A 110992-nucleotide genomic window follows, 5' to 3' on the forward strand; every position below is an offset into this window, starting at 1 on the left:
CGAGCAGGTCCCAGAAGACGTCGAGGTCCATGCCCGCAACGTTATCGGTAAGGTCTGACAATTTTCGGCATGCGCCGATCGGAGGATCAGGACGCTTTTCCGAACAACGCCCACAACCGCGGAATCCGGCGCGCGATGTCGGCCGGATCCTCCATCTCCACGTCCTCACCACCGGGCGAGACGTCGAACGCCCGCACCTGCCCCCGCGACTCCAGCAGCTCGTCCAGCTCACCGGGGAACACCGCCTCGAACGCCGCGTCCGGCACCCGGTACAGCGCCTCCCAGTCCGGCCACTCCGCATCCGGCCAGTTCTCCACGCCACCCAACGACGCCAGGCGCTGAACCTGCGGCACGGAAGCCAGCGCGTCCGGCGACAACACGACCGACTCGAACACCTCCCGGCCCTGACCGACCAGCCACGCCTGGAAGTAGAAGAACGAGTCCATGCCGCACAACCCGTGACAGATCAGCGTCGCCGCCTGCCAGTGCGCCCACGTGTCCACCCGCCGGCGCTGCTCGTCCAGCCGCACCGCGAAGTCGGCGATCTCACCCGCCGGCAACAACGCCAGCCGCCCCGACAGCCACGCCCGTCGTTCGTCCAGGTCAACCGCCCTCTCGCGGGCGTGATCGACCAGCCTCCAGAAACCCCCGGCGTCCATGCCGTCACGCTAGCGAGCGGGTCTGACAGTTATTCGCGCGAACGATTTGAACGTCCTGTCTATCCTTGACCCCAAATGGACACCCCGCTCGCTGAACTGCACAAACGCCTGCCCGAGCTCATGCCGCGTGATCAACGCCGGCTCGCCAGGCGCCTCGACGGCGTACGCAGGGTCAAGGACCCGCTCGCCCGCAAGAAGATCACCGAGGAGATCGCCTCGGAGATCGACGAGGCCGCCCTCAAGGTCGAGGTGCGCCGGGAGTCCGTTCCCAAGATCACATACCCGGCCGAACTGCCGGTCAGCCAGCACAAGGACGACATCAAAGAGCTGATCGCGAACCACCAGGTCGTGATCGTCGCCGGCGAGACCGGGTCCGGCAAGACCACCCAGCTGCCCAAGATCTGCCTGGAGCTGGGCCGCGGCGTCATCGGCCAGATCGGGCACACCCAGCCGCGCCGGATCGCCGCGCGCACCGTCGCCGAGCGCGTCGCCGAGGAGCTCAACACCAAGCTCGGTGACGCCGTCGGCTACAAGGTCCGGTTCACCGACCAGTCCGGTGACGACACCCTGGTCAAACTCATGACCGACGGCATCCTGCTCGCCGAGATCCAGACCGACCGGACGCTGTCGCGCTACGACACGATCATCATCGACGAGGCCCACGAACGCAGCCTCAACGTCGACTTCCTGCTCGGCTACCTCAAACAGCTCCTGCCGCGCCGCCCCGACCTCAAGATCGTGATCACGTCCGCCACGATCGACCCGCAGCGGTTCAGCCAGCACTTCGAGAACGCCCCGATCATCGAGGTCTCCGGCCGCACCTACCCCGTCGAGACCCGCTACCGGCCGCTCGACGAGGACGACGACCAGACCCAGGGCATCATCAACGCCGTCCACGAACTGCAGGCCGAAGGCCCCGGCGACGTGCTGGTGTTCCTGTCCGGCGAACGCGAGATCCGCGACACCGCCGACGCCCTCAAGCAAGAGGACCTCCGCAACACCGAGATCCTCCCGCTCTACGCGCGACTGAGCGTCGGCGAGCAGCATCGGGTGTTCCAGCGCCACACCGGCCGGCGGGTCGTGCTCGCCACCAACGTCGCCGAGACCAGCCTCACCGTGCCGGGCATCAAGTACGTCATCGACCCCGGCAACGCCCGCATCTCCCGCTACAGCCACCGCCTCAAGGTCCAGCGCCTCCCGATCGAGCCCATCAGCCAGGCCAGCGCCAACCAGCGCAAGGGCCGCTGCGGCCGCGTCAGCGAGGGCATCTGCATCCGGCTGTACTCCGAAGAGGACTTCGAGGCACGGCCCGAGTTCACCGACGCCGAGATCCTGCGCACCAACCTCGCCAGCGTCATCCTGCAGATGACCAACATCGGCCTCGGCGACGTCGCGGCGTTCCCGTTCATCGACCCGCCGGACTCGCGCAACATCAACGACGGCATCGGCCTGCTCCAGGAGCTCGGCGCGATCAACGCCGCCGAGAAGACGCTCACCGCGACCGGCCGCAAGCTCGCCGCGCTGCCCGTCGACCCCCGCCTGGGCCGCATGGTCCTCGAAGCCGACACCACCGGCTGCCTCAAAGAGGTCATGATCATCGCCGCGGCACTGTCCATCCAGGACCCCCGCGAACGCCCCGCCGACCAGCAGGAAGCCGCCACCCAGCAACACGCGCGGTTCGTCGACAAGGAATCCGACTTCGTCACGTTCCTCAACCTCTGGCAGTACCTGAAGGAACAGCAGAAGGAACTGAGCGGCAACCAGTTCCGCAAGCGCTGCAAGGCCGAGTTCCTCAACTACCTGCGCGTGCGCGAGTGGCAGGACATCTACCTGCAGCTGCGCCAGGTCGCCAAGCAGATCGGCATGCACCTCAACGAACAGCCCGGCGAGCCGCGCAACATCCACATCGCGCTGCTGTCCGGATTGCTCAGCCACATCGGCGTCAAGGACGTCCTCAAGAAGCAGGCACCGAACGAGAAACGCCGCCCCCTCACCGAGTTCCTCGGCGCCCGCAACGCCAAGTTCGCGATCTTCCCCGGCTCCGCGCTCGCGAAGAAACCACCGCAGTGGGTGATGGCCGCCGAACTCGTCGAGACCAGCCGCCTGTGGGGCCGCATCGTCGCCAAGATCGAACCCGAATGGGCCGAACGGCTCGGCGAGCACGTCGTCAAACGCCAGTACTCCGAACCGCACTGGGAGACCAAACGCGGCTCCGTCGTCGCCCTGGAGAAGGTCACGCTCTACGGCGTGCCGATCGTCGCCGGCCGCAAGGTCAGCTACGGCCGCATCGACCCCGAACTGAGCCGTGAGCTGTTCATCCGCCACGCGCTCGTGCAGGGGGAGTGGACCACCCACCACCGGTTCTTCCACACCAACCGCGCGATGCTCGAAGAGGTCGGCGAGCTCGAGAACCGGGCACGGCGGCGCGACATCGTCGTCGACGAGGAAACGCTGTACGAGTTCTACGACAAGCGGGTCGCCGCCGAGGTCGTCTCCGCGCGGCACTTCGACTCCTGGTGGAAGAAGCAGAAGGACAAGAACCTTCTCACCTACACCTTGGACATGCTGGTCAACGACCGCGCCGACGTCAGCCCCGACGCCTATCCCGACCAGTGGCGCCAGGGCGAGCTCACGCTGCCGCTGAGCTACCACTTCGAACCCGGCACCAAGAACGACGGCATCACCGTCAAGCTGCCGTTGCCCGCGCTCACCGCCCTGGACGACGACGCGTTCTCGTGGCAGATCCCCGGCCTGCGCCACGAACTCGTCGTCGCGCTGATCCGGTCGCTGCCCAAGCAGATCCGCCGCAACTTCGTGCCCGTCCCCGACGTCGCCACCGCCGTCCTCGCCCGCATCGACCCCAAGGACACCAGCCTGCTGACCGGTGTCGAACGCGAACTCAGAGCGCTCACCGGCGTCACCGTGCAGCGGGAGGACTGGCAGTTCGACGCCGTCCCCGACCACCTCAAGCTCACGTTCCAGGTCGTCGACGAGCAGAACCGCACCCTCGCCGAGGGCAAGGACATCGCCGCGCTCAAGGAGAAGCTGCGCGACGAGGTCCGCGAGTCGCTCAGCCAGGCCGCCGGCCACCTCGAACGCACCGGCCTCACCACGTGGGACTTCGACGCGCTGCCCCGCACCATCGAGCAACGGCAGTCCGGCATCACCGTCACCGCCTACCCCTCGCTGGTGGACCAGAGCTCGGCCGTCGCGATCAAGGTCCTCGACACCCCCGGCCGCCAGGCCTACGCCCACCGCCGCGGCGTGCGCAGACTGTTGCTGCTGGGCATCAACTCACCGGTCAAGCACCTGCAACGCCACCTCGACAACGCCGCCAAACTCGCCCTCACCCGCAACCCGCACGGCGGAGTCGCCGCCCTGCTCGCGGACTGCATCATGGCCGCCGTCGACCGGCTCATGGGCGAACCAGCGTGGGACGCCAAGTCCTATGCGGCACAACTGAAGAAGGTCCAGGCCGCGCTCAACGACACCACCTGGGTCGTCGTCCAGGAAGTCCGCAAAGTCCTCGAAGCCGCCCACGAGGCCGAGCTGAAACTGACCGGGCTGAAAGGCGCGCCGGACTCGGTGGCCGACATCCGGGCCCAGCTGAACTCGTTGGTGTACAAGGGATTCGTGACCCGCACCGGCTACGACCGGCTGCCGGACCTCGTGCGGTACCTCAAGGGCATCTCGCGGCGCATCGAGAAACTGCCGGAGAACCCGCGCCGCGACCTCGACTGGACCGCCAAGGTGCACCAGGTCCACGCCGAGTACCGGGAGCTGCGCGCGCAGACCCCGGCCGACGAGCCCGCGCCCGAGCTCGACGAGATCCGGTGGATGATCGAGGAACTGCGGCTGTCGTACTTCGCGCAGACCATCGGCACCCGCTACACCGTCAGCGACAAGCGCATCTACAAGGCTTTGGACGCCGTGCCGTTGTGAGCGGGCTACCGTGGAGCATGAACTTCACGGAGGATTCCACGTGGGTGATCTCGAGCGGCGACGGCGGCACGTTTCCCCTGTTCGTCCGTGACGCACTGGGCATCAGCACACCGACGGCGGACTCGATTCCGCGCCTGGCACCGCCGGTCCCGCGCCTGACCGGCGTCGAGGTGCCGGGGCTCGCACAGGGCTGGGACCGCTGGTGGCTCGAGTGCGCCACCGGGTCCAGCCACGAGCCGGTCGGTGTTCCCGACCACCTGCGCGCCGCCTACACGCGATGGAGCGACCCGCGGTCACTGCAGTCCACCTACATCAGGGACGAGGTCCGCAGGACCTTCTCGGCCTCGCTGCACGAGGTGGTCACCGAGCTCCAGGAGGAACTGGGGCGCCGGCTGGTCTTCTCCCTCGACGTCCTGCAGATCCCCGTCGAGGGACAGTTCTGGCGGCGGCTCCAGCGCGACAGGGTGCTCGTCTCGGAAGAACTGCTGCTGTCTCGCAACGTCATCGCGCCGCTGGAGTCAGTGATCCGCGAGCTCGCCCAGTAGCGTCTCACCCAGTAGCGCCTCACCCGTCCGGTACAGCTCCACCAGCAGTGGCCGCAGCAGCAAGCCTTTCGACGTCAGCGCATACGACGTCCGCACCGGGAAACCGGGGGAGCGGGAACACCGCACCACTCCCTGCGCCACCAACGAGTCCAGTCGCTCGGTCAGCACCTTCGCGCTCAACGTCGGCAGCTCCGCGCGCAACTCGGAGAACGACCGCGGCCCGTGCATCAGATTCCGCAGCACCAGCGTCGCCCACCGGCCACTGATCGCCGCCAGCGCCACCTCCACCGGGCAGTCCGCGGTCGGACGGTCCCAGGTCACCGTTTGGTGACCCACTTCGGCACGGGCAACGCTGTCGGCATGCACCCGTCCAGTGTCGCCCACGACTTCGCCGCCGCGTTCAACGCCAAAGACCCCCACGCCGTCACCGCCGTCTACGAACCGGGCGGCCTGTTCATCCCGCAGCCCGGCCAGACCGTCGCCGGTGCCGCCAGGCAGGCCGCCAACCAGCGGTTTCTCGACCTCGGCCTGCCCATCGACGTCAAGCCCAGGCACGTCTACGAACACGACGGCATCGCGCTGCTCATCGTCGACTGGACCATCGGCGAGGTGACCGGCACCGCCACCGACGTCGCACGCAGAGGCGCGGACGGCCGGTGGCGGTACGTGATCGACAACCCCTTCGGCACCGCCTAGTCGGCGGCCTGATCAACCGCCTGGTCCACGGCCTGGTCCTCTGGCGGTTCCATCGCGCCAGTCATGATCGCCACCGCGTCCGACATCGACACGGACTTCGGGTCCACCACCGCCTTGCGGCGTCCGAGGCGCTGGATGTGGATGCGGTCGGCCACCTCGAACACGTGCGGCATGTTGTGGCTGATCAGGATCACCGGCAACCCGCGGTCGCGCACCTGCAGGATCAGGTCCAGCACCGCGCGCGACTCCCGCACACCCAGGGCGGCGGTCGGTTCGTCCATGATCACGACCCGGCTGCCGAACGCCGCGGCCCGTGCCACCGCGACGGCTTGGCGCTGGCCGCCGGAGAGGGTTTCCACCGCCTGGCCGGGGTTCTGGATCGTCATGATCCCCAGCGCGTCGAGCTGGCGGCGGGCCTCCTCGCGCATGCCGTTGCGGTCGAGCATCCGGAACACCGACCCCAGCACGCCGGGGCGGCGGCGTTCGCGGCCCAGGAACAGGTTCGCCGCGATGTCGAGCGACGGCGCCACCGCCAGGGACTGGTGCACGGTCTCGATACCGGCCTCGCGTGCGTCGATCGGCGTCGAGAACGACACCTGCTGACCGTCGACGAAGATCTCGCCCTCGTCCGGGATGACCGCCCCGGACAGGGCCTTGATCAGCGACGACTTGCCCGCGCCGTTGTCGCCGATCACCGCGAGGATCTCACCGGGCAGCAACTCGAGGTCCGACCCCGCGAGCGCGGTCACCTTGCCGTACCGCTTGACCAGGCCGCGGGCCTGCACCACCGGCGTGGTCATGCCTTCACCTTCCTGATCCACTGGTCCAGCGACACCGCGACGATGATCAGCACACCCACCGCCATCGTCTGCCACAACACGTCCACGCCCGCGAGCGCCAGGCCATTGCGGAACACCCCGACGATCAACGCGCCGATCAGCGACCCCACCACGGCGCCGCGGCCGCCGAACAGCGACGTCCCGCCGATCACGACAGCGGTGATCGAGTCCAGGTTGTCGGTCTGGCCCGCCTGCGGGCTCGCCGAGGCGATCCGGCCGATCAGCGTCCACGCCGCCACCGCGTAGATCAGCCCCGCCATCGCGTACACCGACAGCAGGACCCGCGCCGTCCGGATGCCCGAGAGCCGGGAGGCCTCGAGGTCGTCACCCGTGGAGTACACGTGCCGGCCCCACGCGGTGTTCTTCAGCACGAACGCCATCGCGCCCACCAGCAGCACCAGCATGATCGAGCCGTAGGTGATGCGCGTACCGGCCACGTTGATCGTCTGCCCCGTGAACAGCAGCAACGACGGCATGTCCGAGCCGCGGATCGTGGCACTGGCCGAGTACCAGAGGTTCAGCGCGAAGAACACGTTCAGCGTGCCCAGCGTGACGATGAACGGCGGCAGCTTCAGCCGCGTCACCAGCAACCCGTTGAGCAGCCCGCACAACGTGCCCACCAGGAACCCCAGCAGCAGCGCCGGCAACCCCGGCAGCCCCGTCTCGGACGCCACCTTCGCCATCACGATCGACGTCAGCACCATGATCGCGCCGCACGACAGGTCGATCCCCGCCGTCAGGATCACGATCGTCTGCCCGACCGCGAGCGTGCCGACCACCGCCACCTGCTGCAGGATCAGCGAGATGTTGCCCGGCGTCAGGAACCGCTCCGACAGCAACGCGAACACGATCACCGACGCCAGCAGCACCACCGCCGGTCCGATCGTGGCCTGCGCGTGCAGCACGTGCTGCACGCGGGTCAGCAGCGAGCGATCCCGCTCCTCCACCACCGCTGTCATCGCTCAGCCCCAGCAGTTCTGCAGGCCGAACGCCGAGTCCTTCGACTCCACCCCGTCAGCCGGCTGGTCGGTGATCAACGTGACGCCCGTGTCGGTGTTCTGCGGCTTCGAGCCGTCCTTCGCGAACTTCGACACCGCCTCCACGCCCAGCTGCGCCATCTTCAGCGGGTACTGCTGCGACGTCGCCCCGATCACCCCTGCCTTGACGTTGTTCACGCCAGGACAGCCGCCGTCGACCGAGACGATCACGACGTCCTTCTCCTTGCCCGCCGCCTTCAACGCCTCGTACGCGCCAGCGGCCGCGGGTTCGTTGATCGTGTAGACGAGGTTGATGCCGGGATCCTTCTGCAGCAGGTTCTCCATCGCCGTGCGGCCACCCTCCGGCGCGCCGTCGGTCACGTCGTGGCCCACGATCCGCGGATCGGCCTCGTCACCGATGCGGTTCTTGTCCTTCACGTCGACGCCGAAACCCTCCAGGAAACCCTGGTCGCGCTGCACGTCCACCGACACCTGGTTCGGGTTGAGGTCCAGCAGCGCGATCTTGGCCTGCTTGCCCTCCTTGGTGAACTTCGCCTTCGCCCACTGCCCGATCAGCAACCCGGCCTTGTAGTTGTCGGTCGCGAACGTCGCGTCCGCCGCGTTCGCCGGCTCCAGCTGCGTGTCCAGCGCGATCACCAGCAGACCCGCCGCCCGCGCCTTGTCCACCGACGGCACGATCGCCTTCGAGTCGCTCGGCGTGATCAGGATGCCCTTCGCGCCGGAGGCGATCAGGTTCTCGATCGCGTCCACCTGCGACTGGTTGTCGCCGTCCTGCTTGCCCGCGAACGACTGCACGGTCGCCCCCGCCGACGAGGCCGCCTGCTGCGCGCCCTCCTTCATCTTCACGAAGAACGGGTTCGTGTCCGTCTTCGTCACCAGGCCCACCAGCGTGGCGCCGCTCGACGAACCACCGCCGTTCCCGCACGCCGCCACTGTCAGCGCCAGCAACGCCACCGCCGTCAGACCGAACGCTCTGCGCGACATGACTCCTCCTACGTCAACGTTGACGTAACCGGCCGCGCGACGGAACTCGTAGTGAAGTGGGCGCGGTTACGCGGGTACTCAAGCCGAGTAATGCTAAAGATCCTGGTCGCCCCTGCCCGTTCGAACCAGGCGGGAGAGAACCGGGGATTCCATTACGTCATCGTTGACGCTAGCTTTCCGGGAGAAGACGCGACAAGCGGCCGTTACGCAAGCGTTACCCGAGGCAGGCGGACATGGATCAAGCAGGCGCAAGACGCGAACCCACGATGCGCGACGTCGCCGCGCTGGCCAACGTCAGCACCAAGACCGTCTCCCGCGTCATCAACGGACTGCCCGGCGCCGGCGCCGAGGTCGTCGAACGCGTCCGTGCCGCCGCGCGGTCCCTGGGCTACCGCCCCAACCTCACCGCCAGCAGCCTGCGCCGTTCCGACCGCCGCAGCGCCACCATCGGCGTGCTGTTCGAAGACCTGTCGAACCCGTTCGACTCGGCGTTGCTGCGCGCCGTCGAGGACCGCGCCCGGCACAGCGGCGTGCTCGTGCTCGCCGGCAGCAGCGAGGACGACCGCACCCTGCAAGGCGAACTGCTCATCTCGCTGTCCGCCCGCCGCGTCGACGGCGTCGTCGTCATGGCCGCCGGCGGTCACCAGGACGCGCTGCAGCAGGAACGCGAACGCGGCACCCCGATGGTGCTGGTCGACCGGCCACCCACCTTCGGCGGCACCGACTGCGTCACCACCACCAACCGCGAGAGCTCCCGCGAAGCCGTCCTGCAGCTCGCCGCGCTCGGCCACCGCGACATCGCGTTCCTCGGCGACCGCCGCACGTTGTGGACCAGCCAGGAGCGCTACACCGGTTACCTCGAAGGCTTCGCCCAGGCCGGGCTCACCCTGCGTGAGGAACTCGTGCGGACCGACCTGCACGGCGTGGAGCTCGCCGAGGCCTCCGCCACCGCGCTGCTCGACCTCACCCACCCGCCCACGGCGCTGTTCACCGCCCAGAACCTCGTGACCGTCGGCGCCATGCGCGTGCTGCGCGCCCGCGACCTGCACCACCGCGTCGCGCTCATCGGCTTCGACGACTTCCCGCTCGCCGACATGGTCGAACCCGGCGTCACCGTCGTGCGCCAGGACGTCCCCGGCATCGGCCGCAAAGCCGCCGAGCTCATCTTCGCCCGCATCGACGGCGACACCTCACCACCCGTGCACGCCGTCGTCCCCGCCGCGCTCGTGCGCCGCGGCTCCGGCGAGATCGCGCCGTCAGCGCACTGACAGCACCGCGTCCACCACCTGCGGGCCCGACAACAACACGTCGTCGTTGTGATCGGCGCCGGAGATCTCGATCAGCCGCGCCCGTGCCGCCGTCGCCACCTCACGACTCTGCGCGGGCGGCACCACCGAGTCCGCGGTGCCGAGCAGCACGACCGTCGGAACGTCCACACCGGACACCCGTTCGACCAGCGGGTACTTGTCCTGCAACAACATCTTCACCGGCAACCACGGGTAGTGGTGCGACCCGACCGCTGCCAGCGACGCGAACGGCGAGCGCAGCACCAGCCCGAGCGGCGCGCGATAGGTGGCCAGCTCGACCGCGACGGCGGCACCCAGCGACTCGCCGAAGTAGATCACCGGCCCGTCGATCAGATCCAGCGCCGCCCGCGCGTCGAAGGTCAACCCCTCCTCGGTGGGCTTGCCAGGGTTGCCGCCGTAACCGCGGTAGTCGAACAGCAGCACCGACAACCCGCGCGAGACCAGCTCCCGCGCCAACGGCACCCGCCCCAGCCGGTTGCCGCCGTTGCCGGGGAACACGATCACCGTCGCCGGCGCGTCCGGCAGCTCGAAATGCCACCCGTCCAGCAGCAGACCGTCCGCCGTCACCAGCCGGACATCGCGCCCACCAGGCATCACCTCCTCGGCGGACGGCAGCGGACCAGGGGAGGGGAAGTAGACCAGCTTGCGCTGAAAGGCGAAGACCACGGCGACGATGGTGACAACCACCGCCACCGCGATCAACACCGGCCTCCACATGGAGACAATTTCAGCAGCGCTTGTCCGTGTTCGCGAAGTACGCGTACTCCGGGTTGTCCACCATGTGCCCCTGCGCCTGAGTGCACACCGACAACGTGTCAGTGCCCTTGGACCACACCTCACGGTCCCGGTTGGCGCCCTTCACGTGCCCCGTCGAACCCGGAGCGAGGATGGTCGCCGTGACGTAGTAGCTGTTGCCCTTGTTGTGGTACGAGTCCCACACGTACACATACGCCCAGTTCTTGCCACACCCCTTGAACTGCTTGACCGACGCCACCGGGCCACCGCCCTCGTCGATGTACGCGGTCCTGCCGATCTGCGTCACCGGACCACAGCCCGGCGCCGACTCCGCGTGCGCGACACCGGACGACAACCCGGCCAGCGCCAAAGCGGCCACCGCCGCGACAGAAACGAATCTCACGCCACGACGGTGCCGCGCTCCAGTTAGTCAGCGGTAAATCAGCCGTGCCCGATCAGCCGGCGGCGACCGCGTACAGGAACCACGTCGAGTGCGGGATCCACTGCTCCAGCCACCGCCAGTCCGTGTTCGGGCCCGACGACGCCACTCCCGGATCCCACTCGATCCCACGCCCGTCCGCCGCACGCCCGGTGATGCCGTTGACGATGCCGCCCGCCGCCCGGATCCACTGCCACGACCCGACCGCCGAACCCTCCGGGTACTCCAGGTAGATCGGCGCCGTCCGGCCGCTGCCCTCCAGCATGCACACGTCGAACGGGTTGCAGCCCACGATCCAGTTCAGCTGATCCGCCGCGTACGACCGCAACCGGGCCGCGAACGTCGCGTCGAACCGCGGTGCCGCGAGCCGGGCCGCCGCCGCGAGAGAGGCCAGGCGGGCGTTCTCGCCCTGCCACCACGTGCCGGCCGCGTCGTGCGGGAAGAAGAAGCCGTCGAACCGGTCGCCCGCCGCCGTCTGCACCGCCTGCCGGGCGTAGCCGAACGGGTTCGGCACCGCCGAGGTGATCGAGAGCTCGAATTCCAGGGCACGACGCACCGCCGTGAGCACGTCGGGACCCGCGATCGACGAGTACGCCAGCAGTGCGACGACCGGCATGCCCGCGTCCGACGGGTGGAAGTACGGACGGTCCTTGTCGTCGGCCCGGAAATGACCGCGCGGCATCAACCGCGCCACCAGCGATGCCGCGCGACGATCCGCCTCCGCCCGATACGAGGCGTTCGACGTCGCCTTGAACAGCTCCACGGCCGCGAGCAGCACGTTGTAGTCGTCCTGGATGTTCTCCTTGCCGTCGTTGGTCAACCGCACGTTGTTGACCTGCAAGAACGAGAACGCAGCCTCCGCCGCCGCCAAATACCGCGACCGCGGGAACTCCCCGTCGACCGCGCCCCGTGCCGCACGGGCCAGCGCCGCGATCGCGACACCGCAGCCCTCGCGGTAGTTCAGCGGGCCGCGACGCAGGAACCGCTTCGACGGATCGATGCCGATGTCGTCCTCCTGCGGCTGCCGCACCGATCCGTAGAACGACCCTCCCGGCATCTGCACCCGCACCAGGTAGTCGGCGCCGTACAGCGCCTCGTCATGCAGCAACTCCCGCAGGTGCACGAAGTCCGGCACCGCACGCCGCGTCAGCTCGTCGTAGGAGGCCCACAGCACGTAGGCGGTCAACGGCAGCTGCAGCGTGTTGCAGAACGAATAGCGCGACAGCTGTGTGAAGTGCTTCGACCAGTCCGCCGCCGCGTCGTACCAACCGCCGTGCGCGTCCACGCGCAGAGCGGGATCACCTTCGTACGGCAGCGACCGGTCCACACGGTCGTACTCGCCGAACGACCGTGAGTCCTTGAAGAACCGCACCACGTGCGGCAGCGTCCGCCGCTCCAGAACGAGCGGCTCGATCACGAACGGACGGGACACCCCGCCATCCGTCGAGAGCACGAATTCACCAGAACGTGTGAACTTCGAGAAGTCCGCGACCGAGTAGAACGACGGCACCGCGGGGAACTGGTTCGCCTTCCAGTCCGTCACCGGGCCCGCGAACCGAGCCGTGCCGCGATGCACCACGACACCCGTGCCGTGCTCCGCCAGCGAGAACTGATGCACGCCCGGCGTCGAACAGGCGATCACCGCCCGCTTCGGCCCAGCGGCCTCGTACCCGACGTTGTTCGTCAGCACCCACGTCGTCGAACCGCCAGGGGCAGCCGAAGCCGTCCCGGCAGCGGCCAAAGCCCCAGCCGTTCCCAGCAGGAACCCACGCCTACCTGTGCCCATCCCGTACGCCTCCAAAGGGTTACCCAGGGAGGTGACACAGTGCGGCGGGCCTTGTCACTCATGAGGCGGCGGCACGGTTACTTTATGGCGCAGGAGCGAACGGCACCAGCACGACGGTGATGTTGTCGTGGCCGCCGGCATCCAGAGCGACCTTCACGAACTCCTCAGGCCCGCACGGCAGCAAAGGCTGCAGGTCCTCGGGCTCCGGACGGTAGTTGTGCAGCCCGTCCGAGCACAGCAGGAACACCCCGGGCCCGGTCGGCTGCAGCGTCACGACCTGCGGAACCACCTGGCCCGCGTCCGCGCCGATCCACCGCGACAGCACGTGCGCGCGACGGTCCGTGCGCGCCTGCTCCTCGGTCAGCACGCCCTCGGAGACCAGCTGCGCGGCCCACGTGTCGTCGGTCGTGAGCTGCTTGGAACCCTCGTCCGCCAGCCAGTAGGCGCGCGAGTCGCCGACCCAGCCGATCGTCACCGACTTCTCCGTGACCAGCGCCGACACGAAGGTGCACGACGGCGCGACACCCCGGCCGCCCGCCTCCATCGGCTCGGCTTCCACCAGCTGCTCGACCGAGAAGCAGGACGCGGCGACGGCGTCGATCATCGCCTGCTCCGGGTCCGCCGTGTCGATCAGCGCGTTCAAGAGCACGTCGACCGCGGCGTCGGCGGCGGCCTGGGAGGCCTGCTCCGCCCGTTCGGACGAGGCCACGCCGTCGCAGACCACGGCGGCGACACCCTTGCCCGCGACGTGCCCGAACGCCATCGAGTCCTCGTTGCGCGCCCGCCGCTTGCCCCGGTCGCTGACCCCGGACACCGCGCCGAGCGTGTATTCGACCCGGTCACGCGCCGATGGCTGGTGGCGGCCGCACTGGGTGCAGTAGTCCTCGTCATCGATGTCCGGCGAGCCGCACAGGATGCACGAGGCCTGCGCGGGACCGGTCGGTCCGCCCAGCGGCGTGCGGCGGACCAGCAGGTTGCGTCCGCACGCCTCGCAGAACCGGTCCTCCGGCGCGACGGGCGCGAAGCACTCCGGGCACTTCAGGGTGTCCATCAAACCAACGTCCTAGGCCTTACCGCGTTCGCGCGGTCCACCAATGCGATCCGTTCCTCCGGCGTGGCCGCGAACCGGGCCAGCGTGCGGTAGCGCCGCTCGAGACCCAGCCGAAGCTCGTGTTCGGAGAGTGCACAGTCCAGCACCCTGCCCTCGGCGGCCTGATTGCGGGTCACGTAGTCGTACGCCGCCTCCAGCACCTCCGCCGACAGCTGGGTGTGCGAATGAACGTCGATGTCCAAGGCGTGCAACCGTTCCCCGGCCGCCACGAGGTCCTCGGCAGCGCAGTCGCCGAGCTGCGCGCGCACCGCCGCGATCTGCGCGGCGAGATGTTGTGAAGATGTGTCCGGAACGGACAGCAGCACCTCGACGGCCCGCGCCCGGTCCCCGCAGGCGAGCAGCACCCGCGCCAGGCCGAACGCCGCCGACACGTACGCGTGGTCGGTCCGCCACACCAGTTCGTACCAGCCCGCCGCCGACTTCAGATCGTCCGTCGCCTCGTAGCAGACACCCAGCGCGAGCTTGGGCGCCGCCTCACCGGGCACCGCCGAGCACACCGCGTCGAAGAACCCCAGCGCGTCGCGGGCCCGTCCGTCGGTCAGCGCGGCGAGGCCCCGGTACCAGTCGGGCCGCCAGTCCTCGGGGTCGAGTTCGGACTCGTCGAACATCGACGGCGCCGTGAGCGACTCCAGTTCGCGCAGGGCGGCCTCGGTGTCCCCGGACTCGATCAGCACCCGCACGATCCGGAACCGCACCTCCACGGTGAAGTCCGGTGCCTTGCGCAACCCGGCCGGGTCCGACGTCGTCGCCGTCGCCAGCCACGAGGCGGCCGCGTCGGAGGTGTTCACGCTCGGTGCCGGCAACGCCAAGGCCACCTCGGACAGGTCGAGCGCACCCTCCACGCCGAACCGGCGGCGTTCCGGCGTGAACTGCCGCGACGGGCCCGGCCGCTGCACGCCGTCCTCGATCGCCAGCACCTCGCGCAGCACGCCGGTGAGCTGGTCGGCCATGTCCTCCGCGGAGGAGAACCGCAGCTCGGGGTTCGGATTCGTGGCCCGCAGCAGCAGCCGGTGGAACGACTCGAACCGCCCCAGCAGCGGTTCCTCGTCGACAGTGGGCAGCCGGTCCTTGCAGCGGCCGCGGAAGTCGAACGGGAAGCTCATCACCGCCAAAGCGCGCCCGACGGTGTAGATGTCGGAGAAGATCGACGGCCCGATCGTGCCGATCTCCGGCGCCTGGTAGCCGATCGTGCCGTAGATGGGGGAGTGGTGGTCGTCGATGCGCCGCACCGCGCCCAGGTCGATCAGCTTGAGCTGCTCCTCGGTGTGGATCATGTTGTCCGGCTTGAAGTCGCAGTACAACAGCCCCACACCGTGCAGGTAGCCGACCGCGGGCAGGATCTCCAGCACGTACGCGATCGCCTGCGCCAGCGGCAACGCCTCGTCGCCGCGGCCGTCCCGGCGCCGGCGCGTGATCATGTCCTTGATGGACTCGCCGCCGACGTACTCCATCACGATGTACTCGACGAGCTTGTCGCTCTCGCCGCTCTCGTGCCGGATGAAGTTGTGGATCTTCACGATGTTCGGGTGCTCGACCTCGGCCAGGAACCGCCGCTCGGCCAGCGCCGCCGCCATCGCGTCCGCGTCGCCTGAGTCGAGCAGGCCTTTGAGCACCACCCACCGGTCGCTCACCGCGTGGTCGAGCGCCAGGTAGAGCCAGCCGAGGCCGCCGTGCGCGAGGCAGCCCAGCACCTCGTACTGGTCGTGCAGCACCTCACCGGGCGCCAGCTTCGGCGTGAACGAGTACGCGTGACCGCACTGCGGGCAGAACCCCTCCACCCGGCCCGGCTTGCCGTCCTTGCGCCGCCCGACCTTCTTGCCGCACTTCGAGCAGAACCGCTTGGCCTCCGGGACCTCGGGGTTATCCAGCACCGCGGTCTTCGGATCGCGGTAGGGCACCCGCGGCACCTCGACCAGCCCCGCGCCCAACCGGCCACGGCTCATCGACCGCGCGCTGCCCCGCCGTGACCGCCCCGACCCGGACCGGCCGGACCGGGACGCCTCCTGCGACACCGACCACGGCGCGGTCCCCGGCGACGTCGCGGGCCCGGTCGCGGGCAGATCCAGTTCCTCGCTCGTCTCGTTCATCAGGCGACCCCTCCCTAATCCCGATAACGAGCGACAGGCGGCGCTGGTGCCGGACCCAGCGTGTTGAGCCAACGGCCGTAGATCGCGCCCCACGTGCCGTCGGTGCGCATCCGCTCCAGAACGCCGTTGACGAACCTGACCAGGTCCTCCTGGCCCTTGGGCACGCCGACGCCGTAGGGCTCCTCGGTGAACCGCGCTCCCACGACCTCGGTGTACGGGTCCTGCGCCGCCAGCCCCGCCAGGATGGTGTCGTCGGTGGAGATCGCGTCCGCCTGCCCCTGCTGCAACATCACCAGGCAGTCGGTCCAGTTCGGCACGCTCACCGTCGTCCTCACCCGGTTGATCACGTTGCCCAGCGACGTCGACCCGGACGCCACGCACACCTTCTTGTCCTTGAGGCTGTCCACGCCGGTGATGCCCGAGTTGCGGCGCACCAGCACCCGCTGGCCCGCCTGGTAGTAGACCTGCGAGAAGTCCACGTCCTTGAGCCGGTCGCAGGTGATCGTCATCGTCCGCACGACGACGTCGACCTCGCCGCGTTGCAGCATGCCGATCCGTTCCGCGGCGGTGACGACCTTGAACTGCACCTTCTTCTCGTCACCGAAGACCGCTTTCGCGATCTGCCGCGCCACGTCGACGTCGAAGCCCTCGATCTCGCCGGTGAACGAGTTGCGGAACCCCATCAGGTACGAGTTCTGGTCCACCCCGGCGATCAGGCGGCCGCGCTTGAGGATCCGTTCCATGTTCGAACCCGCCGGCATCTGACCCGCCGCCGGCAACACGCCTGGCCGCAGGCTCGCCGTGGGGTCACACGACGGAGGCGGAGCGGCTGAGCTGCTCGGGGCGGCCGTCACGGTGCTGGCGTTGGCCGGTTGGGGTGCGGGAGCGGTGCGCGGCACGATGTCGCTCGGCGCCGGTCCCGCCGAACACGCGCTGAGCAGCATGATCGCCGCGAGTGTCAGTCGCCTCACCGGTACTCCTTGAGTCGCTGCCACAAGCCCATCGTCGACCCGATCGCGCTGATCACCGCCAGCACCAGCACCCCGACCACCGTGCCCGCCAGCGACGCCCGCGCCACCGCCACCTCGTCGCTGAAGTCCTGCCGCGCCTCACCGATCGCCCGCACCAGGTCCTGGTCCAGCGAGTCGAAGTACGGGTTGTCGATCAGCGCCACCGCGTCGTTGTACTGGCCGGCGTCGTCGGCCTCGCGGATGCGTTGGTGCACCTGCTGCCATTGCCGGAAGTGCCGCATCGCCTGGTCGACGGCCTCGGTGTTCTCCAGCTGTTTCGCCTGGTCGAGCTGCCCCTCCAGGCGTTCGGAGACATCGACGAAATTCTTCTCGTACGCCTGGCCCGCACCTCGCGCCACCAGCGTCAGCGTCTCGTCGCCGCGTGCGGTCAGCGTCGCGATCCGCGCCTGCGCCAGCACGTCGACCTTCTTCGACGCCGTGCGGGAGTCCGCCACGTCGTTCATCACCAGCACCGACACCGTGGTGACCCACAGCAGCGACACCACCGCCGCGCCGGTCGCGATCAGCAGGCCGACGTTGAGCAGCCGGTTCGTCTTGCGGGTCAGATACCGCTGGGTCAGGAACAGCGCGACCACGAACGCCAGCGCGACCGACACCGAGCCCCACGGGAAGTCCGCCTCGTCCTGTGCCCCCGCCACCCGGTCCGTCTCCGCCCGGTACAGCTCCTGCGCCGCCGGCAGCAGCTGCGTGCGCATCAACCCCGAGGCCTCGCGGAGATACGCGGCGCCCACCGGGAAACCCTGCCGGTTGTTCGAGCGCGCCGTCTCGATCAGTCCCGTGTAGACCGGCAGCTGCGCGGCCAGCGTCGCCGTCAGGTCGGGGGAGGAGGCCGTCGCGACCGACAGCGCGGCCTGTGCCTGCGCGATGTCCGACTCGTAGCGTTCCCGCAGCTTGGGAGGCTCCAGCCCACCAGACAGGAACGCGCTCGCCGCCGTCGCGTCGGCGTCCTGCAGCGCCCGGTAGACCTCCTGCGCCGCGTGCGACAGAGGCTCGGACCGCGTCGCCAGGTCCTCCAGCGCCCGCTCCTGCCGGACCACGCTCCACGTCGACAGCGCGCCGCTCGCGAGACTCGCCAGCGCCAGCACCACGATGATCAGGCTCAACCGCCCCGGTGTCGACCGCGCGAGACCGGTGACCCGGCGCACCAGCGCCTGCCGGGGCTGCGAGTCGATCACGAGCAGGCCTCCCAAGTGGCGAGTTGATCGGCGTCGCGTAACTGTAGGCACCCGGAGGACACCGCGTGGGAATTAACGACGCATCCCGGCAGGTGTCACTCAGGTGTTACTGCTGCCGCGACTCGATCAGGCGATTGACGCCGTCCAGGATCATCTCCAGCCCGAACTCGAACGAGTGCTCCGGGCTGAACGCGCTCTGGTGCGCCTCCCCGACGGCCCCGCCGACCCGCGCCGCCACCGGATACCGGGCCGGGTCGAACACCGTCATCAGGAACGGCGCCGCCGCGTCCCACCACTGCTGGTCGGTCAGCCCCGTCTCCTGCTCGGTCACCGCCGCCGCGGTCAGCCCGCGCGCCGAGTTCTGCACGTGCCCGAGCACCAGGTTGAGCACCGAGTCCAGCTCCACGTCCGACAGCCCGACGCCCTCCAGCCCGCGCAGCTCGAAGTCGTACTTCGCCGCCACCTGCGGGCCCAGCACTGTCCGCGACGGCGCCACCTGCAACAACCACGGATGCCGCCGGTACAGCGCGAGGTTCTCCCGCGCCACGTACGCCAGGTGCGCGCGCCAGTCCGCGGCCACCTCACGGCCGGTCGCGGCCTGCACGGTGTCGACCATGACGTCGATCAGCTCGCCCTTGCCGGGCACGTAGGTGTAGAGCGACATCGTGCCCACACCGAGCGACTCGGCGACGCGGCGCATCGACAGGGCCTTGAGCCCGTCGGCGTCGGCCAGTGCGATCCCCGCCTGCACGATGCGGTCCACGCTCAGGTCCGGCTTGCCCTTGCGCGAGACCCGCTCCTGGGTGCGCCACAGCAACGCCAGCGTCCGCGCAGGGTCACCGCTGCCCGTGTGTTCGATCACGACCGCCACCCTAGCGTACCGTATGGTGTACGGTACAGGGTATGTTCGTGCCTGCGGACCCGCCCCGCCTCGGCCAGTTCAACGGAAAACCCCTGCTCGAAGCCCTGCCTGACGCGCTGCACGACGACGGTTACTGGGGAGTGGCCACCGCGACCGCGCTCACCCTCATCGCCCGCGGCCGGATCGTGCCCGGCGTGACGGCCGCCAACCACGACACGTGGCGGATCGGCCCGCTCGACCACGCCGACGAGCTGCACCTTCGCCGGCTCGCCGCCCACGGTGACTACGACGAGCTCCGCCAGTTCCTCGACGCCGTCGCGGACACGCTGCCCCGGTCCGGCGACGGCCCGTTCGCGAGTCCCGAACCCCACGACGTGCCCGAGCTCAAGGCGTGGGCCGACGAGCAGATCAAGCTGTCGCTGCGCATCGAGACCACCGACGACCTGCGGTTCCGCGCGATCGTCCAGGTCCGCGCGATCACCGACGCCTATCCGCAGGACGTCCGCGGCTCCGGCCGCGAGCTCGACGCCATCAAGGCCATCGGCCGCGCCACCTGGCCACCGCTGCACCGCCTGCTCGACCAGGCCGACCTCACCGACGGCGAGGTGGCAGAGCTCCTCGACACCGACATCGAGGTCCACTGGCCCAAGAACCTCACCACCACGCTGTCCGCGAAAGCCGTCATCGGCGAACCCGGCGGCAAGTTCCAGGCCGACGACCTGCTCACGTTCAACTGGCGGCTCGCGCTCGGCGGCGACGAGCTGACCGACGCCGAGATGGACGTCATCGCCGAGGCCAGCCGGCCCGTGATCAGGCTGCGCGACCAGTGGGTCCTCGTCGCCCCGTTGCTGAGGAAGAAGGCCCGGCAGCAGCTCGCCCCGCTCACCGCGGTCCAGGCCGTCACCGCCGCCCTCACCGGCACCGCGATCATCGACGGCGAGCACGTCGAGGTCGCCCCGCACAGCCTCACCACGGCGATCACGACCGTGCCGCAGCTCCCGCAGCCGTCCGCGCTCAAGGCGCACCTGCGCGACTACCAGCTGCACGGCCTGAGCTGGCTCGCCCACATGACCGGACTCGGACTGGGCGCCTGCCTCGCCGACGACATGGGCCTCGGCAAGACCATCACGCTCATCGCCCTGCACCTGCACCGCCGCCACGACGACCCGACGCTGGTCGTCTGTCCCGCCTCACTGCTCGGCAACTGGGAACGCGAGATCCACCGCTTCGCCCCAGGAACTCCGGTCACCCGCTATCACGGTCCACAACGGACTCTCGCCTCCGAGGGCGTCGTGCTCACGACTTACGGCACTATGCGCCTGGACGCGGAGGCACTGAGGAACCACACGTGGGGCATGGTCGTCGCCGACGAGGCCCAGCACGTCAAGAACCCGCACTCCGGCACAGCCAAGGCACTTCGCAGCATCCCGGCGGGCACACGGGTCGCGCTCTCGGGCACGCCGGTCGAGAACTCGTTGTCGGAGCTGTGGTCCATCCTGGACTGGACGACACCGGGCCTGCTCGGCACGCACCGCGCGTTCCGCACCCGCTGGCCAGAACCCGACGACACGCTCGCCAAGGTCGTGCGGCCGTTCCTGCTGCGCCGCCGCAAGTCCGACCCCGGCGTCGCCCCCGAACTGCCCGCCAAGACCGAGACCGACCGGTACGTCTCGCTCAACACCGAGCAGGCGGCGTTGTACGAGGCGCTGACCAGGGAAACCCTCGACCAGATCGCGCACAGCGACGGCATCGCCCGCCGCGGCCTCGTGCTGAAGTTGCTGACCGGTCTCAAGCAGATCTGCAACCACCCGTCGCACTACCTCGGCCACGACGCGCTGCAGGGTTCGTCCGGCAAGCTCGAACTCCTCGACGAACTGCTCGACACGATCGTCGCCGAGGACGGCTCGGCGCTGATCTTCACCCAGTACGTCGGCATGGCCCGCCTGCTCGAGCAGCACATCAAGCAGCCCACCCGGTTCCTGCACGGCGGCACGCCCGTCCCGCGGCGCGAGCAGATGGTCGACGACTTCCAGCAGGGCAAGGCGCCGGTGTTCCTGTTGTCCTTGAAAGCCGCCGGCACCGGCCTCAACCTGACCATGGCCGACCACGTGATCCACTTCGACCGCTGGTGGAACCCGGCCGTCGAGGACCAGGCCACCGACCGCGCCTACCGCATCGGCCAGACCCGCCCCGTCCAGGTGCACAAGCTCGTCACCGAGGGCACCGTCGAGGAACGCATCGCCGCGCTCCTGCAGGACAAACGCGACCTCGCCGACGCCGTCCTGCACGGGGGAGAGGCCGCGTTCACCGAGCTCACCGACGCCGAACTCGCCGAACTCGTCCAGCTCAGGAGCCTTTGATGACCGCACGCGGATTCGCCGCGTTCCCCAAGGTGAAACGCCGCGTCGCCACGACGTGGTGGGGCAAGGCGTGGGTGAAGGCGCTCGAGGACACCGCGCTCGACAACGCGATGGTCCGCCTCGGCCGCCGCTACGCCCACGCCGGCGTCGTCGGCCCGATCACCGTGAGCCCCGGACTCCTGCACGCCCAGGTCCACGACGACGACACCGTCTACAGCACCACGGTCAGCGTTCCCGCCCTGTCCGAAGTCCAATGGGGACGGTTCCTCGACCGCGTCGCCGAACACTCGGGACACATCGCCGCCTTGCTGGACAACAACATGCCGCTCGACCTCGTCACCGCCGCCGAAGAGTCCGGAGTGGACCTGCTGCCCGGCATCGGCGACCTGGAACCCGAGTGCGACTGCGACGGCTGGGAACTCCCGTGCCGCCACGCCGCCGCACTGGCGTTCCAGGTCGGCTGGCTGCTCGACGCCGACCCGTTCGTCCTGCTGCTGCTCAAGGGAAAACCGGAACAAGAACTCCTCGACGCCTTGAAACAACGCGTCGCCGGGCCCGTCGGAACCAGAACACCTGTGGTGGTTTCACACGCACCCGCAGGTCAACTGCCCGACCGTCCGACACTTCAAGCCACCACACCTGTGGTGCTCGCGGTTGAACCGCCGCCCGGATTCGACGCTGCGGACCTCACCGCGCTGATGGAGATCGCCGCGAAGAGAGCACGCGCGCTGCTGTGTTCGGGCACTCTCGAAGGGTGATCACCGAGAAGCAGAAGATGTTGACCGGCGAGCTGTACAAGGACTCCGACCCCGAACTGGTCGCCGAACGCCGGCGCGCGCAGCAACTCGTGGACGAGTTCAACGCCACCCGCTCCGACACGGTCATCAAGGAACTCTTCGGCTCCATCGGCGAGGGCTCGTGGGTCATGCCGCGCTTCCAGTGCGACTACGGCTACCAGATCCACCTGGGCTCCAACAGCTTCCTGAACTACGACGCCATTCTCATGGACTGCGCCACCATCACCATCGGCGACGACGTCTCCATCGGCCCCCGCGCCCAGCTCCTCACCGCGCTGCACCCCATCGAGGACCACGAGGCCCGCCGCCAGCGCTTCGAGTCCGCCGCCCCGATCACCATCGGCGACAACGTGTGGCTCGGCGGCGGCGTCATCGTGTGCGCGGGCGTCACCATCGGCGACAATGCCGTGATCGGCGCGGGCAGCGTCGTCACGCGCGACATCCCGCCACGCGTGCTCGCGGTCGGCAACCCCTGCAAGGTGATCCGTGACCTCTGAGCGCTCCGCCACCGAGCCGTTGATCCTGCTCGCCCTGACCGCTGTCGCCCTGGTCGTCTCGGGCATCGACCCGCACGACCGCGCCACCTGGTACCTGGAGGTGGCACCGGCCGTGATCGGCGCCGCCATCCTGATCGCGACGTACCGGCGGTTCCGGCTGACACCACTGCTCTACCGCCTGATCTTCGTCCACGCGCTGGTCCTGATCCTCGGCGGCCACTACACCTACGCCCGCGTGCCGGTCGGGTTCTGGGTGCAGGACCTGTTCGACCTCGCACGCAACCACTACGACCGGTTCGCCCACTTCGTCCAAGGCTTCGTGCCGGCTCTGCTGGCTCGCGAAGTGCTTCTGCGCAAGACGCCGCTGCGGCCGGGTGGGTGGCTGTTCTTTCTCGTGGTGTGCGTGTGTTTGGCGTTCAGCGCTAGCTATGAGCTGGTCGAGTGGGGGTCGGCGGTGATCGGAGGTTCTGGCGCGGACGACTTTCTCGGGACTCAGGGCGATGTCTGGGACACCCAGTGGGACATGTTCATGGCGCTTCTCGGGGCGATCGCCGGGCTGGTGACGTTGGCTCGGGTGCAGGACCGGGAACTCGCACGTGGGGTTTGAGCAGGCGATCGCGCACGTGGCCGCACGCTCCACCGGCGGCCCGCTGCCACGCGACCTGCGCGTCACGCTCAACTTCCACCCCGGACGCGGAGTGCTGGCCAGGCTTGCCCGCGACGGCGTGTACCGCTCGCAGTTCGAGACCGGCACCAGCAACGGTGGCCTCACCGCCCACCCCGGCGGCGCTCGCTGGGAGTGGGAAAGCCGGCTCTTCGGCGGCGCCTACGACGACGCTCCGCCCTCCGCCCGGCCCAAGTACGGAGCGCTCAACCATCTGGGCCTCGAGCACGGCGGCGCGCCGAGGTTCGGCTCAGCCCACCTGCGGCTGCGCGAGGACGTGCTGGACCGCACCACGTTCTGCTACCCCGACAGCGTGTTCGACCCCGTCGACTTCGGCACCGCCCAGCGCTTCGCCCTGCTCGGCCTGATCGACGACCGCGACCCGCTGGACAACTACGTCGAGGCCCACGTCCACGGCCCCGTCACGCTGGACGACGTCGAAGCGCTGGTCCTGGACCCGAGCTTCCCCGACGTCGACATGCCGTGCCCGGTCGAACGCCACGCCGGGTTCCGGCTGTCCACAGAGGACCTGCTGCGCCACGCGGACTACCGCACACCGGAGTCCGTCGCGCTGGGACTCGCGATCGCGCAGGACGGGTTCATCGACCCGCGCATCCTCGAAAACGCGGAAGCGGCACCACAGGTCGTGAAGCACCTGTGGCACCACCTCGCGCGCTACGGGATCAGGTGTCCTGGATCTCGTGGATCTGAAGGCGCTGACCACCCACCCGCGTGAGCGGGATGTTCAGGTAGTCGCGGCCGGAGCGAGCCATCCAGATCCAGCCCCGGTACCTGTTGTTCGGGTCGTAGACGTGCACGTCGTGCGTGGTCCACCGGAGCCTGTCGTCGAAGCCGTTGAACTCCTCGACGTCGAGCAGGTCGATCCGGAAGCTGTCGCCCTGCGGTGCCGCGACCCTGCCGATCTCCCAGTCGACCTGCGAGATCAGCGTCGGGCACAGCTCGACGGTGACCAGGCCGAACCGGGACGTGTGCAGGATTCGGCCCAGTGGCGCCAGCCCGACCTTGCAGGCGAAGATCACCAGGCTGGACGCGTCGGTGTGCTCGCTGAAGATCACGCCGGTGTGGAAGCCGCCGACGTGCACGTCGCGCAGGTAGATCACCGCGTTGTTGTCGCCGCCGGGCAGCACGATGCCGGTCGACCAGGGGTGCGTCGGCTCGACGATCGCGGGCAACGGCTCCGGCGTGCTGATCCGCACGCCCTGCAGCCGGACCTGCGGCGTCCAGAACAGGTTCAGGCCGGCCACCGTCGGGTTGGACGGCACCTGGACGGCCAGGTTGGTGATCGCCACGCACACCCGGTTGAAGCCGCCCCACGTCTCGGCGTCGCCCCTCGGCCCCGCGATCACCGCGGGCGGCTGACCGTCGGGATGCCCGCCCCACGTGGTGGTGACCGTCGACCTGAGCAGCGTGCCCGCCGGCGCCTGCGGCTCGTGGTAGCCGAACTGCAGACCCGTCTGTGCGCCGGCGCCCGCCAGTTCCAACGAGACCAGCGGGCCGGACGTGCGGCGCGGGATCACGAGCTGACCGGCCGTGTGCAACGGCCCGGCGATCGCCCGTACCGGCTGCGACGCGAGCCGGTACGTCTTCGACTCGAACTCGACACGGGCGTAGCCGTTGCCCTCCGACGCGAACTTGTACGCCGCGTCGATCGCCCGTTGAATCGCGGCCGTGTCGTCGGCCTGACCGTCACCCACGGCGCCGAAGTCGCCGACCTTGAACACATGCGCGCCACCGGCGGCGTGCGCAGCGGGCGTGGCCACGGCCATCACGCCCACACCACCCGCGGCCACCGCACCGGCACGCAGGAACGAACGACGAGTTGAACTAGGATTATCCCCCATAAACCTCAGTTTATGGGCTCAGTGCGGGCGCCCCTGACCAAGTGGGGCGGCAGTTACGGCAGGTAGATCGCCGCCAGCCTGCGCACCGCTTCCGTCACCTGTTCACGCAGCTCGGCAGGGGCGAGCACCTCGACCTCGCCGCCCATTCGCAGCAGCATCCCGGCCGCGTGGCCGATGGACTCGATCGGGATCGTCGCTCGGACGTGCTCACCGTCGTCCACCGCGGACTCCTGCGCCGCCCGTGCCACCACGGGCAGCACGTGGGACGAGAACGACTCCCAGCCACGCGCCGAGAGCCTGATGACCGCCTCACCGGTGTACTGGCGCGCCTGGAAGTCCTCCAGCGACGCCGCCCAGTGCGACGCCAGATCGAATCCCTTGGGCCGCTCGAACGACTCGTCCAACACGGTCACGGCCTGGATCTGCGCCACCCGGTACGTGGAGATCCGCGACGACCCCTGCGCCACCAGGTACCAGCGCCCGGCCTTCAACACCAGCCCCAACGGCCGCAGCACCTTCGTCACGTCCTCCGGCGACTGCCAGCGCCGATAACCGACCTCGAGCAACCGCGAACGCCACACCGCATCCGCCACCCGCTCGAGAAACGGCGAACGCTCCGGGTCGTAGTACCAGGCAGGCGCGTCGAGGTGAAACCGCTCGGCCATGTGCGAAGCCCGGTCCCGCATCGACGACGGCAACGCCGCCATCAGCTTGAGCTGGGCCGCCGACACGGCGTCCCCGAGCCCCAGCTCCGCCGCCGGCCCCGGCAACCCGGCCAGGAACAGTGACTCCGCCTCCTGCTCGGTCAACCCGGTCAGCTTCGTGCGGTAACCGTCGAGGAGCTGGTAGCCGCCGGCCGGTCCCGCGTCGCCGTAGAGCGGCACACCGGCCGCGTGCAACGACTCGACGTCGCGGTAGATGGTGCGGATCGACACCTCGAGCTCGTCGGCCAGGGCCTGCGCGGTCATCCGCCCCTTGGTCTGGAGCAGGAGGAGCAACGACACCAATCGACTCGCGCGCACCCGAAGACACTGTCACAGATTGTCAGTGATTCCGCGCGTACCAGCTGAATCGTCAACTACGCCGTTCACTTGCAGGTGTAGATCGAGGAGCACGGCGCGGGTGTGGAGGCGTTGTCCACGATCATCAGCGTGATGAACAGGGCAGCAGCCGCTACCGGGATGATGACCAGCATCGACATGAGGATGCGGCGGATCGAGTGCAGGAGGATCACCGCCTCGGTCGTCGCCTGCACACCCGCCTCCTCGACCGTTGCGGACGCGCGGATACGTCGCAGTGACGCGGCTGGATATGGGTTCTTCCAGTCCGGACCTGTGCCAAGACCAGTTCGCTTCTGCACGTACGGCTGGAACGCGCCGACTTCGGGATCGATCTCGGGCTCGTCGGACACGGTGTCCCCTCTCGTTTGTCGCTGAACGACATGCCGCCGAACGGACGGACTGTCGCACCGCGCCGTCGCCGCGTTACCCGGTCGTGCATCCCCACGGGAGGCGCGCAACCACTGACACTCCCTGTCAGGGTTAGCTCATACGTTCGACCTATGGCTTTTTACGAGAAGGAGCTGGCGGTGCGGGAACCGCTGGTCATCGCGGGCAGGCACGTCAAGCGCTACGAGGTCGTCACCCCCGGCCTGGAGATCACCGACGACATCCGCGCGGCCGCCTACGAGTTCCTGCCCAAGATCTACCCGGACTTCGCCGACCCGACCCCGCCCGCCACGGTCACCGTGCTGCACCGCAGTGCCGCGGGTATGTACCTCAACGCCTACAACTGGGTCTGGGACAACGTCCTGCACTGCCGCACCGCCGTGTCGGGCGACCAGCCGTTCCTCGGGTCCACCGATCCCGACCTCACGCACTTCACCGTCATCCCGAAGGACCTCATCGGGTGTGTGTGGGAGCTGCCGCCGCTGGCCCACGAGCGCACGGCGTGGGTGCGGCACGTGCTGGAGCCCGACGTGCCGGACTTCGACGGGTACCTGAAGGACGTCATGGCCGAGGGTCTGGTGGGCCGATGACCGAGTGGCAGGGCGCGCCTTCGCGCTGAGAACCGTTGAGGACCGCGGAAATCGGGTGGACGGCGGCGTTAGGTTCGCAGGCATGACCACTCCGGAAACCGTTGTGCGCGCGCTGGCCGAACCGACGAGGCTCAGGGCGTTCGCCGCCGTCGTCCTCGGCGCGGGGAGCCTGGCCGACATCGCCGCCGCCTCCGGACTGCCGGTCAAGGACGCCGGCACGGCGCTGCGCAAGCTGCGGGAGGCCGGGCTGGTCGAGGGGGAACCGGCGCGGGCAGCCGACCTCAAGCCGCTGGCCGCCACGCTCACCGAGCAGATGCCGTCGGACGGGCTCGCGCCGTTCGTGCGGGGCGACAAGCTGATCTCACTGCCTGTCGCGCACGAACGGCGCCGCAAGATTCTCGAGCACGTCGCCTCGCACGCCTTCACCCCGCAGACCTACTACGAGGAGAAGGAGATCAACGAGCGGCTCCACGCGTGGTGCGACGGGGGAGAGGTCGACCACGTGACCATTCGCCGCTACCTCGTGGACTTCGGGCTGCTCGAGCGCGGCGGTGGCCTCTACCAGGCCCAGCCGCTGCCGATCTAGCCCGTCGATCTAGCCCCTGCCGATGTAGGGCATGGTCGTGGCCATCACGGTCATGAACTGCACGTTGGCGTTCAAGGGCAGCTGAGCCTGGTACAGCACGGCGTCGGCCACGTGCTGCACGTCGAACGTCGGCTCCGGCGCCGTGGAGAGGTTCGCCTGCAGCACGCCCTGCGACATCCGCTCGGTCAGTGGTGTCGCGGCGTTGCCGATGTCGATCTGCCCGCACGCGATGTTGTGCGCGCGGCCCTCCAGCGAGAGTGACTTGGTCAGGCCGGTCATCGCGTGCTTGGTCGCGTTGTACGCCACCGCGTGCGGGCGGGGCACGGTCGCGGAGATCGAGCCGTTGTTGATGATCCGGCCGCCGCCGTGGGTTTTCATCACCTTGAACGCCTCGCGGGCGCACAGGAACGCGCCGGTCAGGTTCACGCCGACGACCTTCTCCCACGCGCTGAGGCTGAACTCCTCCACCGGTGTCGCGCGGACGTTGGTGCCCGCGTTGTTGAACAACACGTCGACACGGCCCCACTCCGAGACAACGGCGGAGAACAACGCGACGACGGAGTCCTCACGCGACACATCGGTTGGTACAACGAGCGTGGAGTCGGGAAAGCCCTTTCCGGTCTCGGTCAACGCGTCCTCGCGCCGGCCAGCCAGCGCGACCTGGAAACCCGCTGCCAGCAGGGTTCGCGCCGCCGCGCGACCCACCCCGGAACCCGCTCCCGTCACGATCGCGACTGCCATCGGTGATCTCCCCTCGATCCAGCGATTGCCCGAAGTGTCCGGTGTGGAGTAATTACCATGCGTGGAGTGCGAAGAGGACACGTGCCTGCTGTGCGAGGGGTCGGGGACCATGTCGTGGAAGCAACCCGTTCCCGGCCCGGAAGGCCTTGTGCTGCACGAGATGTCGCATCCGTGTCCCCGTGGTTGCTCTGGCTGGTGGAAGCTTCCGAACGGTGAACGCGGGGGCATCGTCGCAGGCAATGTCGCACGTGCCAACGAGATCCCGGCCGGACCGTCCACCCCGGTGTGATCACCGAGCGTGAACGATGGGGGTCACCCATTATTGCCGATCGGGTCCCTGCTTGGCGGATGCGTCCACTTGGAGTAGAAGCGGACACTGTTCTTCTGTGAAGGAGTGCAGCCGATGCCTTGGTTCTGGGCTCAACGAGGACCGAACCGCCTGCCGGGTGTGCGGTGGGCTTGGCCAGGTCCCCGATCGCTAGCCCTTATTTCTTCGTCATCAAGGTCGGGCCGAGGATCCGCCGGGCGAGCCGCCTGGTGAGCGACTTGCTCTGACGCGCGGACGCCGCAGAGGACGACGCGGAGGCCGCCGCTGTGACCGCTGTGGCGGGTGCGGCCGCTGTCGGGGCTGCCGGCGCCGGCGTGACCGGCGTCGTCGCCGGCACCGTCGCTTCCTCGATCGTGATCTTCGCGAACACCTGGGTCGCCGGCTCAACACTGCCGGACTGCTGTTGCTCGATCGGCACGCGAAGATCTTGCCATCGCTGTCATCCACGCCTGCCGCGAGGGGCTACTCCCCGGTACCGAGTGACCCGCGTCACGCAGCACACTGGGCGGTGGCGGCCCCAGGCGGAGTGTGATGACTGAAACGACCGAGCGAGCGGGCACGAGCCCGCCGCCGGACACACGGCTGTGGGAGCTCATCGCCGAGGGCAACCACGCCGCGTTCACCGAGCTGTTCGAACGCCACGCCGAGGCGGTGTGGAACTACGCCTACCGGCTCACCGCCTCCTGGTCGCAGGCGGAGGACCTGCTCTCCGCCACGTTCCTGACCGCGTGGCGCAAACGCGGTGAGGCCCAGCTGGTGCGCGACTCGGCACTGCCCTGGCTCTACACGGTGACCGCGAACCGCGCCCGCACCGAATGGCGGGCGTCCCGCAGAGCGTTGCGGCTGGTCACCAGGCTGACCCCGCAGGACGAACGCGACCACGCCGACGAGGTCGCCGCCCGCACCGACGCCCAGCGCCGCCTCGCCCTGGTGGTCGCGGCCATCGCGAAGCTGCCGCAGTCCGAACGCGAGATCGCCCAGCTCTGCCTGCTCGGCGACATGTCCACCGCCGACGCCGCCACGCTCCTCGGCATAGCCGAGTCGAGCGTCCGCGCCCGCGTCTCCCGCACCCGAGCCCGCCTGCGCGACCTGACTCCCGAGGACAACGGATGATCGACCAGCTGCCCGAGAACCGCACCCTGCCCGACGACGTCCGCATGCGTGCCCGCCGCCGCGTCAGCGAAGGCATGAACCCCTCCGCGCGCAACGGCAGGCCGATCCTGATCGCCGCCGGCGTGAGCATGCTCGCCGCCGGTGCGGTCTTCGCAGGTCAGGCCCTCTACGGCGAGAACGCCGAGGTCGCGGGCCCGTCGTATCAGCAGAACGGCGAGTTCGTCGGCAAGGACCGCAACGTGGTCAACCACGTCGAACCCGGCAAGGTCGCCCCCGACGCGCTGGCCCGCTGCACCGCCGCCGCGAAGGCGCACCCGCCGGCAGGCCAGTGGCAGCCGATCGCGACCAGCAGCAAGAACGGCACGGTCCTGACGGCGTTCCGCGGTCCGACCGGCGTGTTCTTCTGCGCGAACACGGCCACCACCACGACGATCTCGGACCCGAACCCGGTCAAGATCGAGGACGGCCGCCGCAAGGTGAAGATCCTGTTCACCACGCCGAGCGGCACGATGGCGGGCCTGGTCTCGCCCGACGTGAGGTTCCTCAGCCTGTCCCGGATCTCCGACTCCGGCCAGAACAACACCATGCCGGCGCTGATCGACGGACTGTTCCTCGCGCCCAGTGGTTTCCAGCAGGCGGAGACGGGCACGAAGGCCTTGGTCAACGGCGAGGACTTCGCCGTGCGCGGGGTGCCGAAGGCGACCGCGTCCGTCGTCGACCGGCCACTGCCGCCCGCTTCCCGTGACACCCCCGAGACCGCGCGGTTCGCCGACTGCCTCAAAGGCCGGCCGGTGCCGGACCCCGACCAGTTCACACTCGGCCTCACGGCCAAGGTCAGCGCCACCGACACGATCATCACGGCCCGCTTCGGCGACCTGCTGCTCTACTGCCGGGAGTCGAGCCACGAACCGACGCCGGGCACGGTGTTCGACGTCGACGACCTGGACGAGGTCCGCGGCGAGACCATCGCGGCGATGCCCGCGTTCTACGACTTCAAGCCGTTCAAGGTGAACGACAAGGGGGAGTACTACGACGGCGGAAGCACCGGTTACGCGGCTACCGGCCTGGTCCGCGACCCGCGCGTCGCCTCGATCACCTACGTCCGGCCCGGCACCGCAGACGTGCCCGCCCAGCTCGCCAACGGGACGTTCGTGCTGGTCGCACCCCTGATCGACCGGCACCCCGACGCGCGCGTCGTCGTGCGCGACGCCGCCGGCACCGTGCTGGAGACGATCAAGCCGAAGAACGTGCCGTAGACAGATTGGTTAGCATGGCGAAGTGACCGTTGAGGTGGTAGCGGCTCCGGCCGGGTACAAGTGGATCGCGCTGTCCAACACGACGCTGGGCATGCTGATGGCGACGATCAACTCCTCGATCGTGCTGATCGCGCTGCCCGACATCTTCAAGGGCATCGCGATCAACCCGCTCGACCCGGCCAACACCGGCTACCTGCTGTGGATGATCATGGGTTTCCTGGTCGTCACGGCGGTGCTGGTGGTGAGCTTCGGGCGCCTCGGCGACATGTACGGCCGGGCCCGGATGTACAACCTGGGCTTCGCGATCTTCACGTTCTCGTCGGTCATGCTCGCGATCACCTGGTTCGACGGCGACGCGGCCGCGCTGTGGCTGATCGGCTGGCGGGTCGTGCAGGGCGTCGGCGGGGCGTTCCTGATGGCGAACTCCTCGGCGATCCTGGCCGACGCGTTCCCGGTCACCCAGCGCGGCATGGCACTGGGCATCAACGGCGTGGCCGCCATCGCCGGCTCGTTCCTCGGGCTGGTGATCGGCGGCCTGCTGGCCCCGGTCAACTGGAACCTGATCTTCATCGTCTCCGTGCCGTTCGGCCTGTTCGGCACGGTCTGGGCCTACCTCAAGCTGCACGACACCGGCGAACGCAGGCACGCCGAGATGGACTGGTGGGGCAACATCACGTTCGCCGTCGGCCTGATCGCGGTGCTGGTCGGCATCACCTACGGCATCCAGCCGCACGGCACCTCCCAGACCGGCTGGACCAGCCCGCTCGTGCTCGCCTGCCTGACCGGCGGCCTGCTCGTGCTGGCCGCGTTCATCGCGATCGAGCACCGCGTGCCCAACCCGCTGTTCGACCTGGAGCTGTTCCGGTCGCGCTCGTTCACCTGGGGCAACATCGCGAACTTCGCCTCGGCGCTGGGCCGCGGCGGGCTCCAGTTCATCCTGATCATCTGGCTGCAGGGCATCTGGCTGCCGCTGCACGGCTACTCCTACGAGGAAACGCCGCTGTGGGCCGGCATCTACATGCTGCCGATGACCGTCGGGTTCCTGCTCGCCGCGCCCACCGCCGGCATCCTGTCCGACCGGCTCGGCAGCAGGATGCTCGCCTTCACCGGCAACCTGATCGCGGCGGGCACGTTCGCGCTGCTGATCGCGTTGCCCGTCGACTTCCCCTACTGGGCGTTCGCGCTGATCCTCGTGTTCACCGGCGTCGGCATGGGCATGTTCTCCTCGCCCAACCGCGCCGAGGTGATGAACTCGTTGCCCGCCAACGCCCGCGGATCCGGCAGCGGCATGATGACCACCTTCCAGAACACCGCGATGGTGCTGTCCATCGGGTTCTTCTTCAGCCTGATCATCGTCGGGTTCTCCCAGTCGCTGCCCGCCGCGATGCGCACCGGGCTGGTGGACCACGGCGTGCCTCCCGCCGCGGCCGCCCAGGTCGCCTCACTGCCCGCGGTGGCCGTGCTGTTCGCGGCGTTCCTCGGCTACAACCCGATCCAGCAGCTGCTCGGCGACCAGCTCGCGACGCTCCCGCCGGACCAGGCCGCGTTCCTGACCGGCCGCGGGTTCTTCCCGAGCCTGATCTCCGCACCGTTCGCGCAGGGTCTCGCGATCGCGTTCGGATTCGCCATCGTGCTGTGCCTGGTGGCGGCGGTCGCGTCGCAGATGTGCGGTAAACCGGTGGACGGCCGGGGCACGATTCGTTCGTGGAAACCGAACGCCTGACGCTGCGCCCGCTCGGGCCGTCCGATGTGGACGAACTGCACGCGCTGCACGCCGACCCCGAGGTCATGAGGTACCTCGACCCCGAACCGGTCGAACACTTCCTCGGTGACAGCTTCCTGGCCGCCCACGAGAAGTCGAGCGGGCGGTTCGTCGGCTGGTTCGAGTTCAAACCCGTCGGCGACGGCGTGGTCGAGCTCGGGTACCGGCTGCACCGCGAGTTCTGGGGCCGCGGGTACGCCACCGAGGGCGGGAAGGCCCTGATCGAACGCGGATTCACCGAGGGTGGCGTGCAGCGGGTCGTCGCGACCACGATGTTCGTCAACACCGGATCGCGGCGCGTCATGGAGAAGTGCGGGCTGCGGCACGTCCGCACGTTCCACGTCGACTGGGCCGACCCGTTGCCCGGCAGCGAGCACGGCGAGGTCGAGTACGCGTTGACCAGGGGGAACCGCATGTGGCAGACGGACTTGGTGGACCTCGACGCGTACTTCGCGCGCACGGGAGCGTCCGCGACGAGTTCGCTGACAGAGCTGCACGAGGCGCATGTGCGCGCCTTCCCGTTCGAGAACATCGACGTGATGCTCGGCCTCGTGCCGTCGCTGGACCTCACGGACATCCAGGACAAGATGATCACCCGGCGCCGCGGTGGCTACTGCTACGAGCACCAGCTGCTGTTCACCGCCGTGCTCGAACGTCTCGGATACACGGTCGCACGCAGGATGAGCCGCGTCATGACCGGGCCGCGCACGCACTTCATGTCCATCGTCGACGACCACCTCGTCGACGTCGGCTTCGGCGCCGGGATGCTGCACCCCATGCCGCTGGTCGACGGCGCGGTCGTGGACCAGGCCGGGTGGCCGCACCGGTTGCGCCGCTCCGAAGGCCGGTGGGTGCTGGAGAAGCAGGCCGCGGACGGCTGGCAGCACATGCACGCGTTCGAACCAGATGTCGAGCAACGGCCCGTCGACTACATGGCCGCCAACTACTACGTCGCCACGCACGAGCGTTCGCCGTTCAGCCGCCAGCTCGTCGTCATGCGTCTCGAACCGGGCCTGAGCCGCCGTCTGGTCGGGTCGAAGTTCACCGTCGAGCGAGCGGGTGCGGAACCTGAGATTTCTCAGGTCGAAGATCTCGCCGAAACCCTGAAATCGCTGGACATCACGCTTACCGAGGGGGAGCTGAGTCACATCAGCTCAACTTCGGGAACACCCGTGGAGGCGCGTTCGTAGTACCAGGTGTAGGGGATCGCACTTCGGAGGTGTTGCACATGACCACCGCGACTCCGTTTGCCGCAGGGGCCAACGCAGGCGTCAACGCTCTGCCCACTCCGCCCACGGGCTGGCCCATCGGTTCGTACGGCACCTACGAAGAGGCGCAGCGAGCCGTCGACCACTTGGCGGACAACGACTTCCCGGTCGCCGACGTCACCATCGTCGGCGTCGAGACGATGATCGTCGAACGCGTCACCGGCCGCCTGACCTGGGGCCGCGTCCTCGGCGCGGGTGCCGCGTCGGGTGCCTGGTTCGGTCTGTTCGTCGGTCTGCTGCTGGGCCTGTTCTCGACCGGCGGCGCCATCGCCCCGATCATCACGGGCCTGGTCGCCGGTACGATCTTCGGCCTCGCCAGCGCCGCCGTCCGCTACGGCGCCCAGCGCGGCCGCCGCGACTTCGCCTCGACCACCCAGCTCGTGGCCGGTCGCTACGACGTGCTGAGCAACCCGCGCAGCGCCGAACGCGGCAAGGAAATGCTGACCAGCCTGGCCTGGCGGTCATGAACTCCCCGCTGACGGTCGAGGAACTGCGGGCCGCGCTGGAGGACATCCGGCGAACCACCGCCCGGCTCGGCGCCTCCGCCACCTCACTGGCTTCGCGGGCCGATCACGACCTGGGCCACGACGTCGCCGAGATCGTCAAGGACCTGCGGGCCGCCGCCCAGCAGCTGAGGGTCACGCAACTGCTGCTCGAACCGGCCGGTGCCGATCTGGCAGCCTGAGAACCAGCTCCCACCACGAGGAAACGCCGTCCCGCTCCGGGGCGGCGTTTCCTCGTTCGGAGATACTGCGCGCATGGCGGATGTGGGGGCTCCTTCGAGTGCGACGAGCTATCGGCGGACACGAATGATCGTGGGGCTGATCGTGCTGGGGCTGGTGGTGTGGTTCGTCGTGCCGCGCGCACTGGACTGGTCCGGGCCCTGGGTGCCGTCGTTCGTCGAGACGTTCTGGCTCCTGCCGCTGCTCGTCTCGGTGGCCCTCGGAGCCGGCCTGCTCGTGGAGGGGCGGACAGTCCTCGTGCTGATGTTGCCGGTCCTGGTGGTCGGCGGGTTCGTGGCCGGTGGCTTCGTCGCCCTGATGCGGATGGAGGCCCCGCCCGGTGACGAGGGCGTGCTGCCCGTGCCGCCGGGGTTGCGTGTGGTCAAGAGCGACCGCTACTGCGGTTCGGGCAACTGTTCGCGCGAAGTGACCGCGACCGGCGACGACGCCCTTCAAACCATGCGCACGCACCTTGCGTCCCGGGGTTTCACGGCTGCGCGTCCGCTGAACGACGACGGGCGGATGTGCCGGCGGACCGGGCTCGTGGCGACGCACGAGGTCTGCGCGGAGCTGCGGGACGTCTCCCCGAGCGGGGTCCGGGTCACCTGGTACGTCAACAACTGACGCGGGCTTCCGCTGAGCTTCCCTGTCAGCCCGGACCAGCGCGATGTGCGACGCCTGCCAGCGGTCCGCGTCAGGGTGCGGGGCATGGCGATCACGCTCAACCCCGGAAACACCGTCATGTTCACCGGCGACTCGATCACCGGCCTGTGGCGGCCGCCCGGTGAGGACCGCGCCGGCTACCCGCTGCAGGCCGCGGGCCGGTGGTGCTTCGAACACCCCGACCGGCCCATCACCTGGCTGAACACCGGATTCCCCTGCGAACGATCGCGGACCTGGAGGCTCGCTGGCAGACCGACGTGCTCGACGCGCGGCCGGACGTGGTGTCGCTCCTCGCCGGGATCAACGACGTCGGCAGGCGCACCTTCCACCCCGGTGAGCCCGTGGCCTCCGCCGAGGAGTTCGCGGCCACCTACCGGCGCCTGCTCGCGCCCCTCGCCGACGCGGGCACGCGGCTGATCCGAGGATCGAGGTCGTGCACGAGCTCGCCCGTGCACACGGCGCCGAACTGCTCACCGCCGACCGCATGTTCGCGTCGCTGTCCGCGCGGACCGAACCGGAGCGCTGGTCCGAGGACGGCGTGCACCCCACAGCGGCTGGTCACAGCGCACTCGCGGAAGCGTGGTCGAGCCTGGTCAGGTAACTGTTCGCCATTTCCGTAGGCTGTACGGTATTGTTTCCGTATGGCCTACGGAAATGGGGTGGGCGGATGGCCGCCGAACGCAGCGGCGGGGGAGACCCCGCCAGGACGCTCGCGTTGCTCTGGCGCACGCCGCAGCAGCCGAAGCCGGTGGGCAGGAAGCCCAAGGTGAGCGTCGACCAGATCGTCACCGCGGCGATCGCGGTGGCCGACCGCGAAGGGCTCGGCGCGATGTCGATGGCCCGTGTCGCACAGGAACTGGCCGTCGGCACGATGTCGCTCTACACGCACGTGCCCGGCAAGGCCGAGCTGATCGACCTGATGGCCGACATCGTGCTGCAGGAACGCGATCTCACGCCCGAGGGCACGTGGCGTGAGCGCATCAAGCACTACGCCGACCGCACCCGCGCGGTCTACCAGGCACACCCGTGGATGCGAGACGTGTCGATGGTGCGCCCGCCGCTCGGGCCCGGCCTGATGGACGGCCAGGAGTTCGTGCTGGCGGCGCTGGCCGACTCCGGGCTGGAGCCGCGGCACGTGACGGTCGCGCACATCGCGGTCGAGGGGTTCGTGCACGGCGCGGCGGCGTCCGAAGTGGACGATCAACAGCTCGCGGCGGTGACGGGTGAGTCCGGGGACTCGTGGTGGGGCGCGCGGCAGGTGTTCTGGGACGACTACTTCGACGTCGAGCGGTATCCGACGATGACGAACCTGTGGAACGCCGGTGCGTACGACACCGGGGACACGCTCGCGGACAACATGCGCGGCTCGTTCGACTACGGGCTGGAGAAGTTGCTGGACGGAATCGAAGGGGGCATCCGATGACGATCCTGGTGACCGGTGCGACGGGCAACGTCGGCCGGCTGGTGGTGCAGGGACTGAAGGGCGACGTCCGGGCCATCACCCGCAACCCGGACAAGGCGAACTTCCCGGCACACGTCGAGGTGGTCAAGGCCGACCTCGACGATCCGGACAGCCTTCCGTTCGACGGCGTGGACAAGCTGTACCTGTTCGTGCACCCGCCGACCGCCCAGGAAGTCGTGGACCGCGCGGTGAAAGCCGGCGTGCGCAGGATCGTGACGCTGTCCTCGGGCGCGGTGACCTACGGCTACGACACCACCCACCACCTGCCGGTCGAACAGGCCGTCGAGGCGTCGGGTGTCGAGTGGACGCATCTGCGACCCGGCGAGTTCGCGGTCAACAAGATCGACCTGTGGGGGCCGTCGATCCGCGCGGACGGCACGATCGTGCACCCCAGCCCCGACGACTTCGGCCAGCCGATCCACGAGGCCGACATCGCCGACGTGGCGATCAAGGCGCTCACCGAGGACGGCCACGCGGGCAAGGCCTACAACCTGTCCGGCCCGCCGCAGATCACGCAGCGGGACATGGCCAAGGCCATCGGCGAGGTGATCGGGCGCGAGCTGACGTTCCGGGACGTCACACGGGACGAGGCGCTCGCCTACTACGTGAGCCTCGGCTGGCCGGAGGAGATCGCCCGCTACATCCTCGGCATGAGCGGCTACGAGGGCGGCGAGCCCGATGACTTCGCCGACTACGAGTTCGTGGTGTCGCCGGACTACGAAACGCTGACCGGCAGGCCGTACCGGACGTTCGCGCGGTGGGCGCGTGATCACGCGGCCGACTTCACGGCCTGATCTTCGCGTCGATTTCGGCACCTCCTCGTTCGACGTCCTTGTGAGAGAGCGCGAACGAGGAGGTCCGGTGCGGTTCATGGTGTTCGTCAGAAGTCCGGAACCGTTGGCCGCGCTGCACAGGGACCCACTGCTGCGCGCGGGTGTGCTGCTCGACGTGGGTGACCTGCTGCCGGACGCGTACGGGGTGTCGGGGTACTGGCTGATCGACGTCCGCGACCACGAGGAAGCAGTCGAACGCGTCCGGCGCATTCCCCTTCCGGCGTGCGTCGTGGAAATACGTCAGGTGCCTGTGGTCTGATGCCCCCATGGGGGCTACAACCTCGGTGCACCGCACCATTGACGCGGTCTGGCGGATGGAGTCGGCGAAGGTCATCGCCGCGCTCGCCCGGTACACGCGCGACGTCGGTCTCGCCGAGGAGATGGCCCAGGACGCGCTGGTCGCGGCGCTGGAGCAGTGGCCGGAAGAAGGCGTGCCGAAGAATCCTGGCGCGTGGCTGATGACGACGGCGAAACGGCGGTCCATCGACCAGATCCGGCGGCGGGAGAACTTCAACCGCAAGGTCGAGGAGATCGGCCGCGACGTCCAGGAGGCCACGCCGGACGCCAGCGAGGGCATCGAGGACGAGATCGGCGACGATCTGCTGAGCCTCATGTTCACCGCCTGCCACCCGGTGCTGGGCACCGAGGCACGGGTCGCGCTGACGTTGAAGATGCTGGGCGGCCTCAAGACCGAGGAGATCGCCCGCGCGTTCCTGGTCAGCGACGCCACCGTCGCGCAACGCATCGTGCGCGCCAAGAAAGCCCTGGCCGACGCCGGCGTGCCGTTCGAGGTCCCGGAAGGCCCCGAACTCGCGCCCCGGCTCGCCAGCGTCCTCGAGGTCATCTATCTGATCTTCAACGAGGGCTACTCCGCCACCCAGGGCGACGACTGGCTGCGTCCGGAACTCTGCACCGAGGCGCTGCGGCTCGGCCGTGTGCTCGCCGAACTCGCGCCGAAGGAGGCCGAGGTCCACGGCCTGGTCGCGCTGATGGAGATCCAGGCCTCCCGGTCCAAGGCCCGCACCGGCCCCGGCGGCGAACCCGTGCTGCTGCTGGAGCAGGACCGCGGCAAGTGGGACTGGCTGCTCATCGGCCGTGGCCTCAAAGCCCTCGAACGCGCGGAAGCACTCAACCAGCCGCCCGGCCCGTACTACGTGCAGGCCGCCCTCGCCGCGTGTCACGGTCGTGCGCGCAAGGCCGAGGACACCGACTGGCAGCGCATCGCCACGCTCTACCAGGTGCTCGCGCAGATCTCGCCGTCCCCGATCGTCGAACTCAACCGCGCGGTGGCGTTGTCGATGGCCTTCGGACCCGCCGCCGGACTCGCGCTGGTCGACGAGATCGCCGGCGCGAAGGCGTTGCAGGGCTACCACCTGCTGCCCAGCGTGCGCGGCGACTTCCTGGCGAAGCTCGGCCGCACCGAGGAGGCGAAGGCCGAGTTCGAGAAGGCCGCCTCGCTGACCCGCAACGAGCGCGAGAAGACGCTGCTGCTGGAGCGCGCCGCCAACTGCTAGCCGGGACCCGTCCCGCACCGGCCGATCCATGATTCCGGCCCAGGCCGGGACCAGGGGAGACAGCGGTGAGCAAGGACAGTGCGGCCGACGGATACGTGTACGGCGCCGGAGCAATCCTGGCGCTGCTGAGCCTGTTGCCTGCGGGAATCTTCACGGCCGGAGGATCTCCGCTGACGCCGTTCTTCCTGTTCGCCCCGGCCGCACTGATCAGCCTGTTGATCGTGTACGCGTGGCTTCGGGGACATCTGCGCCGCCCCGGCCGGTGGACCCCCTGGCGGAGGACCGGCGCGGTGGCCGTCGCCGGGATCCTGACGACGACGGTGGCGTTGGGTGCGTTGCTGATCTCCTACGCGATCCTGGGCATGCCGCTGAAGGACAAGGACCTCGAACGGACGTGCGCCGACCGCACACCCAACCCGAGGTCGGCTTCCCTCTCCTCGGGCGAGCGGGTGACACGCGCTTACCTGGACACCGGCCACGGGTTCCGGCGCGCACCGGACTTCGACGTGCTGCCGGTCGAGAAGGACGAGGACCTGCCCGCCGTGCAGCAGGTGGCCTGTCTCAGCCTGCTCGGGTCGGGAGGGCGGCTGGGCACCTGTGACTACAACCAGGGCCCGGGGACGGGAACGTCCGCGACGACGACGCGCTACCAGGGCCGGTGGGAGCTGTCCGTGCGGGAGGCCCGCACCGGCCGCAGGATCGCCGTCCGGCCTCTGGACGGGTCTGCCGACGCCACGTGCCCGTCGCACTCCTACGTCGTGAACGGCCAGGCCTCGTCGGAGTACTACACCGAACCGTCCGCCGCCGACGTCCAGGCGGCACTAGCTGAGCGCTAGCTTCGCGCCGAGTGCGGCGAACGAGGCCGCGAAGAACCGGCGCAGCCACACCATCACGCGCGGCCGGGCCAGCACCCGGTCGCGCATCGACGCCGCGAACACCCCGTACACGGCGAACACCACGAACGTCAGCGCCATGAACACCGCGCTGAGCTGCAGCATCTGCCCGAAACCCGTCGCGAACTGTGGCAGGAACGCCACGAAGAAGATCGTCAGCTTCGGGTTGAGCAGGTTGATCAGCACCGCCGACACCACGACCTTGCGCGCCGAGGCGGGCGCGGTCTTGGTGGCTGTGCCGATTTCCGCCACCAGTTCGCTCTTGTCCCGCAAGGTCATCCACGCCAGGTACACCAGGTACGCGACACCGAGGTACTTCACGATCTCGAACGCCAGCGCGCTCGTGTGCAACAGCGCCGCTAGTCCCGTGACGGTGGCCAGCACGTGCGGCACGATCCCGAGGGTGCAGCCGAACGCGGCGATGACGCTCGCCTTCCGGCCGTGCGCGAGACCGGCCGACAGCGTGTACAACACACCGGTGCCGGGCGTGGCGACCGCGATCAACGTCGTGACCAGGAATGCGAGGCTCATGCCGGTGACTCTGCCGTCAAAGCGGTCCAGAAAGCAGAGCCAAAACTCGGCTTCGAAGTTGGACCACTTTCGATGTAGAGATGATGTCGGCGGCTCCGTCCCAGGGGTACAAAGCAACCAGGAGGCACCCGAAATGGCAATCAAGGCCATGCACCACCTCGGCATCACCGTCACCGACCTCGCCGCCGCCGTGACGTTCTTCCAGGAGCTCGGCATGGAGCTGGAAGGCAAGGCGCACATGGAGGGAGAGTTCGTCGACGGCGTCATCGGGCTCGACGGCTCCAAGAGCGAGATCGCGATGCTGCGCACCCCGGACGACCGGTACCGGATCGAGTTCAGCGAGTTCCAGACCCCGGAAAGCATCGACGGCAGCTCGCACGCGCCGATCAACGCCCTGGGCCTGCGGCACGTCGCGTTCATCGTGGACGACCTCGACGACACCCTCGCCCGCCTCAAACCGCACGGCGCCGAGGTGGTCCGCAACGTCGAGACCTACCAGGACATGCTGAAGACCTGCTACGTCCGCGGTCCCGAGGGGATCCTCGTCGAGCTGTGCGAGTACTTCAACTGAGTGCCCGCGCGTAAGCCGTTGGAGTCACTCCAACGGTCTGGGTGAAGTCACGCACGAGGTGGGCCTGGTCGCTGTATCCGAGATCAGCGGCCAACCGGGCCCACTCCACCTCGGACTCCGCGCGTTCCAACGCCTCGTGGATCCGATACCGCAGGATGACCCACTTCGGGCTCACCCCGACGTAATCCGCGAACAGCCGTTGCATCGTGCGCACCGCGACACCCTCGGCCCTGGCGAAGTCCGCGACCCGCCGGATCTCCCGGTCGTCGCGAATCCGTTGGACCAGCTCCATCGCGTTCGTCGCCTGCGGATCGGGCACCGGCCCCATCCCCAGCAGGAACGCGTCGAGCGCGGCCACCCGGCCGTCCTCGTCCTCCACGTCGAGCACCAGCGCGGCGGGAACGTCGAGCCGCACGTGCCTCCCGGTCCAGTGCGACACCGGCTCGGCACGGAACGGCCGGAACCCACCCGGCCGGAACTGCACGCCCGCCACCCGAATCCGCCCGTCCAGCACCCGGCTGAACAACCCCAGCCCGACGCCGGCGATCTCCGGCTGCGGGTGCCCGTGTTCGAAGACGACGTTCACGGACGGATGCGGCACGACGTGTGTGGTGTACGGCGAATCCAACTGACCATCGATCAGCCAGTAGTGCTCCAGATACGGCTGCAACTCGGCGCACGGCATGCGGCGCCGGAACCGCACACGAGCGAACAGCTCGCGCGCGTCCACGATCCCCCGAGTGTCCCGACGCGGCCCCTGCACGGCACCGATCCTAAGTTGGCGCGTTTCTTCAAGAACGCCGAACCGTGCCAGACATAGCGTCAGCAACCATGAAGCTCAGTGTCCTGCTCGACCGCGCCCGCGACCACGCACTGCCCGTCATCGCGTCCATCAGCGACGACGACCTGACCAAGCCCACCCCGTGCGCCGACTACGACGTCCGCGCGTTGCTCGACCACCTGATGCACGTCGTCGTCGAGTTCCAGAAGCTCGCCGCGAAGCAGGACGCCGACTTCAGCCACACGCCGTCCTATCCGGACTGGCGCGCGCAGTTCCCTGCCGAGACCGCGAAGCTCGTCGACGCGTGGGGACAACCCGGCGCGGACGAGGGCATCGCCGGCAACATGCAGATGCCCGCACAGACCGTCGGCGGGCTCGTGCTGCTCGACCTCACCATCCACATCTCCGACCTCGCCCAGGCGACCAGGCAGCGCTTCGAGCCCGACCCCGAGGTGTTCGCCGAGGTCAAAAACCTCGTCGAGCAGATGGGGCCGATGGCCATCGAGATGAACGTGTTCAAGGCACCCGTCGACGCACCGGCCGACGCGTCCGCGATGGAGCAGCTCCTGGCCGCCACGGGCCGTGACCCGCGCTGGAATGCTTGACTGGCGGCATGAAGACGATCGGCATGCTGGGCGGAATGAGCTGGGAGAGCAGCGCGGAGTACTACCGGCTGGCGAACGTGCTGGTACGCGAACGCGTCGGCGGCCTGCACTCCGCCAAGGTCGTGCTGCACTCCGTGGACTTCGCCGAGATCGAACGCATGCAGGTCGAAGGCCGCTGGGACGACGCCGGCAAGGCGCTCGCCGAGGCGGCCGCGGGTGTGCAGGCCGCGGGTGCGGACTTCCTGCTGATCTGCACCAACACCATGCACAAGGTGTTCGACCAGGTCCAGGCCGCCGTCGACATCCCGGTGATCCACCTCGGCGACACGACCGCCGCCGCCATCAAGGCAGCGGGCCTGACAACGGTCGGTCTGCTCGGCACCGGGTTCACGATGGACCAGGCGTTCTACCGCGAACGCCTGGAGTCGCACGGGTTGCGCGTCCTGCTGCCGTCCACGGAGGACCGCGCGACCGTGCACCGGATCATCTACGACGAGCTGTGCCTGGGCGTCGTCCGCGACGAGTCCCGCCGCGCCTATCAAGACGTGATCTCCCGGTTCGAAGGGGCAGAAGGCGTGATCCTGGGCTGCACCGAGATCGAGCTCCTGATCACCCAGGCCGACGTGCCGCTTCCGGTGTTCCCGACCACCCGCCTGCACGTCGAGGCGGCCGTCGAGCGAGCGGTTCTGTGAACCGTTGATGTGACCTGGCGTACAACGCGGCCACTGTGGGGAGGGTCTTAGTCACTGAGGGCTACGGCCTCCACAGTGAACCCAGGGGAGTTCGCGTTGAAACGATCACACATCGCCGCAGGACTGACGGCTGTCGTGGTTGCCGCCACGGCAGCCGTTCCTGTTTCCGCGGCACCGCAACAGGAACAGCAGGTGCGCACGGACGGGCTGACCACCAAGGTCACGCTCGTCACCGGTGACGAGGTCGTCGTCGCCGACGGCAAGGTGCAGGCCAGAGGGGCCAAGGGCAGGGAGAACGTCGGATTCCGGACGTTCAGGGACCCGCAGGGCGACCTCCACGTCGTCCCGCTCGACGCCCAGGCCGGGCTCAACTCCGGCGCGCTGGACGAGCGGCTGTTCGACGTCTCGCTGCTGGCCAGATCCGGCTACGACGACGCCTCCAGCAAGACCATTCCGCTGATCGTGCAGGGGCAGGGGATCAGCGCGGCGGGCGCGGAGTCGTTGCCGAGCATCGGCGCACACGCGGTGCGCGTCGACAAGAACGCAGGCTTCTGGACCGGTGCTCGGGCGGCGGGCACCGGCAAGATCTGGCTCGACGGCAAGGTGACCGCGTCCCTGGACCGCAGCGCCGCGCAGGTCGGCGCACCCCAGGCGTGGGCGAAGGGCTTCACCGGCAAGGACGTCACCGTCGCGATCCTCGACACCGGCGTCGACGAGACGCACCCGGACCTCGCGGGCGCCGTCGTCGAGTCGAAGAACTTCAGCGACAGCGACACCACCGACGACCGCGTCGGCCACGGCACGCACGTCGCGTCCACCGTCACCGGTGACGGCAAGTACAAGGGCATCGCGCCCGACGCGAAGATCGTCAACGGCAAGGTGCTCGGCGACTACGGCGGCGGTCGCGAGAGCGACATCATCGCCGGCATGGAGTGGGCCGCCACCAAGGCCAAGGTCATCAACATGAGCCTGGGCAGCTCGTGGCCCGACGAGGGCACCGACCCGATGTCGCAGGCGCTCAACCGGATCACCGAGCAAACCGGCGCGTTGTTCGTGGTCGCCGCCGGCAACTCCGGTGGCGCGATGGGCTCGCCCGCGTCCGCCGACGCCGCCCTCACCGTCGGCGCCGTGGACCGCGACGACAAGCTCGCCGAGTTCTCCTCACGCGGACCGCGCTGGTACAACAACGCGGTCAAGCCCGACATCACCGCGCCGGGCGTCGACATCGTGGCCGCGAAGGCCAAGAACGGCCAGATCGGCACGCCCGTCGGCGACGCGCACGTCGCGCTGTCCGGCACGTCGATGGCCACGCCGCACGTGGCCGGCGCGGCGGCGATCATCGCCTCGCAGCACCCGGCGTGGAAGGCCGTCGACATCAAGGCCGCGCTGATGAACTCGGCCAAGCCCAACCCGTCGCTGAGCATCTACGAGCAGGGCGCCGGACGCCTCGACGTGGGCCGCGCTGTCTCAGCCGGGGTCTCGACGTCCGCCGGCAGCCTGACCCTGGGCACCGCCGCGTGGCCGCACGACGACGACCAGCCCATCACGCAGAAGCTGACCTACCGCAACAACGGTGCTGCCGCCGTGACCCTCGACCTGAGCGTCGCCGAGGTGAAGCCCGCCGCTGCCGGTCTGTTCAGCGTGTCTCCGGCGAAGCTGACCATCCCCGCCGGTGGTTCGGCGGACGCCGTGGTCACCGCGGACACACGCGCGTCGGTGCCGGACGCCGTCTACGGCGCAGTGGTGGTGTCTTCTGATGGTGTGCGCGTGCCGGTCGGTGTGGTGAAGGAGGTCGAGAGCTACGACGTGAAGCTCACGTTCCTCGACGGCAACGGCAAACCCACGCCGAACTACAACTACCGCTTCGTCGACGTGAACAAGCCGCAGGCGCACTTCCGGTTCGACGAGTCGGGCACGATCCTGCAGCGCCTGCCCAAGGGCACGTTCTTCCTGGACGGCTCGATCTACACCCGCAACCCGGACCCGACCAAGCGCGGTGTCAACACGATCCTCACCGAGCCGGCGCTCGAGGTGACCGGCAACGCCGACATCGTGTTCGACGCACGGCAGGGCAACCGGCCGTCGATCAAGGTCGAGCAGGAGGCCGCGCCGGCGAGCTCCGAGCTGGTGTTCGACATGAAGGCGAACTGGGGCGAGACCGGCGGTTCCTGGATCATGAACGACTTCGAGGGCGTCCTCGTCCGGCCGTCGAAGACCTCGTGGCCGAAGTTCGAGTTCGGCGCGTCCAGCGTGATGGCCAAGCCGGACGGCAACGGCACTTTCCACCTCAGCCCGTACCAGTACCACGTGCGGATCGCCGAGAAGACCCGCGTGCCGGAGAACGTCCAGCGCGTCGTGAAGGACCGTGACCTGGCCCGCGTCGACTCGGTCACGCACGCCCGCGTGCCGGGCTCGGTCGGGCAGCGCGACAACGGCGCCTCGGGCCCGCTTCCGTTGCGGCTCAAGGAGTTCTACACCCCGGACGTGCCGTGGTCCGGCTCGCTGACCGAGTTCACGAAGCTCGGCGAGTACCCGAGCCTCGGCTACCAGTTCACCGGCGTCCAGCGGTCGTTCAAACACGGCAAGTCCACCGAGCACTGGAACAGCGCAGTGTACGGCCCGGCCGTGCCGAACGACTCGCGCTACGTGCGGTACGCCGGCCGAGTCGGTGACCTGCTCCGCCTGGACGTGCCGATGTTCAGCGCCCCCGGCACCACCGGCATGACCGACCACACCGGCAAGACCGTCGTGACCCTGGACGGCAAGGTGATCTTCGACCAGCCGTACGCGGGCTCGGCCTACCTCCCCGGCGTGCCGGCGGAGAAGAAGCGCTACCAGGTGCACACCGAGGCGGCCCGCGACTCGCAGTCGTCGAAGGTCGTCACCGACTGGACCTTCACGTCGTCGCACGTGGACGGCGAGGAGTACAAGTCGGTGCCGGTGTTGGCGGTGCGGTTCGCGCCCCAGCTCGACGACCACAACCGGGCACCCGCCGGTCGTGCGTTCACGATCCCGGTGACGGTGGAGCGCAACGGTTCCTCGTCTGTGGCCGATGTGAAGAAGCCGCAGGTCCAGGTGTCCTACGACGAGGGCAAGACGTGGCAGGCGGCGCCGGTGTTCAAGGTGCGTGACAAGTACCTGGCCGCGCTGGTGCACCCGCGGCACGCGAAGTCGGTGTCGCTGAAGGCGAAGACGAGTGACGCCAACGGGTCCGTCGATCAGACGATCATCCGCGCGTACGACCTGAAGTGACGGCGTGAGGGGCCGGGCCCGCCCGGCCCCTCACCGCTGGAACCGGCGGCGGGAGGGCTGCACGCGCCGCAGCAGCTCCTGTTGCTGGCGCTTCATCATCCAGCTGACCCACTTGAGGCGCTCCCGGGCCTCGTGCAGCCGCAAGTTGTTCCTGTACGCGAACAACTCCGCGACAAGCGCCGCAAAGATGGTCGCCGTTGGAGCCAACCAGTAACTGATCACGAGCACACTCGTCGGTCTTGATACGCCGGAACCCCTCCTCATCTGTCGCGAGGAGGGGTTCCGGCGTATCGCCCAGGCCTTGACCGGGTGCTACTTCTCGTACGGCGCCAGCGTCTCCGGATCCACGTCGGGTGCGCCCATGATCGGGTGCACCTCGATCGGCTGGTTCAGGATCTTCCCGCCGGGCCCGGGACACGCCGACGCCTTGCGGGCGATCTCCAGCAGCCGTTCCCGCGAGTCCACGTCCACCACCCAGTACCCGGCGATGACCTCCTTGGACTCCGCGAACGGCCCGTCCACCACGACCGGCCCGTCGTCGGACCCGCGCACCACGAACGCCCGCGCCGGCCCGCTCAACCCCTCGGACTGCAGCAGCTCACCGGACGCCTGGAGTTCGTCGTTCAGGTTCCGCATGTAGGCGATCATGCGGTGCATGTCCTCGTCCGACCAGGCGGCGAGACCCTCCCAGTCCTCCTGGCTGCCGCCGTAGCTGACCAGCATGTACTTCACTTCCACTCCCCACCGGTTGCGCGGGCCTTGATCTCCTGCACGGCCCAGCTGTTGCCGTCCGGGTCGTCGAAGAAGATGAACGACCCTCCGTCTGCCTCGTTCATGCGCACGATCTCGCCGACCTCGACGCCGCGTTCGATCAGTTGCGCGCGGGCCTTTTCCAGGTCCGACACCACGAGTTGGACGCCCTTCAACGTGCCCGGCTCGCCCTTGACGATGCCCTTGCCCATGACGATCGAGCAGCCGGAGCCGGGCGGGGTGAGCTGCAGGACGCGGGTGTCCTCGTTGAACGTCGTGTCGTGGTCGACCTTGAAGCCCAGTTGTTCGGAGTAGAACTGCTTGGCGCGGTCCAGGTCCGACACCGGCACCACGACGACTTCCAGAGTCCAGTCCATCGGTCTTCCTCTCAGCGGCTGCCTTTGTACGGACCCGTCGAACCGCTCAGACGCTTTTCGACACGGGGTCCCGGCCCACATACCCGAGCAGCCGGTCCTGCAGCGGGGCGTCGTCGGGCACCTTCACCTCGGGCCCGTAGACCTCGATGCCGGGACCGAACGCGCCGGGCGTGCGGAACCGTTCCATCAGCTCGGCGGGCACGGCGGTCGCGGTGGCCCAGAGGCGTTCCACGTCCGGCGCGGGGATCGTCTCGTCCTGGCCGGTGGCGCGGGCGAGGTCCCAGCCGTGCAGCACGAGGTCGTCGCTCACGACCTGGTCGATGTGGTCTTCCAGCGTCATCGGGCCGCCGGGTGTGGTGACCTCTTCGCGCGCACGACTAGAGGCCAGCGCCTCCTGCACCTGACGCCGTGCCTCGCGGAAGTCCGTCAGCGGGTCCTCGGTGCGTGGGATCGCAACACCCAGCATCACGCCGTGCATCTCGATGATGTGGTCCACCACCTCGAGCGCGGTCCATTGCGCACACGGCGACGGGTTGCCCCACTGGTCCGCGCGCACGCCCAACACCTTCGCCTCGAACGCGTCCGCGCGAGCCGTGTACCTGTCCGAAATCGCGGAGATCATGGCCTCACTCCTCGACGGCGCCGCCGATCTTGCGCAGATGCTCGCGGAACGTCAGCCCGCTCGCCAGGTAGTCGTCGAACCGGAGCTGGCTGCGCAGGGACTCACCCTGCCTCACGCGCTCGGCTTGCGCGCGTTCGACGTCGCGAATGCTCGCGGCCTTGGCGAGCAGAGCGTCCAAATCGGACGCGGGCACGAACAGCACGCCGTCGTCGTCACCGAACACGACGTCATCGGACGTGACGGTCCACTGGTCGACCTCGGCCGTCGAGAGAGCCTCGGGCGCACGGTCGCGCAGGCTCAACGGGCCGGTCGGGTTGGCGCCGAGGCTGAACACCGGCAGCCCGATCCCGCGGATGTCCTGGGTGTCGCGGTGCAGTCCCCAGATCACCACGCCCGCCAGCCCGGCCTCACGCGCCTCCAGCACGATCAGGTCGCCCACGCAGGCTTCGTCGGTGCGGCCGTCGTTGTCGACGACCAGCACGTCGCCGGGCCGGCTGCGCTCGATGGCCTCCAGGAAGATGTCGACGCTGCCCGCATGCCGGGCGGGCAGGACGCGGCCGGACGTCCTGGTGCCGGGGATGACCGGCGACAGGGTGGCCGTGCGGACCGGGATGTTGGACCGGATGCAGGCGTCGGCCAGGTGTGCGGTGGTGAGATCCAGTTCGGCGAGATCCATGCGGGCATTCTTACGCCGCGACCCGCTCCTCGGCGGGTTCGGCCCGCAACACTCCCGCCGACAGCGCCGCGACCACGCAGAACGCCACCGGCAGCAGGAACGCGATGTTGAGCGGCATGACGTGCGTCATCCATCCGATCACCGCGGGTCCGGCCAGCACGCCGAGGTAACCGATCCCGACCACCCGCGACATGTTCGCCGCCGCCGCACCGGGTTCTGCGTGACCAGCCGCGCTGAACAGCTGCGGTACCGTGCCCGACAGGCCGATCCCGGCGATCGCCCAGCCCAGCAGGGCGAGCCAGATCCACGGCGAGAGTGCCGCGGTCGCGATGCCCACCGCCCCGATCGCCGAACCCCAGCGCAGCACGGCCATCGGACCGGCCTTCGCGGTGATCCGGTCCGCGAGCAACCGTCCGACCGTCATCGTGGTCGCGAACGCGCCGTAGCCGAACGCCGCGATCTCCGGCGAGGCGCCGAGGACGTCCTGCAGGTGCAGCACGCTCCAGTCGTTCGCGGCGCCCTCCGACAGCATCACCATGCCGGCGAGCGCCGCCATGACCCAGATCCGGCGCGGCACCTTGCGCTTGCCGATCTGCTGGGTCGCGTGCTGCTCCTCCTTCTCGTTGAGCAGGAACTTGGCCGTGACGATGCTGACGACGACACCGAGCGCTGCCGCCGTGCTGAGCGTGACGGCGGGGGAGAGCTCCCAGCTCAACGTCCGTGCGCCGGTCAGCGCCGCCGCCACACCGCCGAGCGACCACGTCGCGTGGAACGCCGACATCACCGGACGCTTGTAGTGCCGCTCCACCACCACGGCGTGCGCGTTCATGCTGACGTCGATCAGCCCGTTGCCAACGCCGAAGATGAGCAGCGCCGCACCGAGCGTCCATTGGTTGACCGCCACCCCCGGCAACAGGGCCGCCACACTGCAGAACACGCCCGCGCCCGGCAGGACCAGCTTCACGCCCACGCGGTCGGTGAACTTGCCGCCCAGCCGCATGCCGATGAACGCGCCCAGTCCGAGCAGCAGCAGCAACCGGCCGAGTTCGGCGTGGTCGATGCCGGTGCGCTGCTCGACGGTCGGGATGTGCACGAGCCACAGGCCCAGCAGGAACCCGTTGAGGGCGAAGTACGTGAAGGTGGCCACCCGCGCGGCCCTGAGAGCGTTCACATGCTTACGCTAACGAACAAATCTCGTGTTCGAAAGCTTGAGTATCGAACACAAATGTTGTTCAATCACGGCCGTGTCCCGACTGAAGCAGATCAGCGAGGCGGTCCGTGACGCCGGCTCGCTCGGTGTGGCGGAGCTGGCGCGGTTGACCGGCGCCTCCGAGATGACGATCCGCCGCGACCTGGAGGCCCTCGCCGCCCAGGGCGTCCTGGAACGCTACCGCGGCGGCGCGCGCAGCCTGCTCCTGCGCGGCGAGGAACCCCCGTTCGCCCTGCGGTCGGACGAGAACATGGACGCCAAGCGCCGCATCGCCACGGCCGTCGCGGGCCTGCTCGCGGACGGTGAGTCGGTCGTTCTGGACAGCGGCACCACGTGCCTCGAAGTCGCGCGCCTGCTGCACGACAGACGCATGACCGTCATGCCGTTGTCGCTGCACGCCGTGAACGTGTTGTCTTCTTCGACAACGCTCACGCTGCTCGTGCCCGGCGGCCGCCCACGCCCCGGCGAACTGGCCCTGACCGGTCCGCTGACGCTGGCGTCCGTGCAGGCCCTGCGCTTCGACACCGCCGTCATCGGCTGCTGCGGACTCTCGGCCGAGCACGGCATGACGGCGTTCGACCTGGAGGACGCGTCGGTGAAACGCGCGGCCATCGCGTCGGCCCGGCGGGTGATCGCCGCCGTCGACGCCTCGAAACTGACCCGCACGGCGCTGGCCCACGTGGCTCCGGCGTCCTCTTTGGACGCTGTGGTGACCGATGCGGACGGAGATCAGGGACTGGAGGCGGCGGGCGTGACGGTGGTGACGGCATGATCGTGTTGTTCGACATGTTCGGGGTGATCGCCCGCGACCAGTCAGCCGAGGTCATGGCCACGATGAGCACGTCGCCCGAGTTCTGGGACGCCTACTGGGCGCACCGGCCCGGCTACGACCGCGGCGACGTGACGGCCGAGGAGTACTGGCGGCTCGTGGGGCACCCGCCACTCGTCGAGAAGGACGTCGCGAGCTGGAGCCGGGTCGACTACGAGATGGTCGCGCTGCTGCACGAACTGCACAACGCCGGCCAGCGGATCGCCTTGCTGTCCAACATCCCAGAGGACCACGCGCGGAACTTCGAACGCACCTACGAGTGGCTGGACCTGTTCGAGCTGCGCGCCTTCTCGTGCCGGATCGGCTACGCGAAGCCGGAGCGCGGGGCGTTCGAGTGGTGCCGCGACCGGCTGGGCGGCGACGACATCCTGTTCGTCGACGACAAGCTGGAGAACGTGCGGGCCGCCGAACTGGTGGGGATGAGCGGGCACCACTTCACCGGCATCGACGGCCTGCGCACGGTTCTCGGCCGAACCACAGGCCTGCACTCAGGCGCCGGCGCCACCGTCGACCGGCACTAGCGCACCGGTCACCATCGAGGCGCGGTCGCTGAGCAGCCACGCGGCGACCTCGGCCACCTCGCGCGGCTCGGCCATGCGACCGAGCGGCGTCGACGCGTTGATGCGATCCACGATGCCAGGGGTGGCCGCCTCCCACGCGTCGATCATCTCCGTGGCGGTGCCGCCGGGCGTGATGCCGTTGACCCGGATGCCCTCGCCGGCCCACGTCACGGCCGCGGTCTCGGTGATGCTGTTGAGCGCGCGCTTCATGGCGCCGTACGCGGGGAGCGCCGGGTTCGCACGACGGCTGCCGATGCTCGAGGTGTTGACGATCGCCCCACCGCCGTTGCGCCGCATCAGCGCGGCCTCGGCGGTCATGGCCGTCCAGTGCGCACGGAAGTTCACGGCGAACTGCTCGTCGATGTCCTCGTCGCTGGTGGTGTCGAGCGGCCCGGGCTGCTGGATCGTCGCACCGTTGTTGAAGGCGCCGTCGAGCCGTCCGTGCAGCTGCTCGACGTGGTCGACCGCCGCACGGATGCTGGCGCGGTCCGCGAGATCCAGGGCGACGGCGTCGGCGACACCTCCGTCGGCGCGGATCTCGCCGACGATGTGGTCGAGGGCTTCCGTGCCGCGGGAGGCGAGCACGACGGAGGCCCCTTCGGAGGCGAAGAGCCTGGCCGCGGCCGCCCCGATGCCACGGCTGGCGCCGGTGATGAGCACGACCTTGCCGGTCAGGAGGCCAATGGATGCGATGTTCGCCGAATCGATGTTGTTGGTCATGACGACAATGTCAGCCTGACCGCGGACCCGGATGCAGGCACAGGCTGTACCAGGATCCGCCACGGTCCAGCAGGCAGACTCGGGGTATGAGCAAGCAGGAACTCGGGGCGTTCCTCCGCAGCCGTCGCGAACGGCTCCGGCCCCAGGACGTCGGCCTCCCCTCCGGACCACGCCGCCGCACACCGGGCCTGCGCCGCGAGGAGGTTGCGGTCCTCGCGCACATCTCCACCGAGTACTACGTCCGGCTCGAACAGGGCCGGGCGCCGTGGCCGTCGGCCGAGGTCCTCGCCGGGATCGCGGGCGCACTGCTGCTCACCGACGCCGAGTCGGACCACCTCCACGTCCTCGCCGGCGCCGCACCAGCCCGCACCCGTATGCACGGGCGTGAGGTCCGCCCGAGCATCCTCGCGCTCCTCGAACGGCTGCCGCAGACCGCCGGTTTCGTCATCTCGGCCACGTTCGAGGTGCTCGCGTGGAACGACCTCGCGGCCGCGCTCATGGAGGACTTCGCCGGCCTCGCCCCGAAGCACCGCAACCTCGCCCGCCGCGCCTTCCTCGAACCGGCCCGGCCAGAGCCGCTGTACGGGATCTCCGACGCCGCCGAGTTCCGCCACCACGTCGTGATGGAGCTCCGCGCCACCCTCGCCCGCTACCCGGCGGATCCCGCGGTGACCGGCCTCGTCGACGAGCTCCGCGCCAGCCCCGACTTCGCCCGCCTCTGGGAACGGAACGACGTGCAGGCCGCGCCGACGCTGCGGAAGACCTTCCGCCACCCGGTCGTCGGCCCGATCACCGTCGACTGCGACTCGCTCGCGCTCACGGACCGCGACCAGCACCTCGTGCTCTACAGCGCGCCGCAGGGGTCTCCCGATGCCGAGGCGCTCGCTCTGCTGAACGTCCTCGGCCCTCAGGCGACCACTGCGGCGCCGCGGTTCTAACCCGGATACAGCCACCCGCATCCCTGCCGGACACCCGTGGTCGGCGATCCGCTCTCCTGAACCCGGTACCCGCCCCACCACAGGTTGGCGCCGACCTCGAAGTCGTTCGGCGGGAACATCTCCTCGAACAGGTAGGCGTGGATGAACTTCGGCGGCGCCGAATACTGTTCCCACTGGTCGGAGTGGATCTTCTCGTGCTCCTCGAACCGCGGGAACCACGGCTCCAGCGTGTGCGCCGGGAGCCCCCACCTGCTCTTGCGGATGTCCGCACGCTTGATCGACTCGCACATCAGCCGGGTCTCGAAGTCGGCGCGGCTGTCCGGGTACAGCAGGTAGTCGCCGATCGTCATGGGCTGGTCGGCGAAGAAGAACCCGTGCGAGTTGAAGCAGACCATCTGGTACCTGGTGTAGCCGCAGTCGTTGCTCGTGTGACGCCTGGCCAGGCCGTTGGCGCCGCTCGTGGAGTTGCCCGGCCGCCAGGTCGCGGACCTGCCCCATTGCGCGATCGCCCACGGCACGGAGGTGCGGCCACTGGTGCCGGCGGCGTTGGTGGCCTGCACCTGGAACTCGTAGACCTCCTGCCACGCCAGGCCCGTCACCGTGATCGACGTCTGCGGCAGCGGGTACGGGAGCCTGGTCCACTCCTCCCGCGACGGCTGCTGCGGCGTCGTCGGAGGACCGGCCTGCCGGTAGGAGACCCAGTACCAGACGTTCGGTGTCGAGCTCGCGCTCCACGACAGGTTGATCGCGCCCGCGTAGGAGCCCGTCGTCGCGCTCACGCCCCACGGCGCGACCGGGAACGGTGGCATCGGAGTCGCGGTCACGGTGTTGGTCGCACCGCTGGCACCCGTCATGTTCGTGGCACGGATCCGGAACTGGTACTCGACCGCGTTGGTGAGCCACATGCTGGTGTGACCGCAACACCCGGCCGGGAGCTGACGCCACGACGAAGCACTGGTCTCCTTCGTCTCCATCACGTAGCCGACCCACGGACTCGGGCTGGCCTGCCACGAGATCGTCACCGTGCCGTCGCCCACCGACTGGACCGAGAGGTTGCTCGGCGCGGACGGGATCGGCGGCATCGGCCTGGCGCTGCGGGTGGGTGACGGCCCGCCGTTACCGGCGATGTTCGTCGCACGCACCCGATATTCGTAGGTGTGGCCGTTGGTCAGGTACGTGTGCACCCACGTCGTGGCCGGGCTGAGCGTCTGCACGGACCGGAATCCCTGGCCCGCGGTGACATCGCGGTACTCGACCACGTACCAGGAGTTCGGCACGGCCGACCACTGCAGCGTCACCTTGCCGTCGCCCGGGCTCGCGGTGAGCGAGGCGGGAGCAGCGGGCAGAGGCGGCAGCGGACGCACCAACGCACCGTTGGACCAGGCACCTTCACCGTGTTCGTTGGACGCGGACACGACGTATTCGTAGGTGTCGCCGTTGGTCAGGAAGGAGTCCACAAAGGATGTTTCCTGGACCGGGATGGGGAACTTGGTGAAGTTCTCGTTCGCGCTGACGTTCCTGCGGTGGATGAAGTAGTAGGCGCCCGGCTGGACCGAGTTCCACGTCAGCGTCGCCTTGCCGTCGCCGGGGGAGACCGACAGCGAAGGCGCCGGCGGGGTGCCGCCCCGTGCGGTGATCTGGATCGTCGCCGACTGCGGGCCCTCACCTGCCGCGTTCGCGGCGGTGACCTTGAACTCATAGACGTGGCCGTTGATCAGCGGATCGGCGACGACCTGGGTCTCGGCCGTCGGCAGACCCCAGCGGAAGAAGGCCTGCCCGGCGGTGACGTCGCGCTGGTGGACGAAGTAGGCGACGTTCGGGCCGACGCTGTTCCAGTGCACGAACGCGCTGCCGTCCGGTCTCGGCTGGGCGCCGAGGCCCGTCGGTGCGACGGCCGGGGGAATGACGCGTGCGGTGGCGCGGGCTGGTGCGGAGAAGTCGGACTCCTTGCCCGCGTAGGCGGACGTCACCTTGAACTCGTAGACGTTCTGGTGGTCCAGCCAGGCCGCCGTCGCGGTCGTGCCGGATGTCACCGGGTAGGGCCACTTGGTGAACTGGGCCTCTCCCTTGGTCACGTTGCGCTGGTAGACGAAGTACCAGAGCTGGTCGCGCGGCGCTGTCCACTTGAGACCGATCGTGCCGTCGTCACCGGCGGTCGCGACGAGTCCGGTCGGCGGCGGCGGAGCGGCTACTTCGGCCAGTGCCTGCACGGCGTTGGAGAAGGTCTCGCTGTCGCCTGCCTGGTTGGTCGCGGCCACCTTGAACTCGTAGGTGTGGCCGGGGACGAGGTAGCCGGCGGTCGCGGTGGCGCTGTCGGCGACCGGGTAGTCCCAGCGGTAGAACTCGGTGTCGCCGTCGGTCACGTCGCGCTGGTAGATCCACGTCCAGGTGTTCGGCGGACGGGTCCAGCCCAGCTTGATCGTGCCGTCACCGTTGCTCACCGCCGTCAACGCGGTGGGTGCGGGAGGTTTCGACATCCGCGAGACGGCCTGGATCGGCGCGGACTGCGCGCCCTCGCCACCGCGGTTGGTCGCGGAGATCTTGAACTCGTAGGTGTGGCCGTGCGCCAGGTAGTCGGCGGCGGCCGTGGTGTCACCAGGGATCGGCAGCGGCCACTTCGTGAACGTGTTCGCGGGGTTGTCGGTGACGTCGCGCTGGTAGACCCAGTACCAGACCCCCTCCCCAGGCGCGTCCCAGGACAGGCTGATCTTGCCGTCCGGTTGCGGTGCCGCACGCAGGTTCGTCGGCACGCCCGGCTTCGCGTACCGGGCGGTGGCGCGTGCGGCGGTGCTCGGCGCGCTCGCCTGGCCGGACCGGTTCGTCACGACGACGTACTCGTAGACGTGGTCGTGTTCCAGGTCGACGTCGGTGACCGTGGCCGAGCCGGAGTCGGGGAAGTAGACCGGCAGCCCGGTGGAGGGGCCGTTGGTCACGTCGGTGCGGAACACCTGGTACCACAGGAGACCAGGGCTGGGGCTGCGATCCCAGGTCAGCTTCACGCCACCGGAGTCGTTCGCGACGGCACGCAGGTTCGTCGGTGGCTCGGGCGGTCCGATCCGCACCGCGACGCTGACGGTGTTCGACGGCTGGCCCTCACCGTTCGCGTTCTGTGCGGTGACCCGGAATTCGTAGGTGTGACCGTCCCGCATGAACGGCACGGTGGCGGTCGCCGCGGTGAACTCGTCGGGCTGACGGGAGAAGAACTCCTGCCCGGCCGTGACATCGCGCTGGTACACGCGGTAACCCGCGCCTGACACCGGCTGCCACGAGAGCGTGACGCCGCCGTCGTTGTTGTCCTGCGCGGTGAGCCCGGACGGCTTGCCCGGCAGCCCGGACGGGTCGGGCACCGGCGGCGGCCACGTCACGTCCAGGAACCGCGGCCGGTAGATCTTGACGTCCGCCTTGATGTCGGCGGGGTTCATGCTGTTGACGTTGTAGGAGACGACGAGCTTGCCCGGCTGGCTCAGCTGCGGGTGGACCGTGGCGTCGTAGACGATGACCGGGCGCTCGTCGGCGCCCTGCTCCGGCGCCTGGTACAGCGGGCGCGGGTTGCCGAACGGCCCGGTGGGCGCTGTGGCCGTGTAGGCCACGAGCGTCGGGTTGAACGTGATGTTGCCTTCGACCGTCATCAGCACGTACTCGGCGCCGACCTTGGTGACCGAGAACGCCGTGCCCGTGCCGGTCAGCATCCGCGCGGAGTCCGCCTCCCGGCTCGACCACGCGGTGCCGGTCCAGAACTCCCACGTGCCGGCGAGACCGTTGGTGCGGGCCAGGTGCAGCCGCTTGGGTTCGTCCCCGTTGGACTCGGAACCGTAGACGTAGGTGTAGCCGCCCTCGGTGATGACGTCCTGGCCCCACGCGATCTTGTCGCCCAGCGGCAGCGTGCGGACGTTCGTCAGGGTCAGCGACGGCAGGCTGAACGTCGCGAGCGCGGTGCCCTTCAGCTTGAGGTCGAGCACACCGCCGCCGGTCGGTTCGATCTGCATGTACAGCACCTTGAGGGTGTTGCCCTCGACGACGCCGTCCGCGACCCAGTACCAGAGCGGTGAGCCCGCGACCTCGACGAGCGGCAGCGGCGCCTGCGCGGTGCCGCCGTGCAGTGTCGGGCCGAGCTGCCCGTTCTGTTCCACGACAAGGGTGTTGTGCACCATCGGCGAGTTCGCCGGGCGGCTGCCGTCGGCGTTCACCGTGCCCAGGAACGTGTCCGAGAACAGCCAGGCGGTGCGGCCGTCCGGCAGCGGCACGGACGCGGTGCGGTCACCGCCGGTCCAATGGCCGCCCTGGTTGCCGTACGTGGTCCATTTGGCGTTCAACGCCGCGTTCGGCACCGCCGTCGGTGGCGGCGCGGCAACCGCCTGGACCGTCGCCGGGACGAGCCCGGCCAGAAGAAGAACCATGACGAGCACAGCACAGCGAAGACGCCGCATCCCCAGCCCCCAGTCGGCAGATCCGCGTAGTGAGACGGGATCCTACGTTCACCGGGGGCCGGGGCACGGGAGCCGTTCGGCCGATCTATTTGGTTCTAGATCAGCGACGACCAGTAGAACCAGAACGCCTGCAGCACCCCGGCCACGATCACCAGGTACCACAGGATGAGCACGACGCTGTGGTACTGGAACGTCGGCCGGATGTTGCGCAGCGTCGTGTACCAGAAGATCGGGATCATCACCGCCCACACGACCATGCAGTACGGGCACAGGGCGCCGATCTCGTACAGCGACTGGACGATCAGCCAGTGCACGAACAGCACGCCGAACGTCACACCGACCTGCAGCCCGATCCACACCCACTGCGGCAGCGTCACACCCGCCACCAGCAGGACGCCGAGCGTCGTGACGACCGCGAACCCCGCGATACCGAGCAACGGGTTCGGGAACCCGAACACCTCCGCCTGGGCCGTCTTCATGATCGAGCCGCAGCTCAGCACCGGGTTGATGCTGCACGTCGGCACGTAGAACGGGTCCTTGAGCAGCGCGATCTTCTCGATCGTCAGCACGGAGGAAGCGATCAGGCCGACGAACCCGCCGACCGCCAGCACCCACGCGACCAACCGGTTCACGACAGCACCTTGTCGATCGCCGCCTTCAGCGCGTCGTACGTGGGCGCTCCGGTGAACTTGGTGCCGTTGACGAAGAACGTCGGCGTGCCCTGCACCCCTGCCTTGCTGCCCTCGGCGCGCTGGGCGAGCACCCGCTCCCGCAGTGCCGGGTCGGCCAGCGCCTTGTCGAACGCGGCCTGGTCGAGCCCGAGCTGCTGGGCGAACCCGGCGAACACGGCCTGCTGGGACGTCTGCTGCCCGCCCCACTCTTGCTGCGTGTCGAACATCAGCCGGAACATCTCGTCCCGCTTGCCCTGCGCGCCCGCCGCCTCGACCGCGACGGCGGCCAGCTCGGCGTTGCGGTGACTGGGAATCGGGAAGTGCCGCACGTCGAACGTCACGCGGTCGCCGTACTCGGTCTTGAGCCGCTCGACGCCGGGGTAGGCGGCACGGCAGGAAGGGCACTCGAGGTCGAGGTACTCGACCACGGTCACCTTGCCGTCGGCGGACTTCGGCGCCGCGGTCGTGTTGCTGTTCTGGCTGAAGAAGAGGAATCCGGCGACCACCACCGCCACGACGGCGACGATGATCAGGGACAGCCGAGCGTTCTTGGACATGACGAAAAGACCTCCACGAAGGCGAAAGAAGGGACCGAAGAACGGGTTCGGTCTAGGCGCGCAGGACGCAGAGCTGCGCCAGCCGCACTTCCAGCCGACGTGAAGGACGAGACCACACGGGCAAAGGCACCAGACGCGCCGGCACGGACCCTGTCCGCCGCAGCACGGCGAACCCGATCAGCACCGCGAGCGCCACCACGAGACAGCAGCCCGCGACGAGAATGCCGTCGAGCAACGCCGAACCGTCCTCCACCTGATCGGCCACGTAGGCGATCGCGGAGGTGCTCGACGTCGGGCACTGCGCGGTCCAGGCGAACTCCGTCTCACACGGGGTGCCCTGCATCATCGCGACCCCGGCGACCAGCGCGAGCACAGCGAAAACCCGCGCGAGATACGCGCGGGTTCGCGAGCTGCGGGTGCCGGGCACGTCATCCAGCGTAGCGACCCGCTGCTTACGCTGGACGACATGGGGGAGAAGCTGCATGAATCGGATCGGCTCGTGATCGCGTCCCAGCCGGTGCCGGCCGACCTGGCTCCACTCGACTCCGGTGCGGGCCGCGCGGTCGCGCGCGTGCTGAGCTCCTTCGTGCCCATGTCGGCCGAGCAACGGGCCGAAGTGCGTGGCCTGGTGGCGTCACTGCCGCAGGAGGAACGCACGGAATCCCCGCGCCTGCCGTCCGGCTCCCGCCACCACCTGCACGTCGAGTGGCCCGGCGGCATCGTGATGCGCCTGCTGGCCAACCGGAACCTCAGCCTGGTGGACGTCGCGAAGTCGGTCTTCGCGGTGACGCGGGGTCGCCGGTACTGGGCCGCGTCCACCTACGGCCGAATCGGCAGCGGCCTGAAGGAGGTCACGCCCGACCTGCTCGGCGACCTGGCCCCGCTGCTGAACATCGGGTTCGACGACCTGGCGGAGCTGACCGGCGTCACTCCGGAGGAAACGCCGGACCCCGAGATCGGCGACCTCGTCTGGGAACTCCGGCGTCTCACCGGTGACCAGGCCGAACACGTCCGGCAGCTGGTCGCGGCCTAGCCCCAGAACGCCAGCCGGTGCTCGGCCGCGTAGTCGACGCGCCCGATCGCGCCCGGTGCCAGTGACTGCACGTACTGCCCCTCGGAGAACGTCGGCCACCCCGGCGAACCGCCCCTGGCGAAGTCCGTCCACGCCTTGATCATGTGGTCGGACAGCCCGCGGTCCTTGGCGAAATCACCGTCCGGGAACAGGTAGTCGATGTCGGACGAGTGGTTCGCGCCGTGCAACTCCTTGGGGAACTCCGGGTTGGTCGCAGCGTTGCGGTCCGCGAACTCGAACGCGTACACAGGTGCCTTCGCGGCGTACAGCGTGTTCTGCCGGAACGTCGCCCGCGCCCACACACGGTCCGTCAGCACCGTGGCCCACGCCTGCTTCGGCGACGCGTAGGCGCTCACCGGGTACTCACGCTCGATCTCGGCCGCACGGTCCGGGAACGCCTCCCGCAGCAACCGCGAGTAGTCCTCAGTGGACATCGGGTCCGGCCGGAACAGCCCCACGAAGCTGTTGTGCTCGTCGCGCGTGGCCCCGACCAGAATCGGCACGTCCGAGAACTCGCCGGCCTCCAGCGACTCACCGGGCAGTCGCGGCAGCAGCGAACCGCCGTACCCGACCGACTGGAAGATGTTCATGATCTGCAGGTACTCCAGCAGCTTCTCGGCCGGCAGCTGCCGCAGGCACGAGACGTCCGCGCACCCCAGCTCGCGCATGATCGAGACGCCGATCTCCTGGATCTCCGGCACGGGCCGCCACGCGAGCGACGGCAACGCCTCCAGATCCGGGAACCAGGCACCCTTCGGCACGTCCGCCATCGTGAACGAGCTGTGCATGATCGCCTTGTGGAACAACGGTTTCTGCCCGATGAGGTGCGCGCTCACCGCCGTCGCGCCGTACGAGACGCCGAACAACGTCACGTTGCCCGGATCCCCGCCGAACGCCGCGATGTTCCGTTGCACCCATTCCATTGCCGCCCGCTGGTCCAGCAGCCCGAACTCCCCGGAGTGCGCCAGCCCCGGCAGCCCGAACCCGCCGAACACCCCCATCCGGTAGTTGAACGTCACCACGACGACATCCCCTTGCCGCGCAAGACGTTCGGCGTGGAAGTAGTGCCCTGCCCCGACCGCGCCGTCGCCGTGCACCCACACCAGCACCGGCTTGCGCCCGGCCGTGGACGGCGTCGTGACGTTCGCGAACAGGCAGTCCTCGTCCGTGCTCTTCGCCTCCGAGTAACTGGACCCGACCTGTGGGCAGGGACTGCCCGGCTTCAGCGCGTCCCGGACCCCGCTCCACGAGGCAGCCCGCACCGGCGGCTCCCAGCGCGCCGCCCGCGCGTACGGAACCCCCTGGAACACCAGGTGCCCGTCACGTTGCTCTCCCCGAACCTGCCCGGTGTCGGTCCCCACGACGTCCGACGCCACCGCCTCCCCCTTCCCGCACGCGCTCACCAGCAGCAACGCGGCCAACAACAACGTCCCCCGACGCATGCCTAACCTCCTGTCGCCAGCTCGACGGCCGCGATCAACTCCCGTTCGCAGACGTCGAGATCGAGTGCCCCGGACCGCAGCACGACGCCGTTGCGCATCGCGAGGACGAACACCGCCATCACGTCCGGGTCGAACGCGCGGAACTCGCCGGCCTCCTGCCCCTGCCGCAGCAGCGCGGCGAGCGCCACGTGATCGGAGTCGGCGATGCCCCCGTCGGTCACCGCCGCGTGTGCCCTGATCCGCAGGAACGCCACCATGTCTGCCGGGTGCTCGCGAAGGAACGCGATGTTCGCAGCCAGGAACGCCCTCAGTTCGGCCCGAGCGCCGTCCTGGCCCATCCGCGCGTGCACGAACCCCTGGAAGCGCTCCAGGACGTCCGCGAACACCACGTCGACGAGCTCCTGCTTGTTCCTGAAGTGGTACGAGATCAGCCCGGTGCTGCTCAGCCCCGCCCGCGCCGCGATGGCCTTGAACGACGTCTCCGCGTAGTCCAGCTCCGCGATCGTGGCGATGGCGGCCGCCACGATCTGCGCCCGCCGAGCCTGCTCCGTCACCGATTTTGCTCGCACGAGCAAAAATTAGCACAGCCGAGCAAATCTGCTACCGTTCGCGTCCGAAAGGAGTAGTCGAATGGCCCAAGTGTTCGTCAGCTACGCGAGCGCGGATCTCATGCTCGCCGCCGAACTGCACGACTGGCTCGAGTCGGACGGCCACGACGTCTTCCTGGACCGCGACCCGCGCAACGGCATCGCGGTCGGCGACGAGTGGGTCCATCGCCTGCACGAGCGCCTGCGCTGGGCGCACGCGCTGGTCTGCGTGATCACCGAGGACTACGGGAACTCCGCCTGGTGCACAGCGGAGCTCAACACGGCGCGCCTGCTCGGCACCAGGATCCTGCCGCTCCGATCAGGCGACGTCCGGCACCCGTTGCTCGACGACGTCCAGCACACCGACCTGACCGACCGTGCCGTCGCCCGCGAACGCACCGCGCGAGCACTCAAGGAGATCGACGACGCCGGCGACCCGCGCTGGCCCGACGGCCGTTCCCCGTTCCCCGGACTCGTACCGCTCGACGTCGACCGCCACCGCGTCTTCTTCGGCCGCGAACGCGAGGTCGCCGAGCTGGTGGAACTGATCGGCCGCGACCAGGGCGCCACGCTCGTCGTCGGCCCGTCCGGCTGCGGCAAGTCGTCGCTCGTGCGGGCAGGCCTGATCCCCGCGATGACCGGCGTTCCCGGCGTCTTCCCGCTGCCGGTCGTCGTGCCCGGCCACGACCCGGCGGCCGCGCTCGACCACGTGCTCGCCCAACCCGTGCCACAACGTCCGTTGCTCGTGATCGACCAGCTCGAAGAGGTCTTCACCCTGTCCGACGCGGATGGACGCGCCGAGTTCGCCCGACGCCTGCACGCCACCGACGCCCACGTCGTCTGCACGATCCGCCCGGAATACCTGAGCGCATTGCTGTCCGATCCTCACCTCTCCGACCTGTGCAAACACGTCTACCCGGTCACCCCGCTCCGTCCGGAAGCACTCCGCCAGATCGTCGAACGACCGGCCGCGATCGCCGGCATCACCGTCGACGAGCCGCTGACCACCCGGATGATCGAGGACACCGGCGACGGCACCGCGCTTCCGTTGCTCGCTTTCACCCTCGCCGAACTCAGCGACGGCGTCCGCCGCGGCGGCAAGCTGTCCGCCACCCGCTACGACGCACTCGGCGGCGTGCGCGGCGCGCTGGTCAAGGAGGCCGACGCCGCGCTGAAAGCCTCCAGCAGCAGCGAACGTGCCGTTCTCACCGCCCTGCTTTCCCTGGTCACCGTGGACGAACGCGGCCAGCCGACCCGCCGCCACGTCGACCGCGCGCTCCCGGAACTCACCGAGTTCGTGGCCCGCCGCCTCCTCACCACCGACACGATCGCGGGCGAGGTCGTCATCGGCGTCGCCCACGAGGCCTTCCTGACCGAGTGGCCACCACTGGCCGACGCGATCACCGAACACGCGGCCGCACTCCGCACCCGCCGCGCCGTCGAACACGCCGCCGAGCAGTGGCGCACGGCCGGCCGAGTCCCGTCCAGACTCTGGCAGGGCGCCCACCTGCACGCGGCCCGCGAGGACGTCACCGGCCGCGTCGACCTGTCCACCACCGCCGACGACTTCCTCCGCGCGAGCGTCCGCCACGACCGCCGACGCCGCACCCGAATCGTCACCGTGCTGTCGGTCCTGCTGGTCATGGCGCTCACCGCGGCGGCCGTCGCCTACAACCGGCAGCTCATCGCCCAAGATCGGCAGGCGGAAGCCGAGCAACGTGAGCGGGTCGCCCTCGCCCAGCAACTCGTCGCCACCGCTGACACCCTCCTCGACGCCAAACCGGCCTGGAGCCTGCGCTTCGCGGTCGCCGCCAATCGACTCGATCCCACCAACAACGCGACGCTCGCCGTCCTCGTCCACGTCCTGACGACCACCGACTACCTCCGTCACCTGCCCGAACAAGTCGAACTGGTGTACGCGCACCGCACACCGCTGCTGGCGTCGGTCAGCTACGACGGCGAGGTGACGGTCTGGGGCGGGGAACGCCACCGGCTCCGCGTACCGGGCATGCGGCTGAGCACGATCGCCTTCTCTCCGGACGACCGGCTGCTGGCCGCCGCTGCCGACAACGGCACGGCCGTGCTGTGGGACCTCACCGGAGCCACCCCGCGGCTCACGGGTCCTCATCTGGCCGGCCGCCACAAGGACATCTCGGACCTGGCGTTCACTCCGGACGGTAAAACCCTGGTGACCGCGGGCAGCGGGACCGTTCAGCTGTGGGACGTGGCCGAATCAGGTCGCGCCGGGCCGACACTGCGCGACCTCGACACCTCGTCCGTAGCGGTCAACCCCGCGGGGACGATCCTGGCCACCCGCGACGCGCTGTGGAAGATGTCCGGTCAGGAGCAGCCCCGCCGGCTGAGCGATCTCCCCGGCCGCGACGACCCGCTGTACTCGTTGGCGTTCTCACCGGACGGCAAGCTCCTGGCCGGAAAGAATCAGGGCGGGGAAACCCTGCTCATCGACGTGACCGACCCACTGCGCCCGCTGCTCCGTCACACGATTCCCGGCACACCCGCCGGGACCCGACGCCTCGCCTTCTCACCGGACGGCCGCGCGCTCGCCACCGGCGGACCGGACGGAGTCCCGCTGATCTGGGACAACAGCGGCCCCGGCGCACCCCGGCTCTTCGACGACCTGCCTCACGGGCACACCGGTCCGGTGCAGAGCATGTCGTTCTCTCCAGACGGACGCTCCTTCGCCACGGCAGAAGCCGGCAATGGCGTCGTGTGGGACCTCACCGGACGATTCCGTCCAACGCCAGTAGGAAAGCCGTTCGGAGGAGGCGTCGCCAGCATGGCGTTCAGCCCGAACGGCACGATGCTCGCGACAGGTGGCGATGACCGCGCAACCCTGTGGAGCCTCAACGACCCCAGCGCGCCACGCGCCGTCGGCGACCCCCTGACCGGCATCTCTCCACACCGCCCCACCGATGTCGCGTTCGCTCCCGACGGCCGCACGCTCGCGGCCGGACGAACTCTCCAGGACGTCACGGACCCGGCGCGGCCACGACAGATTCACCAGATGGCCGACTCGACCGGACAGGCGAAGTTCTCACCCGACGGCGAGCTTCTCGCGACGGTCGGGCAGGACACCGGGAAGGTGACGCTGTGGAAAGCCCGTGACCCGGCGTTCCGGGTCACGCGGCTGCACGGGCTCAGCGTGGCGACCATCGCGTTCTCCCCGGACAGCCGCCTGGTCGTGGGCGACGGCAACGGCGTGTGGGAAGTCGGAGGCCGCGGCCCGATGCTGTCCACGAGCGGCCGCAAGGAGTCCGCCACCGCCGGGACGTTCTCCGCGGACGGCCACGTGCTGGTGACGGTAGGCAGCACCGGAAATGTCTGGCACATGCCCGACTTGAGCAGCTCGAAACGCCTGGGCCAGCCGATCCCTGACCTGGCGCGGGCGGCCTTCTCGCCGCGCGGCAGGCTGCTGGCGACCGCGAGTGCGGACGGCACGGTCACGCTGTGGGACCTGTCCGCCCCCGAGAGCCCGCGCAAGCTCGGCAACCCGTTGCCGCATCGGGCGACCGGCCCGCTGGTGTTCAGTCCCGACGGCGCGCTGCTGGCGACGGCTGACCAGCGCGACGGAGTCCGGCTGTGGGACGTGAGGGCGCTGAACTCGTTGCTGGACAAGCCTTTGGAGTTCGCGTGCGAGGTCGTCGGGCGCGGTATGTCCGAAGCGGAGTGGGAGCTGGAGGTGCCAGGGATTCCGTACCGGGAGACGTGTCCGTGAGTGTGGAACGCCTCCAAACAGCATGCTTTCAGGTTGATCTGCGGCGAATGGGTGGAGCCAAACGGACGGGCGGTTCTACCTTTCCCTGCATGCCTTTGCGGAGATCAACGGTGCGCGGCCGCGAGTTCGGCGACGCGATGCGGGCGCTGCTGCGGGCGGCCGGCCTGACCAACCGCGCCGCCGCCGACTTGCTGGGGTGGCAGGAAGCCAAAGTCTCGGAGCTGGTCAACGGCAAGGAAGGCGTGAGTGACGTCGAGCTGGCCAAGCTGCTGGGATTGCTGCGCACGCCGCCAGACGAGTTCGACCACCTCATGGCCCTGCACCACGACGCCCACATCAGGGACTGGTTGCAGCCCACCAAATCCGGCGTGACGGACCGAGCGCGCACACTGCGCGAACACGAGAAGATCGCCTCGGACATCACTGGGTGGTCGATGAACGTAGCGCACGGCCTGCTGCAGTCACCCGCCTACATCCCGTATGTCGTCAACGCCTCGACGAAGTTGTCCTCCGAAGAGTGCCCCGCTGTCATCAGCAACCGGATCGCCCGTCAGAAGGCTGTTCTCGACGGCTATCGGACCGTCACGATCTTCATGCACGAACAGGCGTTGCGGCTTCCGGTGGGAAACGAGCACGTCATGGCTGAGCAGCTGCATCACCTGCTGCGCTTGTCCGTCCGGCCGTACCTCACGATTCGCGTGATTCCCACAGCGTTCGGTCCGCACGCCGGGCTGGCGGGGGACTTCGATCGGCTGACGTTCGAGAAGATCCCGCCGATCGTCTACCTGGAGAGCGAGGGGGCTAACGTGTTTCTCGAAGATCAGCCTTCTGTCGACCTCTACGACACCGTGGTGAAGTCACTCGCTCGGACGGCGTTGGACGAGCCGCAAACGAGGAAGCTGATCACCGACATCATCGGTGAGGAGTTCCAGCATGACCAGGTGGCGGAAGAGTAGCTACAGCGGTAGCGACGGCAACTGCGTGGAAGTGGGTCGTGGCGTCGGCGTCCGGGACAGCAAGTCCCCGTCCGTCGAACTCCCGCTCACGGCCCACCAGTGGACCCGCTTGCTGCGTCTGGTCACGGCCGAGGCGCCGGAGGCTGCCAGCCGCCGGTGACCTCCTTGGTGGGTTTGTGGGGGAAGCGGCGTTGGGCGTGTGCCTGCGCGGGTGAGCCCGGCAGGACGTAGAGGGTCTCCGTCTTTTCCTGGAGCGGTCGCAACACCGTGTCCATGAAGGTCTTGCGATCGTCGAGGTACGGGCCGAGGACGTCCTCGCCGGCGGGGCAGACGGCCAGGCAGTAGCCGGACTTGTAGCCGGGCGGGGAGGCGAGGCTCTGCCACATGGAGGCGCTTTCGGAGTCGGTGACCCTGGAGCGGTAGTCGGCGGCGTCCTCGCTGTCGGCCACGGTCTGCACCCAGTCGGTGAACCCGCTCATGAACTCGCGGTAGTTGTGCGTCGCACAGCCCAGCGCGTCGAAGCCGCCATCCTTGCGGATGGCGCCGATCGGGCAGGCGGCGACGCACAACTTGCAGTCGATGCACGGGTTGTAGTCCAGCGCCTGGCCGTAGTCGCTCACCTCCGCGTCGACCAGCACGGTGGCCAGGAGCACGAAGCTGCCGAACTTCGGGTGGATGACGTTGCGGTGCAGGCCCATGACGCCGAGTCCGGCGGCCACCGCGACCGTCTTGTGGGCGACTACCCAGATCCGTCCGGGATAGCGGTCCATCTCCTGGGGGAAGCCGACCGACGGGTTGAGCGCGCGGTAGCCGGCGTCCTGCAAGGCCTGGGTGACGCTGCGGGCGGCGTGGTTGGCGTGCTCGTCGGTCTGGTGGAACTCCTGGTTCGCGACGCTGCGAGCCGGCGAGCGGCAGTTGTCGCGGTTCATCCGGAACACCATCGCGATCAGGGAGCGGGTGCCGGGCAACGCGCCCAGCACGTGCTCGCGCTCGCCGGCCAGGTCGGCGTGGTCCAGGCTGACCACGGCGGCGTCGTCCGCACCCGCCGAGAGGCACAGGTCGCGCAACCAGGCCGCGTCGATCACCTCAGGCGGGCTCACCGCCTGCCTGGCGAGCACGGCCCGCACCGACGGGTGCGCGGCGAGCTTCGCCGGAAGCTTGGCGGTCATGCGACCGCGTCCAGCAGGCCGGCCGGCACGTCCGGTCGTTCCAGGGCGATGAAGTGGCCGGCGTCCGGGATCTGGGTGAACTCGGCGCCGGGCAGCAGTTGCCTGTTGGCCTGCCGATCCGAGGGCCGGGACCAGTCCTTCTCCCCGTAGACGAGGTGGATCGGCGCGGTGACCTCGGGGTAGCGGCCGCGGGCCGCGACGAGGCTGGGCAGGTTGCGGTACACGGCGCGGGCGACGGCCGGGTAGCCGTGGTGGCGGCCGACGGCGAGGAGTTCGTCCAGGTAGTCCTGGCGCAGTGCGGCGGGGTCGCCGAGGCCGCTGGTGAGGATGGCGCGCATGACGGGTTCGGGTTCCAGCCGGGCGAGCAGCAGGCCCACCCCCGGCGCGGTCACACCGGTGACGATCAGCCTGGCCAGGAGGCTGGACCTGGCGATTCCACCGGCGTAGTCGTAGGCGTTCACCGCCACGACGCGCCGGACGCGGGCGGGGAGGTCGGCCGCCGCGGTGAGGGCGAGCACGGCTCCCATCGACTCGCCGAGCAGGGTCACGTCGTGCAGATCGAGTTGGGTGATGAGCCGGGTGACGGCGGCGCGCATGGCGGGTTCGTCGTAGGACGCGCCGGGCACGATCTGCGAGTGACCCATTCCCGGCAAGTCCAGCGCGTACACGGTGTAGCGCTGCTGCACCAGCGGGATGAGGTGGCGGAAGTGCTCGGCCTGGGTGCGCACGGTGTGCAGCAGGACCAGGGGCGCGCCGCTGCCACCGGTGAGGTAGCGCAGCCGGCCCTGCCTGCCCGGCCCCGTCGGTTCGAGGAAGTGGCTGCTCGTGCCGGGGACGCTGATCCCGGATCCGGTGTTGGTGATCATCGACATGGTCGTCCGCACCTCGTGGCCAGTGTGTTGTGTTTTCCAACCGACTTGCCGCCACGGTAGGCGAGTGAGTTGGAAAACACAACACGCTCTGGGTTAGGCTGGGATGGTGACCGATCCCGAACCACGGCCCGGCGTCCGCATGGCGGACCTGCCCCTGGGGGTCCGTCCGTGCTCACTCGCGGCGGCTCTGGACGTGCTCGGCGAGCGGTGGTCGCTGCTGGCACTCCGGGAGATCGGCTACGGCGTGCACCGCTTCGCCCGCATCGCCGGCTACACCGGCGCGTCCCGCGACATCCTCGCCGACCGGCTGCGCAAGCTGGAGGCTGCCGGGGTCGTCGAGCGCCGGCCCTACAGCGAGCATCCGCCGCGCCACGAGTACCACCTCACCGAGGCAGGCCGGGAGCTGTTCCCGGTGATGCTCGCCCTCACCCAGTGGGGCGACAGGTGGGCGGTGGACAGCCCCGTCCTCATCCGCCGGCACTCCTGCGGCCAGCCGGTCAGGGTCGACCTCGTCTGCCACCACTGCGGTCAGCCGGTCACCCACGACACGATCCACGCCGAAGTCGGCGACGTCTGACCCGCTAGCTGACGCCGACTTCGTTCCAGGAGGCGCGCACGACGTTCGCCACCTCGGACCCGAACAGCGCCTGAGCCGAGGCCACGGTCGCGGCGGCTGCCTCGGCGAAGTTCGAGTTGACGCGGAGCTTGGTGGCGAGCGCGTCGTACCAGACCTTGCCGGCCTTGTCCCAGGCGTTGCCGCCCAGCCGGGTCGCGACGAGGTGGAAGGCCTTGTTGGGGATGCCGGAGTTGATGTGCACGCCGCCGTTGTCGTTGCGCGGGTTGCCGTCGTCGGGCAGGTCGACGTAGGAGCGCATGTGGCCGGGCTGGCGGTCGAGCTGGTGGGCCGTGCCGGGGTTCTTCATCGACCGCAGCGCGACGCCCTGCAGTTGGGTGCCGAGGATGCCGGCGCCGATGAGCCAGTCGGCCTGGTCGGCGGTGTGGCCGAGCGCGTGTTGTTTGACCAGTGAGCCGAAGACGTCGGCCATGGACTCGTTCAGCGCGCCGGACTGCTTCCGGTAGCGCAGGCCTGCCGTGTACTGCACGACGCCGTGCGTGATCTCGTGTCCCACCACGGAGATGTCGCGGGCGAGCGCGCCGGGCTGGAAGACCTTGCCGCTGCCGTCGCCGTAGACCATCTGCGTGCCGTCCCAGAAGGCGTTGTCGAAGCCGCGGCCGAAGTGCACCGACGACACGAGCTTGAGGCCGTTGCCGTCGACGCTGTGGCGGCCGAGGACGTCGCGGTAGAAGTCGTAGGTCATGTCGGCGTTGTCGAACGCGTCGTTGACGGCGGCGTCGTTCGAGGCGCCGTCGCCTTCCTTGCGGCACAGGACGCCGGGCAGGGTGCGTTCGTCGCCGCCCTGGACGTCGTGGACGGCCTTGAACTCGCCGGCCGGGCCACGCAACTGGGCCGCGTTGAGGTCGAGGAACTGGATGGCCTCGGTGAGCGTGTCGCGCTGGGAGCGCAAGGTGGCCGAGGCGAGCAATGTCGGGATGGTGTCGCGGATGTCGACGCTGCCGGATTCCGCGAGCTCGATCAGCAGATGGGCGGGCAGGATGTAGCAGACCATGGCGGTGTTCCCCCTCTGTTTCCCCTCGTACCAGGGGAGAGGGCGGCCTCGGCGCGCAAATACACGCCGTTCAGGTCGCGCAACTAAAGGTTGCGCTTGCGGGGTGTGCCCGTTAGGTTGAAGCGCAACCGATGGTTGCACTTGAGCCGAGGAGGAGCCCGTGGAGTACGGAAGCATCGAACGCGAACTGCACATCGACGCCACCCCCGAGGTGGTCTACGAGGTCGTGAGCTCGCCCGAGCACATGCGCGAGTGGTGGCCCGACGAGGCCGAGTTCGAACCTGTGCCCGGTAGTGCCGGCCGGATCGTCTTCGGTGACCCGGCCTCGCCGGAGGCGAAGGTCGAGCAGCTCACCGTCGTCGAGGCGGACCCGCCCCGCCGGTTCGCGTTCCGCTGGATCTACGACCAGGGTGAGTCCGCCGCGCCGGGCAACTCGCTGCTCGTCACCATCGACCTCGTTCCGTCCGGCGACGGCACGTTGCTGCGGTTCAAGGAGTCCGGGTTCCGCGAGCGCGGCTGGGAGGCGGCCGTGCTGGAGCAGGCCTACGCCGATCACGTCCGGGGCTGGGAGCACTTCCTGCCGCGTCTCGTCGCTCTGGCCAACAGTCTGGTCGCGCGGCCGTGAGCACCGTGATCGACGACGACCTCTGGTCCGCGGTCGGCGACCCGACCCGCCGGCGGATGCTCGACCTGCTGCTGAGCGACGGGGGCGGCACGGCGACCACGCTCAGCGAGCAGCTGCCCGTCACGCGGCAGGCGGTCGCCAAGCACCTCGGGGTGCTGGACCGCGTCGGGCTGGTGCGCGCGCAGCCCGCCGGCCGCGAGCGCCGCTACGAGGTGGACGAGGCACAGCTCGCCCGTGCGGTCGCCCAGCTCTCCGCCGTCGGCTCGACCTGGGACGCCCGGCTGCAGCGGATCAAGCGCATCGCCGAACGGATCCAGCGCGGCACAGCGGATCGAAAGACAGGACCGGATCACTCATGACGACGCAAGCGCCGCGCACCGAGCGCGGCTACTCCACCTCGTACACGGTCGAGCAGTCACCGGACGAGGTCTTCTCCGCCGTCCTGGACGTCCGCGCGTGGTGGACGGGCGAGGTCGAGGGGCGTGCCGGCGAGGTGGGCGCCGAGTTCACCTACCGGCATCCTCCGCAGCACTACAGCCGTCAGCGCGTGACCGAGCTCGAGCCGGGCCGTCGCGTGGTCTGGCGGGTCGTCGACAGCCGGCTGTCCTTCGTCTCGGAGCCGGGTGAATGGACGGGCAGCGAGATCGTGTTCGACATCGTCCCCGCCGCCGGAGGCACCGAACTGCGGTTCACGCACGTCGGCCTGGTGCCGGACGTCGAGTGCTACGGCGCGTGCTCCACGGCCTGGCTGCACTACGTCAACGGCAGCCTGCACAGCCTGATCACCACCGGGAAGGGTCTGCCCGACCCGTGGTGACCACGACCGAGGAACAGGAGAGCACGATGTCGGACCAGGCCGCGAAGGCCGATCTACTGCGTTCGCTGCACGTCCCCGGTGACCCGCTCGTGCTGCCGAACGTCTGGGACGTCGGCAGCGCCCGCGCCGTCGTCGAGGCGGGGTTTCCGGTGATCGCGACCGCGAGCAACGCGATCGCCGCGGCGCTGGGCTACGACGATGGAGAGGGTGCTCCGCGCGACGAGATGATGTTCGTCGCCGAGCGAATCGCGGCGTCGGTCGACGTGCCGGTCACGGTCGACGCCGAAGCCGGGTACGGGCTGGCCGCGGGTGAGCTGGTCGAGTTGCTCGTCGGCATCGGTGCCGTGGGCTGCAACATCGAGGACACCGACCACGCGAACGGCGGCCTGGTCGAGGTTGACGTGCGCGCCGCCTACATCGCGCAGATGCGGGCGGCCGCGGACCGGATCGGGGTGCCGCTGGTCATCAACGCCCGCGTCGACTCCTACTTCCCCGCCTCGCCGCACAGCGGAGACCAGCGACTGACCGACGCCGTCGGCAGGGCCGCAGCGTACTGGTCGGCGGGCGCCGACTGCGTGTTCGTGCCGGCGGCCGAGCCGCAGGACCTCCGCGTGCTCGTCGCCGAGGTGGGTGCTCCGGTGAACGCGGGACTGCCGCTCAAGGGCGGATCGCTGGACGATCTCCGTGCCGCGGGCGTCGCCCGCGTGTCGGTCGGCCCGCAGCTTTACCGCAGCGCCCTCGGCCACCTGCGGGCGGATCTCGAGCCGCTGCTGGTCAGCCGTGGGTCCACTGGGTGACGACGGGGGTGCCGTCGACCGCCGTCACCCGGATCCTGACCATTCCTGGCGGGATCTCGGTGGCGGTGAACCGGCCGTCGGCGATCGGTACCGCACGGCGTGAGCGCGGCGTCTCCACCACCGCCTCGCCCTCGGCGCCGGTGACCAGCCCGCGGACGACGTCGTCGTCGATCTCCAGGTTGACCGTGACCCGCTCGGACTCGAAGGCGAGCGCCAGCGGCCCGTCACCGCGCACCAACGCCTCGGACTCGACCAGCGCGGCGAGTTCGGCGTCGAGAGCACGTAACGCCAGCGCGGCGCTCGCGTCGCGCATCACGCCCGCCGGGACCGGGTCGAACTCGTCGGCCGCGGTGCGCAGCAGGTCGAGGAAGTCGTCGTCGTTCATGACCGTCCCTCCAGCAGCTCGTTGCCCCTGACCAGTGCTTTCAACCGGCCGAGGCAGCGCTGGCGGATCGGCCCGATGCTGCCGACCGGCATGTCCAGCGCGAGGGCGACGTCGGCATAAGCAGGCGGCGGCGAGGCCATCAGCACGCGCAGCAACCGCCGACAGCGGTCCGGAAGCTCCTCGAAGACCCGCCACAGCGCGGCGTTGCGTTCGCCGACGAGCAGTTCGTGGTCGACCTCGGGGGCCGGGTCGGGGGAGTCGGCGATCTCCTCCGCCGGTTCCGGCAGACGGCCCGCGCGGCGCAGGAGCTGCAGGCACTCGTGCCGGGCGGTGGTGGCGAGCCAGCCGGCGAGGCGTTCCGGGTCGGTGATGCGGTCCAGGTGCTCGACCAGCTTGATCCAGGTGCACTGGACGGCGTCGGCCGCGTCCGCGTCGCCGAGGCGGTAGGCGCGGGCGATCGACCACAGCAGACCGTTGAACTGTCTGACCAGCGAGTCCCACGCGGCCTGGTCGCCGCGTGCGGCCGCGGCCACCGACGCTGGGATGTCCATGTGCTCATGATGCCGCGCGATCCGGCCATGATTCGCCGATTGCACCCGAATGTCGTTCGGCCGCCGATGGACACGCGGGTGGCGTGGGGCGTGCCGCCACGACCCGCCCATCGTCGGGAATCGCGAAATTGCCGCCCAATTCAGCTGTCCCGGGTGCATGCTGTGTTCTACATCTCAACCCGAGGACTGATGAAAAATGACCAGTGCGACCGCCGGCTCCCGCCACAACTGGGAGTCCGACCTGGAGCGCTACCGGACCAAAGCGGTGCACGTGCTCGACACGCACCTGCCCGCGACGACCGGATGCACCGAGTGCGGCGACCCGTGGCCGTGCGCACGTGCGTGCACAGCGGAGCTCGTGCTCGAACTCTGATCCGATTCCCTGCCTGATCACGACTCCACCCGCCCGAGGAACGCCACCACCCCGGTGACGATCCTCGCGGCCTGTTCCTCCAGCGTGATCGACTCGTGGAAACGCGAGCCGGGTCCCGCGCTCTTCTTCCCGCGCAGGTACAGCGAACACTGCAGGTCAGCGCACACGTAGACGCCGACCGAGTTGCCCAGCTGACCGGACTTGCCCGCCTTGCGCGCGGTCATCAGCGACACCCCGTCCCCGGAATGCGTGGTCAGGCACCACGAGCACATCGTCTTTCGCGCGCGCCCGGCCTGCGTGGCCCGCCGCAGCGCGATCCCGGCGAGCCGTCCCTCGACGTCGATCACCAGATACGAACGATCCGGTGCGGCGGGGTCGGTCCAGCCCAGGAAGTCGAGGTCGTCCCACCGCCGATCCCCGAGGTCCTTGGGTAGGTGCATGCGCTTCGCCTCGCCCTTGGTGGAATTGACGAAGGACGCGCGGATGTCGTGTTCCGTCAGCGGCTTCATGACCAGGGACGCTAGGCTTGCCTAGAGGTCCTAGGCAAATCATTAAGGACCCTAGGAAGGGTGGCGCATGGCACGCGCGGGACTCACCGCGGACCGCCTGGCCCAGGCGGCGGCGGAGCTGGCCGACGAGGTCGGCTTCGAGAACGTGACGGTGTCCGCGCTGGCCCGGCACTTCGGCGTGAAGGACGCCTCGCTCTACTCGCACATCCGCAACGCCCACGACCTGCGCGTCCGCCTCGCCGTCCTGTCACTCGCCGAACTGGCCGACCAGGTGTCCGACGCTCTGGCGGGCCGTTCGGGCAAGGACGCGCTGGTGGCGTTCGCCAACGCCTACCGCACCTACGCCCGCGAGCACCCCGGCCGGTACGCGGCGACGCAGATGGCGCTGGACCCGGACACCGCCGCGACGTCGGCCGCCGGCAAGCATTCCGAGATGACCCGCGCGATCCTGCGCGGCTACGACCTGTGGGAACCCGACCAGACCGACGCCGTGAGGTTCCTGCACAGCACGTTCCACGGCTACGTCTCGTTGGAACGCGCCGGTGCGTTCCACAGCCACCCGCGCGGGGTCGAAGCGTCGTGGAGCCGCACGCTCGACGCGCTCGATTCGCTGCTGCGGGCGTGGCCGGTCGGCTGACCTCGTGCGCCCGCGCCTGGTGCGCCGGGTGATCACAGGCGGGGCCGGCTGAGCAGGCGGGAGAGCACGATCGCGCTCTCCGTCCGCTCGACCGGCGCGGTCGCCCGCACGCGCTGGATGGCCTGTTCCAGATGCGGGATGTCGCGGGCGAGCAGGTAGATCATCGCGTCGGCGGCGCCCGAGACCGTGCAGGCCTCGACGACCTCGGGGATGTCGTCGAGCGCCCGGCGCAGGTCGGCCGGGGTGGGGTTGCCGGCGCAGTAGACCTCCACGAACGCCTCGGTGTGCCAGGCCAGCGCCTGCGGGTCCACGATCGCGGTGAACCCGCGGATCGCGCCGCTCGACACCAGCCGGTCCAGCCGTCTCTTGGCCGCGGACGCCGACAATCCGGCCGCCTTGCCGATCTCGGTGTAGGTGGCGCGGGCGTTGCGCAGCACGCACTGGATGACCGCTTCGTCGATGCTGTCCATGTCCGCGAGGATGCGGTGTGACGCAAAAAACCGCCAGCAGGTGCTCTGATTTGCAAAAAACCCTGCCCAGCGCGCCGCAGATGACAATTGTTTGCAGTACCTGGCCGAACCTAGTCTCCGCCTTGTGACGATGAGCGATGGGGAAGCGGCCGCGCTGGACGCGGTGGACGAGGCGGCGATCGGGCGGCTTCTGCTGGAGCTCATCGAGGTGCCGAGCGTGACGGGCAGCGCCGCGGAGTCCGAGCTGCAGCACGTCCTGGCCGGGCAACTGGAACGCCTGGACCTCGACGTCGACCTGTGGTCGATGGATCTGCCGGGCCTGCGGGCGCATCCCGAGTTCCCCGGCGGTGAAGCGCCGCGCACGGAGGCGTGGGGGCTGGTCGGCGGCACTCGGCAGCTAGGTGACGGGCCGACGCTGGTTCTGCAGGGACACGTCGACGTGGTGCCTCCCGGCGATCTGGCGCGGTGGGAGGGAGATCCGTTCCGCCCGCGGGTCGCCGGGGACGTGGTCCACGGCCGCGGCGCGTGCGACATGAAGGCTGGCGTGGTCGCGATCCTCGCCGCGCTGGCGGCGATCCGCACGGCTGGTGCGCCGTTGCGCGGTCAGGTGTCGGCGCATTTCGTGGTCAGCGAGGAGGACGGCGGGCTCGGCGCGTTCGGCACCCTCGCCCGCGGGCACACCGGTGACGCCTGCATCATCACCGAACCGACCAGCGGCGCGTTGATGATCGCGAACGCCGGCGCTCTCACGTTCCGGATCGAGGTGCCCGGCAAGGCCACGCACGGCAGCACCCGGTACGCGGGCGTCAGCGCCATCGACGCCTACCTGCCCGTTCACCACGCGCTCGCCCGGCTCGAAGCCCGCCGCAACGCCGGCGCCGACCCGCTCATGGCGGACTACCCCGTCCCGTACCCGCTGTCCGTCGGCACCGTGCAGGCCGGCGACTGGGCCAGCACCGTGCCCGACCTCCTCGTGGCCGAAGGACGACTGGGCGTCCAGCTCGGCGAGGACCCCGCCCGCGCACGCGCCGAACTGGAGGACTGCGTGGCCGAAGCCTGCGCGGCGGACCCGTGGCTGCGCTCGCACCCCGCCACCGTGACGTGGCCGGGCGGCCAGTTCGCGAGCGGGCGACTCCCGGTGGGACATCCGCTCGCTCAACTCGTCGGTGTCGGGCACGCCGATGTCACCGGCGGCGCGCGGCCTGCCGAGCGCGGCGCTCCGTACGGCAGCGACCTGCGGCTCTACGCCGGGGCGGGCATCCCGACGCTGCAGTACGGGCCCGGCGACGTCCGGCTCGCCCACAGCCCGCAGGAACAGGTCCGGGTGAGCGAGATCGTCACCGTCACACGGGCGTTGGTGCTCGCCACCCTGCGGACGGTCGGCGACACCCGCTGAGCTGTTCCGTTGACCGGTCTCGGCTCTTCAACTCCGAGTGCCCGCGCTGCTTGGATGAGCTCCATGCGCGCCCTGCTGCTCTCCGTGCTGCTGACCCTGTCGTTCGCCATGCCCGCCAACGCCACCAACGGTTTCGTCGTGCTCAAGGACGTCGCCCCGACGATCCTGCACGACATCCGCTACTACACCGCGCACAACTTCGTCGGCACCCGCGTCGATGGCTACCGGCAGCCGCTGTGCATCCTGACCAGGCCCGCGGCCCTCGCGTTGCGCAAGGTCCAGCGCGAAATGCTCGCGCAGGGCTACACGCTCAAGGTCTACGACTGCTACCGGCCGCAACGCGCGGTCGACCACTTCGTGCGGTGGGCCCGCGACCTCGCCGACCAGCGGATGAAGCCCGAGTTCTACCCGCGGGTCGACAAGACGCGGCTGTTCGAGGACGGCTACATCGCGGAGAAGTCCGGGCACAGCCGCGGATCCACGCTCGACCTGACCATCGTGAAGCTGCCTGCGCGATACCAGCGGCCGTACGTGCCGGGGGAGCGGCTGGTCGACTGCGCCGCGCCCCGCCGGTTCCCGGACAACACCGTGGACATGGCCACCGGCTACGACTGCTTCGACACCCTGTCGCACACCGACGACCCGCGGGTCACGGGCCAGGCGCGGGAGAACCGGCAGCTGCTGAAGTCCGCGATGGGACGGGAGGGGTTCCGCAACCTGCCAGAGGAGTGGTGGCACTTCACGCTGAACGACGAGCCGTTCCCGGACACCTACTTCGACTTCCCGGTGTCACGCCGCCTGGGCTGATCACTCACGGGCCGACCCAGAGGTGCGGCGCCACCCGCGAGTAGCCGGCGAGGCTGTCGACGACGGCCGGGAACTGCGGATGCTCCGGCCCGATGATCCACTTCGGCCGGTCCAGGGGCCGTCCGGCCAGCCAGGACGACAACTCCTCGAACGCCTCAGAGGTGTGCCCGCGGGGATTCCACAGCAGGCACGGTCCGGGGACTCGGGTGGAGACACGATGACCCAGCGCCGTCACGATGATCTGGGGGCCGCCCAGCTCACTGTCGAGCAGGCACAGCGACGCACCAGTCGACAGTGCCAGCGTCGCGAAGGTTTCCCGGATGGACGGTGACATCAGGAACAGCTTGCTCTGCGAGTTGACTGCCGGTATGAACCCGAACCTCCAGTGATCCGGCAGGATCGCGAAGGTATCGCTCATGCTGAGATAGATGTAGCCCACCATGACTCGGCTACCGGCGTCCGGCCAGGTGCGGTCCGCACCTGTCTCCTCATCGCGGTAAGCCCGCAGCGGCTCGTCCACCGGAAAGCAGAGGGACAGGTCGAAGTTCTTTTCCGACGGGTCGGCGAGGGCCAACTCCACCGTCTTGCCGCTGGTGAAGCCATGGGTGCCTGGCAACCTCACCGACGTGCCGTCGGGCAGGACCACGCTCGTCCACCGTGATTCTTGCGGGTCGCAGAGCTCCGCGACCGCGGTCAGGAAGCGGCGGGCGTCGCGCCGGTGCACGTAGAACTCGTAGTTGAAGTCGATGCCCAATGTGTCTCCCCCCGCAGCTGGCACTGGTTGCAACGGTCGGCCGATTTCCAACCCGTAAGGGCTCCGTTACGGTCGGTTTCTGGGAGCGCTCCCAGAATCCTAAGGGGTTTCTTGATGCGTCAGAACAGCCGTCGCACGCTATCCCAGCGCTTCGCCCACGCAGTGCTGGCCGGCGCCACACTCCTCGCGACCATCGGCACGGTACAACCCGCCGCCGCAGGACAGCGGGCCGTCGCAACACAGCCAGCCTCTGCGGCCGCAGCTGCCGACGCCGCCGCCATCGCCTCGGTCGACCTGGCCGGGACGTGGAGTTTCACGCCGGCGGGTCGAGGGGCGACCTCGATCACCGTGCCCGGCGGCGGCTGGTACAAGCAGGGCTTCACCGACGTGAACGAGGCGGTGTACTCGCGCAACATCACTGTGCCTGACTCGGGTCAGCCGCAGTCGACGTGGATCGAGTTCGGGGCGGTCAACCACCAGGCGACGCTGTCGGTCGACGGCCGGGTGGTGGCGACGCAGACCACGGCGTTCACGCCGTCGAATTTCGACATCAGCGCCTACGCGGCCCCCGGTAGCACCCACACGATCAGCGTCGCCGTGAAGGGCCGCGGCGCGTTGAAGGCATCCAACGGCCGGTACCTGGTGCCCGACGCCGCCGACTGGTCCGAGGCGATACCGCAGGGGATCTTCCGGTCCGCGTTCCTGCGGGTGTACCCGGCGGTGTACGTCAGCGACACATTCGTGCGTACGTCGGTGGCGAACAAGACGTTGAGCTACGACGTGTCGGTGCGCAACACGTCGGGCAGTTCCCGGTCGGTGACGTTGACCGGGTCGCTGTCGTCCAACAACGGAACGGCTTTCAGCTACCCGGAACTGCCCAGCCGTACGGTCACCGTGGCGGCCCACTCGACCGTGACCGTGACCGTCGGGCCGGTCGCGTGGAACCTCGACAGCACCTCGTACTGGTGGCCCAACGTGCCGTACCGGTCGGGGTACCGGGCGCAGCTGCACCGGCTGGCGGTGCATACCGTCGCCGATGACGGGCACACCAGCGACGCCACGTACCGGTTCGGGTTCCGGGAGGCCACCCAGAACGGTGACTACTACTACCTCAACGGCGTGCGCGTGAACTTCCGTGGCGACAACCTCCAGGGTGCCGACTACGACCGGGTCAACAACGGCGGCAAGGGCGACGCCTACGACACCCTGCCCGGCTTCCTGCCCCCGTCGCCCGGCAACGGCGGCTGGCCGCAGGCGGTGGACAACTACCAGCGGCTGAACTTCAACGTGGTGCGCATCCACCAGGAGCCCGCGAGCCCGTACATGTTGGACGTCGCCGACGAGATGGGCCTGATGATCATCGGCGAGACCGCGATTCGCGGCTCCTCCGGCAAGCAGGATTGGATCGCCGGGCACGACAACATGGTCAACCACGCCCGTGCGCTGGTCTTGCGCGACCGCAACCACCCCGCTGTCATCCGCTGGAGTCAGGCCAACGAGCCGAATCAGAGCGGCCAGGACTCCGAACAGTTCGAGAAGGACCTGTACGCGGCGATGAACGGCGCCGATGGCACCCGGCCGGTCATCGTCGAGGTGGGCGTCGACGGGAATCTCAACGGGTATCCCGGGATGACCTACGCCAACTTCGCGGTGATCCCGCACTACGTCGACGGCTTCGGCAGGTACGGGGAGGGCCTGAAAACCGTGAACGGGCGGCCCGACGGCGAGGGCGAGTACATCTGGCCGGCATGCAACACCAAGCAGGGCTTCGAGTGGTTCGCCACGGCAACCCTGGCCAAGCGCGGCAAGAACGCCAGCGACCTGCGTCCGTACACGCTGCTGTCCGCCTGGGCCAGCGTCGTGCCCGGAGTGCGGACCACCGACTTCGTCCCGGAGGAGGGCGGTCGCCCTGTCTACGGCGCGGACAACCTCCCGGACCCCTGGAGCAACCCGCAGTTCCAGCGCGTGCAGGCGGCGTTCAACCCGGTGGCCGCGGTCGACCTCCCCTACTGGTCGGCCTCCGGCGCCTCGGACGCGAACGGCACCTTCCCTCTGCCGCAGGCCGTGCCCAGCTACGCCCGGAACGCCACGGTCACCCGCAACATCACCATCTTCAACGACGACTTCGCCGACACTTCGGTGGGCTTCACCTGGACGGCGCGGCTCGACGCGCCGGACGGGGCGGCCGTCGCGTCCGGCAGCACGACCCTGACCGTCCCGCTCGGCTCGCGGGTCACCCAGCCGGTGTCCTTCACCACCCCGGCCACCGGCAACCGCGTGTACCTGCAGCTGTCGACCACGAAGTCCGGCAAGCCCGTCTTCACCGACGCGGTGGAGTACTTCAACCTCGGCGGAGCCGGAGGCGGACCCGCACCGGGCAACTACCGCATCGTCAATCGCAACAGCGGCAAGCCGCTCGCTGTCGCGGGCAACTCCACCGCGGACGGTGCCAAGGTGGTCCAGCAGAGTGGCACCGGCACCTGGACCGTCGCCACGGCTCCTGACGGCTCCTACACCCTCCGGTACGTCGCGAGTGGAAAGGTGCTCGACGTCAACGGCAGCAGCAGCACCGCCGGGCTGCAACTACAGCAGTGGACGGCCAACGGCGGCACCAACCAGATGTGGTACCTGCGGTCCACCGGCGACGGCTACTACACCATCGTTAGCCACGACAGCGGACTGGTGGCGGACGTCTACGGGGCGGCGACCAGCGACGGGGCGCAGGTCGTGCAGTGGGCCGCCAACGGCGGGGCCAACCAGCAGTGGCAACTGAACCGGGCCTGACCGGACGACCCGGTTCTCGCCTGCTGCCGCGGCGTCGACCGCTACCCCTGGCTGCTCGGCCCTGCGGCCAGGGGCTGTGGCCGGGGTGGCGTACCTGAGCTTGGCGCCGGGTGCCCGGCGTGGTCACGGTGCCGGGGACGCAGCGGTGTCTGCCGGCCGGATCGATGAGGATCTGCTGCTCGTGGCTGGTCGCGCTGTCAGCGGGTCCCGACTCGTGGACAGCGCCGGCTGCCTGCGGTGCCGATCGCGAACGATTCGCATCACGTTCTTCCGAACGGCATCACCTACAGCGAGACAGGACAACACCTGTCCATCCCAGTCGGATCTGCTCGATTCCTGACCCCCGATAACGTTCACTTATCGGGGGTCAGATTTTTCCTGCCCAATTGGGTAGCGTTGCGTTGGTTAACGTTATTGCACACGTAATTCTGCTACGATATCGCCGTGGAGACGAGCTGTAACTTCCCCGGCTGCGAGCGCCCCGTTTTTCGAGGTGGCGGCCCCGGCAGGCCCTCGGAGTACTGCGACCTGCCCGAGCACACGCGCTGGCGAGCGTGGAGGGAGCGGCAGCGGCTGGCTGAGGCCCCCGAGCAAAACCTGGAGGTCGTCACCGTGACGAATCTCCGCAGGGTCTCCGGTACCGCCAAGATCAGAGCCGAAGAGCTCCTCGACCGCTTCCGGGTGCTGTCCGAGCAGATGACGCAGACCCTCGGGCGGGCGGTCGGCGAGCTGAACGCGATGGCGGACCCGAGTGTCGCCGAAAGCCAGATCCAGGCCGCCGAGGCCGAAGCCGCGCGGCGGGTCGCGGAGGCCCAGTCGGAGTTGGCGGCCGCGGAGCGGCGGCGGCACGACGCGGAACAGGCGCGCAAGGCGGCCGAGGAGACGACCGAGCAGGCTGTCCGGTCCGCGGAGGAGGCGGACGAGGCCGTGGACGCCGCGTTCACCGAGCGGGACGAGGCCCTGGAGGCCGCGCGGGTGGCCGGCGAGCGGGCTGAGGCGGAGATCGTCGAGGTCAGGGTGCAGGCGGCGGCCGTGATCGAGGAGATCCGGGCCGAGGCGGACGAGAAGGTGCGCCAGGCAGTGGAGGCGGCGGACCAGGCGCGGGCCGATGCGGTGAAACACGCAGAGCAGGCACGGCGGCAGGCGGCGAAGGAGATCGAACAGGCGCGCGTCGAGGCTGCACACGAGATCGAGCAGGCCCAGGCCCTGGCCGCGCAGGAGATTGAGCAGGCTCGCGTCGAGACCGCTGCCGCCGCCCAGGCCCGTGCTGAGGCGGCAGCCCATGTCGAGCAGTCTCGTACGGACGCCGCCGCCCGGATCGAAACCGCACGTCAGGAAGCCGCCGAGACCGTCAGCCGCGCCGCGAAGGCCCGCGACCAGGCCGTGGTGCGGGCGGAACGAGCCGAGCAGGCCGCCGCGGACGCCCGTGCGGAGCTCGAACGGTCCCGCGGCGAGCTCGACTCGCGGCTCGGGCAGGTCAGGCAGGAAGGTGCCGAGCAGGTGGCGGCGGTGCGGCAGACCCTGGCCGCGGTGGAGGACGCGCGGGCGCAGTTGCTGGCGCGAGCCGAACGGGCGGAGCGGCAGCTCGACGAGACGGCGGCGGAGTTGCGGGCGTTGCGCCGTTAGTGCGAGAGGGCTTGTCCGGGGCCGAACGGTTCAGCACCATTGGACTGAACGGCGTACAGGAGGTCTGCGGTGGGTGCTCATCTTCCCGGACGTGCGTTGCTGGGGCTGCAGGCGCTCGCGGGAAACCGGGCGGTGCAACGGGCCGTCGCGGAGGGCAAGTTCAACATCGTCGGCGAGGACCACGACAAGACCGATCGGCGGGAGACGTTCGAACGGGACTTCGCCAAGGCCAAGGGGCTGGAGTACTGGCGGGAGAACGAGTTCGAGCACGACGGCAAGCCCGGTGACCCACCGCAGCTCATCATCCTGCAGAAGGTGTCGTTTCTCGGTGACCACGCCACGGTCTCGCGCGCCTGGCTCGCGGAGATCACGCGGTCGCTGAGCGACCCGGCGGCCGACGCCACCGCGCTGCGGGCGAGCCTCGGCGCGCTGCTCGATGCGTTGCCGTCGGTGCCCATCGCCATGTCGCTGTACAAGGTCACCCAGCGAAAAGGCATGCCGGCGGTCGCCAAGGACTGCCTGCCGTTGGTGAGACTGACGAACGGTGTGCACGCCCTGCGGCCGAGGCTGATGGTGGGCGCCGGGTTGGCGGAGGCGTTGCGCGAGGTGGACGGCAAGCTGGCCGAACTGATCAGCGGGGCCGAGGACATCATCCGGGACACCGCCTACGGCTCCGACCTGCTGCCCGAAGGTCATGACGCGTGGAGACCGGTGGTCGCGGAGATCTCGTCGCAACGCTCGGGCCACATGCTCCACCGTGCCAACAAGGCGGCCGCGGCCGGCGTCAAGGGCATCTGGAAGGTCGGGGACGACCACATCACGGAGATGGGCGAGATCGATTTGGAGCCCGGCCGCGACGTCGAGCTCACCGGCCGCAAGGAGTTCAGCGGGCAGTTCAAGGAGTGGCGGCGGCAGTCCGTATCCTGATCGGCGATGGACGAGCTGAAGGGCGACTGCGCCAACTGTTTCGGGTTGTGCTGCGTCGCGCTGCCGTTCGCGAAGTCGGCGGATTTCGCGGCCACCAAGGACGCCGGTACGCCGTGCCGCAACCTGCTGGCCGATCACCGGTGCGGCATCCACGACCAGTTGCGGCAGAAGGGCTATTCCGGCTGCACGGTCTACGACTGCTTCGGCGCGGGTCAGCGCGTGTCGCAGACGGTGTTCGCTGGCAACGACTGGCGCACCGGCGAGCGGCAGAAGATGTTCGACGTCTTCCCCGTCGTGCGGCAGCTGCACGAACTGCTCTGGTATCTCGCCGAGGCCCGCCGGCTCGACCCGCACGACGACCTCGACGCCGCCTACATCGAGGTAGAGGCGCACACGGTCGCCGGTCCGGACGACATCCTGGGGCTCGACGTCGCGGAGATCCGCGCGAAGGTGAACGTCCTGCTGCTGCGCACCAGCGAACGGCTGCGGACCAGCGCGAAGTCGTACCGGGGCGCGGACCTGATCGGCGCACGGCTGCGGAACAAGAACCTCGGCAGCGCCGACTTCCGCGGCGCCTACCTGATCGGTGCGGACCTCACCAACTCCGATCTGTCGCGGGCGGACATGATCGGTGCCGACCTGCGCGGCGCGGACCTCGCCGGCGCGGACCTGAGCACCTGCCTGTTCCTCACTCAACCGCAGGTCAACGCCGCGCGCGGCAACGCGGCGACGAAGCTCCCGGCCACGCTGACCCGCCCCTCGCACTGGACCGCGACGGCCAGACGCCGCTGAGCGAGTGTCAGGGCGGTGTCAGCACCCGCTGCCAGAGTGCCGATCATGAAGAAGGCATTGCTGATCATCGCCGCGGCTTTGGCGACCCTGCTCGCGCCGGGTGTCGCGCAGGCAGAGACGCCGCCGGGTTGCGTGACGGCCCAGCAGATCGGGTCGACCGCGTATGTGAAGTTCCCCGGCGGCCAGACCGCCGCCTCGGTGAAGCAGTTCGCGGGCTGTGGCAAGAACTGGGGTTACGTCTTCGTGTGGGCGGACTGGGCCGCGAAGTACGACCAGTTCCACGTCACCGTCGCGGTCACGACCGACGACGGCAAGAACCACGGCAAGGTGATCGGCCGCCTCGACCAGCGCGAGGTGTGGTCGAACGCCACGAGCACGATCAACCAGTGCACGCGCGCGCTCGGCGTCGTGTCGCTCGGTGAGGACGGCTGGAGCGCCTACTCGAGCAGGCGCTGCTGATTGGTCCGGTTGGCGGGCGCCGGCGCGGCTGCGGCGTGAGTCCAGCGGGCTGACCAGCTCGAACGATTTGACTGAAATTTCAGTCAGGAATACTGTGGCGTCATGAACAGGCGCACCTTCGTGCAGTCGGCGGCAGCTGCCATGAGCGGTCTGCTCGCCGGCTGCACGGACGACACCGGTGGCAGGACATGGCTGATGCCCGAGGAGGGTGAGCCCCACGCGCGGACGTGGATGGCGTTCGTGGCCGACGAGCGGATCTGGGGCCGTGACCTCGCGCCGCAGGTCCAGCGGGATCTGGCGAGGATCGCGACCACGATCGGCCGGTTCGAGCCGGTGTCGATGCTGGTGCGGGCCGAGGATCTGGAACTGGCCCGGTCGCTGACCGGGTCCGGTGTGGAGCTGGTGCCCGCGGAGCTCGACGACCTGTGGATGCGGGACACCGGGCCGGTGTTCGTGCGCGGTGCGGCGGTGGACTTCAACTTCAACGGCTGGGGCGGCAAGCAGGAGCATCGCCGGGACGCGAAGGTCGCCGGGTTCGTGGCCGGACGCGCGGGCGTGGAGCGGGTGCGGACGGATCTGGTGCTCGAGGGTGGTGCGCTGGAGGTCGACGGCGAGGGCACGGCGATCATCACCGAGAGCTGCGTGCTCAACGGCAACCGCAATCGGGGCTGGCGGAAGTCCGATGTCGAGCAGGAGCTGGGACGGCTGCTCGGGATCCGGAAGGTGATCTGGCTGCCGGGCATCGCCGGGAAGGACATCACCGACGGGCACACGGACTTCTACGCCCGGTTCGCCGGTCCCGGTGTGGTGGTGGCGGGGCTGGACAACGATCCCGAGTCGTTCGACCACGATGTGACGCGCCGCCACCTGGAGATTCTCCGGGCCGCGACGGACGCCGACGGCCGGCCGTTGCGGGTCGAGGTGCTCGAAGCGCCGTCGGCCGTGCGGGTGTCGGATCCCGACTTCGCCGGCGGGTACGTCAACTTCTACGTGTGCAACGGTGCGGTGATCGGGCCGGAGTTCGGTGACGTTCGTGCGGACGCGGCGGCGAAGTCGACGTTGGAACGGCTGTTCCCCGGCCGTACGGTGGTGCAGATCAACATCGACGGCATCGCGTCGGGTGGTGGCGGCATCCACTGCACGACCCAACAGGAACCAGGCCAACAGCAACCCAGGTGAGGACGGACGTGTCGGAGCGCAGGACCCAGATGCTCGAGGCCGCGGTGCGCGTGATCGCGCAGGACGGTGTGCGCGGGTTGCGCGTCGAGAAGCTCGCGGCCGAGGCCGGGGTGTCCACGGCGTTGATCTACTACCACTTCAAGGACCGCGCCGGGATTCTGCGGGCCGCGCTGGAGCACGTGAACGACCGTGCGCGGACCTACACGTCCGGCGCTGTGTCGGACGATCCGCGGGAGCAGCTTGAGCAGATGCTGTTGGGCGAGCTGCAGGACACCGGGCACGTGCGGGAGACCAGCGTGGCGTGGGGTGAGCTGCGGGCGAGTGCGGCGTTCCACGAGGAGCTGCGCTCGACGTTGCTGGCCGCCACCGACGCCTGGAACGCCGACGTCGAAACCCTTGTCCGCCAAGCGAATCCGGACGTGGACGCGGCAGCGGCCGCGGAGCGTCTCACCGCGCTGGTCGAGGGTGTGAGCGAGCGCTGGCACAGCGGCTCGCTGACGTTGCAACGGGCGCGTGAGCTGCTGTCCGGCGCGATCGGCCGTGAGCTCGGCTAGACCGACAGGCGCTGCTGGGCCACCGCGCGAGCGAAGCCCTCGACGTTGTCGATCATGATGTTGTGGCCGGTGTTCGGCACGGAGATGACCTGCACACCCGCCGCGGTGAGCTCGCGGGCGCCACGCGGCGGTGCTTCCTCGGGGTGCAGGAAGACGCGCGGGATCTCCAGTTCCAGCAACAGCTTCCGCATGGTCGGCGAGGTGCCGCGGACCAGGTCGACAGCGCTGCGGTAGAGGGCTTCACGGCCCGCCATGCGCATGGTGGCGGCCCAGTGCGGCCCGACGTCGCGCAGCACGCGGTCGAAGCCGTGGGACAGGAAGTCGGCCTCACCGTAGGCGGCGATCCCGCGGCTGCCGGGCGCGCCGAGCGAGGGCGAGGCGGGGTCGACGTGCGGGTCGACCAGAACGAGCGAGCGCACCATCTCGGGATGCCGCGCGGCGAGCACGATGGCCACGGCGCCGCCCATGCTGTGCCCGATGATCTCGCTGCGCCGCAGGCCGATCTTGGCCAGCGCCACCGCCAGCGCGTCGGCGTGCCCCTCCAGCGAGTAGGCGAACCCGGTCGGGCGGTCGCTGATGCCGAACCCGAGCATGTCCATCATGAGGCTGCGGCGACCGGCCAGCAGCGGATGCGCCACCGCCTCGGCGTAGTAGGGCGCCGACGACGCGCCAAGGCCGTGCAAGTACACGCGGGCGGGCGCGGCACCCGGCACTTCCACCCAGCGGATCCGGACCCCAGGTCTGATCTCGACGGCGCGCATGTCTCTCCCCGCGTGGTAATTCGGATGCCGGACCCTACCCCGCGCTCAGGTCAACTGAGAGTGGTTTTGAGAGCCGATTCTCATCAGTCGATCAGCCGCGCCGCGAGCACCGCGAACAACAGCGTCACTGCCGTGAAGACGAAGGTGTAGCCGAATCCTATGGCGGCGTGCAGCGGCCGTGATCGCGCTCCCTCGCACAGCTGCAACTGCCAGTACGCGGCACCCAGGCCGAAGATCAGCCACGGCACCACGATCAGCACGTTGGTTGGGCCGCCGAGGATCGCGCTGACCACGAACGGAGTGGCCGCAGTCAGTGTTCCGGTGCCGGCGGCGATCGCCCACGGCCTGGTCGTGGGTTCGCCGGAGATTCGGATGGCCGCCGCGGCTGTCGCGGTGGCGAGCAGGGCGGCGGCGATCAGGAGGCCGAGCAGCCACACGCGTTCGTCGGCGCTGGCGGTGACCGGGATCAGAGCGACCGCGATGAGCAGCACGACGGCGGTAGGTGTCAGCGGCAGCACCCAGGCGTGGCGGAGGGTCACCCGCGTGATGGTCGTCCACCTGGGCGTTGATCGGGAGAGGCCGAACGGTGTCACTCGGGCCGTTCGTGGCCCGCGTCTAGGCTCGGTCGATGGTCGAAGCCATGTCCTGGGCGCCTGGCACCTTCGTCAGCAGGCTCGACGCCGGAACCCGCCAGGAACTCATGTCTTTGGGCAGACGGCTCGAGTTTCCCGCGGGAACGGTGCTGCTGCGTCAAGGAGCGCTCCAGACCACAGTGCTGGTGCTGACGACGGCCCGGTCGAGCGAGCTCGCCTGCGTGAAGATCGTGATGACCGCGGAGGACGGGCACGAGAGCCTGCTGGGCATTCGCACGAGCGGCGATCTGATCGGAGACATGGCGGCGCTGTCCGAGGAACCGCGTACGGCGACCGCGTTGGCGTGCAAGCCGACCGCGGTGCAGAAACTCAGCCGCGACGAGTTCATCGCTTTCCTCGAGCGCAGGCCGCACGCCGAGGCTGGGATCAGGAGGATGCTGGTTGATCGGTTGTCGCAGGCTGACCAGCAACGGCAGGACTACATCCGGTACGACGGGCCCACGAGGCTGGCCCGCATGATCGTCGAGCTCGCCGACCGCTTCGGACACGGAACCGAGCACGGGCTCGCCGTCGGTGTGGACCTGTCGCAACGGGAGTGGGGGCAGCTCATCGGCGCCAGGGAGGACTCGGTGCGCAGAGCGATGCGGCAGCTGCGCGACCTGAAGCTGATCATCAACGGGTACTGCGACATGACGGTGGTGGACGTGGCGGGACTGCGCCGCTTCGCTCACCTGAAAGAGTGACGGCAGAAGCGGGATTTTTCCCGGTTGAGCAAAGGTCGTGAACGCCAGACTGCGGCCCATGAACGACAGGTTCACCCGGCAGCTGTGCTTCGCGGTCGACGTCGAGGGTTACAGCAGGGGCAATGACGCCCAGCAGTCCGAAGTACAGCGAGAACTCAGCGATCTCCTGGAGCAGGCCGCACAGGAGACAGGCCTGCACCGCGAGTCGTGGTCCAAGGACCAGCGCGGCGACGAGGAGCTCGCACTCATCCCGGTCACCGAGCCCGAGAACAGGGTGATCGACGCGTTCGTCCGCAAGCTCGCCTCTTTGCTCTTCCAGCGCAACCTGACGCGGGGTGCGGAGGACTGGCTGCGGCTGCGCGTCGCCTTCGCCCACGGTCCTGTCGGCCTTTCTCCGATGGGGTACTCGGGCCAAGCGGTGGTCAGGGTCAAGCGCCTGCTCAACTCCGCACTCGCCCGGCAAGCTCTCGCCCACGCCCCCGAGGCCCAACTCGTCCTGGTCCTCGCCCACGACGTGTATTCCGATCTCGTCGTCGCCGGTCTGACCTCGCTGGAGCCGTCGCGGTTCGCGAGGGCGGTTGTCACGGAGAAGACCTTCTCGGAAGACGCCTGGTTCTGGTTGCCCGGCGTCGAGACGGAGAAGCTGCGACACGCCCTCACCTCTCCTGTGGCCGAGCCGCGGACGCCGGCGGATCGCGGGCTGACCGCGGTGTTGTCCGCAGCCCACGAGATCAGGGAAACCGTGTCGATCCGCTACGAACGCGGTGTGGACGTCCTGCACACGCTGGACGTCTTCCGGCAGATCGTCGAACTCGTCGACGTCCACTCACCGGTCACCGCGTACGGCAGCACGGCCCAGGTCGCCCTCGCGTACGTGCTCGCGGAACTCGCGGTGATCCACAACCACCAGGCACAGGCGGATCCGGCGGCGGAGTTCGGCAGTGCCGCACAGCTGCGGCGCGACATGGACCTGCTGGTCGACTCGATGTCCGGGGTCGACGCGAAGGACTTCGAAGCGATCCGGCGGCTGATCGGCCAGATCAGCCTGGTCGAGCCCGAGAAGCTCAAGCAGGTCGCGGGGATGAACGCCACCCCCACCGCCCAGTGCTTCAGCCTGCTGTGGGGCTTGGCCCGGCTCGCGCAATTGCTGGACAACCCGGGCCTGGTCGACGCCGAACTGCCGTCCGACGTCGTGCAACGCAAGAACGTTCTCGAGGTGCGGCACGGCCGCTCCGACGGCTGCGTGCGCATCGACCTCGCGGTGACCGAACGCATCGGCTACCGAATCACCGCCGACGCGCACCACATGGTCCGCCGGTACTTCGCCGAACTCGAGGACGCCTGGCGTCGATCGCACCTGATCCCACCCACCATCAGCTTCGAGCTCGACACCCCGAACTGGCGCGACCGCAGCCTTCAGGTGCACGAGGTGCGGGTCGATCCCCGCCCGATCACCCGGCTGCTGATGGGCCGTGCCCTGTACGGGGACAGGCCGCACGTGTGGCTGCGAGAGCTGGTGCAGAACAGCATCGACGCGGTCGAGCTCGGGGGGCGGCGGGATCGCGACTACGTGCCGCGGGTGGAGGTGGAGTTCGAAGATCCGCATCACGTGACGATCCGTGACAACGGGATCGGCATGACCTATCAGCAGGTGCTGACGCAGCTGTCCGTGCTGGGGCGGTCGGGGTGGCGCGACACGTCGGTGGCGGAGGGCGCTGATGCCAGTGCGTTCTTCGGGCGGTTCGGGATCGGGTTCGCTTCGGTGTTCAGCGTCGCCTCGTCGCTCGAGGTGTACACGCGCACCGCCGACATGTTGCCCTCGCATGGCATCGCGATTCGTTTCTCGGGCGCGGACAAGCCGTTCTACACGGAGTTCGCCCATTGTGCGGTCGGCACGGAAATTCGCATCACACTCACGAATGCGATGACACTCAAAGAGTTCCGAGAAGCGATGACAGATCTCTTCGCTTATCTCCCTCCGTACGTCGTGGTCACCCCCGACGTGCGCGTCCCGTCGTCGTTGTCGACCTTTTCTGTACTCGCCAACGACGTCGAGTACTGCGCCGGCTGGTCGATAGTGGAAGGCACAGAAAGGCTCCGACTCGGCGCCTACGAGATCGACTGCAAGATCGAGATCCTGCACGACCCGAGGCCGCACAAAGGGCAGGGCAAGTACGTGAAGAAGCCTGAACACAAGATTCTGGGTTTCGTCTCCATCACGTACTGCGTCGACGGAATTCGAATTGCCAAGCGCAGTTACACCAACTACGACCTGGATCTGGAGGGATGCTATGTGACGGTCAACTTCAGGCGCGAAAAGGCGCCAGTGGCAGCCTCACGAAACGAGCTCGACATCGACATGGACCTCAGAAAGGAGTTGTACAAGATCATCCACTGTCAGGTCGCCTCGCTTCTTCCCGACCTGATGAGAAAGGTTCGAATGAGCTGCATAACCGACCAGGACCAGCGCAGAGCGATTTTGTCGACCTTCGACAACCTCTTTCCCAGGAGCCGTTGGAGCGACAGTCCACGACTCGTCAAGGGCTACTATCAGTCGAGCGAAGTACTGGAGTCGGCGGCAGTGCTGGTATATCGCACGCAATGTCCAGTCCTCACCGTTTCCAGTGCGGGGGAGGAAACTCATGCGCTGCTGGGCGACGTCAATCCCGACCGATGCCGCACGGTGGTACTCGAGTTGCTGACAAAACACGCGGTCTTTCCTGCTTTTGTGCGCACAACTGGATTGAACAGCTGGCTGGTCGCGAGCTCACGACGTGAGCTGTCGTTGATCGAGCAGGCTTGGCCGAACGAGGACCCTGTGCGGGTGGTCGACGAGGCTGCCCAGCTCTACGAAGACTTCCAGACAGTCCTCCCAGAGATTCGGGATGGGCAGCTTTGGTGGTTGCTGCGTGGGGACTACGGCCTGTCCGAGGGGTCGGTGTTCGGCGACGCGCTGAGCCTTCCGCTGCCCGGTCGCAGACGCGGTGTCAGCCGCGAGGTCGGCCTTGCTCGCCGGCGCCACGAGGTCGGCGCCACCGAGCGACCCAGGATGATGCTCAACCGCGACCACGCCCTCCTGGTCGCGCTCGAGAAAACGCTGTCCGACGCGGACGACGTCGAGTGCTCAACCATCCAGGGGTGGCTCGATCGACTCTGCAAGGACGTACTGGAGGAGAAGTCGGCGCGAGTGGCGAACGTCGTTCTGCGGCAATTGCTCGACGACCTGGCGGCGATCACCGGCGTGACCTTCAGCCGGTGGGAGGTCAAAGACCTCAGGGTGTCCTGAGCGGCTCGATGCCCAGTGCGGCGCTCGCGGCGGTCACCGTCGCGGCGCGCAGTTCGTCGAAGGGTGCGTCCGGGAACTGCATGGTGCAGTCCTGCATGCCGCCGAACGCCAGCACGGCGCGGGCCTGTTGTTCCAGGGTCGGGGTGGGGCCGTAGACGAGGTGGGTGAGGCGGGCGCGCCAGGCGAGTACTACGTCGATCAGGCCCAGTTCGGCGAGGGTGGTCAGTTCGGAGAGCAGCAGGAGCATGTCGGCGCGGTGGCGGTGGTGAAAGTCGAAGAAGCCCTCGATGAGTTCGAGGGGTGGCACGTCCTCGCGTTCTTCCATGCGGGCGAGGAAGGTTTCGCCGTCGTCGAGCAGGGGGGTGACGATGCTGCGGATCAGGTCGTCGCGTGAGGCGAAGTGGTAGTAGAGCGCGGGTTTGGTGATGCCGAGGCGGTCGGCGATCTCCTGCAGGCTGGTCTGTTGCACGCCCTTGGTGGCGAACAGCTCCCTGGCGGTCTGCTGGATCCGCTGCTTGGTGTTGGAGGCCACGCGCCGAATCTTACTTAACGGTCGGTCAGTTCGGGTGTAGGCTCGCCGCAAGGTTACTTACCGACCGTTAAGTAAGGGGGTTTGACGTGCAGGTTCTTGTTTCCGGGGCGAGCATTGCCGGGCCGGTGCTGGCCTACTGGCTCACGCGGTACGGGCACCGGGTGACGGTGGTCGAGCGGTCGCCGGTGCTGCGCAAGACCGGCGGGCACGCGGTGGACCTGTTCAAGCCGGCGATGGACATCTCCGAGCGGATGGGTGTGCTGCCGCGGATCGAGGCGCTGGCGACCGGGACCACGCGGCTGACGTTCCTGCGCGAGGGGACGCGCAAGCCGATCAGCGGTGATGTCACGAAGATCTTCGCGGCGGCATCGGACCGGCACGTCGAGGTCATGCGCGACGACCTGAGCGAGATCTACTACGACGCCACGCGTGAGGACGTCGAGTACGTGTTCGGCGACTCGATCACATCCGTCGACCAGGACGGTGCGGTGACCTTCGAGGTGGGCACGCCGCGACGGTTCGACCTGGTCATCGGGGCGGACGGGTTGCATTCGAACGTGCGGCGGCTGGTGTTCGGGGAGGTCGCGAAGACGTTCGTGGGCGCGTATCTGGCGGTGTTGTCGGTGCCGCGGGAGCTGGGCGTGCCGGGGGCGATGAGCGGCCACATCGGGCCTGGGCGCAGCGCGCAGGTGTACGGGGCACAGCACATCGACGACGCGCGGGCGGTGTTCCTGTTCCGCTCACCTGAGCTCGAGTACCACCACCGGGACGTGGAGAGGCAGAAGCAGCTGCTCCGGGAGGCGTTCGCCGGGCTCCACCCGGAGGTCGACGGGTGGATGCGCTACCTGGACGAGGATCGGGTGTTCTACTTCGACTCGATCACTCAGCTGACGACCGACACGTGGTCGCGCGGGCGGGTGGCGCTGGTCGGCGACGCCGCGTACTGCCCTGGTCCGGCCATCGGCGGCAGCACGAGCCTCGCGGTGCTGGGCGCCTACGTGCTGGCCGGCGAGCTGACGCGGGGTTCGGACCACGAGGCGGCGTTCGCGCGCTACGAGAACGAGATGCGCGATCTGGTGCACGCCAGCAGGGCGTTCGCGCTGGGCGTGGCGAAGACGCTGATCCCGACCTCGCGTGCGGGTGTGACGGCCCTGGTGCGCGGCATGCAACTGGTGACCTCGCTGCCGTCGTGGCTGGTGCGGCCGCTGGCCAAGCTCAACTCGAAGGGCATCCGTCTGCACGACTCGATGCACGTCGAGGACTACGAGCGTCAGGGCGCCGGCGTACCGGCGCCCTGACGGCTCATCTCAGACGGTTCAGAACTGCAGGCTCCACTTGTCGAGGAACCCGGTGTCCTGGGCCGCGTTGTCGTTGACCCGCAGCTGCCAGCCGCCGTTGGCGACCTCGCTGGAGGCGTTGACGGTGTAGGTGGTGTTGATGTTGTCCGTGCTGCCGCCGGTGCGGTTGTGCAGGACGTAGACGGTGCCGTCCGGCGCGACCAGATCGACCTTGAGGTCGCCCTGGTAGGTGTGCTTGATGTCCACCGCGACCTTGAGGGTGGCCGGCGCGTTGCCGGTCACCTCGGACACCGTGATCGGCGAGTTGATCGTGGCGTTGTCCGCGATCTGGAAGTCCGCGGCGTTCTCGAAGAACTTGCCCGGCGGCTGGGTGACGCCGCAGTACTGCTGTTCCTTGCCGATGGCCTCGTACGGGCAGTCGGCGCGTTCCAGCAGTTGCAGCACGGCCTCCTTGTTGCGGGAGGTCTGGGCCGGGATGACCTCGTCGGGCGGGTAGAAGCCGCCGCCGGAGCCCGAGCTGCCGGGGTACATCTCGAAGGTGTAGGCGAAGACGCCCTGCGCGCCCCACAGCCAGTCGGGGATCGACCCGTCGGTGATGTACAGGTCGCTGGACTGCTCGGGCGTGTAGCCGTTGCTCTGCGCCATGGACTGGCCGATGGTCGCGAACGTGTTGCGCTGGTCCTCGGTCAGGCCGGGCGCGATGTCGTCGTAGGTCCAGCCCCACGGCCACAGGATGAGCTGGCTGTAGGTGTGGAAGTCGATCGACGAGGTGATCTGCTGCTTGCCACCGACGTTGCGGCCGCGCACGAAGTCGGCCACGACCTTGACCTCGGGCGCGGACTCCGCGCTCGGCCCGCGGTAGGTGTCGGAGCCGGTGCTGCCCGAGGAACCGCCGCAGCAGCCCCACTTGTAGCCCCAGTTGCGGTTGAGGTCGGTGCCGACGTTGGCCGAGCCGGCGTTGGGCTGCCGGTTCTTGCGCCACGACCGGTAGCTGCCGGTCGCGATGTCGTACTCGCCGCCGTCGGGGTTGACGTCCGGGATGACCCAGATCTCGCGGGTGTTCACCAGGTCGGTGAGCCGCGCTTCGGAGCCGTACTTCGTCGTGAACTCTTTGATCGTGTACAGCGCCATCTCGACGGTGAGGTGCTCACGGGCGTGCTGGTGGTGCGTGAACAGCACCTCCGGCTCGTTCTCGTCGACGCCGACGTTGTCGCTGATCTTGAGCGCGATGATGTCGCGGTTCTCGTACGACTTGCCGATGACCTGCTTGCTCAGGATGTTCGGGTAGGCCGCGACCGCGGCGTTGATCTCCGCGGTCATCTCGGCGTAGTTGTGGTAGTTCGAGTCCGCGGCGGGGAAGTCGAACGGCCCGATCTCGGAGTTCGCCTCCATCCGCTTGGGCAGCTCGGCGACCTCGAAGCCCTGGGCCCGGAGGCTCTTCACCTCGCGTTCGGTCGCGGTGATCACGACGATGCCGTGCTCCTCGACCGAGTCGATCGCGGCACCGGACTTGGCGACCTTGGTGCGCTGTTCAGCGGTGCGAACGTTGCTGACCTGGTAGTTCGTCGTCGTTTCCTGAGCGCCGGGAGCTGCGCCGGTGGGCACGCCTCCCATGGCGAACACGACGCTCGCGGCGACGGTGACCCCGATCAGGGGTCTGAGATGGCTCTTTCGCATGCAGGGCAACCCTTTCGTACCACGGCAGGGACATGGCTCCGCAATGTTTAGTGCGTGTGAAGCCTCACTGTCATCCCGCCATCCGTATGGCTTTACCTGGTGGGATGACGCGCTATGACGCTGTGGAGGCCGCCTCGTACCGGGTGGCCCGGGAGATTTCGCTGACGGGGTTGTCGTCGTGGCGGGACGCGGTGGCACCGTATTTCGTGCCGGGCAGCACGGTGCTCGACCTGGGGGCGGGGACCGGGTTGTTCGTGCGGGCGTTCGCCGAGTGGTTCCCGGACGTGGAGGTCGTGGCGGTGGAGCCGTCGCCGGACATGCGGTCGGCGTCGGGGGTGCCGATGCTCGCCGGGGACGCGACGGCGATTCCGTTGCCGGACGGGTCGGTGGACGTCGTGTGGATGTCGACGGTGGTGCATCACGTGCGGGATCTGGCCGCTGCCGGGGTGGAGTTGCGGCGGGTGCTGCGGCCGGGAGGGGTGGTGGTGTTGCGGTCGTTGTTCCGTGAGCGGCATGGCGGCATCGGGTTGTTCCGGTTCTTCCCCGCGGCGGTGCGGGCGCTCGACGGGTTCCCGACCGTGGCCGAGGTGGCGGACGGGATGGGGTTCGCGGTGCAGCGGCTGGAGGCGGTGCCGCAGGTGACGGCGGAGTCGTTGGCGGACAAGGCGCCGACGGTGCGGTGGGAGGCGGACACGTTGCTGCGGTCGCTGACCGCGGAGGAGTTCGAGCAGGGGCGGGCGCGGTTGCTGGCGGCGGCCGCGGTGGAGAGCGGGCCGGTGGTGGATCACCTGGATCTGCTGGTGCTCAAAAGTGTCGGTGGTGTCTGAGACGCTGTTTCTCGTGGATCTCATCGACGAGAAGGCGCTGCTGCACCGGTTCCTGGAGGCGGCGCGGTCGGCGTTGCTGTGGAAGCTCGACGGGTTGTCGGAGTACGACGTGCGGCGGCCGGTGACGCCGACGGGCACGAACCTGCTGGGGCTGGTGAAGCACGCGGCCGGGGTGGAGCTGAACTACTTCGGCCGGGTGTTCGACCGGCCGTTCCCCGACCCTCCGCTGTGGTCGACCGCGGACGCGTTGCCGGCGTCGGACATGTATGCGGAGTTGGAGGAGTCGCGTGCGTCGGTGGTGGATTTCTACGCGCGGGTGCGGGAGTTCGCCGACGCGACGATCGCGGCGTTGCCGGTGGACGCGCCGGGGGTGGTGACGTGGTGGTCGCCGGGGCGGCGGGAGGTGACGTTGCGGCAGGTGCTGGTGCAGGTGTCGATCGAGCTGCACCGGCACGCCGGGCACGCGGACGTGGTGCGGGAGCTGATCGACGGCGCGGTCGGCATGCAGGACGGCAACTCGAACATGCCCGCGGTGCCCGAGGGGTGGTGGGCCGGGCATCACGCTCGTCTGGAGGAAATCGCCGTCGCCTCGAGCCGGGCCCTGCCAGGCTGACCGGCATGGGCTCAGATCCGAAAACCGACCTGCACCACTACCTGAACGCGGCCAGGGCGACGGTGCGCTGGAAGCTCGACGGGTTGTCGGAGTACGACGTGCGCCGGCCGTTGACGCCGACCGCCACGAACCTGCTGGGCCTGGTCAAGCACCTGGCCACCACCGAGCAGGGGTACTTCGGCGCGTGCATGGGCCGCGAGTTCGGCGAGAAGCTGCCGTGGATGGAGCAGATCGAGAACGACACCGATCCGAACGCGGACATGTTCGCCACCGCGGCCGAGTCGCGTGAGGAGATCCTGGCGCTGTACGAGCGTGTCACGGAGTTCGCGGACACGGTGATCGCGGAGCTGCCGCTGGACGCGCCGGGGGTGGTGCCGTGGTGGCCGGAGGAACGCCGTTACGTGACGCTGCACCTGCTGCTGGTGCACATGATCGCGGAGACGAACCGGCACGCAGGGCACATGGACATCCTGCGCGAGGACATCGACGGTGAGGCCGGATTGCGCCAGAACGTGTCGAACCTGCCGGACCAGGACTGGCCGGCCTACCGGGCACGGGTGGAGCAGGCCGCGCGGGAGGCGTCGGGCCAGGCGTGAGCGTGCGTGTGCCCGGGACGGCCCCCTCGCCGTCCCGGGCACACCGTCGGGTGGAGCTGTCAGCAGCTCACCGGGATCGTCTTGCTCTGCCTGGTGATCCGGCTGGAGCTCAGGGCCGGGATGTTGATGGCGCCGGCAGCGGTGACCGAGTTGGCGTTGGGCTTGATGTTGCACACCGTGGAGCGCGTCACGGCGGTGCCGTAACAGCCGGCGTAGCGGTCGGCCGACAGACCGCTGTCGGTGCAGCCGTCATCGGCGACCTGGGCTGACGTGGCGGGCCCGGCCCACAGGTTGATCTTCGTGGCGCTCATCTGGAAGCCGGTGTTGCCGAGGTTCCACACGACCAGCACGGCCTTGTAGACCGGCTCGACGCCGTTGTGGGAGTTGATCACGCAGACGTCGATCGCGCCCTTCGGTGAGGACGGCGGGAAGTAGTTCTCGGTGCAGTGCCAGTTGCCCGGGTAGGGGTAGGCCGGCGACACCACCCAGCCGCGCACGGCCGCCGAGGCGGGCTGGGCCAGCGACAGCAGCATCAGCAGACTCGATGCCAGTGCGACGGCGCCTGCTTTCTTGTGCCGGATCATCATTTTCCCCTCGCTTGCGGTGGTGTCCGCCCCCTCGGCCGACCAGCACAGTTCAGCGCAGCGGCCCAGGACCGGCGAAAGGATTTGAAACAGTTCGAATCGTTGCTAGTTTCCGGGGTCATGATCACGCTGCGCGTGGACGCGGACACAGTCGCCAGGGTCCGGTTCTCGTTCTCGCCGGCGAACGAGGTGATGTCCTGGCTCAAGATCGCCGCGACCGGCCGCCGGCACCCTGTTTTCGGTGATCCCGGCCCCTCGGCGCGCTCCGCGCTGACCCATCCCGACGTGGCCCTGCTGGCCGGGCTGATACCGCCGTCCGGGGCGACCTACGTGCCGGACTTCGTGACACCGCAGCCCGGTTCCGCCACCCGCCCTGCGGAACTGCTCGACGAACAAATCGCCGCGGTGGAAGCCACGGGTCAGGACGTGCTCGAATTCCAGCTCGGCGAGGCGATCGACCTGACCTGGGGCCGGTGCGCGCCCGTTCCGATTCGCCGGGCGCTGGAATCGGGAGCAGCACCGAAACGGCTCGCTTCGGGCCTGTTCCGGTTCTGGACGCACTCCCTGGCAGAGCTGTGGCCGACGCTGCAGTCGGTGATCGACCAGGACATCGCCGCGCGGGTGACGACGCTGCGGACACACGGTCTGGCGCGGCTGCTCAACACCGCCCACCCGAAGCTGACCTGGACCGGCGGCGCGATCGTGGTCGACTCGCTGTTCACCGGCGAGCACGACTTCTCCGGCCGCGACCTGGTGCTCGCGCCGAGCGTGCTGTCCTGGCCCGACCTGCTCGTGCAGGGCCCGGACGACGCGGTGCTCTACCTTCCCCCGCACCAGGTCGGCACCGGGTCACCCCGGCACGGCAGGGACCTGGGCGCGGTGATCGGGGACGCCCGCGCGTTGCTGCTCGCCGAACTCGAGCAGGCCCGCTCGACCACGGACCTCGCGCGGCGGCTCGGCTACACCCCGGGAACGATCTCCTACCACCTCAGCGCGATGCACCGCGTCGGCCTGGTCACCAAGCGCCGCGACGGCCGGTTCGTGCTCTACAAGCGGACTCCGCAGGCGCACGCGCTGCTGCCGGAGTAGTGCGTGATCGCTCACGACCTGGGAAGTCCGCTGACAGGGACGGGCGAGGCGATCGATACTGCTGAGCATGGGTAAGGAATACGAGCGCATCGAGCCGCGGCTGTGGGAGTTCATCGAGAACCAGAAGGTGTTCTTCGTGGCCAGCGCCCCGCTCGCCGGCGACGGTCACGTGAACCTGTCGCCCAAGGGCAGGCAGGGCACGCTGCGGATCCTCGACGACCGCACGATCGCCTACCTCGACTTCGGTGGCAGCCACGCCGAGACGATCGCGCATCTGCGGGAGAACGGCCGCATCACGTTGATGTGGTGTGCGTTCGACGGGCCGCCGAACATCGTGCGCGTGCACGGCCGTGGTGAGCCGGTGTTCCGCGACGACCCGCGTTTCGCGGATCTCGTCGAGGGGTTCGGTGAGGCGGACGGGCCGGCGCTGCGGGCGGTGGTCGTGGTGACGGCCGAGCTGATCAGCGACACGTGCGGGTTCGCGGTGCCGTTCATGGACTACCGCTCGGAGCGGACGCTGCACGCGGACTACTTCGGCCGCAAGACCGACGAGGAGTTCCGCGAGTACACCGACAAGAAGGACTACAACAAGGCGAGCATCGACGGTCTGCCCGCGGTTCCGCTGCCCTTGCCGCCCCGCTGAGCAGTCTCCCCGAAAATCTCGCTGAAAATCTTCGGCGAGCGTGTCGAGAACGCCTGAGCGGCTCCGTCCCTGGGGCATGACGACGAAGCAGATGCAGCAGAACGAGGTCACCGAGGTGCTGGGCCGGCCGCTGAGCCAGGAGCTGCTGGCCCGCGACCTGACGCGGATGGCGTACGTGGCCAAGGACGGCACGCCGCGCTCGATCCCGATCGCGTTTCACTGGAACGGCGAGCAGCTGGTCCTGTGCACCTCGAAGAACGCGCCGAAGTTGCACTCGCTGAAGGCGAACCCGGCGGTGGCGCTGACGATCGACACCGAGGTGCATCCGCCGAAGATCCTGCTGATCCGCGGCACGGTCGAGCTCGACTACACCGACGGCATCCCGTTCGAGTACCTGCAGATGAACGGCAGCTACGAGATGACGCCGGAGCAGCGGGTGGTGTGGGAGCGCGAGGTCCACTCGCTCTACGCCGACGGCATGGTCCGGATCGTGGTCACGCCGACGTGGGCGAAGCTGATCGACTTCGAGACGACGTTGCCCAGCCCGGTGCAGGAGCTGATCGAGCAGCGGTCAGCTCGACAGGAATCGGTCTAGGACCCGGACACCGAACTCGAGGCCCGCGACCGGGACGCGTTCGTCGACGCCGTGGGCCATGGAGCGGTAGTCGAAGCCGGTGGGCAGCAGCAACGGCGAGAAGCCGTAGCACTGGATGCCGAGCTGGCTGAACGCCTTGGCGTCCGTGCCGCCGCCCAGGCAGTACGGCACGACGACCCCGGACGGGTCCTCGTCGCGCAGCGCCTCGGCCATCGACGCGAACCACGCGGTGTCCACCGGTGCTTCGACCGGCGGCTGGTGTTCGAGGAACTCGCGGGTCACGCCCTCTTCGAGCAACGAGTCGATGGTCGTGACGAGCTCGTCGACGGTGCCGGGCAGCGTCCGCACGTCGAGCTGCGCGGTCGCGGTGCCGGGGATGACGTTGACCTTGTACCCGGCCTGCAGCATCGTCGGCGTGGTCGAGCACCGCACGGTGTTCTCCACCAGCTTCGCCGCGGGCCCGAGCCGGGCGATCGTGCCGTCGACGTCGTCCAGGTCGACCTCGATCCCCAGCGCCTTGCCCGCGCCCACCAGGAACGCCTCCACCGTCGGCGTGAGGCGGACGGGGTGCTCGTGCGCGGCGATCCGGGCCAGTGACGTGACCAGCGCGGTCACCGCGTTCTGCGGGTTGCGCCGCGACCCGTGCCCGGCGCGGCCGACGGCGGTGAGCTTCATGTGCGATGTGCCGCGCTCAGCCGTCCCGACCGGGTAGAGGCGGGTGCCGTCGACGTCGAAGGAGAACGCGCCGGACTCGCTGATCGCCGCCTCGACCCCGGCGAAGTACCCGGTGTGGTGCTCGACCAGCCAGTGGGCGCCGTACTTGCCCTGGTCCTCCTCGTCGGCGACGAACGCCAGGACAACATCGCGGCGCGGCCGGCGACCCTCGGTGTGCCAGCGGTTGACCACGGCGAGCGTCATCGCGGCCATGTCCTTCATGTCCACCGCGCCGCGCCCGCACACGAACCCGTCGCGGATCTCGCCGGCGAACGGGTCGAAGCTCCACTCGGCGGGGTCGGCGGGCACGACGTCGAGGTGCGACTGGACCAGCACGGCCGGCAGCGTGGGGTCGGTGCCGTGGATGCGCGCGAGGACGTTGGTGCGCTGCGGCGCGGGTTCGAGCAACGTGGGTGGCACGCCGTTGTCCTGCAGGATCGCGGCCACGTGCTCGGCGGCCTCACGCTCGCCGGCGCTGTCGCCGCCTCCGCGGTTGGTCGTGTCGAAGCGGATGAGCCGCGCGCACAGCTGCGCCACGTCCAGCGTCATGGCGCCACCGTATCCGGACGCGTCACGTGGAATTCCCACAGCCCCGCGCTGCCCTCCGAACGTGTCGATCGGTGGTTCAGCCGTAGATGCCCTCGATCGCCCCGGCCGCGACGTGCGTGACGATCTTGAAGGCCTTCATCGCGTCGGTCATCGACACGGCGTCGAACCCGACGCGGCGCGTCCCGATCAGCTCCACGGTCGGCACGACCGCCGCGGCGTCGGCGAGGTGCGTGGCGTCGAACTCGATCTCGATCCGATGTGCTGACACGGCACCGCTGGAACGCCCGGCGGACGCCATCGCGGCGGTGGCGGCCTCGGTGATCTGTGAGTGCGCCACGGCGGGTGGCAGGCACACGGCCGCATAGCGCGACACGCATTCCTTGACCGCGACCGATCGGGCGCCGGGCGCGTAGTCCGCGGCATCGGCACAGGTCAGGTCGTCGCCGGTGACCAGCAGCACGGGCACACCGTGTTCGGCGGCCAGCGCGGCGTTGAGGCGGCCCTCCGAGGCGTGCACACCGTCGAGCCACACGCCGGTGATGGAGTTCTCGAGGTAGGTGTGCGCGAGGACGCCGGGAGAGCCCGCGCCGGTGTGGTAGCCGAGGAAGACGACGCCGTCCACGCCGGAGTCGACGCCCTGCATCATCGACAGCGGTTTGTGCCGGCCGGTGAGCAGGCGCGCCGAGGTGTGGAGGTCTTCGAGCAGCAGGTTGCGCTGGGAGGAATGCGCTTCGTTGACGAGCACGTCGTCCGCGCCGCCCGCGACCAGGCCCGCCACGCACGCGTTGACGTCATCTGTGAACAAGCGCCGCATCCGTTGCCACTGCTCGGTACCTGGGACGACGTCCCCGGTCCAGGTGACTCCGGTGGCGCCTTCCATGTCCGCCGAGATCATGATCCGCACATCTCGGTAACGTAGCGGTGGGCTGCTGGGGAAGAGGGGTATTTCGTGCGGGTGAAGGTGTGCGCGTTGCTTGCAATAGCAACGACACTGGGGTTGTCGGCACCTCCTGCGACAGCTCAGGAGCAGGCGCCGGTGATCCTCAAGGTCGCGATCGTGCAGCAGATCGACACGTTGAACCCGTTCCTCGCGGTGTTCCAGTCGAGCACCGAGATCGGCCGGTTGATGTACGACTACCTGACGGCGTACGCGGCCGACGACCAGCGGGTCACCGACGGCCTCGCGAACAGATGGGAACCATCAGCCGACAAGCTCACCTGGACGTTCACCGTCCCCGAGGGCAAGAAGTGGTCCGACGGGCAGCCGATCACGGCACGCGACGTCGCGTTCACCTACAACCTGATGCTGACCGACGAGGTCGCGCGGACCGCGAACGGCAGCTTCGTCACCAACTTCGAGTCGGTCACCGCGTCCGACGACAAGACCGTGGTGATCAGGACCAAGGCGCCTCAGGTGACGATGCTGGCGCTGGACATCCCGATCGTGCCCAAGCACGTGTGGGAGAAGGTCCCCAGCGTCAAGGACTACACCAACGAGCAGATGCCGGTGGTGGGCTCGGGTCCGTTCGTGCTGACCGAGCACGTGGCCGGGCAGTTCATCAAGCTCAAGGCCAACAAGAACTACTGGCGCGGCGCGGCGAAGTACGACGAGCTGCACTTCGTGTACTTCCAGAACTCCGACGCCGCGGTCCAGGCGCTGGCCAAGGGCGAGGTCGACCTGGTCAACCGGATGGCACCGGCCCAGTTCGACTCGCTGGCCGGCAAGGCCGGCGTGACGCGCAACAAAGCGCAGGGCCGCCGCTTCACCGAGCTGCTGATCAACCCCGGCGCGCAGACCAGGACCGGGGAGCCGGTCGGTGACGGCAGCCCGGCGCTCAGGGACGTGCGGGTGCGGCGTGCCATCGCGCAGGCTCTGGACCTGGACTCGCTGGTGAAGCGGGTGAACCTCGGGTACGCGGAGAAGGGTGCCGGGCTGGTGCCGCCGGTGTTCGGCAAGTGGCACTGGCAGCCGGGCGAGTCCGAGCAGCGCAAGTTCGACCCCGCCGCCGCGAACGCCGCCCTCGACGCCGCCGGTTTCCCGCGCAAGGCCGACGGCACGCGGTTCCCGCTCAGGCTGATCGGTCGCGCCGGCCGGGCCTACGACGAGCAGGCGTCGGAGTACCTGAAGCGGTCGATGAACGACATCGGCATCCCGCTGGACGTGCGGCTGGTGTCGGACAACCAGCTCAACGAGGCGACCACGGCGGCGACCTACGACCTGGCGTTCTCCGGCTGGGCGACGAACGTGGACCCGGACTTCATCCTGGGCCTGCACACCTGCGCGCAACGGCCGGGCTCGGACGGCAAGGGCGGCACCACCGACGCCTACTTCTGCGACGAGACCTACGACAAGCTCTACGCGCAGCAGCTCTCGGAGTTCGACGAGGGCAAGCGGGTCGAGATCGTGAAGCAGATGCAGGCGCGGTTCTACGACCAGGTGCCCGCGGTGGTGCTGGCCTACGAGAACGCGCTGGAGGGCTACCGGTCCGACCACTTCGCGAAGTTCACGACCCAGCCCGCGCAGGGCGGCGTGATCATGGCGCAGAACGGTATGTGGGGCTACTACGGCGCCGAACCCGCCGGCCGGGCCGCGCAGTCCTCTGGCAGCAGGTGGCCGGGTCTGGTGCTGGGCGGCGCGGTGATCGCCGGTCTGGTGCTGGTGAGCGTGTTCTACGCGCGCCGGCGCAACGCCACGGCCGGGGAGCGCGAGTAGGTGCGCCTCGCCGGTCGGATCGGTGGTGCCGCGCTCAGCCTCGTGATGGTGGCGGTGCTGGGCTTCTTCCTGTTCAGGGTGGTGCCCGGCGACCCGGTCGTCTCGATGACGCGCGGCCGGCCGACGACGGCGGCGATGCAGGCCGAACTGCGCACGCAGTTCGGCCTGGACCGTCCGCTGCACGAACAGTTCTGGGGCTACTTCACCTCGCTGCTGCAGGGCGATCTGGGGACGTCGTTCACGTTCCGGCGCCCCGTGGCCGACGTGATCCTGGAACGCCTGGGCCCGACACTGCTGCTGGTCGGCACGTCGACGCTGATCGCGGTCGCGATCGGGCTGTGGCTGGGGATCAAGGCGGCGTGGGGACGCGACTCGGCGTTCGACAAGGCCACGACCGGGGTGTCGCTGACGTTGTGGGCGGTGCCGACGTTCTGGCTCGGCATGCTGCTGATGATGGCGACGGGCGACCTGTTCCCGTCGCGGGGCATGCGCGACACCGACACGGCACCGGACTTCGTCTCACAGGCCCTGGACGTCGGCCATCACCTGGTGCTGCCGTCGATCACGCTGGTGGCGGTGGTGTGCGCGGAGTACATGCTGGTGATGCGGTCGTCGTTGCTGGAGGAGATGCACGCCCCGTACCTGACGACGGCGCGGGCGAAGGGCCTGCGCGACGACTTGGTGCGCCGCCGTCACGCCGTGCCGAACGCCGTGCTGCCGGCGATCACGTTGGTGTTCCTGCGGTTCGGGTTGGTGGTGGCGGGGGCGATCACGACGGAGACGGTGTTCTCCTGGCCGGGGCTGGGGTTGCTGTTCTACGACGCGCTGACCGGCCCGGACTACTTCCTGCTGCAGGGGCTGCTGGTGGTGACGGCGGGCGCGGTCGTGGTGATGAACCTGTTCGCCGACCTGCTGCACGGGGTCCTGGATCCACGGGTGAAGGTCGTATGAGCGGGGTCAGCGCACGCGGCGCGGGCAGGACGGGGTGCGGTCGCGGTGACGGCGAGACTGGTAGCGGCGAAACGCGTGTCTGGGGCGCGGCAGGGTCGGGCGCGGCAGGGTCGGGCGCGGCAGGGTCGGGCGCGGCAGGGTCGGGCGCCGGTGATCGTGGTGGCAGCGTGATCGGCCGGCCGGGCTGGTCGGGTGCGGTAGATCCGGATGCGGCTGGGTCGGGCGCGGGCGATCGTGGCGGCAGCGTGGGCGGGCGGCCAGGTTGGTCGAGTGCGGCAGAGCCAAGCGCGACTGACGGGTGTACGACCGGCTGGGGTGCGGCTGATCGTGGTGAGAGCGTGAGCGGGCGGCCGGGCTGGTCGCGGTGCCGCGCTGACCGCAGTGATGACGACGGGATGCGTGGGTTCACGGCACGCCAGGCAAGCCCAGGTGGCTCCTCCTCGCGCGCTGCCGGCGGCACGGACAGGGGCGCAGCACCGAGGTCGCGGTGGCGTGCGGACGGGTTGGGCGCGGCTGATCGTGCCGGTGGACTGACCTTGGCAGGCATGCGCTGGGTCGGCCGGGCCGGCGTTTCTTCGGCTGGCGGTGCCGGTGGCGAGGTGACGGCGGCATGAGCATGTTCAGCACGCGGTGGTCCGGTCCGAGCCGTCGTACTGGTCGTGGCGACGGCGGCCTGGACCGGTTTCTCGCGCAGCGGGCGGGGGTGGCGGGCGCGGTGGTGCTGGCCGTGGCCGCGGTTGTCGCGGTGGTCGCGCCGTTGCTGATCCCCGCGGACGCGTTGGACGTGACGCGGGTGACCGATGCGCCGTGGCAGGCGCCGGGTGCCGGGCATTGGCTGGGGACCGACCACACCGGGCGGTCGGTGGCGTTGCTGGTGGTGGAGGGCGCGGGGACGTCGTTGTTCGTCGGGTTGACCGCGGCGGTGCTGGCGGTGGGCATCGGCACGCTCGTCGGGATCGTGAGCGGGCATTTCGGTGGGCTGGCGGCGGGTGCGTTGTTGCGGGTGACCGACTTCTTCCTGGTGTTGCCGGCGTTGGTGCTGGCGATCGCGTTGTCGACGGTGCTGCCGCGGGGCTTGGGCACGATCGTGCTGGCGATCGGGTTGACGAGCTGGCCGTCGACGGCGCGGATGGTGCGGGCGCAGACGTTGACGATCGAGGCGCGGCCGTTCGTGGAGCGCGCGCGGGCGTTGGGTGGCGGGCACGGGCATGTGATCGGGCGGCACGTGTTGCCGTCGGTGGTGCCGCTGGTGCTGGTGAACGCGACGCTGGCGGTGGCGTCGGCGATCGTGGCGGAGTCGACGCTGGCGTTCCTCGGGCTGGGTGATCCGACGCGGATCTCGTGGGGCGCGATGTTGCACCAGGCGCAGCTGCACGGGGCGGTGCCGCAGCGGGCGTGGTGGTTCCTGTTGCCGCCGGGGCTCGCGATCGTGGTGGTGGTGCTGGCGTTCACGCTCGTCGGGCGGGCGCTCGAAGCCGTTGTGACACCGAAGAGGTAACGCCCACATGACGAACACCGGCCTGGAACTGAAGAACCTGTCCGTCCATTACGGACCCAAGCGCGTGGTCAACGACGTGAACCTGATCCTGCGGCCCGGCCAGACGCTGGGGCTGGCGGGCGAGTCGGGGTCGGGCAAGTCGACGGTGGCGATGTCGGTGCTGCGGTTGCTGCCCAGGACCGCGCAGGTGCACGGCGAGATCCTGCTCGACGGCGCCGACGTGCGGACGATGTCGTGGGGCGCGTTGCGGGCGGTGCGGTGGGCGTCGGCGTCGATCGTGTTCCAGGGCGCGATGCACTCGCTCAACCCCGTGCAGCGCGTCGGTGACCAGATCGCCGAGCCGATGCGGCTGCACGGCACGAAAGGCAGCGTCCGGGAGCTGCTGGAGCAGGTCGAGCTGCCACACGACAAGGCGCGGGCGTATCCGCACGAGCTGTCGGGCGGGCAGAAGCAGCGGGTGATGATCGCGATGGCGCTGGCGTGCGGGCCTCGGCTGGTCATCGCCGATGAGCCGACGACGGCGCTGGACGTGATCGTGCAGGCCCAGGTGCTGCGGCTGATGAAACGCCTGGTGGCCGAGCAGGACCTCGGGTTGATGATGATCAGCCACGACCTGTCGGTGCTCGCCGAGACGTGTGACGACCTGGCGGTGATGCATCGCGGGGAGCTGGTCGAGCGGGGCAGCACGCGGGAGGTGATCGCGAACCCGCGGCATTCGCACACGGCGGCGCTGACGGCGGCGTTCCCGGTGATCGGCGACCTCGCGCACCGCTGGACCCAGCCGGCAGACCATCAGCCGACAGACCACCAGGTGGATGACCAGCCCGCGGACGCCGAGGCCGGCCCGCGGCCCCTGCTGGAGGTGCGGGATCTGACGGTGGACTACGGCCGGACGCGCGCGGTCGACGGGGTGGACCTGACGATCGGGCGGGGCGAGATCGTGGCGCTGGTCGGGCAGTCCGGCTCCGGCAAAACGACACTGGCTCGTACCATAATGGGACTGCGGAAACCGTCCTCCGGTCGGGTGATCTTCGACGGCGCCGAGGTGCCCCGCAACGGCAAGGGGCTCAAGGCCTTCCGCCGCCAGGTGCAGCTGGTCCTGCAGGACCCCGCGAGCGCCCTGAACCCCCGCCACACGGTGCTCGACGCGGTGGCAGAAGGACTGCGGGTCCACGGCATTCCCGGCGACGAGGAATCCCTGGTCACGGCCGCTGTGGAGCGAGCGGAGCTGCGTCCCGCGAACCTCTATCTGGAGTCCCTGCCGCACGAGCTGTCCGGGGGTCAGCAGCAGCGGGTGGTGATCGCCGGCGCACTGGTGCTGGAACCCCGTCTGCTGGTGGCCGACGAACCCGTCGCCTCGCTCGACGCCTCGGTGCGTGGGGAGGTCGTGGCGTTGCTGCTCCGGTTGCGGCGTGAGCTGGGCCTTGCTTCATTGATCATCACGCACGACCTCGGGCTGGCGTGGCAGATCGCCGACCGGGTCGCGGTGATGCATCAGGGGAAGATCGTGGAACAAGGCTCGGTGGAACAAGTGCTGCTCAACCCCGCTCATGACTACACCCGCGCACTTGTGCGCGCGGTGCCTCAGGTCTGACGTGATCCCGATCGAACACGCCCGCCTGCGGGCCTCGCTGACACCTGCCGAAATCGGGCGGGGCGGGGCCGGCGGCTGGGTCGCTGTGGACGACGTACCGACGCTGGCCTGGCTGGCGTGGAACGACCTGGGCCGCCCGCCAGGAGTGCTGGGCGAACTCGCCGAGGCCAGCGAACCGGAGCACGTGCTCGCGCTGTGCCGGATCCTGGCCTCGACCTCACGCGCCGACACCGCGGCGGTGTGGCGCTACTTAGCCGCGGACTGGGAACGCACGGGGGAGCGTTCCGATGGCAGGCAACGTTTCCTGCTGGACCGGGCGATGCGTGGGGATGGCATGGACTGGCGCAGCTATTCGGCGTTGATGGGCACCGACCGGCCGGAGGACGTCGACGCGGCGTTCGACCGCGGCGAGGACATGGTCGGCATCTCGGTGATCGGCCTGGCCCTGTCCTATCCGGACCCGTGGGTGACGCTGCACCGCGTCGCACGCGCGTTGGACCACAACCGCATCGAGGTCCGCCAGCACGGCGCCACGGCCCTGGCGCACGTGGCCCGGATGCACGGGGTGGTGTCGCGGGAGTGCCTGGAGGTGCTGCGCCGCCATCCCAACGACGTGGCGGAGGACGACCTGTGGACGTTCATCGCCCACCACCGGCTGCCGCCGTGGTTGTGGTGGCGGCGGGTCAGGTCCCGGCTAGGGCGGCGAGTTCCGCGCGCACGGCGCTCTCGGTTACGCGGTTGCGCTGTCCCACTGCCCGCGTGAGCGCCTCGTCGAAGTACCGGCGGGCCTGACCGAGGTCGCCTGCCGCACCGGCGATGCGTCCGCGTTCGAGCGCGATGTGGCAGCGCATCTCGTCCGGCCCGTACCAGCCGCCGGGACACAGCTCCCACGCCCGCTCGCACTCGTCCCACGCGACATCGAAGTCCCCGTCGAGGCGGGCGAGTTCGGCGAGGCCGACGTGGCAGTTGGCCTCCACGAGCGGTGCACCGGCACGGCGGGCCACGACGAGCGCCTCGGCGTAGTCGGCCCGTGCCCCGGCCGGGTCTCCGCTGTGCAGCCGTGCCCTGGCGCGGTTGACGATGACCTCGGCGGAGTCCTCGGTCGCACCGAGCTCCTCCAGCAGACCGCGGGCACGTTCGATGTGCGTCAACGCGCCCTGCGTGTCACCGGCCGAGAGGGCGAGTTCAGCGAGCTGGTTGACCGCGAGCGCCAGGCCCCACCGGTCACCCGCCCGTTCGAACCCGTCGGCGCCCTGGCGCAGCAGTTCCGTCGCCCGAGCGGGGTCGGCCTGCTGCCAGGCCACCAGGCCTTCGCCCACGAGTGACAGCGCGCTGGTCCACGGATCGGTGCCGACGAGACGGTGCCTGCGGTGCCAGGACTGCGACTCCGTCTCCGGCGCACCCAGCGCCATGCCCCACATCATCGTCAGGATCGGGAACCGCGGTGGTCCGTCCAGCTCGGCCATCAGCGCGTCGGCCTGGCGTTGCCGCGCGGACTGGTCACCGGTCGCCACCGGCCACGCGATGAGCAGGCACATCGCGTACTCCTGCGCGCGTCCCGCCGGAGGGGTCTCGCCGCACGCGTGCAGCACGGCGTCGGCCTGCCGGGCGGCCTCGGTGCGCAGACCCCGGAACCAGTAGTAGGTCGCGAGGGCGGCGACGAGTTCCAGCGCGAGATCGATGTCGTGGGCGGTGGCCCAGGCGACGGCGGCGGTGAGGTTGTCGTGGTCGGCGCCGAGGGTGTGCAGCCACTGGATCTGGTCGTGCGCGCGCAGGTGCGGTTCGGCGTCCTGCGCGCGGGCGAGGAACCAGCGGGCGTGCCGTTCCCGCAGATCCGGCGCGTGCCCCGCGCAGAACGCGCGGATGGTGTCGAGCATCCGGTAGCGGTCCTCGATCACCTCGACGAGT

Annotated in this window: 115 protein-coding genes (2 of these 115 only partly in view); 65 read left to right on the forward strand and 50 right to left on the reverse strand. The window is 69.2% G+C overall.

The annotated features are described in order from the left end of the window. On the reverse strand, positions 1-31 hold the 5' portion of the coding sequence (locus ACWGE0_RS00530) for a DUF4240 domain-containing protein (RefSeq protein ID WP_452258735.1). 551 nt of this gene lie to the left of the window's left edge; only the first 31 of its 582 coding nucleotides appear in the window; it begins with the start codon at positions 29-31; the stop codon falls past the left edge of the window. A 55-nt stretch (positions 32-86) separates the two neighbouring features. Further along, positions 87-659, reverse strand: coding sequence for a DUF4240 domain-containing protein (locus ACWGE0_RS00535; RefSeq protein WP_452258736.1), 573 nt, complete (start codon positions 657-659; stop codon positions 87-89). Between the two features lie 75 nt (positions 660-734). Between ACWGE0_RS00535 and hrpA the strand changes: the two genes are divergently transcribed. Together hrpA and ACWGE0_RS00545 are read left to right on the forward strand one after the other, a co-directional pair. Next, entirely contained in the window at positions 735-4601 is a 3867-nt protein-coding gene (gene hrpA, locus ACWGE0_RS00540) for an ATP-dependent RNA helicase HrpA (RefSeq protein WP_452258737.1), read from the forward strand. Between the two features lie 17 nt (positions 4602-4618). Then, positions 4619-5146, forward strand: a complete 528-nt coding sequence (locus tag ACWGE0_RS00545; protein WP_452258738.1) for a hypothetical protein — start codon at positions 4619-4621, stop codon at positions 5144-5146. On the opposite strand, the gene ACWGE0_RS00550 is transcribed toward ACWGE0_RS00545, so the two are convergent. Further along, positions 5120-5467 carry a winged helix-turn-helix transcriptional regulator gene (locus tag ACWGE0_RS00550; RefSeq protein ID WP_452258739.1) on the reverse strand — a complete coding sequence of 116 codons (348 nt, stop codon included), beginning with the start codon at positions 5465-5467 and terminating at the stop codon, positions 5120-5122. The genes ACWGE0_RS00545 and ACWGE0_RS00550 overlap by 27 nt on opposite strands. 6 nt (positions 5468-5473) lie before the next feature. Here ACWGE0_RS00550 and ACWGE0_RS00555 point away from each other — a divergent pair, with 6 nt between their 5' ends. Continuing rightward, the gene (locus tag ACWGE0_RS00555) at positions 5474-5842 is read left to right on the forward strand and encodes a YybH family protein (RefSeq protein WP_452258740.1); all 369 of its coding nucleotides are present in this window, start codon (positions 5474-5476) and stop codon (positions 5840-5842) included. Here the strand turns inward: ACWGE0_RS00555 and ACWGE0_RS00560 are convergent. From ACWGE0_RS00560 to ACWGE0_RS00570, 3 genes are read right to left on the reverse strand one after another with little or no spacing between them, the layout of a single operon-like run. Then, positions 5839-6642 carry an ATP-binding cassette domain-containing protein gene (locus tag ACWGE0_RS00560; protein WP_452258741.1) on the reverse strand — a complete coding sequence of 268 codons (804 nt, stop codon included), beginning with the start codon at positions 6640-6642 and terminating at the stop codon, positions 5839-5841. The two genes, ACWGE0_RS00555 and ACWGE0_RS00560, sit on opposite strands and share 4 nt — an antisense overlap. Then, positions 6639-7640 (reverse strand): ABC transporter permease, encoded by a 1002-nt coding sequence (locus tag ACWGE0_RS00565; RefSeq protein WP_452258742.1) that lies wholly within the window; start codon positions 7638-7640, stop codon positions 6639-6641. The genes ACWGE0_RS00560 and ACWGE0_RS00565 overlap by 4 nt, the downstream gene beginning before the upstream one ends. Positions 7641-7643: 3 nt before the next feature. Continuing rightward, positions 7644-8663: a substrate-binding domain-containing protein gene (locus tag ACWGE0_RS00570; RefSeq protein ID WP_452258743.1), complete on the reverse strand. Its 1020-nt coding sequence runs from the start codon at positions 8661-8663 to the stop codon at positions 7644-7646. A 233-nt stretch (positions 8664-8896) separates the two neighbouring features. Between ACWGE0_RS00570 and ACWGE0_RS00575 the strand changes: the two genes are divergently transcribed. After that, entirely contained in the window at positions 8897-9931 is a 1035-nt protein-coding gene (locus ACWGE0_RS00575; RefSeq protein WP_452258744.1) for a LacI family DNA-binding transcriptional regulator, read from the forward strand. Here ACWGE0_RS00575 and ACWGE0_RS00580 read toward each other — a convergent pair. The 8 genes from ACWGE0_RS00580 to ACWGE0_RS00615 all read right to left on the reverse strand — a co-directional run bounded on the left by ACWGE0_RS00580 (position 9920) and on the right by ACWGE0_RS00615 (position 19196). Then, positions 9920-10687: an alpha/beta hydrolase gene (locus ACWGE0_RS00580; RefSeq protein ID WP_452258745.1), complete on the reverse strand. Its 768-nt coding sequence runs from the start codon at positions 10685-10687 to the stop codon at positions 9920-9922. The genes ACWGE0_RS00575 and ACWGE0_RS00580 overlap by 12 nt on opposite strands. A 10-nt stretch (positions 10688-10697) precedes the next feature. Continuing rightward, positions 10698-11108, reverse strand: a complete 411-nt coding sequence (locus ACWGE0_RS00585; RefSeq protein WP_452258746.1) for a hypothetical protein — start codon at positions 11106-11108, stop codon at positions 10698-10700. Positions 11109-11160: 52 nt separating this feature from the next. After that, entirely contained in the window at positions 11161-12930 is a 1770-nt protein-coding gene (locus tag ACWGE0_RS00590; RefSeq protein ID WP_452258747.1) for a glycoside hydrolase family 9 protein, read from the reverse strand. Between the two features lie 82 nt (positions 12931-13012). Next, positions 13013-13981 (reverse strand): PP2C family serine/threonine-protein phosphatase, encoded by a 969-nt coding sequence (locus ACWGE0_RS00595; RefSeq protein WP_452258748.1) that lies wholly within the window; start codon positions 13979-13981, stop codon positions 13013-13015. Then, positions 13981-16128 carry a tetratricopeptide repeat protein gene (locus ACWGE0_RS00600; protein WP_452258749.1) on the reverse strand — a complete coding sequence of 716 codons (2148 nt, stop codon included), beginning with the start codon at positions 16126-16128 and terminating at the stop codon, positions 13981-13983. Before ACWGE0_RS00600 ends, ACWGE0_RS00595 begins: the two co-directional genes overlap by 1 nt. A gap of 14 nt (positions 16129-16142) precedes the next feature. Continuing rightward, the gene (locus tag ACWGE0_RS00605) at positions 16143-17099 is read right to left on the reverse strand and encodes a glutamate ABC transporter substrate-binding protein (protein ID WP_452258750.1); all 957 of its coding nucleotides are present in this window, start codon (positions 17097-17099) and stop codon (positions 16143-16145) included. Further along, positions 17096-18334: a hypothetical protein gene (locus ACWGE0_RS00610; RefSeq protein WP_452258751.1), complete on the reverse strand. Its 1239-nt coding sequence runs from the start codon at positions 18332-18334 to the stop codon at positions 17096-17098. The genes ACWGE0_RS00605 and ACWGE0_RS00610 overlap by 4 nt, the downstream gene beginning before the upstream one ends. Before the next feature lie 106 nt (positions 18335-18440). After that, positions 18441-19196, reverse strand: coding sequence for a TetR/AcrR family transcriptional regulator (locus ACWGE0_RS00615; protein ID WP_452258752.1), 756 nt, complete (start codon positions 19194-19196; stop codon positions 18441-18443). Between the two features lie 41 nt (positions 19197-19237). Here ACWGE0_RS00615 and ACWGE0_RS00620 point away from each other — a divergent pair, with 41 nt between their 5' ends. From ACWGE0_RS00620 to ACWGE0_RS00640, 5 genes are read left to right on the forward strand one after another with little or no spacing between them, the layout of a single operon-like run. Continuing rightward, positions 19238-21556: a DEAD/DEAH box helicase gene (locus ACWGE0_RS00620; RefSeq protein ID WP_452258753.1), complete on the forward strand. Its 2319-nt coding sequence runs from the start codon at positions 19238-19240 to the stop codon at positions 21554-21556. After that, a complete protein-coding gene (locus ACWGE0_RS00625; protein ID WP_452258754.1) occupies positions 21556-22314 on the forward strand; it encodes an SWIM zinc finger family protein in 759 nt (252 codons plus the stop codon). Before ACWGE0_RS00620 ends, ACWGE0_RS00625 begins: the two co-directional genes overlap by 1 nt. Positions 22315-22331: 17 nt before the next feature. Then, complete coding sequence (locus tag ACWGE0_RS00630) at positions 22332-22850, forward strand: sugar O-acetyltransferase (protein WP_452259316.1); 519 nt, start codon at positions 22332-22334, stop codon at positions 22848-22850. Then, complete coding sequence (locus ACWGE0_RS00635; protein ID WP_452258755.1) at positions 22840-23457, forward strand: DUF2238 domain-containing protein; 618 nt, start codon at positions 22840-22842, stop codon at positions 23455-23457. The genes ACWGE0_RS00630 and ACWGE0_RS00635 overlap by 11 nt, the downstream gene beginning before the upstream one ends. Further along, positions 23447-24250, forward strand: coding sequence for a DUF3626 domain-containing protein (locus ACWGE0_RS00640; protein ID WP_452258756.1), 804 nt, complete (start codon positions 23447-23449; stop codon positions 24248-24250). Before ACWGE0_RS00635 ends, ACWGE0_RS00640 begins: the two co-directional genes overlap by 11 nt. On the opposite strand, the gene ACWGE0_RS00645 is transcribed toward ACWGE0_RS00640, so the two are convergent. From ACWGE0_RS00645 to ACWGE0_RS00655, 3 genes are all read right to left on the reverse strand, one after another. Beyond that, entirely contained in the window at positions 24198-25376 is a 1179-nt protein-coding gene (locus ACWGE0_RS00645) for a glycosyl hydrolase family 28-related protein (protein WP_452258757.1), read from the reverse strand. The genes ACWGE0_RS00640 and ACWGE0_RS00645 overlap by 53 nt on opposite strands. A 53-nt stretch (positions 25377-25429) precedes the next feature. Continuing rightward, positions 25430-26398, reverse strand: a complete 969-nt coding sequence (locus tag ACWGE0_RS00650; protein ID WP_452258758.1) for a helix-turn-helix transcriptional regulator — start codon at positions 26396-26398, stop codon at positions 25430-25432. A gap of 65 nt (positions 26399-26463) precedes the next feature. Beyond that, entirely contained in the window at positions 26464-26787 is a 324-nt protein-coding gene (locus ACWGE0_RS00655; protein ID WP_452258759.1) for a hypothetical protein, read from the reverse strand. A gap of 150 nt (positions 26788-26937) precedes the next feature. Here ACWGE0_RS00655 and ACWGE0_RS00660 point away from each other — a divergent pair, with 150 nt between their 5' ends. Together ACWGE0_RS00660 and ACWGE0_RS00665 are read left to right on the forward strand one after the other, a co-directional pair. Beyond that, positions 26938-27414 (forward strand): hypothetical protein, encoded by a 477-nt coding sequence (locus ACWGE0_RS00660; protein ID WP_452258760.1) that lies wholly within the window; start codon positions 26938-26940, stop codon positions 27412-27414. A gap of 82 nt (positions 27415-27496) precedes the next feature. Continuing rightward, complete coding sequence (locus tag ACWGE0_RS00665) at positions 27497-28000, forward strand: DUF2087 domain-containing protein (protein ID WP_452258761.1); 504 nt, start codon at positions 27497-27499, stop codon at positions 27998-28000. 9 nt (positions 28001-28009) lie between these two features. Here the strand turns inward: ACWGE0_RS00665 and ACWGE0_RS00670 are convergent, their stop codons facing one another. Further along, the gene (locus ACWGE0_RS00670; RefSeq protein WP_452258762.1) at positions 28010-28741 is read right to left on the reverse strand and encodes an SDR family oxidoreductase; all 732 of its coding nucleotides are present in this window, start codon (positions 28739-28741) and stop codon (positions 28010-28012) included. A gap of 485 nt (positions 28742-29226) precedes the next feature. Then, complete coding sequence (locus ACWGE0_RS00675) at positions 29227-29487, reverse strand: hypothetical protein (RefSeq protein ID WP_452258763.1); 261 nt, start codon at positions 29485-29487, stop codon at positions 29227-29229. A 113-nt stretch (positions 29488-29600) separates the two neighbouring features. Here ACWGE0_RS00675 and ACWGE0_RS00680 point away from each other — a divergent pair, with 113 nt between their 5' ends. The 13 genes from ACWGE0_RS00680 (at position 29601) to ACWGE0_RS00740 (ending at position 40498) form a co-directional block, all read left to right on the forward strand. Continuing rightward, positions 29601-30182 (forward strand): RNA polymerase sigma factor, encoded by a 582-nt coding sequence (locus ACWGE0_RS00680; RefSeq protein WP_319965368.1) that lies wholly within the window; start codon positions 29601-29603, stop codon positions 30180-30182. Beyond that, on the forward strand, positions 30179-31438 hold the full coding sequence (locus ACWGE0_RS00685; RefSeq protein WP_452258764.1) for a hypothetical protein: 1260 nt from the start codon (positions 30179-30181) through the stop codon (positions 31436-31438). The genes ACWGE0_RS00680 and ACWGE0_RS00685 overlap by 4 nt, the downstream gene beginning before the upstream one ends. 91 nt (positions 31439-31529) lie before the next feature. Next, positions 31530-33161, forward strand: coding sequence for an MFS transporter (locus ACWGE0_RS00690; RefSeq protein WP_452259317.1), 1632 nt, complete (start codon positions 31530-31532; stop codon positions 33159-33161). Beyond that, positions 33143-34390: a GNAT family N-acetyltransferase gene (locus ACWGE0_RS00695; protein ID WP_452258765.1), complete on the forward strand. Its 1248-nt coding sequence runs from the start codon at positions 33143-33145 to the stop codon at positions 34388-34390. Before ACWGE0_RS00690 ends, ACWGE0_RS00695 begins: the two co-directional genes overlap by 19 nt. A 38-nt stretch (positions 34391-34428) precedes the next feature. Then, positions 34429-34935: a general stress protein gene (locus ACWGE0_RS00700; RefSeq protein WP_319965371.1), complete on the forward strand. Its 507-nt coding sequence runs from the start codon at positions 34429-34431 to the stop codon at positions 34933-34935. Beyond that, complete coding sequence (locus tag ACWGE0_RS00705) at positions 34932-35153, forward strand: hypothetical protein (RefSeq protein ID WP_452258766.1); 222 nt, start codon at positions 34932-34934, stop codon at positions 35151-35153. The genes ACWGE0_RS00700 and ACWGE0_RS00705 overlap by 4 nt, the downstream gene beginning before the upstream one ends. 124 nt (positions 35154-35277) lie before the next feature. Continuing rightward, positions 35278-35814 carry a hypothetical protein gene (locus ACWGE0_RS00710; protein WP_452258767.1) on the forward strand — a complete coding sequence of 179 codons (537 nt, stop codon included), beginning with the start codon at positions 35278-35280 and terminating at the stop codon, positions 35812-35814. A 472-nt stretch (positions 35815-36286) separates the two neighbouring features. Beyond that, complete coding sequence (locus tag ACWGE0_RS00715) at positions 36287-36454, forward strand: hypothetical protein (protein WP_452258768.1); 168 nt, start codon at positions 36287-36289, stop codon at positions 36452-36454. A gap of 66 nt (positions 36455-36520) precedes the next feature. Then, entirely contained in the window at positions 36521-37276 is a 756-nt protein-coding gene (locus tag ACWGE0_RS00720) for a TetR/AcrR family transcriptional regulator C-terminal domain-containing protein (protein WP_452258769.1), read from the forward strand. Beyond that, positions 37273-38109, forward strand: coding sequence for an NAD(P)H-binding protein (locus ACWGE0_RS00725; RefSeq protein WP_452258770.1), 837 nt, complete (start codon positions 37273-37275; stop codon positions 38107-38109). Before ACWGE0_RS00720 ends, ACWGE0_RS00725 begins: the two co-directional genes overlap by 4 nt. A gap of 67 nt (positions 38110-38176) precedes the next feature. Then, positions 38177-38407 carry a hypothetical protein gene (locus ACWGE0_RS00730; RefSeq protein WP_452258771.1) on the forward strand — a complete coding sequence of 77 codons (231 nt, stop codon included), beginning with the start codon at positions 38177-38179 and terminating at the stop codon, positions 38405-38407. A gap of 7 nt (positions 38408-38414) precedes the next feature. Beyond that, entirely contained in the window at positions 38415-39662 is a 1248-nt protein-coding gene (locus tag ACWGE0_RS00735) for an RNA polymerase sigma factor (protein ID WP_452258772.1), read from the forward strand. Between the two features lie 65 nt (positions 39663-39727). Next, complete coding sequence (locus ACWGE0_RS00740; protein ID WP_452258773.1) at positions 39728-40498, forward strand: hypothetical protein; 771 nt, start codon at positions 39728-39730, stop codon at positions 40496-40498. On the opposite strand, the gene ACWGE0_RS00745 is transcribed toward ACWGE0_RS00740, so the two are convergent. After that, positions 40484-41086 (reverse strand): LysE family translocator, encoded by a 603-nt coding sequence (locus tag ACWGE0_RS00745; protein WP_452258774.1) that lies wholly within the window; start codon positions 41084-41086, stop codon positions 40484-40486. The genes ACWGE0_RS00740 and ACWGE0_RS00745 overlap by 15 nt on opposite strands. Positions 41087-41219: 133 nt before the next feature. Between ACWGE0_RS00745 and ACWGE0_RS00750 the strand changes: the two genes are divergently transcribed. Further along, positions 41220-41657, forward strand: a complete 438-nt coding sequence (locus ACWGE0_RS00750; RefSeq protein WP_452258775.1) for a VOC family protein — start codon at positions 41220-41222, stop codon at positions 41655-41657. Here the strand turns inward: ACWGE0_RS00750 and ACWGE0_RS00755 are convergent. Beyond that, positions 41650-42420: an AraC family transcriptional regulator gene (locus tag ACWGE0_RS00755; protein ID WP_452258776.1), complete on the reverse strand. Its 771-nt coding sequence runs from the start codon at positions 42418-42420 to the stop codon at positions 41650-41652. The genes ACWGE0_RS00750 and ACWGE0_RS00755 overlap by 8 nt on opposite strands. A 68-nt stretch (positions 42421-42488) precedes the next feature. On the opposite strand from ACWGE0_RS00755, the gene ACWGE0_RS00760 reads away from it, so the two are divergent. From ACWGE0_RS00760 to ACWGE0_RS00770, 3 genes are all read left to right on the forward strand, one after another. After that, the gene (locus ACWGE0_RS00760) at positions 42489-43043 is read left to right on the forward strand and encodes a TIGR03086 family metal-binding protein (protein ID WP_452258777.1); all 555 of its coding nucleotides are present in this window, start codon (positions 42489-42491) and stop codon (positions 43041-43043) included. An 8-nt stretch (positions 43044-43051) separates the two neighbouring features. After that, positions 43052-43735, forward strand: coding sequence for an aspartate/glutamate racemase family protein (locus ACWGE0_RS00765; RefSeq protein ID WP_452258778.1), 684 nt, complete (start codon positions 43052-43054; stop codon positions 43733-43735). A 96-nt stretch (positions 43736-43831) separates the two neighbouring features. Further along, positions 43832-46987: a S8 family peptidase gene (locus ACWGE0_RS00770; protein ID WP_452258779.1), complete on the forward strand. Its 3156-nt coding sequence runs from the start codon at positions 43832-43834 to the stop codon at positions 46985-46987. Between the two features lie 30 nt (positions 46988-47017). Here ACWGE0_RS00770 and ACWGE0_RS00775 read toward each other — a convergent pair whose 3' ends face one another. The 6 genes from ACWGE0_RS00775 to ACWGE0_RS00800 form a co-directional block, all read right to left on the reverse strand. Beyond that, entirely contained in the window at positions 47018-47209 is a 192-nt protein-coding gene (locus ACWGE0_RS00775) for a hypothetical protein (RefSeq protein WP_452258780.1), read from the reverse strand. A 90-nt stretch (positions 47210-47299) separates the two neighbouring features. Next, a complete protein-coding gene (locus tag ACWGE0_RS00780; protein WP_452259318.1) occupies positions 47300-47710 on the reverse strand; it encodes a YciI family protein in 411 nt (136 codons plus the stop codon). Positions 47711-47715: 5 nt separating this feature from the next. Continuing rightward, a complete protein-coding gene (locus tag ACWGE0_RS00785) occupies positions 47716-48114 on the reverse strand; it encodes a VOC family protein (protein WP_452258781.1) in 399 nt (132 codons plus the stop codon). Between the two features lie 46 nt (positions 48115-48160). Further along, the gene (locus ACWGE0_RS00790) at positions 48161-48736 is read right to left on the reverse strand and encodes a TIGR03086 family metal-binding protein (RefSeq protein ID WP_452258782.1); all 576 of its coding nucleotides are present in this window, start codon (positions 48734-48736) and stop codon (positions 48161-48163) included. A gap of 4 nt (positions 48737-48740) precedes the next feature. Further along, positions 48741-49412: an RraA family protein gene (locus ACWGE0_RS00795; RefSeq protein ID WP_452258783.1), complete on the reverse strand. Its 672-nt coding sequence runs from the start codon at positions 49410-49412 to the stop codon at positions 48741-48743. 10 nt (positions 49413-49422) lie between these two features. Then, positions 49423-50583, reverse strand: coding sequence for an MFS transporter (locus tag ACWGE0_RS00800; RefSeq protein WP_452258784.1), 1161 nt, complete (start codon positions 50581-50583; stop codon positions 49423-49425). Between the two features lie 73 nt (positions 50584-50656). On the opposite strand from ACWGE0_RS00800, the gene ACWGE0_RS00805 reads away from it, so the two are divergent. Beyond that, a complete protein-coding gene (locus ACWGE0_RS00805; protein ID WP_452258785.1) occupies positions 50657-51394 on the forward strand; it encodes a DeoR/GlpR family DNA-binding transcription regulator in 738 nt (245 codons plus the stop codon). After that, positions 51391-51972 carry an HAD family hydrolase gene (locus ACWGE0_RS00810; RefSeq protein WP_452258786.1) on the forward strand — a complete coding sequence of 194 codons (582 nt, stop codon included), beginning with the start codon at positions 51391-51393 and terminating at the stop codon, positions 51970-51972. The genes ACWGE0_RS00805 and ACWGE0_RS00810 overlap by 4 nt, the downstream gene beginning before the upstream one ends. Here ACWGE0_RS00810 and ACWGE0_RS00815 read toward each other — a convergent pair. Continuing rightward, a complete protein-coding gene (locus ACWGE0_RS00815; RefSeq protein WP_452258787.1) occupies positions 51940-52731 on the reverse strand; it encodes an SDR family NAD(P)-dependent oxidoreductase in 792 nt (263 codons plus the stop codon). The two genes, ACWGE0_RS00810 and ACWGE0_RS00815, sit on opposite strands and share 33 nt — an antisense overlap. Positions 52732-52817: 86 nt before the next feature. On the opposite strand from ACWGE0_RS00815, the gene ACWGE0_RS00820 reads away from it, so the two are divergent. Further along, entirely contained in the window at positions 52818-53669 is an 852-nt protein-coding gene (locus ACWGE0_RS00820) for a helix-turn-helix transcriptional regulator (protein ID WP_452258788.1), read from the forward strand. Here the strand turns inward: ACWGE0_RS00820 and ACWGE0_RS00825 are convergent. The 4 genes from ACWGE0_RS00825 to ACWGE0_RS00840 all read right to left on the reverse strand — a co-directional run bounded on the left by ACWGE0_RS00825 (position 53666) and on the right by ACWGE0_RS00840 (position 59751). Then, a complete protein-coding gene (locus tag ACWGE0_RS00825; RefSeq protein ID WP_452258789.1) occupies positions 53666-58066 on the reverse strand; it encodes a fibronectin type III domain-containing protein in 4401 nt (1466 codons plus the stop codon). The genes ACWGE0_RS00820 and ACWGE0_RS00825 overlap by 4 nt on opposite strands. A gap of 125 nt (positions 58067-58191) precedes the next feature. Then, on the reverse strand, positions 58192-58728 hold the full coding sequence (locus tag ACWGE0_RS00830; protein ID WP_452258790.1) for a vitamin K epoxide reductase family protein: 537 nt from the start codon (positions 58726-58728) through the stop codon (positions 58192-58194). Continuing rightward, on the reverse strand, positions 58725-59324 hold the full coding sequence (locus tag ACWGE0_RS00835; RefSeq protein WP_452258791.1) for a DsbA family protein: 600 nt from the start codon (positions 59322-59324) through the stop codon (positions 58725-58727). The genes ACWGE0_RS00830 and ACWGE0_RS00835 overlap by 4 nt, the downstream gene beginning before the upstream one ends. A 52-nt stretch (positions 59325-59376) precedes the next feature. Next, positions 59377-59751, reverse strand: a complete 375-nt coding sequence (locus tag ACWGE0_RS00840) for a hypothetical protein (RefSeq protein ID WP_452258792.1) — start codon at positions 59749-59751, stop codon at positions 59377-59379. 39 nt (positions 59752-59790) lie between these two features. Here ACWGE0_RS00840 and ACWGE0_RS00845 point away from each other — a divergent pair, with 39 nt between their 5' ends. After that, positions 59791-60357, forward strand: coding sequence for a hypothetical protein (locus ACWGE0_RS00845; RefSeq protein ID WP_452258793.1), 567 nt, complete (start codon positions 59791-59793; stop codon positions 60355-60357). On the opposite strand, the gene ACWGE0_RS00850 is transcribed toward ACWGE0_RS00845, so the two are convergent. Continuing rightward, entirely contained in the window at positions 60354-61838 is a 1485-nt protein-coding gene (locus ACWGE0_RS00850; RefSeq protein ID WP_452258794.1) for a carboxylesterase/lipase family protein, read from the reverse strand. The two genes, ACWGE0_RS00845 and ACWGE0_RS00850, sit on opposite strands and share 4 nt — an antisense overlap. Positions 61839-61840: 2 nt before the next feature. Beyond that, positions 61841-62407 carry a TetR/AcrR family transcriptional regulator gene (locus tag ACWGE0_RS00855; RefSeq protein ID WP_452258795.1) on the reverse strand — a complete coding sequence of 189 codons (567 nt, stop codon included), beginning with the start codon at positions 62405-62407 and terminating at the stop codon, positions 61841-61843. A 61-nt stretch (positions 62408-62468) separates the two neighbouring features. On the opposite strand from ACWGE0_RS00855, the gene ACWGE0_RS00860 reads away from it, so the two are divergent. The 3 genes from ACWGE0_RS00860 to ACWGE0_RS00870 all read left to right on the forward strand — a co-directional run bounded on the left by ACWGE0_RS00860 (position 62469) and on the right by ACWGE0_RS00870 (position 67277). Beyond that, on the forward strand, positions 62469-66161 hold the full coding sequence (locus tag ACWGE0_RS00860) for an nSTAND1 domain-containing NTPase (RefSeq protein WP_452258796.1): 3693 nt from the start codon (positions 62469-62471) through the stop codon (positions 66159-66161). Between the two features lie 89 nt (positions 66162-66250). Beyond that, positions 66251-67117 (forward strand): helix-turn-helix domain-containing protein, encoded by an 867-nt coding sequence (locus ACWGE0_RS00865; protein WP_452258797.1) that lies wholly within the window; start codon positions 66251-66253, stop codon positions 67115-67117. Continuing rightward, complete coding sequence (locus ACWGE0_RS00870; protein ID WP_452258798.1) at positions 67095-67277, forward strand: DUF397 domain-containing protein; 183 nt, start codon at positions 67095-67097, stop codon at positions 67275-67277. The genes ACWGE0_RS00865 and ACWGE0_RS00870 overlap by 23 nt, the downstream gene beginning before the upstream one ends. On the opposite strand, the gene ACWGE0_RS00875 is transcribed toward ACWGE0_RS00870, so the two are convergent. Together ACWGE0_RS00875 and ACWGE0_RS00880 are read right to left on the reverse strand one after the other, a co-directional pair. Beyond that, positions 67240-68286 (reverse strand): 4Fe-4S binding protein, encoded by a 1047-nt coding sequence (locus ACWGE0_RS00875; protein ID WP_452258799.1) that lies wholly within the window; start codon positions 68284-68286, stop codon positions 67240-67242. The two genes, ACWGE0_RS00870 and ACWGE0_RS00875, sit on opposite strands and share 38 nt — an antisense overlap. Continuing rightward, positions 68283-69158 carry an alpha/beta fold hydrolase gene (locus ACWGE0_RS00880; RefSeq protein WP_452258800.1) on the reverse strand — a complete coding sequence of 292 codons (876 nt, stop codon included), beginning with the start codon at positions 69156-69158 and terminating at the stop codon, positions 68283-68285. Before ACWGE0_RS00880 ends, ACWGE0_RS00875 begins: the two co-directional genes overlap by 4 nt. A 106-nt stretch (positions 69159-69264) precedes the next feature. Between ACWGE0_RS00880 and ACWGE0_RS00885 the strand changes: the two genes are divergently transcribed. Further along, positions 69265-69735: a winged helix-turn-helix transcriptional regulator gene (locus ACWGE0_RS00885; RefSeq protein WP_452258801.1), complete on the forward strand. Its 471-nt coding sequence runs from the start codon at positions 69265-69267 to the stop codon at positions 69733-69735. A gap of 4 nt (positions 69736-69739) precedes the next feature. Here the strand turns inward: ACWGE0_RS00885 and ACWGE0_RS00890 are convergent, their stop codons facing one another. Next, on the reverse strand, positions 69740-70786 hold the full coding sequence (locus tag ACWGE0_RS00890; RefSeq protein WP_452258802.1) for a M4 family metallopeptidase: 1047 nt from the start codon (positions 70784-70786) through the stop codon (positions 69740-69742). 160 nt (positions 70787-70946) lie between these two features. On the opposite strand from ACWGE0_RS00890, the gene ACWGE0_RS00895 reads away from it, so the two are divergent. The 4 genes from ACWGE0_RS00895 to ACWGE0_RS00910 are packed head-to-tail and all read left to right on the forward strand — an operon-like array spanning position 70947 to position 73025. Beyond that, on the forward strand, positions 70947-71411 hold the full coding sequence (locus ACWGE0_RS00895) for an SRPBCC family protein (protein ID WP_452258803.1): 465 nt from the start codon (positions 70947-70949) through the stop codon (positions 71409-71411). Then, the gene (locus ACWGE0_RS00900) at positions 71408-71770 is read left to right on the forward strand and encodes an ArsR/SmtB family transcription factor (protein ID WP_452258804.1); all 363 of its coding nucleotides are present in this window, start codon (positions 71408-71410) and stop codon (positions 71768-71770) included. Before ACWGE0_RS00895 ends, ACWGE0_RS00900 begins: the two co-directional genes overlap by 4 nt. Then, positions 71767-72228, forward strand: coding sequence for an SRPBCC family protein (locus ACWGE0_RS00905; RefSeq protein WP_452258805.1), 462 nt, complete (start codon positions 71767-71769; stop codon positions 72226-72228). Before ACWGE0_RS00900 ends, ACWGE0_RS00905 begins: the two co-directional genes overlap by 4 nt. A gap of 26 nt (positions 72229-72254) precedes the next feature. Further along, positions 72255-73025, forward strand: coding sequence for an isocitrate lyase/PEP mutase family protein (locus tag ACWGE0_RS00910; protein WP_452259319.1), 771 nt, complete (start codon positions 72255-72257; stop codon positions 73023-73025). Here ACWGE0_RS00910 and ACWGE0_RS00915 read toward each other — a convergent pair. After that, the gene (locus ACWGE0_RS00915; RefSeq protein WP_452258806.1) at positions 73003-73410 is read right to left on the reverse strand and encodes a hypothetical protein; all 408 of its coding nucleotides are present in this window, start codon (positions 73408-73410) and stop codon (positions 73003-73005) included. The genes ACWGE0_RS00910 and ACWGE0_RS00915 overlap by 23 nt on opposite strands. After that, complete coding sequence (locus ACWGE0_RS00920; RefSeq protein ID WP_452258807.1) at positions 73407-73961, reverse strand: sigma-70 family RNA polymerase sigma factor; 555 nt, start codon at positions 73959-73961, stop codon at positions 73407-73409. Before ACWGE0_RS00920 ends, ACWGE0_RS00915 begins: the two co-directional genes overlap by 4 nt. Positions 73962-74157: 196 nt before the next feature. On the opposite strand from ACWGE0_RS00920, the gene ACWGE0_RS00925 reads away from it, so the two are divergent. After that, positions 74158-74334: a hypothetical protein gene (locus ACWGE0_RS00925; RefSeq protein WP_452258808.1), complete on the forward strand. Its 177-nt coding sequence runs from the start codon at positions 74158-74160 to the stop codon at positions 74332-74334. 17 nt (positions 74335-74351) lie between these two features. Here ACWGE0_RS00925 and ACWGE0_RS00930 read toward each other — a convergent pair whose 3' ends face one another. Beyond that, a complete protein-coding gene (locus tag ACWGE0_RS00930; RefSeq protein ID WP_452258809.1) occupies positions 74352-74843 on the reverse strand; it encodes an FBP domain-containing protein in 492 nt (163 codons plus the stop codon). 67 nt (positions 74844-74910) lie between these two features. Here ACWGE0_RS00930 and ACWGE0_RS00935 point away from each other — a divergent pair, with 67 nt between their 5' ends. Beyond that, positions 74911-75480, forward strand: a complete 570-nt coding sequence (locus tag ACWGE0_RS00935; RefSeq protein WP_452258810.1) for a TetR/AcrR family transcriptional regulator — start codon at positions 74911-74913, stop codon at positions 75478-75480. A gap of 32 nt (positions 75481-75512) precedes the next feature. On the opposite strand, the gene ACWGE0_RS00940 is transcribed toward ACWGE0_RS00935, so the two are convergent. Beyond that, complete coding sequence (locus tag ACWGE0_RS00940) at positions 75513-75950, reverse strand: Lrp/AsnC family transcriptional regulator (RefSeq protein WP_452258811.1); 438 nt, start codon at positions 75948-75950, stop codon at positions 75513-75515. A gap of 130 nt (positions 75951-76080) precedes the next feature. Here ACWGE0_RS00940 and ACWGE0_RS00945 point away from each other — a divergent pair, with 130 nt between their 5' ends. After that, positions 76081-77346 (forward strand): ArgE/DapE family deacylase, encoded by a 1266-nt coding sequence (locus ACWGE0_RS00945; RefSeq protein WP_452258812.1) that lies wholly within the window; start codon positions 76081-76083, stop codon positions 77344-77346. Between the two features lie 63 nt (positions 77347-77409). Next, complete coding sequence (locus tag ACWGE0_RS00950; RefSeq protein WP_452258813.1) at positions 77410-78153, forward strand: M15 family metallopeptidase; 744 nt, start codon at positions 77410-77412, stop codon at positions 78151-78153. A gap of 4 nt (positions 78154-78157) precedes the next feature. Here ACWGE0_RS00950 and ACWGE0_RS00955 read toward each other — a convergent pair whose 3' ends face one another. Further along, positions 78158-78907: a hypothetical protein gene (locus ACWGE0_RS00955; protein ID WP_452258814.1), complete on the reverse strand. Its 750-nt coding sequence runs from the start codon at positions 78905-78907 to the stop codon at positions 78158-78160. Between the two features lie 114 nt (positions 78908-79021). Between ACWGE0_RS00955 and ACWGE0_RS00960 the strand changes: the two genes are divergently transcribed. The 7 genes from ACWGE0_RS00960 (at position 79022) to ACWGE0_RS00990 (ending at position 87228) form a co-directional block, all read left to right on the forward strand. Then, positions 79022-81691: an RICIN domain-containing protein gene (locus ACWGE0_RS00960; protein ID WP_452258815.1), complete on the forward strand. Its 2670-nt coding sequence runs from the start codon at positions 79022-79024 to the stop codon at positions 81689-81691. Between the two features lie 444 nt (positions 81692-82135). After that, on the forward strand, positions 82136-83317 hold the full coding sequence (locus tag ACWGE0_RS00965) for a hypothetical protein (RefSeq protein ID WP_452258816.1): 1182 nt from the start codon (positions 82136-82138) through the stop codon (positions 83315-83317). 69 nt (positions 83318-83386) lie between these two features. Further along, on the forward strand, positions 83387-84244 hold the full coding sequence (locus tag ACWGE0_RS00970; RefSeq protein WP_452258817.1) for a hypothetical protein: 858 nt from the start codon (positions 83387-83389) through the stop codon (positions 84242-84244). Positions 84245-84250: 6 nt separating this feature from the next. Next, positions 84251-85036: a pentapeptide repeat-containing protein gene (locus tag ACWGE0_RS00975; protein ID WP_452258818.1), complete on the forward strand. Its 786-nt coding sequence runs from the start codon at positions 84251-84253 to the stop codon at positions 85034-85036. Positions 85037-85081: 45 nt separating this feature from the next. After that, positions 85082-85495, forward strand: a complete 414-nt coding sequence (locus tag ACWGE0_RS00980) for a hypothetical protein (protein ID WP_452258819.1) — start codon at positions 85082-85084, stop codon at positions 85493-85495. Between the two features lie 102 nt (positions 85496-85597). Next, positions 85598-86674, forward strand: coding sequence for an agmatine deiminase family protein (locus tag ACWGE0_RS00985; RefSeq protein WP_452258820.1), 1077 nt, complete (start codon positions 85598-85600; stop codon positions 86672-86674). Between the two features lie 8 nt (positions 86675-86682). Continuing rightward, on the forward strand, positions 86683-87228 hold the full coding sequence (locus tag ACWGE0_RS00990) for a TetR/AcrR family transcriptional regulator (protein WP_452258821.1): 546 nt from the start codon (positions 86683-86685) through the stop codon (positions 87226-87228). Here the strand turns inward: ACWGE0_RS00990 and ACWGE0_RS00995 are convergent. Continuing rightward, positions 87225-87989 carry an alpha/beta fold hydrolase gene (locus ACWGE0_RS00995; RefSeq protein WP_452258822.1) on the reverse strand — a complete coding sequence of 255 codons (765 nt, stop codon included), beginning with the start codon at positions 87987-87989 and terminating at the stop codon, positions 87225-87227. The genes ACWGE0_RS00990 and ACWGE0_RS00995 overlap by 4 nt on opposite strands. 83 nt (positions 87990-88072) lie before the next feature. Beyond that, complete coding sequence (locus ACWGE0_RS01000; protein ID WP_452258823.1) at positions 88073-88528, reverse strand: hypothetical protein; 456 nt, start codon at positions 88526-88528, stop codon at positions 88073-88075. 89 nt (positions 88529-88617) lie between these two features. Here ACWGE0_RS01000 and ACWGE0_RS01005 point away from each other — a divergent pair, with 89 nt between their 5' ends. After that, a complete protein-coding gene (locus ACWGE0_RS01005; protein WP_452258824.1) occupies positions 88618-89325 on the forward strand; it encodes a Crp/Fnr family transcriptional regulator in 708 nt (235 codons plus the stop codon). 58 nt (positions 89326-89383) lie between these two features. Then, complete coding sequence (locus ACWGE0_RS01010; protein ID WP_452258825.1) at positions 89384-92611, forward strand: ATP-binding protein; 3228 nt, start codon at positions 89384-89386, stop codon at positions 92609-92611. On the opposite strand, the gene ACWGE0_RS01015 is transcribed toward ACWGE0_RS01010, so the two are convergent. Continuing rightward, a complete protein-coding gene (locus ACWGE0_RS01015; RefSeq protein WP_452258826.1) occupies positions 92598-93143 on the reverse strand; it encodes a TetR/AcrR family transcriptional regulator in 546 nt (181 codons plus the stop codon). The two genes, ACWGE0_RS01010 and ACWGE0_RS01015, sit on opposite strands and share 14 nt — an antisense overlap. 86 nt (positions 93144-93229) lie before the next feature. Between ACWGE0_RS01015 and ACWGE0_RS01020 the strand changes: the two genes are divergently transcribed. Further along, positions 93230-94441 carry an FAD-dependent monooxygenase gene (locus tag ACWGE0_RS01020; protein ID WP_452258827.1) on the forward strand — a complete coding sequence of 404 codons (1212 nt, stop codon included), beginning with the start codon at positions 93230-93232 and terminating at the stop codon, positions 94439-94441. Positions 94442-94459: 18 nt separating this feature from the next. On the opposite strand, the gene ACWGE0_RS01025 is transcribed toward ACWGE0_RS01020, so the two are convergent. Continuing rightward, positions 94460-96118 carry a M14 family metallopeptidase gene (locus ACWGE0_RS01025; protein WP_452258828.1) on the reverse strand — a complete coding sequence of 553 codons (1659 nt, stop codon included), beginning with the start codon at positions 96116-96118 and terminating at the stop codon, positions 94460-94462. A gap of 104 nt (positions 96119-96222) precedes the next feature. Here ACWGE0_RS01025 and ACWGE0_RS01030 point away from each other — a divergent pair, with 104 nt between their 5' ends. The 3 genes from ACWGE0_RS01030 to ACWGE0_RS01040 are packed head-to-tail and all read left to right on the forward strand — an operon-like array spanning position 96223 to position 98154. Beyond that, positions 96223-96945 carry a class I SAM-dependent methyltransferase gene (locus ACWGE0_RS01030; protein WP_452258829.1) on the forward strand — a complete coding sequence of 241 codons (723 nt, stop codon included), beginning with the start codon at positions 96223-96225 and terminating at the stop codon, positions 96943-96945. Continuing rightward, entirely contained in the window at positions 96938-97558 is a 621-nt protein-coding gene (locus ACWGE0_RS01035; protein WP_452258830.1) for a DinB family protein, read from the forward strand. The genes ACWGE0_RS01030 and ACWGE0_RS01035 overlap by 8 nt, the downstream gene beginning before the upstream one ends. Before the next feature lie 5 nt (positions 97559-97563). After that, on the forward strand, positions 97564-98154 hold the full coding sequence (locus tag ACWGE0_RS01040; protein WP_452258831.1) for a DinB family protein: 591 nt from the start codon (positions 97564-97566) through the stop codon (positions 98152-98154). Positions 98155-98213: 59 nt separating this feature from the next. On the opposite strand, the gene ACWGE0_RS01045 is transcribed toward ACWGE0_RS01040, so the two are convergent. Then, positions 98214-98741: a hypothetical protein gene (locus ACWGE0_RS01045; protein ID WP_452258832.1), complete on the reverse strand. Its 528-nt coding sequence runs from the start codon at positions 98739-98741 to the stop codon at positions 98214-98216. 117 nt (positions 98742-98858) lie between these two features. Here ACWGE0_RS01045 and ACWGE0_RS01050 point away from each other — a divergent pair, with 117 nt between their 5' ends. The 3 genes from ACWGE0_RS01050 to ACWGE0_RS01060 all read left to right on the forward strand — a co-directional run bounded on the left by ACWGE0_RS01050 (position 98859) and on the right by ACWGE0_RS01060 (position 101065). Beyond that, positions 98859-99827: a DUF5937 family protein gene (locus tag ACWGE0_RS01050; RefSeq protein WP_452258833.1), complete on the forward strand. Its 969-nt coding sequence runs from the start codon at positions 98859-98861 to the stop codon at positions 99825-99827. A gap of 67 nt (positions 99828-99894) precedes the next feature. Continuing rightward, entirely contained in the window at positions 99895-100470 is a 576-nt protein-coding gene (locus ACWGE0_RS01055; protein WP_452258834.1) for a pyridoxamine 5'-phosphate oxidase family protein, read from the forward strand. 91 nt (positions 100471-100561) lie between these two features. After that, positions 100562-101065, forward strand: coding sequence for a pyridoxamine 5'-phosphate oxidase family protein (locus tag ACWGE0_RS01060; protein WP_452259320.1), 504 nt, complete (start codon positions 100562-100564; stop codon positions 101063-101065). Here ACWGE0_RS01060 and ACWGE0_RS01065 read toward each other — a convergent pair. Continuing rightward, on the reverse strand, positions 101042-102328 hold the full coding sequence (locus tag ACWGE0_RS01065; RefSeq protein ID WP_452258835.1) for a M20/M25/M40 family metallo-hydrolase: 1287 nt from the start codon (positions 102326-102328) through the stop codon (positions 101042-101044). The genes ACWGE0_RS01060 and ACWGE0_RS01065 overlap by 24 nt on opposite strands. A 76-nt stretch (positions 102329-102404) precedes the next feature. Beyond that, the gene (locus ACWGE0_RS01070; RefSeq protein WP_452258836.1) at positions 102405-103232 is read right to left on the reverse strand and encodes a M55 family metallopeptidase; all 828 of its coding nucleotides are present in this window, start codon (positions 103230-103232) and stop codon (positions 102405-102407) included. 132 nt (positions 103233-103364) lie between these two features. Between ACWGE0_RS01070 and ACWGE0_RS01075 the strand changes: the two genes are divergently transcribed. The 5 genes from ACWGE0_RS01075 to ACWGE0_RS01095 all read left to right on the forward strand — a co-directional run bounded on the left by ACWGE0_RS01075 (position 103365) and on the right by ACWGE0_RS01095 (position 109847). Then, entirely contained in the window at positions 103365-105041 is a 1677-nt protein-coding gene (locus tag ACWGE0_RS01075; RefSeq protein ID WP_452258837.1) for an ABC transporter substrate-binding protein, read from the forward strand. After that, positions 105042-105992, forward strand: a complete 951-nt coding sequence (locus tag ACWGE0_RS01080) for an ABC transporter permease (protein WP_452258838.1) — start codon at positions 105042-105044, stop codon at positions 105990-105992. 610 nt (positions 105993-106602) lie between these two features. Continuing rightward, positions 106603-107490 (forward strand): ABC transporter permease, encoded by an 888-nt coding sequence (locus tag ACWGE0_RS01085; protein WP_452258839.1) that lies wholly within the window; start codon positions 106603-106605, stop codon positions 107488-107490. A 7-nt stretch (positions 107491-107497) separates the two neighbouring features. Beyond that, positions 107498-109084, forward strand: a complete 1587-nt coding sequence (locus tag ACWGE0_RS01090) for an ATP-binding cassette domain-containing protein (protein WP_452258840.1) — start codon at positions 107498-107500, stop codon at positions 109082-109084. A 1-nt stretch (position 109085) separates the two neighbouring features. Continuing rightward, positions 109086-109847 (forward strand): hypothetical protein, encoded by a 762-nt coding sequence (locus tag ACWGE0_RS01095; protein WP_452258841.1) that lies wholly within the window; start codon positions 109086-109088, stop codon positions 109845-109847. Here ACWGE0_RS01095 and ACWGE0_RS01100 read toward each other — a convergent pair. Then, positions 109768-110992, reverse strand: the 3' end of a protein-coding gene (locus ACWGE0_RS01100) for a BTAD domain-containing putative transcriptional regulator (RefSeq protein ID WP_452258842.1). It continues 1514 nt past the right edge of the window; the window shows 1225 of its 2739 coding nt (coding positions 1515-2739); its start codon lies off the right edge, out of view; it ends in the stop codon at positions 109768-109770. The two genes, ACWGE0_RS01095 and ACWGE0_RS01100, sit on opposite strands and share 80 nt — an antisense overlap.

The sequence above is a fragment of the Lentzea sp. NPDC054927 genome, from assembly GCF_053610285.1.

What these genes read in the sequence shown, in the direction of transcription:
- ACWGE0_RS01045 (WP_452258832.1), bottom strand. Translation starts at nt 98,741, where the DNA reads ATGATGATCCGGCACAAGAAAGCAGGCGCCGTCGCACTGGCATCGAGT.
- ACWGE0_RS01050 (WP_452258833.1), top strand. Translation starts at nt 98,859, where the DNA reads ATGATCACGCTGCGCGTGGACGCGGACACAGTCGCCAGGGTCCGGTTC.
- ACWGE0_RS00645 (WP_452258757.1), bottom strand. Translation starts at nt 25,376, where the DNA reads ATGGGGGATAATCCTAGTTCAACTCGTCGTTCGTTCCTGCGTGCCGGT.
- ACWGE0_RS00620 (WP_452258753.1), top strand. Translation starts at nt 19,238, where the DNA reads ATGTTCGTGCCTGCGGACCCGCCCCGCCTCGGCCAGTTCAACGGAAAA.
- ACWGE0_RS00795 (WP_452258783.1), bottom strand. Translation starts at nt 49,412, where the DNA reads ATGGATCTCGCCGAACTGGATCTCACCACCGCACACCTGGCCGACGCC.
- ACWGE0_RS00565 (WP_452258742.1), bottom strand. Translation starts at nt 7,640, where the DNA reads ATGACAGCGGTGGTGGAGGAGCGGGATCGCTCGCTGCTGACCCGCGTG.
- ACWGE0_RS00660 (WP_452258760.1), top strand. Translation starts at nt 26,938, where the DNA reads ATGGCTTTTTACGAGAAGGAGCTGGCGGTGCGGGAACCGCTGGTCATC.
- ACWGE0_RS00950 (WP_452258813.1), top strand. Translation starts at nt 77,410, where the DNA reads ATGCGCGCCCTGCTGCTCTCCGTGCTGCTGACCCTGTCGTTCGCCATG.
- ACWGE0_RS00975 (WP_452258818.1), top strand. Translation starts at nt 84,251, where the DNA reads ATGGACGAGCTGAAGGGCGACTGCGCCAACTGTTTCGGGTTGTGCTGC.
- ACWGE0_RS00850 (WP_452258794.1), bottom strand. Translation starts at nt 61,838, where the DNA reads ATGCGTCGGGGGACGTTGTTGTTGGCCGCGTTGCTGCTGGTGAGCGCG.
- ACWGE0_RS00790 (WP_452258782.1), bottom strand. Translation starts at nt 48,736, where the DNA reads ATGATCTCCGCGATTTCGGACAGGTACACGGCTCGCGCGGACGCGTTC.
- ACWGE0_RS00905 (WP_452258805.1), top strand. Translation starts at nt 71,767, where the DNA reads ATGACGACGCAAGCGCCGCGCACCGAGCGCGGCTACTCCACCTCGTAC.
- ACWGE0_RS00725 (WP_452258770.1), top strand. Translation starts at nt 37,273, where the DNA reads ATGACGATCCTGGTGACCGGTGCGACGGGCAACGTCGGCCGGCTGGTG.
- ACWGE0_RS00820 (WP_452258788.1), top strand. Translation starts at nt 52,818, where the DNA reads ATGAGCAAGCAGGAACTCGGGGCGTTCCTCCGCAGCCGTCGCGAACGG.
- ACWGE0_RS00815 (WP_452258787.1), bottom strand. Translation starts at nt 52,731, where the DNA reads ATGACCAACAACATCGATTCGGCGAACATCGCATCCATTGGCCTCCTG.
- ACWGE0_RS00690 (WP_452259317.1), top strand. Translation starts at nt 31,530, where the DNA reads ATGCTGATGGCGACGATCAACTCCTCGATCGTGCTGATCGCGCTGCCC.
- ACWGE0_RS01055 (WP_452258834.1), top strand. Translation starts at nt 99,895, where the DNA reads ATGGGTAAGGAATACGAGCGCATCGAGCCGCGGCTGTGGGAGTTCATC.
- hrpA (WP_452258737.1), top strand. Translation starts at nt 735, where the DNA reads ATGGACACCCCGCTCGCTGAACTGCACAAACGCCTGCCCGAGCTCATG.
- ACWGE0_RS00930 (WP_452258809.1), bottom strand. Translation starts at nt 74,843, where the DNA reads ATGAAGCCGCTGACGGAACACGACATCCGCGCGTCCTTCGTCAATTCC.
- ACWGE0_RS00920 (WP_452258807.1), bottom strand. Translation starts at nt 73,961, where the DNA reads ATGGACATCCCAGCGTCGGTGGCCGCGGCCGCACGCGGCGACCAGGCC.
- ACWGE0_RS00705 (WP_452258766.1), top strand. Translation starts at nt 34,932, where the DNA reads ATGAACTCCCCGCTGACGGTCGAGGAACTGCGGGCCGCGCTGGAGGAC.
- ACWGE0_RS00985 (WP_452258820.1), top strand. Translation starts at nt 85,598, where the DNA reads ATGAACAGGCGCACCTTCGTGCAGTCGGCGGCAGCTGCCATGAGCGGT.
- ACWGE0_RS00560 (WP_452258741.1), bottom strand. Translation starts at nt 6,642, where the DNA reads ATGACCACGCCGGTGGTGCAGGCCCGCGGCCTGGTCAAGCGGTACGGC.
- ACWGE0_RS00825 (WP_452258789.1), bottom strand. Translation starts at nt 58,066, where the DNA reads ATGGTTCTTCTTCTGGCCGGGCTCGTCCCGGCGACGGTCCAGGCGGTT.
- ACWGE0_RS00865 (WP_452258797.1), top strand. Translation starts at nt 66,251, where the DNA reads ATGCCTTTGCGGAGATCAACGGTGCGCGGCCGCGAGTTCGGCGACGCG.
- ACWGE0_RS00845 (WP_452258793.1), top strand. Translation starts at nt 59,791, where the DNA reads ATGGGGGAGAAGCTGCATGAATCGGATCGGCTCGTGATCGCGTCCCAG.
- ACWGE0_RS00810 (WP_452258786.1), top strand. Translation starts at nt 51,391, where the DNA reads ATGATCGTGTTGTTCGACATGTTCGGGGTGATCGCCCGCGACCAGTCA.
- ACWGE0_RS00880 (WP_452258800.1), bottom strand. Translation starts at nt 69,158, where the DNA reads ATGTCGATGATCACCAACACCGGATCCGGGATCAGCGTCCCCGGCACG.
- ACWGE0_RS00720 (WP_452258769.1), top strand. Translation starts at nt 36,521, where the DNA reads ATGGCCGCCGAACGCAGCGGCGGGGGAGACCCCGCCAGGACGCTCGCG.
- ACWGE0_RS00860 (WP_452258796.1), top strand. Translation starts at nt 62,469, where the DNA reads ATGGCCCAAGTGTTCGTCAGCTACGCGAGCGCGGATCTCATGCTCGCC.
- ACWGE0_RS00545 (WP_452258738.1), top strand. Translation starts at nt 4,619, where the DNA reads ATGAACTTCACGGAGGATTCCACGTGGGTGATCTCGAGCGGCGACGGC.
- ACWGE0_RS00745 (WP_452258774.1), bottom strand. Translation starts at nt 41,086, where the DNA reads ATGAGCCTCGCATTCCTGGTCACGACGTTGATCGCGGTCGCCACGCCC.
- ACWGE0_RS00760 (WP_452258777.1), top strand. Translation starts at nt 42,489, where the DNA reads ATGAAGCTCAGTGTCCTGCTCGACCGCGCCCGCGACCACGCACTGCCC.
- ACWGE0_RS00665 (WP_452258761.1), top strand. Translation starts at nt 27,497, where the DNA reads ATGACCACTCCGGAAACCGTTGTGCGCGCGCTGGCCGAACCGACGAGG.
- ACWGE0_RS00570 (WP_452258743.1), bottom strand. Translation starts at nt 8,663, where the DNA reads ATGTCGCGCAGAGCGTTCGGTCTGACGGCGGTGGCGTTGCTGGCGCTG.
- ACWGE0_RS00945 (WP_452258812.1), top strand. Translation starts at nt 76,081, where the DNA reads ATGAGCGATGGGGAAGCGGCCGCGCTGGACGCGGTGGACGAGGCGGCG.
- ACWGE0_RS00960 (WP_452258815.1), top strand. Translation starts at nt 79,022, where the DNA reads ATGCGTCAGAACAGCCGTCGCACGCTATCCCAGCGCTTCGCCCACGCA.
- ACWGE0_RS00915 (WP_452258806.1), bottom strand. Translation starts at nt 73,410, where the DNA reads ATGAACGACGACGACTTCCTCGACCTGCTGCGCACCGCGGCCGACGAG.
- ACWGE0_RS01090 (WP_452258840.1), top strand. Translation starts at nt 107,498, where the DNA reads ATGACGAACACCGGCCTGGAACTGAAGAACCTGTCCGTCCATTACGGA.
- ACWGE0_RS01025 (WP_452258828.1), bottom strand. Translation starts at nt 96,118, where the DNA reads ATGCGAAAGAGCCATCTCAGACCCCTGATCGGGGTCACCGTCGCCGCG.
- ACWGE0_RS01060 (WP_452259320.1), top strand. Translation starts at nt 100,562, where the DNA reads ATGCAGCAGAACGAGGTCACCGAGGTGCTGGGCCGGCCGCTGAGCCAG.
- ACWGE0_RS00935 (WP_452258810.1), top strand. Translation starts at nt 74,911, where the DNA reads ATGGCACGCGCGGGACTCACCGCGGACCGCCTGGCCCAGGCGGCGGCG.
- ACWGE0_RS00535 (WP_452258736.1), bottom strand. Translation starts at nt 659, where the DNA reads ATGGACGCCGGGGGTTTCTGGAGGCTGGTCGATCACGCCCGCGAGAGG.
- ACWGE0_RS00630 (WP_452259316.1), top strand. Translation starts at nt 22,332, where the DNA reads ATGTTGACCGGCGAGCTGTACAAGGACTCCGACCCCGAACTGGTCGCC.
- ACWGE0_RS01005 (WP_452258824.1), top strand. Translation starts at nt 88,618, where the DNA reads ATGGTCGAAGCCATGTCCTGGGCGCCTGGCACCTTCGTCAGCAGGCTC.
- ACWGE0_RS01010 (WP_452258825.1), top strand. Translation starts at nt 89,384, where the DNA reads ATGAACGACAGGTTCACCCGGCAGCTGTGCTTCGCGGTCGACGTCGAG.
- ACWGE0_RS00595 (WP_452258748.1), bottom strand. Translation starts at nt 13,981, where the DNA reads ATGGACACCCTGAAGTGCCCGGAGTGCTTCGCGCCCGTCGCGCCGGAG.
- ACWGE0_RS00625 (WP_452258754.1), top strand. Translation starts at nt 21,556, where the DNA reads ATGACCGCACGCGGATTCGCCGCGTTCCCCAAGGTGAAACGCCGCGTC.
- ACWGE0_RS01085 (WP_452258839.1), top strand. Translation starts at nt 106,603, where the DNA reads ATGAGCATGTTCAGCACGCGGTGGTCCGGTCCGAGCCGTCGTACTGGT.
- ACWGE0_RS00925 (WP_452258808.1), top strand. Translation starts at nt 74,158, where the DNA reads ATGACCAGTGCGACCGCCGGCTCCCGCCACAACTGGGAGTCCGACCTG.
- ACWGE0_RS00980 (WP_452258819.1), top strand. Translation starts at nt 85,082, where the DNA reads ATGAAGAAGGCATTGCTGATCATCGCCGCGGCTTTGGCGACCCTGCTC.
- ACWGE0_RS00710 (WP_452258767.1), top strand. Translation starts at nt 35,278, where the DNA reads ATGATCGTGGGGCTGATCGTGCTGGGGCTGGTGGTGTGGTTCGTCGTG.
- ACWGE0_RS00835 (WP_452258791.1), bottom strand. Translation starts at nt 59,324, where the DNA reads ATGTCCAAGAACGCTCGGCTGTCCCTGATCATCGTCGCCGTCGTGGCG.
- ACWGE0_RS00700 (WP_319965371.1), top strand. Translation starts at nt 34,429, where the DNA reads ATGACCACCGCGACTCCGTTTGCCGCAGGGGCCAACGCAGGCGTCAAC.
- ACWGE0_RS00780 (WP_452259318.1), bottom strand. Translation starts at nt 47,710, where the DNA reads ATGCTGGTCAGCTACGGCGGCAGCCAGGAGGACTGGGAGGGTCTCGCC.
- ACWGE0_RS00680 (WP_319965368.1), top strand. Translation starts at nt 29,601, where the DNA reads ATGACTGAAACGACCGAGCGAGCGGGCACGAGCCCGCCGCCGGACACA.
- ACWGE0_RS00600 (WP_452258749.1), bottom strand. Translation starts at nt 16,128, where the DNA reads ATGAACGAGACGAGCGAGGAACTGGATCTGCCCGCGACCGGGCCCGCG.
- ACWGE0_RS00890 (WP_452258802.1), bottom strand. Translation starts at nt 70,786, where the DNA reads ATGGTCTGCTACATCCTGCCCGCCCATCTGCTGATCGAGCTCGCGGAA.
- ACWGE0_RS01065 (WP_452258835.1), bottom strand. Translation starts at nt 102,328, where the DNA reads ATGACGCTGGACGTGGCGCAGCTGTGCGCGCGGCTCATCCGCTTCGAC.
- ACWGE0_RS00580 (WP_452258745.1), bottom strand. Translation starts at nt 10,687, where the DNA reads ATGTGGAGGCCGGTGTTGATCGCGGTGGCGGTGGTTGTCACCATCGTC.
- ACWGE0_RS01030 (WP_452258829.1), top strand. Translation starts at nt 96,223, where the DNA reads ATGACGCGCTATGACGCTGTGGAGGCCGCCTCGTACCGGGTGGCCCGG.
- ACWGE0_RS00685 (WP_452258764.1), top strand. Translation starts at nt 30,179, where the DNA reads ATGATCGACCAGCTGCCCGAGAACCGCACCCTGCCCGACGACGTCCGC.
- ACWGE0_RS00735 (WP_452258772.1), top strand. Translation starts at nt 38,415, where the DNA reads ATGGGGGCTACAACCTCGGTGCACCGCACCATTGACGCGGTCTGGCGG.
- ACWGE0_RS00575 (WP_452258744.1), top strand. Translation starts at nt 8,897, where the DNA reads ATGGATCAAGCAGGCGCAAGACGCGAACCCACGATGCGCGACGTCGCC.
- ACWGE0_RS00875 (WP_452258799.1), bottom strand. Translation starts at nt 68,286, where the DNA reads ATGACCGCCAAGCTTCCGGCGAAGCTCGCCGCGCACCCGTCGGTGCGG.
- ACWGE0_RS00750 (WP_452258775.1), top strand. Translation starts at nt 41,220, where the DNA reads ATGGCAATCAAGGCCATGCACCACCTCGGCATCACCGTCACCGACCTC.
- ACWGE0_RS00670 (WP_452258762.1), bottom strand. Translation starts at nt 28,741, where the DNA reads ATGGCAGTCGCGATCGTGACGGGAGCGGGTTCCGGGGTGGGTCGCGCG.
- ACWGE0_RS01040 (WP_452258831.1), top strand. Translation starts at nt 97,564, where the DNA reads ATGGGCTCAGATCCGAAAACCGACCTGCACCACTACCTGAACGCGGCC.
- ACWGE0_RS00910 (WP_452259319.1), top strand. Translation starts at nt 72,255, where the DNA reads ATGTCGGACCAGGCCGCGAAGGCCGATCTACTGCGTTCGCTGCACGTC.
- ACWGE0_RS00995 (WP_452258822.1), bottom strand. Translation starts at nt 87,989, where the DNA reads ATGCGCGCCGTCGAGATCAGACCTGGGGTCCGGATCCGCTGGGTGGAA.
- ACWGE0_RS00590 (WP_452258747.1), bottom strand. Translation starts at nt 12,930, where the DNA reads ATGGGCACAGGTAGGCGTGGGTTCCTGCTGGGAACGGCTGGGGCTTTG.
- ACWGE0_RS00785 (WP_452258781.1), bottom strand. Translation starts at nt 48,114, where the DNA reads ATGGACTGGACTCTGGAAGTCGTCGTGGTGCCGGTGTCGGACCTGGAC.
- ACWGE0_RS00765 (WP_452258778.1), top strand. Translation starts at nt 43,052, where the DNA reads ATGAAGACGATCGGCATGCTGGGCGGAATGAGCTGGGAGAGCAGCGCG.
- ACWGE0_RS00940 (WP_452258811.1), bottom strand. Translation starts at nt 75,950, where the DNA reads ATGGACAGCATCGACGAAGCGGTCATCCAGTGCGTGCTGCGCAACGCC.
- ACWGE0_RS00870 (WP_452258798.1), top strand. Translation starts at nt 67,095, where the DNA reads ATGACCAGGTGGCGGAAGAGTAGCTACAGCGGTAGCGACGGCAACTGC.